We start from the raw sequence: 109,936 nt of genomic DNA on the forward strand, positions 1-109,936 counted from the left end.
CTGCAGCGAGGCGATGCAGTTGTAGCCCTGGCCCGCGAAGCCGCCGCTGGCGAGCGCGTACAGCACCGTCGTCCCGTCCGCCTGGCGCGCGCCGCTGCCTCTGGCGACGACGCTGCCGCCGGCGTCGTAGCGCGACCACTGCGTGTTGAAGGCGATGCCGGTCGCGCCCGCGAAGACGACGCCGGGGAAATTGCACGCGCCGTCGGCGCCGCGGACGCCGAAGGCGCCGGCGAGCACGTCGGCCTGCGTCGGCGCCGCGCGGAAGGTCGTCACCAGCAGCAGCGCGCCGCTGGCGTCGTCGTAGCGCGCCTCGGCGCGGACGATGTCCCGCCCGCCCGGCAGCGCGCCGTCGGCGGGATAGTCGGCTGCGCCGCCGAACTGGGTCGCGCCAGCGGGCGCGGCGGCCAACGACACGAGTCCGACCGCGAGCGCGGACGGCAGGAGACGACGTACGACGGGCAAGGCGCGACCTCCGGGAACGGCAGCTTCGGTGACGGTTTGTCACCGCCCTACCCACGCGCCACGTCGCTCATGCTCGTGTGATGAAGGTGAGATGAAGACAGGTTTGTGGACATTCGGGAGGTCGTGTGGAAGATTCGCCGGCATGCGCCGCCTGCTCTCGTTCCTCGCCGTCGTGCTCGCGTGCGCGAGCCTGCCGGCCGCAGCCGCGTCCGCCGCGAAGCTGCCGACCTACCGCACGCCCGGATACAGAGGCACGACGCGCGTGCCGAGAACGAATGCGCCGGCGGTGCCGGTCGCGAGACCGGTGGCGCTGTCGCCGGCCGGCCGCTTCCCCGACGTCGTCGTCGACGCCGCCGGCACCTCGCACGTCGTCTGGACCGAGGACGACGGCGGCAACGCCGACGTGCTGCGCTACTGCCGCATCAGACGCGGCGCGACCGCCTGCGACAACCCGCCCGCGACGCAGGCGCTGACGACGCCGAAGGAGTACGGCCCCGGCGACGATCCGTCGTTCAACGTCGACCAGAGCGGGCCGAGAGCGGTCGCGATCGGCAACCAGCTCGTCCTCCTCAGCTACCGCTACCCGACCGCGTACGAGAAGCCCGACGGCTCCGACCCGGCGAGAACGCTGCTGGCCTGGGTCAGCGACGACGGCGGCAACAGCTTCACCGGTCCCGCGATCGTCGGCGATGCCGAGATCAACGGCGGCGTCGTCGCCTTCGGCGCCTCCGACGACCCGACGATCCTCGCGATCAGCCAGACCGAGACGGTCTGCCACACCTGCCTGCAGGCGATAAAGCCCGGCACCTTCACGAGCGCCAAGAGCAGCCTCGAGGCCGGCGGTCCCGACCAGGCCTACTACGGCACGCTCGCACTCGAGGGCGGCCGCCCGATCGCCGCCTTCGCCGACCTCAGACGGACCTCGTTCGTGCGCAGCTGGAGCGGCAGCGGCTCGCCGGCCGATCCCGCCACCTGGAGCGCGCCGGTCGCGGTCGCGGGTGACGAGCCGGTGATCGCCGGCGGCCCGTCCGGGACCTTCCTGCTGAACAAGCCGGCGTTCGGCGGGCCGTACGCGATCCGCAGAGTCGCCGGCACCGCCGTCGGCAGAGCGACGACCGTCAGCGACGGCGAGGACGACATCCTGCCCGACCTGTTCGAGGATCCCTCCGGCCGCCTCTTCACCGCCTGGCAGCAGCGCGGCGGCAGAGATCCCGGCGTGCGCCTGCGCAGCTCGCAGGGCGGCGGCGCGTGGACGCCGGCGGCGCTGATGGCGGCCGGCACCGGCAACGGCCAGCTGCAGCTCGGCGCGACCGACGACGGCGGCGGCGTGCTCGCCTACAACACGAGCGGCGGCGTCAACGGCTTCGGCCCGATCGCGGCGGTCCCGTTCGGCTCGCTGCGGCCGACCGGCAGAGCCGGCCTCGGCACGCTGCCCGGCGGCGGCGACCCGAACGCCAGAAGCGGCTGCCAGGAGATCACGTTCGGCGTCGTGCGGATCGCGCCCGGCTCGCCGTTCGCCTGCTTCTTCAAGGGCACGGGCGCGAACGCGAACGTCAGCGTCACCAACGGCGAGATCGACTTCAACGGGATGAAGATCGTCCCCGACGACGGCGTGCGGATCCTGATCGACGCCGCCAGACACACGCTCGACACGACCGGTCCCGTGCAGGCGCTCGTGCGCGGCCCGGGGATAGGCGAGGTCGTGCTGTGGCACGGGCCGCTCCACGTCGAGCTGCCGACGGCCGCCAGCGGCGTCCCCTTCTCGTTCCCGATGAACCAGTTCAGCGCCGAGCTTAAGGGCTTCGGGATCGTCGGCAAGGTCGACGTCTTCCTGACCAGACAGGGTGTGCGGATACCGCTGTCGCTGAAGCTGCCGCCGTACCTCGGCGGCGTCACCGGCGCGGCCGAGCTGGTCGCCGACAGCAAGACCGGCCTGCACCTCAACTCGCTCGTGATCGACGTCAAGGAGGCGCCGATCGGGCCGCTGCTGATCCGCGACCTGCACATCGGCTACGACGGCGCCGCCGAGCGCTGGGACGGCGCCGCGTCGCTGCTGTTCCCGCCGCCCGGCAGAGGGATGAGACTGGACGCGAGAGTCGTCTTCGTCAGAGGCGCGTTCGAGTCCGGCGAGCTGGTGCTGACGCCGCCGTTCCCGCCCGGGATCCTGCTCGGGCCGGGCATCTACCTGACGCAGATCGGCGGCGGCGTGAGACTGAACCCGCTGGAGATCTCGGTGCGCGGCCAGTTCGGCGCGATCCCGCTGACGCCGAGAGGGCCGTTCACGGCGACCGTCGACGGCAGAGGCACGATCAGCTTCGGCGACCCGATCACGATCACCTTCGACGGCACCGGCAGCCTCTTCGACATCAAGATGGCCGACGAGCATTTCGTCGTCAACGCCGACGGCTACGCCTCGATCAGAGCGGGCGTCAGATTCGACGCCGACCTCGTCAAGGTCGAAGGCAACGGCCAGGTGACGCTCGACGGGCCGAGAAAGGAGTTCCTGGCGGAGATCAGCGGCGGCGTCGAGATCGCCGGCCAGAACTTCGGCAACGTCGACGCGCTCGCCTCCACCAGCGGCTTCGGCGGCTGCTACGAGCTGCTGATCGCCTCGCTCGGCTTCGGCTACCACTGGGGCGACACGCTGCCCGAGATCATGTTCCCCAGCTGCGACCTGTCGGCCTACCGGCCGCTGCCGGGCAACGGCGCCGGCGGCGGTCCGAGCGGGCCGCTGGCGGTCGGCTCGAGCTTCGACGTGAAGCCCGGCACGGGGTCGGTCTCGATCCAGGTCGACGGCGACGGCGGGCTGCCGAGCGTCGTGCTGGTCGACCCCAGCGGCGAGCGGATCGAGCCGCTGCTGCTGACGCCGCCGCTGCCGACCGACCCGGCGCTGCTGAAGCTGCTGAGAGTGCTGGCGCTGCAGGTCTCGCCGACGCGCGTGACGATCGGCATCGTCGGCCCGAAGGCGGGCACGTGGAGAATCGAGCCGGCGGCGGGGGCGGCGCGGGCGTCCGCGGCCGTCGCCGCGCGTGCCGGCGACGGCGCGCCGAACGGCTCCGCGGCGCGCATCGGCGCGGCCCGTCCGAGAGCCCGCCCGGCCGCGATCGCCGGCATCCAGCTCGCGACCGGCCTGCCGGCGCCGACCGTCTCCGCGCGCGTCGCGGGCAGGGGCCGCACGCGCACGCTCAGCTACAGAGCGACGAAGCGCGACGGCCTGACGCTGACGCTGGTCGAGCAGGGCCGCGGCTTCAGCCGCACGCTCGCAACCCGCAACGCCGGCAGCGGCAGCGTCCGCTTCACGACCGGCGACCTGCCCGGCGGCAAGCGGACGGTGACCGCGCTGCTGAGCCAGGACGGCTCCCCGCGCGTGCGCAGAGTCGTCGCCAGCTACACGGCGCCCGCGCCGCCGCGCCCCGCGCGCGTGCGCGGCGTCGCGATCCGCCGCAGCGGCAACGCCGCGACCGTCCGCTGGAGCCGCGCCAGCGGTGCCGCCGGCTACCTCGTCCGCGTCAGCGTCGGCGACGGCCGCAGAATCGCCCGCGTCCTGCCGGCCGGCGCCCGCTCGCTGCGGATCTCCCCGGTGGCGGCGAGATACGCCGTCAGCGCCACCGTCGCCGCCCGCACCGCGAGCGCCAAGCTCGGCCCCGCGGGCAGAGCGAGATCGGCCGCCGTCAGACCGCGCCAGCCGAGAAGAGCGACGAAGAAGCGCCGCCGCTGAGCCGCATCCGCGCCGTGCCCGTCCGCCGCCGACCCACTCGGCCGGCGGACGGGCGCAGCGCCGCGTCACTCAGCGGACCGTGATCTGCGCCTCGGCCGCGTCCGGCGTCTCGGCGGTCGCGAGCGTGATCGCGACGTCGATCGGCCCGTTCGTGTCCTGGCCAGGGCGACCGGTCTGTTCGACACGGAGCACGGCGCTCCACGTGTCGCCGGCGCGGCGCACCTCTCCGCGCGGGAAGGCGACCGGCCACCGCTCGCCGTCGTAGCCGAGCACGGTGAAGCTGCTGCCGCGCGGAGCCGGCCGCGACAGCCGCCAGCGGACGACGATCCGGTCGCCGCGGCGGACGGCGCGCAGGCCGACGATCCGCGGCTGCGGTGACAGCGCACGCCCGCGCAACCGCGGGCGCAGGGTCAGTCGCGTCTGCGCGGCGCCGTCGGGCGTGCAGGCCAGCAGCGAGATCTTCGGCCGCACGCGTCTGCCCGGCCGTGCGAACGCGACGCTGTCGGTCGGGGCGAGCCGCAGCTCGCCGCGCTGACCGGCCGCCAGCGGCGTGCTCGCGCTGACGACCGGCGCGACGACGGCGGCGCTGCGGGAGCGCGCCGAGAACGGCACGACGTCAGCGCTGGCGCGCACGTCGCATGGCTCGGTGCCGCAGCTGACGCGCACCCGCAGCGGCGTGCCGGAGCCGACGACGCCGTCGCCGAGCACCTGCGCTCGCAGCCGCGGCGCGGCCGGCGGCGCGGTCGCTGGGGCGGCCTCGCTGGGGATCGCGACGTGCAGCTGACCGTCGCCGTCACCGACGTCGAGGCCGAGCAGGTCGTGCGAGCTGCCGTCGTCGCTCCAGGCGACCGCGAGCCGCCCGTCGGCCAGCTGCAGCGCGACGACGCCGGTGGCGCTGCGGCAGGAGCTGCCGAGCGACCGTGCGCGGCCGGCGATCCGGATCTGGAAGCGGCCGTCTCTCACGATCCGCCCGCTGCCGGCGCCGGCGAGCGTGCCGCGCCAGGCGGCGACCCGCGCCTGCGCCCCGCCCTCGGCGGACGCGAACGAGGTCACGACGATCTCGCCACCGGCCGACAGCGCCGCGCTCAGGCGCGAGCCGAGCAGCTCTCCGCCGGTGCCGCCGCCGACGAACGTCACCCGGTCGCCGTCCATGCGACGCGGCGGCGCGCCCTGCGGCGTCAGCAGCGCCTCAACTGCGCCGAAGGCACCGCCTGCCTGCCGGCGGGCGAGCGAGATCGCCTCCGGCTCGGCCGAGCGCGACGCGACGACCGCGGCGCCGTCAGGCCGCAGCGCGAGCGCGATCTGATCGGCCGGCGCCTGCAGCGCGCCGGCGGGCGCGAAGCGGGCGCCGCCCGCCGCCAGCTCCCACAGCCCGAGCCGCTCGCCGCGCGGCCCGGCGATCAGCGCGCGACCGTCGCCGGCGACGGCGAGCGCGAGGTCCTTGCCGGCACTGAAGTCGCGCACGCTGCCGAGTGCGCGGGCGGGCGCGAAGCGGGCGCCGGGCGCCGCGCTGGCGACCGTGACCGTGCTTCTGCCCGAGCCGCCGTCGAGCCAGGCGACGTGCGCGCGCCCGCTGTCATCGATCCCGGCGCGGACCGCCGTGTATGAGATCTGGCTGCTGCCGAGCTGCTGCGGCACGCCGAACGGCGCGTTCGCGGAGGGCCGCGTCGCCGCCATCAGGGCGGTGGGTCTGCGCGCGGAGCGTGTCTCCAGCCAGGCGACGACGGCCGCGCCGGAGGCCGTCCCGGCGACGGCGGGCGGCGTCATCACCCACACCGGCCGGCGCGTCAGGACGGTGCGTCTGCCGGCGCCGTCGGTGACGGCGAGCCGCTGACGCGCGAATCTGCCGCTGTGCGGGACGCGAATGCCCGTCGCCGTCAGCGGCGGCTGCGGCAGCGTCGCCGCCTCGGTGCAGACGTCGATCCGGCCGCGGCTGCCGGTCGTGCCGGCGACCGAGATCCCAGCCGCGTCGACCGTCAGCAGCTCCGTTCTGCGCATCCCTCCCAGCAGCGACAGCCCGCCCGGCCCGCTCGCCCGCAGGCAGGCGGCGGAGGCGTCGCCGGGGACCTCGTAGGGCGGCAGCTCCCGCCACGCGGCCGCGGCGGTCGCGGCGGCGGGGGCGCTGACGGCGAGCGCGAGCAGGAGCGCGCGCAGAGCGGCAGAGCGGCGTACGGGCATCGCGGAATCCAACCAGGCGCAGCGGCGACGCGCCAGCGGGCGTGCGCACCGCTGCGCACGTCACCGCGCGGGCCGTGCAATCGACGCTCTAGACTGCGCAGCCCATGCCGATGACCTCCGACGAGATCCGCGAAACCTACCTTTCGTTCTTCGAGCAGCGCGGCCACCAGCGCCTGCGCTCGGCCTCGCTCGTGCCCGCGACGCACGACCCCTCGGTGCTGCTGACGACCGCCGGCATGCACCCGCTGAAGCCGTACTTCCAGGGTGTCGAGCAGCCGCCGCGCACGCGCCTGACGAGCTGCCAGAAGTGCTTCCGCTCGACCGACATCGAGAACGTCGGCAACACGCTGCGGCACCTCACCTTCTTCGAGATGCTCGGCAACTTCTCGATCGGCGACTACTTCAAGGAAGAGGTCATCGGCTTCGCCTGGGAGCTGGCCACGAGAGGGTTCGGCTTCAGAGAAGAGGATGTCTGGGTCACCGTCTTCGGTGGCGACGAGGAGCTGGGCCTCGGCGCCGACGAGGAGGCGATCGAGCTGTGGCTGAAGGCCGGCGTCCCGCGCGAGCGGATCGTCGAGTGCCCTCGCTCGGAGAACTTCTGGCAGGCCGGCCCGACCGGTCCGTGCGGCCCCTGTTCGGAGCTGTACCTCGACCGCGGGCTCTCCTTCGGCAAGGAGGACGACCTCCCGGGCGGCGAGAACGAGCGCTTCCTCGAGTTCTGGAACCTCGTCTTCATGCAGTTCGACCAGAACCCGGTCAACGTGCTCACGCCGCTTCCGGCGAAGAACATCGACACCGGCCTCGGCCTCAACCGCTTCGCGGCGATCCTGCAGGGCAAGGAGTCGGTCTTCGAGACCGACCAGTTCTGGCCGCTGATCGAGCTCGGCCAGGAGCTGTCGGGCCGCAGCTACGGCCAGGACGAGGAGACGACGCGGGCGCTGCGGATCCTCGCCGACCACTCGCGCGCGATGACTTTCCTCGTCGCCGACGGCGTCGTCCCCTCCAACGAGGATCGCGGCTACATCCTCCGCCGCGTGATGCGGCGCGCGATCCAGCACGGCCGCCGGATCGGGATCCAGCCGGGCTTCCTGCCGCGCTTCGCGACGCTGGTCGAGCAGCTGATGGGGGCCGCCTACCCGGAGATCGTCGAGCAGAGAGAGGCGATCCTGAAGTGGCTGGTCGCCGAGGAGGAGGGCTTCGGCCGCACGCTCGAGCAGGGCACGAGACTGCTTGACGAGTTGATCGCCGAGGCCAGGCGCGAGGGCAAGGAGGGCCTCGGCGCCGCCGACGTCTTCCAGCTCCACGACACCTACGGCTTCCCGATCGACATCACGCGCGAGATCGCCGCCGAGCACGACCTCGGCGTCGACGAGCCCGGCTTCGAGGAGCTGATGGAGGCGCAGCGCGCCCGCGCGCGCGCCGGTGCCGGCGGCGGCAAGGGCAGCGGCAGAGACCTGCTGCGCGAGCGGGCCCAGTCGCTCTCCTTCGACGCCGCCTTCACGAGCGAGTTCACCGGCTACACGACGACCGACCAGGAGACGACCGTCGGCGCGCTGGAGGCCGAGCGCGACGGCCACGTGCTCGTCAAGCTGGTCGAGTCGCCGTTCTACGCGGCCGGCGGCGGCCAGGTCTCTGACGCCGGCTGGGTCACCTGCGCCGACGGCGACTGCAGAGCGCGCGTCGTCGACGTGCTGCGCGTCGCCGGCGGCGCCGACCAGGTCGTCGTGCTGGAGCCCGAGGTCGGGACGCTCAAGCCCGGCGAGCACGTGACCGCGGTCGTCGACCGCGCCGCGCGCCACGCGACCGAGGCCAACCACACCGCGACGCACCTGCTGCACGCTGCGCTGCGCAGAAAGCTCGGCAACCACGTCCGCCAGGCCGGCTCCGCGGTCCAGCCCGACAAGCTGCGCTTCGACTTCACGCACTCGCAGGCGCTGACGCCGGAGGAGCTGCGCGAGGTCGAGGACGAGGTCAACGAGAGAATTCTCGCCAACCTGCCGGTGCGCTGGCTGACGACGACGCTCGACGAGGCGAAGAAGCTCGGGGCGATGGCGCTGTTCGGCGAGAAGTACGGCGACGTCGTGCGGATGGTCGAGATCGGCGACGGCTCCTTCTCGCGCGAGCTGTGCGGCGGCACGCACGTCCGCTCGACCGCCGAGATCGGCCTCTTCAAGGTGACGGCGGAGACCTCGTCGGCCGCCAACGTGCGTCGCATCGAGGCGATCACCGGCCCGGCGGCGGTGACGCAGCTGCGCGAGCACGACGTCGCGCTGCGCACGGCGGCGACCGCGCTGCGCGCGACGCCGGAGCAGGTCCCGGTCGAGGTCGACAAGCTGCGCGGCCGCGTCAAGGAGCTGGAGAAGGCTGCCAAGCAGGGCGGCGCCGCGGCCGGCGGGCTCGACTTCGACGCGCTGCTGGCCGCCGCCAGCGAGCACGACGGCGGCGCGCGCGTGCTGACGGCCGTGATCGAGTCCAACGACCCGAAGGCGCTGCCGGATGTCGCCGACAGGCTCAAGGGCAAGCTCGGCGACGCCGCGATCGTGCTCGGCTCGGTCGCCGACGGCAGAGTCCACCTCGTCGCGACGGTCGCTCCGGCGCTCGTCGAGCGGGGCGTCAAGGCCGGCGCGATCGTCAAGGTCGCGGCCGAGCTGACCGGCGGCGGCGGGGGCGGCCGCGACACGATGGCGCGCGCGGGAGGCCGCGACCCTGAGAAGCTGCCGGAGGCGATCGACGCCGCCCGCGCAGCGATCGAGGCAGCCCTCGCGGGTTGATGCGCCAGACGCCGTCCCCGACCGGCCCGCGTGCGGACGCGCGGGCCGCGTAAGCTGATGCGCGTGCTCGCGCTCGACTACGGCAGCGCCCGCTGCGGCTGCGCGCTTAGCGACCCCACCGGCACGCTCGCGACCCCGATCGCGCACGTCGAACGGCCCGGCACCCGCAAGGGGATGGCGCGGCTGCTGCACGTCGTGCGCGAGCGCGAGGTCGACCGCATCGTCGTCGGCCTGCCGCTCGGCCTCTCGGGCGCCGACACCGCGCAGACCGAGGAGGCGCGAGCCTTCGCCGCCAGACTCGCCACGATCCTTGGGGAGGAGATCCCGATCGACCTCTACGACGAACGCTTCACGACCGTGATCGCCGCCTCCGTCGGTGGTCGCGAGAGCGAGGACTCGCGCGCCGCCGCCGTGCTGCTGGAGGGCTGGCTGGTGCGCAACCGTGAGCTGTTCGAGGAGGGGTCGGCATGAGCCCGCGCGGAGGCGACCGCACGCCGGAGGAGCGCGAGCGCGCGCGCCGCGAGCGCGAGCGGCGCCGCTACGAGCGCTCCGGCGAGCCGGTCCCGGATCATCTGCTGGAGCCTGAGGAGCGCGCCGAGGCCGCGCCGCCGGAGCCGGAGCACGCGCCGCCCGTCCCCGTGGAGCCGGAGCCCGTCTCCTTCTTCGACGAGCCCACCCCGGAGCCGCCCGCGCGCGACCCCGAGCCCGCGCCGCGCGAGCCGCAGCCGCCGGAGCCGTCGCCGCTGCAGGAGACCCAGCAATGGGACGTGACGGAGGCGTGGGCCGACAGTCAGCCTCCGAGAGCGGATCCCGACGCCACCCAGGCGCACGAGACGATCCCGTCGTTCCCGTCCGAGGCGGTCGCGCCGTCGCCGCCGCCCGTGACACCGCCCGAGCCGCCCGCACCGGCCGACCCGGCGACGGGGGAGCACACCGGCGAGCACGAGGCGCCGCTCGGCACCAGACGCGTCAGCCGCGCGCACCTGCCGCACATCCACCGTCCCGGCAGGGGCGAGGGCAAGCAGCGCCGCGGCGGCGCCGAGCTGCCGAAGGGCCGCGGGGTGCGCGTCAAGCGCCCCGGCGAGGTGATGGGCGCCAGCAGGAGACGCCGCAGCCTCGGCCCGCGGATCGTCGCGGGCGTCGTCGTCGTGCTGGTGCTCGCGCTGCTGTGGTTCGTCAACGGGATCTTCCAGCCGATCGGCGGCGGGGGCGACGGCAGCGGCAGAGTCGTCGTGAGAATCCCGCAGGGCTCCGGCGCCGGCGACGTCGCCAAGCTGCTGGAGGAGAGAGGCGTGATCTCCTCGAGCTTCTTCTTCAACCTGCGCGCGACCGTCGGCGGCAAGCGCGCCGACCTGCGCTCCGGCACCTTCACGCTCAGACAGGACATGAGCAACGGCGCCGCGCTCGACGCGCTGACCGCCGCGCCGGAGCAGGCGAGAGCCGCCCCGGTCGTGACGATCTCGATACCCGAGGGCCGCAGCCGCCGCGAGACGAGAGCGATCGCCGCGAGAGCGGGGCTGAGAGGCGACTACCTGAGCGCCTCGCGCAGCTCCAGATCGCTCGACCCCGCGAGATACGGCGCGCCGAGAGGCGCGACGCTGGAGGGCTTCCTCTTCCCGGCGACCTACGAGGTGCCGAGAGGGGCGAAGGTCCAGCGGCTGGTCGAGGACCAGCTGAGAGCGTTCAAGCAGAACTTCGCCGCGATCGACCTGTCGTACGCGAGAAGCAAGAGACTGACCGCCTTCGACGTGCTGACGATCGCCTCGATGGTCGAGCGCGAGGTGAGCGTGCCGGAGGAGCGGCCGCTGGTCGCCGCGGTGATCTACAACCGCCTGCGCGACAGCATCCCGCTCGGCATCGACGCGACGCTGCGGTTCGAGCAGAACGACTGGGTCAACCCGCTCAAGCAGTCGGTCCTCGACGCGGACACGCCGTACAACACGCGCACGCGCCTCGGCCTCCCGCCGGGTCCGATCGGCAGCCCGGGGGTCGCCTCGATCAGAGCGGCCGCGAAGCCGGCGAACAGCAGAGCGCTCTACTACGTCGTCAAGCCCGGGACGTGCGGCGAGCACGCCTTCTCGGACACGATCGAGCAGTTCAACGCCGACGTCGCGCGCTACAACCAGGCGCGCGAGGCGGCAGGCGGCAGATCCCCGACGAGATGCTGAGCGGGGCGCGCGCCGCTGCCGTCACGCCGTGCCGTGAGCGAGGCGCCGCCGGAGGCCGCGCCTGATGCCCCGCTGCGGCGTGCTCGGCTGGCCGGTGCGGCACAGCCGCTCGCCGGCGATGCACGAGGCCGCGTACGCCGCGCTCGGCCTGGCCGACTGGAGCTACCAGCTGCTGCCGGTCCCGCCCGAGCTGTTCGAGGAGACGGTGCGGGCGTTGCCGGGGGCGGGCTTCCACGGCGCGAACGTGACGATCCCGCACAAGCATGCCGCGCTCGCGCTCGCCGACGACGCGACCGCCGCCGCCCGCGCGATCGGCGCCGCCAACACGCTCACGTTCGCCGACGGGCGGATCCACGCCGACAACACCGACGCGCCGGGGATCGTCGACGCGCTCCCGTTCGACCCGGCCGGCGCGCGCGTGCTCGTGCTCGGCGCCGGCGGCACCGCGCGGGCGGCGATCTGGGCGCTGCGCGACGCCGGCGCCGCCGACGTCGCCGTCTGGAACCGGACCCGCGCCCGCGCCGAGCAGCTGACGGCCGAGCTGGGCGGCCGCGTCGTCGACGACGCGATCGAGGCCGACCTGCTCGTCAACACGACCGCCGCCGGCCTCGCGGCCGGCGAGGACCAGTTCGACCACCTGCCGCTGACGCGCGCGCAGGTCGCCGGCTACCGCTGCGTCGTCGACCTCGTCTACGGCGCAGCCGCCACCGGCCTGATCGCCGCCGCCGAGGCCGCCACCGTCCCGGCCGTCGACGGCCTCGAGATCCTCGTCCGCCAGGGCGCCCGCAGCTTCGAGCGCTGGACCGGCCAAGCGGCCCCGCTCGACGTCATGCGCGCCGCCGCGCGCGGCTGAGGCGCGGCGCGGGCGCGCGTCAGCCCGCCGCGCGGCGGTCGGCGTCGCGGGCGGGGAGGGCGCGTTCGGCTTCGTCGAGGGCGCGCTCGGCTATGCCGATCTCGGCGACGATCCGCTCGCGCTCGGCGCGGTCGGTCGACTGCTCGGCGAGGCGGGCGTGGAGGCGGTCGAGGCGGGAGCGCAGGCGGGCCGGCGCCTCCAGGTCCAGCTCGTAGACGCCGGAGTGGGTCGTGCGGCGGACGACCGGGGAGCGCGAGATCTGCGTCAGGAAGACCGCGAGCGGATCCTTGCCCGCGACCGGGCGGCCGCTTGCCTCCAGCAGCCGGAACCATTCCTTGTAGTGGATCGGCTGGTCGGCGGCGCCGGGGCGGGCGAGCAGCACGTCGATCGCGGCCCTGCGGATCGCGGAGCCCTTCAGCCCGTCGCCGGCCGCGCCGCCGCGCGCCGGCAGCGGGTGGACGTTGGCGGCCTCCGGCACGAGCCGGTCGATCAGCTCCAGCCGCTCCTCGACCTCGCCGAGCTGCTCCTCGATCGCCGCCAGCGCCTCGGCGGCGGCGGCGCGACGGCGGGAGAGCTTGTCGCGCTCGCGCAGCAGCGCCATCCGCTCCGCGCCGGCGGCACGGGTGAGGCGGGACGAGCTGCTGCGAGAGGAGGGCGACGACGGCATGGCTCCATTCCTACCGCGCCGCACCCGCCCCGCGCCGGCAGACCCTGTTCACAACTCCTACACCGGACGGTTCTACGCGCCGGTCTGTGTCGAAAGCTGCACCGAGGGCTGTGCAGAACCTGTCGACAACTTCGAACCTCCCCGCAAAAAGCGGGGAAATCGCTGAAACGACAGCTGTTGACAACTCATACGGGTGTGCACGGCAGGCCGTTCCGTCCGACCCGGGCGAGACGATGATCGGCCTACGTTGCCGCCCGAAGGAGTCCTACAGCCGATGACGTATGACGATGACATAGCCACGCCCGGTCGCCGCAGCGACGATGCGCCGCCTGATCCGAGGCAGCTGCTGCGCGACATCGACGCGCTCGTCGCGGCCGGTCTGGTCGTGCCGGTGCGCGACCCCGCCGGGGTCGTGCGCGTGACGCCGACGGCGCCGCTTGCGCTCGACGACTACGGCGAGGAGGTCGCCTGAGGAGGGCGCTGCGGGCAGCGGACGGAGCCGCGCCTGAGGCGGCGCGTGCCCGGCGGCCGGTCGGGGGCGTTTCGAACCGGTGCCGGACCCGCGCCGGCTGTCAACCGACCGTGAGGGTGCCTTCCATGCCTTCCTCGCGGTGGTCGCCGACCGGGCAGTAGAAGGTGTAGGTGCCCGGTCTCAGGTTCGCGGTGACGGAGGCGGGAGCCGAGCCCGGCTCGATCGTGCCGCTCGCTCTCTCGACGCCGTTGCCCTCGATCTCGATCGCGTGCGGCGCCTGGTTGCCGCTCGGGTTGTCGAGCGTGATCGTGACGTCGCCCGCCGCCGCTCTCAGCGTTCTTCTGCTGAACGAGAGGCCGCCGTCCTCGACGGCTCTCAGCGCCAGGTTGGTGCTGGCGCTGCCCTGCGGCGCGCTCGTCGTCGGCGTCGCGGCGGCGCTGGTGTCGCTCGTCGTGCTGCTGGACGAGTCGTCCCCGCCGCAGGCGGTCAGCGCGAGTGCGCCTGCTGCCATCGCGACGGCGCCGGCACTGCGGATCGATGGGAGCTGCACGGCCATCAGCCTCCTCCGTGGTCGTTGAAGCGTTCACCGAAGAGGGATGCCGCTGCCCGCGGATCCTTCCCACCGCCCCACAGTCCGATAGACTTCTTCTCCCAATGGAACTTCAGCGGATTTCCATCACGCGATGAGCGCGCTCGCCGGCACACCTGCGGAGGGTCAGCTGCGCCACAAGGCGGAGCACGTCCGCGAGCTGATCGGACCGCTGCGCGAGCGGCCCTCGGCCCATCCCGCCGAGGTCGACACCGACACCGCCCGCGCGATCCGCGCCGAGGCGTACAGCCGGCTGGAGGACGCGATCCTCGATCTCTCCAACGCGCTTCCGCAGGGCACCGAGGACTATGACGCGCGCAAGCTGTTCGAGTTCCTCGTCGGCCTGCGCCGCGCGATCGACGCCGACCCGGAGGTCCAGGACGCCGCCGGCGACGTCGAGCTGCACCAGCTGATGATGAGAGACGTGCTCGCGCGGATCGAGCGCAGGCTGCTCCACGACGAGCTGGACGACCCGCGCGCCGCCGTCGACTTCGTGCTCGCGACGCTGAAGCGGATCCCGGCCGGCGACCTCGCGCGCCTGCTCGGCGTCTCGACCAAGACGATCGGCGCCTGGCGCGCCGGCAGACCGGTCACCCGCAACGGCGAGCGCGCGGTCGTGCTGGCGCAGCTGCTCAGCTACCTGCGCCAGTCGCTGACGCCGCTGGGGATCGTGCTCTGGTTCGACGCCGAGCGCGACCAGCTCGACGGCCGCACGCCGCTGCAGCTGATCGAGGAGCGCGGCGTCGCGAGCGCGCACGCCCCGCTGGTGGCGCTCGCGCGCGGGTCCCGCGGTCAGCTGGCGGGATGACGCTGCCGCGCCTGCGATGAGCCCGGTCTGGAGAGCGGCGCCGGAGCGCGTCGCCGGCTCGTGGCACTGCTTCCGCCAGGTCGCGCCGGACTGGCCGCCGCTCTACCACGCCGCCGGCGAGCCGACGCCGTCGCAGCGCTCCGCCCGCTGGCACCGCCTCGGCGAGAGCTACGCCCAGTACCTCGCGCTGGAGCCGCTCGGCGCCTGGGCCGAGCTGGTCCGCTTCGAGCGGATCCGCGGCAACACCCGCGCCGCCCAGTACCGCCGCCGGCTGTGGCTCGTGTTCGTGCGCGAGTCGCAGATCGCCGACCTCTCGAGCTTCGAGCGCTGGGACGACTGCGGCCTCGACCCACGCGCCGCCGTCGGCGACCACGGCGCCTGCCAGGCGATCGCCGACGACCTGCGCGCCGCCGGCTACCGCGGCGTGCTGTCGCCGAGCGCGGCGCTCGTCGGCGCGACCAACCTGACGCTCTTCGGCACCCGCTACGAGAAGGTGCTGCTGGGCGGGCTGGAGCGGTGGGAGAACCCCAATCCCGACGTGCGGCTGCCGTGCAGCCTCGCGGCGGAGGGGACGCCGCCGGAGCAGCTCGTGACCGAGACGACCTTCGCCGACATGCCGCACGACGGCTACCGCGCGTGGCTGCGGGCCGAGGGCCTGCGCGCCCCGCGCGGCGTGCCGTGACGTCGTCGCTCAGCGGAAGCGCCGCAGCCGCAGCGCGTTGGCGACGACCGAGACGCTGCTGAACGCCATCGCGGCGCCGGCCAGCAGCGGGTTCAGCAGACCGGCGGCGGCGAGCGGCAGCGCGGCGACGTTGTAGCCGAAGGCCCAGCCGAGGTTCTGCTTGATCGTCCGCAGCGTCGCGCGCGAGAGCCGGATCGCGTCGGCGGCGGCGCGCAGGTCGCCGCTGACGAGCGTCAGGTCCGAGGCCTCGATCGCGACGTCGGTGCCGGTGCCGATCGCGAGCCCGAGGTCGGCCTGCGCCAGCGCGGGCGCGTCGTTGACGCCGTCGCCGACCATCGCCACCACGCGGCCTTCGCCCTGCAGCCGCTTGACGACGGCGGCCTTGTCGGCCGGCAGCACCTCGGCGATCGCGTCGCCGGGAGCGATCCCGACCTCCTGCGCGACGGCTGCGGCGGTCGCGGCGTTGTCGCCGGTCAGCAGCAGCGGCGTGAGGCCGAGCGCCTTCAGCCGCGCGATCGCCTCCGCCGACGACGGCTTGACCGTGTCGGCGACGCTCAGCAGCGCCCGCACCTCGCCGTCCCAGGCGACCAGCACGGCGGTGCGGCCCTGCGCCTCGGCGGTCGTGCGCGCGGCGTCGAGCCGCGGCGGCACGGTCAGGCTCCACTCGCGCATCAGCGCCGGCCGCCCGACGAGCGCGGCGTGGCCGTCGACGACGCCCTCGACGCCGAGCCCCTCGCGGTTTGCGAAGGACTCGACCGCGGGGAGGGAGGCGCCGCGCGCGTCATCGGTCACGCTGGCGGCGCCTGGCGCGCCGGACGCGGCGCTGCCGGCGCGCTCGCGCGCCGCGGTCGCGATCGCCCGCGCGATCGGGTGCTCCGAGGCGGCCTCCAGCGCGCCCGCGATCCGCAGCGCCTCGTCCTGCTCGACGCCGTCGGCCAGCTCGATCCCGGCGAGGCTCATCCGCCCGCTCGTGACCGTGCCGGTCTTGTCGAGCACGATCGTGTCGACGCGGCGAGTCGACTCCAGCACCTCCGGGCCCTTGATCAGCAGCCCGAGCTGCGCGCCGCGGCCGGTGCCGACGAGCAGCGCGGTCGGCGTCGCGAGCCCGAGCGCGCACGGGCAGGCGATGATCAGGACCGCGACCGCGGCGGTGAAGGCGAAGGTCGCCGACTCGCCCGCGCCGAGCCAGAAGCCGAGCGTCGCGACCGCGATCCCGATCACGATCGGCACGAAGACGCCCGAGACCCGATCGGCGAGCCGCTGGACCGGCGCCTTGCCCGACTGCGCGTCGCTGACGAGGCGGGCGATCTGCGCCAGCGCCGTGTCGGCGCCGACCTTCGTCGCCCGCACGACCAGGCGGCCGCCGGCGTTGACGGTCGCGCCCGCGACCTCGTCGCCGGGCCGCTTCTCGACCGGCACCGACTCGCCCGTCAGCAGCGACTGGTCGACCGCGGAGCTGCCCAGCTCGACGACGCCGTCGGTCGCGACCTTCTCGCCCGGACGGACGACGAAGCGGTCGCCGACCGCCAGCCGCTCGACCGGGATCAGCTCCTCGCCGCCGTCCGCGCGCAGCAGCGTCACCTCCTTCGCGCCCAGCTCCAGCAGCGCTCTGAGGGCGGCGCCGGCGCGGCGCTTGGCACGCGCCTCGAAGTAGCGCCCGGCGAGGATGAAGACCGTCACCGCGGCGGCCGTCTCGAGGTAGATGTGCTCGGCGCCGTCGCCGGAGGAGCCGGGGAGCAGGTCGAAGCTCATTCTCATCCCGGTCATGCCGGCGTCGCCGAGGAAGAGCGCGTAGAGCGACCACAGCCAGGCGGCGAGCACGCCGACCGAGACGAGCGTGTCCATCGTCGCGGTCGCGTGCTTGGCGTTGACCCAGGCGGCGCGGTGGAACGGCCACGCGCCCCAGACGACGACGGGGGAGGCGAGCGTCAGCGCCGCCCACTGCCAGTCGTCGAACTGCAGCGCCGGGATCATCGAGATCAGCAGCACCGGCAGCGCGAGCGCGGCGGAGATCAGCAGGCGGCGGCGCAGCGCGGCGGTCTCGTCGTCGGAGGCGTCGCCGTGGTCGTGCTCGTGCGACGGCGCGCCGTCGGCGGCCAGCGGCGCCGGCAGTCTCGCCGCGTAGCCGGCGGCGGCGACGGTGTCGAGCAGCAGCTGCGGCTCGACGGCGGCCGGGTCGTAGTCGACGGTCGCCTTCTCGGTCGCGTAGTTGACGCTCGCGGCGACGCCGTCGAGCTTGTTCAGCTTGCGCTCGATCCGGTTCGCGCAGGAGGCGCAGGTCATCCCCGTGATCGGCAGCTCGACGTGCTCGCTGGCGGCGCTCATGAGCCGACCTCGACGGTGAAGGCGGCCGTCTCGACACGCCCGTCGACCTTGTACTGGAGGAAGAGCCGGTAGCGGCCGGCGCTCGGGAAGGTCGTCGCGAAGGCCGGGCCGGTGCCGCTGGGGTGGACGTGGAGGAAGGCGAGATCGCCCTCGCGCAGCGCGACCAGATGGCCGTCGGCGCCGAGGTACGGCTCGATCTCGGCGGCCTTGCCGTCGCGCTCGATCGCGAACGCGAGCGTGGTCTCGACGCCGGCGCGGACGCGCGCTCCGTCGGCATGCGCGCCGTCGCCGGGCGCGGCGTCGTGCGCTTCGCCGGTGAGCGTGACGCGGTCGCCCGCGGGAGTGCTCGTCGCGGTGGTCGCGGGGGCAGGCAGGTCGCGCAGCTGCGCCGCGCCGCTGACGCGCAGGTCGCTCGCGAGCGTCTGCGCCTCGCCGTCGTGTGAGAAGTCGGCGAAGAGGCGGTAGGAGCCGGCCGCGGGCAGCGTCAGCGGTGCCGACCAGGTGCCGTCGGCCGCAAGCTCGGGGTGGAGGTGGTGGAAGCCGCTGAGGTCGCGCCGGACCACGATCAGGTGCAGCTTGCGCTCGTGCGTGACGTCGTACGCGTCGCCGCGCAGCGCGCCGCCATCGTCGTCGTTCACGACGCGGAAGCGCACGCGCGTCGCGGCCCCGCGCTCCAGCGCCGGCGTCAGCAGCTCCAGCCGCAGCCCGCCGTCGGCGGTGGCGAGCCCGCGGACGGCGTCAGCCGCAGCCGCCCCGCCGTGCGCCCCAGCTGCGCCGCGCTCTGTCTCAAGCGCGCCAGCATCTGCGCCGGTTGCGCCGTGATCTGCGCCAGCCGCGCTGTCATGTCCCGCCATATCCGCGTTAGATTCCGCCTGTGCGGTGTGGGCCGGCGCGTCGTCGCCGCGCTCCGGGTCGATCGCGGCGCCGGCGAGCGTCGCGACGCCGAACAGCGCGGCGAGACCGGCGGCGAAGGCGGCGAGCTTCAGCAGCGGGCTCATGCCGGCACCGCGCTGTAGCCGGCGGCCTCGACCGCGGCGCGGATCGCGTCCTGCGAGTCGGCCGCCTCGCCGCGCACGACCAGCCGCCCGTCGGCCAGCTCGAGCGCGACGACCTCGACGCCGTCCAGCTCGGAGACCTCCTCGCGCACCGACGCGACGCAGTGGGCGCAGGTCATCCCGGAGACGAGATAGGTGTGGTCGGCGGAGGTCATGACGGATCCTTCCGTAGAAGTCTAGATACGGGCGGGGGGTATTCCGCTGACGCCAACGTATCACATACCCCCAGGGGGTACTGATAGAGTGGCCCGCGACCCGACCGACAGGAGCCGCGATGGCATCCGCCGAGCCCGAGACGACGACGACCGAGACGACGAGCACGACCCCGACGCGCGGCTACAGCGCGACCAAGGAGCAGCTCACGAAGCGCCTGCGGCGGATCGAGGGCCAGGTCCGCGGCGTCCAGTCGATGGTCGAGGACGATCGCTACTGCATCGACGTGCTGACGCAGATCTCGGCGATCCAGGCGGCGCTCGACAAGGTCGCGCTCGGGCTGCTCGACGAGCACGCGAGCCACTGCGTGATGAACGCCGAGGGCGACGCGAAGGCGGAGAAGACCGACGAGCTGATGAGCGCCGTCGCCCGCCTGATGCGGCGCGGCTGATGGACGGCCGTGCCCACGACCGCGGGCACGACGCGCCGGCCCAGCAGCCCGCGGCGCTCAACCGCCTCGCCTTCAGCGCGACCGTCCACTGCCTCAGCGGCTGCGCCACCGGCGAGGTGCTCGGGATGGTGATCGGGACCGCGCTCGGCCTCTCCAACGGCGCGACCGTCGCGATCTCGATCGCGCTCGCCTTCTTCTTCGGCTACTCGTTCACGAGCTGGCCGCTGCTGCGCTCGGGGATGGCGCTCGCCGCCGTCGTGCCGCTCGCGCTCGCCTCCGACACGCTCTCGATCGCGACGATGGAGGTGGTCGACACGCTGATCGTGCTCGTGATCCCCGGAGCGATGGACGCCGGCCTCGGCGAGGCGCTGTTCTGGGGCTCGCTCGCGCTCGCGCTGCTGATCGCCGGCACTGCCGCGTATCCGGTCAACCGCTGGCTGCTGAAGCGGGGCAGAGGGCACGCGCTCGTGCACGCGCATCACGCCGGTCATCACTGACGCGGGCGCGCTGCGGCCGCGGATGCACGCGTCGAAGCCCCGCCCTCCAGCGGGCACGGCGCAGCATCCGCGGCCGTGCTCGGTCACTTCGAGCGCCAGACCACCTGAGCATCTCCCTGCCTGAATTGGGTCGCTCCCAACGACCCGATTGGTTCAAAAGTATCTCACTGTTTTCACACCGTGAAGAACGCGGGTCACCGTGCTGCCAACCGCACGGTAGGTGCGGTTAGCCTGCGCGCATGAGCAACCCGCGCCGCAACGTCGAGCTGAAGGCCCGCGACCGCGATCCGGCGCGCTCGCTGGAGCGCTGTCAGGCGCTGGAGGAGACGGTCGACCATGGCCTGCTGTGGCAGCGCGACACCTACTTCGTCGTCCCGAACGGACGGCTGAAGCTGCGCGAGGAACGGCCTGGAAGCCCGCTCCTGATCCAGTACGCGCGGCCGGACGAGACGAGCGCGAAGACGAGCCGCTACCGCCTGGTCGCGGTCGACGACGCCGGCGCCTGCCGCGCCGCGCTGGCCGACGCGCTCGGCGTGCGCGTCGTGGTCGAGAAGGAGCGGCGCCTGTTCATCTGGCGCGATGTGCGGATCCACCTCGACGCGGTCGCCGGGCTGGGCGCCTTCGTCGAGTTCGAGGCGGTCGCGCCGGCCGGCTCCGACCTCGCACCGGAGCGCGAGCGGGTCGCCGCGCTGACCGCGCGGCTGGGGCTGCGCGGAGAAGATCTCGTGGCGGAGGGATACGCCGACCTGATCGCGGGCAGAAGCGGTGGCACGACGCCGCTCAAAGGACCCCTCCCATGATCGTGACCGACGCCGTTCGCAGCTACATCGACGAGACCCGGCCCGAACCCGATGCGCTGCTCGCCGAGATGCAGGAGCGCGGCCAGCGCGACAGCGTCCCGATCCTCGACGCGCAGGCGGCCCGGCTGCTGAACGTGCTCGCACGTGCGACCGGCGCCCGCCGGATCGTCGAGGTCGGCACCGCGATCGGCGTCTCGACGCTCCATCTGGCGCGCGCGCTGCCGCCCGACGGAGAGCTGGTCTCGTTCGAGATCGACCGCGAGCGCCACACGCAGGCGCTCAGCTACTTCGCACGAGCGCGAGTCGCGGCCCGCGTCGATCTGCGGCTGCAGGACGCGGGGGAGGGGCTGCGCGAGCTGGAGGGCCCGTTCGACCTCGCCTTCCTCGACGGCCTGAAGGCCGAGTACGCCGGGCACCTGGAGCTGATCGTGCCGCTGCTGCGTCCGGGTGCGCTGGTCGCGGTCGACAACGTGCTGATGTCCGGCGCGGTCGCGGAGGGGAGAGCGATCGACGGCTGGAGCGGCGACCGCGTCGCGACCGCCCGCGCCTTCAACGACCGCTTCCTCGGTCATCCTGAGCTGGACGGCCTGATCACCCCGGTCGGCGACGGCATCGCGCTGGCCGTGAAGCGGTAGCGGAGCGCACCGCCGCGACCTCGCGCGGGTTGCCGCCGGGCGTCCGGCTCGCGTCGACCGCGACGCATCGGCGCCCGGAAGCCGCTAGCCTCGCGCGCCGATGGCAGCCGACGAGCCCACACCAGACACCCAGTGCCGCGCCTGCCGCGGGACCGGCAGAGTGATCTCCGGCCTCGGCGGCACGCCGAACGAGATCGTCTGCCCATGGTGCGAGGGCAGCGGCGAGTTCATCCCCGAGCACAACGCGCAGGAAGCCGGCGTCGTGCTCCGCGGCGACAAGCCCGCCTGAGGCCTCACACGCCGCCGCTGCATCCGCGTCGCGCGACGCCTGACGTCCGTCCACCCGCGCGCCTCGCGCTCACGCGGCCGCCCGCTGGCGCCGAGTCGACCGGCGGATGGCGCATCGACGCTCACATCTGCGGTGGATCGCGGCGGCGTCGGCAGCGGGCGGGATCGCGGCTGCCGTTGCGGCGATCGTCGCCACCGCGCACGCTGAGCCCGCGCGGCTCGCGCGCGGGCTGCTGCTCGTCGCGCTGCTGGCGCCGGTCTGCTGGATCGACCTCGACCGGCGGCTGATCCCGAACCGCCTCACCGCCGCCGGCGCGCTGGCGGCGACCGCGCTGCTTCTCGCCACCGCCCCCGCGCAGCTGCCGGCGGCGCTCGCCTGGGCGGCCGGCGCGGGCGGCTTCCTGCTGCTGCCCGCGCTGATCCGCCCCGACGGCATGGGCATGGGCGACGTCAAGCTCGCCGCCGTCCTCGGCCTCCTCCTCGGCAGCGCGGTCGTCGCCGCCCTGCTGATCGCGCTGCTCACGGCAACGCTCGCCGGTGGCGTCGTGCTGCTGCGGAGCGGGACCTCGGCCGCTCGCACCGCGACGCTCCCGCTCGGCCCGTTTCTCGCCCTCGGCGCGCTCGCGGCCTTTCTCGCCGCGTGACACGCTCGAGCGCACGGCGCACGGCGGCCGGCGCACCGGCGAAGCGGCCCACGGGGCGTTGGCCTGCCGGCCTGCTTGTCAGACCAGCAGTCCAGCGCTAGGCTCTGGCCCGCATGAGCTTCCGCGCCGTCACCCGCAACCCCGCCTACGAGCAGGTCGCGCAGCAACTGCGCGAGGCGATCCTCGACGGGCAGCTGCGGCCAGGAGACGAGCTGCCGTCCGAGCGCGAGCTGTGCGCGCAGTTCGGCGTCAGCCGCACCACCGTGCGCGAGGCGCTGCGCGCGCTGCAGACGCAAGGGCTCGCGGTGCAGGCCGGGCCGACGGCGCCGCTGCGGGTTCCGCAGCCGGACGCGCTCTCGACCGGCCCCCTGCGCGACAGCCTCGTCCACCTGATGAAGCTCGGGCGCGTCCCGCTGAGCGACCTCGTCGAGCTGCGCTGCGCGCTGGAGGCGGCCGCCGTCGCGACCGCCGCCAACACGCTCGGCCTCGCGCCGCTGAACGACCCCGCTCGCCAGCGCGCCGCCGCCCACGTCGCCGACGCGCGCGCCGCGCTCGACACGATGCGCCGCCAGCTCGCCGACACGCCCCCCGCCGCCGCCGGCTCCGACGCCGACCCCGCGCTCGCGCCCGCCGCCCCCGCCGTCGCGGACGTCGCCGCCTTCGAGCAGGCCGACGTCGCCTTCCACGTCGCGCTCGTCGCCGCCTCCGGCAACGAGGCGCTCCAGCTCGTGATGCTGGCCGTGCGCGACTCGATCTCCACCCATCTGCGCGACGCGCTCACCGGCGACCACGCCTCGCAGCGCACGCTCAACCGCCTGGCGCGGCAGCACGAGGCGATCCTCGCCGCCGTCGAAGCCGGCGACGCGCGCGACGCGGAGCTGCTGCTGCGCGACCACGTGATCGGCTTCTACCGAGGGACCACCAGAAGATGACGACGACCGCCGCCCTGCTCGACGACCTCGCCGCGGCCGCAGCCGGCGACCTCGTGACCGACCCGGAGGTGCTCGCCTCCTACGAGCGCGACCAGGCGGCGCCGGCCCTCGTCCCCGCCGGCAGACCGGCCGCCGTCATCCGCCCGCGCACCACGCAGGAGGTCCAGCAGGCGGTCAAGGCAGCCGCCCGCCACAAGGTCCCGGTCGTGCCGCGTGGCGCCGGCTCGGGCCTCTCCGGCGGTGCGAACGCGATCGACGGCTGCCTCGTCGTCTCGCTGGAGCGGATGACCGACATCGCCGAGATCGACGGCCCGTCGATGCTCGCGACCGTCCAGCCGGGCCTCGTCAACGCCCAGCTGCGCGAGGCCGCCGGGCGCGAGGGGCTCTTCTACGCGCCCGACCCGGCCAGCTGGGAGTTCTCCACGATCGGCGGCAACATCGCCACCAACGCCGGCGGCCTCTGCTGCGTCAAGTACGGCGTCACGCGCGACGCGCTGCTCGGGCTCGAAGTGGTGACAGCCGACGGCCGTGCCGTCCGCATCGGCCGCCGCGCCCGCAAGGGCGTCGCCGGCTACGACCTCGCCAGCCTCTTCTGCGGCTCGGAGGGCACGCTCGGGATCGTGACCGAGGCGACGATGCGGCTGATCCCGCCGCCGCGCTCCTCGGCGACGCTCGCCGCCTCCTTCCCGTCGCTCGGCAGCGCCGGCCACGCGATCGCGAAGATCGTCCGCAACAGCACCCCGTCGGTGCTGGAGCTGATGGACCGCACGACGATCCAGGCGGTCGAGAGAATGGCGCCGCAGGGGCTCGACGAGGAGGTCGCGGTGCTCGTCTTCGCCCGCAGCGACCTCGGCGGCGCGGCCGCGCTGAGAGAGGTCGACCAGCTCGCGAAATGGTGCGAGGAGGCCGGCGCGACGCTCGCCGTCACGACCGACGAGGAGGCCGAGGGCCGGATGCTGATGGCCGCCCGCCGGCTCGCCTACAGCGCGCTGGAGCACCAGGGCGCGACGCTGCTCGACGACGTTGGCGTCCCGCTCGGCCAGATCCCCGCGCTGCTGGACGGGATCGAGGCCGTGGCCGAGAGGCACGGCGTGCTGATCGGCACCTTCGGCCACGCCGGCGACGGCAACATGCACCCGACGATCGTCTTCGACCAGCACGACCCCGAGGCGGTCGCGCGCGCCAACGCCGCCTTCGCGGAGCTGGTGAGACTGGCGCTCGGCCTCGGCGGCACCGTCAGCGGCGAGCACGGCGTCGGTCTGCTCAAGCGCGACTTCCTGCCGCTGGAGCTGGGCGAGGCCCACAGCCTCAACCACGCGATCAAGCACGCACTCGACCCGCACGGCCTCTTCAACCCCGGCAAGGCGATCTGAACCGCGGGCGGCCAGCCCGCGGCGACGCCGCCCCCGCGCGCCGCGCCAACTAACCTTCAGGTCTCTATGGGTCTTCGTCTGATCACCGCCGGCGAGTCGCACGGTCCCGGCCTCACCTGCATCGTCGAAGGGCTTCCAGCGGGGCTGGAGCTCGACAAGGACGCGATCAACGCCGACATGGCGCGCCGTCAGCTCGGCTTCGGCCGCGGCGGCCGCATGAAGATCGAGAGAGACCGCGCCGACGTCACCGCCGGCGTCCGCCACGGCCGCACGATGGGCGGCCCGGTCGCGCTGCAGATCCCCAACAGGGACTACGCGAACTGGGAAGAGCGGATGAACCCGTGGCCGGTCGAGAGAGAGATCCCCGAGGTCCACCTCCCGCGCCCCGGCCACGCCGACCTCGTCGGCACGTGGAAGTACCGCACCGGCGACGTGCGCAACATCCTCGAGCGCGCCAGCGCGCGTGAGACGGCGGCGCGCGTCGCGGGCGGCGCGCTCGCGAAGGCGTTCCTGCGCGCGGTCGGCGTCGAGATCCGCTCGCACGTCACGCGCATCACCTCCGTCACCGCGCCCGTCGGCACCAAGCCGCTGACCGTCGAGGACTTCGCCGACGTCGACGCCTCGCCGGTCCGCTGCCTCGACGACGAGGCCAGCAGAGCGATGGTCAGAGAGATCACCGTCCTGCGCAAGAACAACGAGTCGCTCGGCGGCGTCTTCGAGGTGATCGCCTTCGGCGTCGTGCCCGGCCTCGGCTCGCACATCTCGTGGGAGGAGCGGCTCGACGGCCGCATCGCGATGGCGATGATGTCGATCCAGGCGATGAAGGGCGTCGGCATCGGCGACGGCTTCGACGTCGCCGCCGTCCCCGGCTCGCAGGCGCACGATGAGATCTTCTTCGACGAGCAGCGCGGCTACTACCGCGAGACCAACCACTCCGGCGGCCTCGAAGGCGGCATGACGACCGGCGAGCCGGTCGTCGTGAAGGTCGCGATGAAGCCGATCCCGACGCTGACCAAGCCGCTGCGCTCGGTCGACATCGACACGAAGGAGCCGGCGCAGGCGCTGCGCGAGCGGACCGACTCCTGCACCGTCCCGGCGGCCGGCGTCGTCGGCGAGGCGATGCTCGCGCACGTGCTCGCCGACGCCTACCGCGGCAAGTTCGGCGGCGACCACATCGACGACGTGCGCGACGCCGTCCGCGCCTACGAGGAGCGGATCGGATGGCGCCGCTGAGCCAGCCGGAGCGTCTGCCCGAGGACCGCGCGCTCGTCTTCGTCGGCTTCATGGGCGCCGGCAAGACGACGGCAGCCCGCCGCCTCGCCAAGCGCTTCGGGACCGAGGTCCACGACGCCGACGCGACGATCGCCGAGCAGGCCGGCATGCCGATCGACCGCTGCTTCGCGGAGCTGGGCGAGTCGGGCTTCCGCGAGCTGGAGGAGCGGCTCGTCGGCGAGGCGCTGGAGCGGGCGTCCTCGGGGGTCTTCAGCCTCGGCGGCGGCGCGCTCCACTCGCCGCGGATCCGCGCGGCGCTGAGACGCCACACGACGATCCTGCTCGACGTCGACGTCAACACCGCCTGGGAGCGCGCCGCCGGCCGCGGCCGCCCGCTCGCGCGCGACCCGCAGGAGTTCCGCGACCTCTACATCCGCCGCCGCCCGATGTACATGGCGGCCGCCGACGCCGTCGTCCCGGCCGACCGCAGGGACCGCATCGACGACGCGCTGCCGTCGATCGTCGCGCTGCGCGACGCGCCTGCGGGCACGCGCCTGCTGTGGGCGACGAGCGACTCCGGCGACTACCCCGTCTTCGTCGGCCGCGGCCTGCTCGGCACGGCGCTGTCGCCGGTCCAGGGCAACGGCTACCTCGTCACCGACGACCAGGTCGGCCCGCGCTACGCCGGCCAGCTCGGCGACGGGCTCGCGACGACGATCACGATCCCCGCCGGCGAGACGCACAAGACGCTGCAGACGGCCGAGACGGTCTGGATCGGCCTCGGCGAGCAGGGCATGACGCAGAGCGACCACCTCGTCGCGCTCGGCGGCGGCGTCGTCGGCGACCTCGCCGGCTTCGTCGCGGCGACCTACCAGCGCGGCGTGCCGATCGTGCAGATCCCGACGACGATCGTCTCGCAGGTCGACTCGGCCTACGGCGGCAAGACCGGCGTCGACCTGCCGAGCGCGAAGAACTACGTCGGCGCCTACCACCAGCCGTCGTCGGTCGTCGTCGACGTCGACACGCTCGCGACGCTGCCGCGCGAGGAGGCCGCGGCCGGCTACGCCGAGGTCGTCAAGACCGCGCTGATCGCCGGCGGCCACCTGTGGGAGCGGGTCCGCAGCGGCGACGCGCCGGACGCCGACATGATCTTCGAGTGCGCGCGCACGAAGCTCGCGGTCGTCGCGATGGACGAGCGCGACGGCGGCGTGCGCCAGGTGCTCAACCTCGGCCACACCGTCGGCCACGCGATCGAGACGGTCACCAGATACGCGATGTTCCGCCACGGCGAGGCGGTCGGCCTCGGCCTGCTGGCGGCGCTGCGGCTGTCAGGCCAGGACGCGCTGCGCGACGAGGTCGCGACGCTGCTGGCCGCGCAGGGGCTGCCGACGCAGCTCGTGCCCGGCGCCGTCGACCTCGACGCCGTCGTCGCCGCGACCGCGCGCGACAAGAAGCGCCGCAGCGGCCAGCCGGTCCCGTTCGTGCTGCTCGACGGCCCCGGCGCCGCCCGCCCCGGCTGCCAGATCGGCGACGCCGACCTGCGCGCCGCCGTCGTCGAGCTGGAGCAGGCGCGGAGCGCGACCGCATGACGCAGAGCGACCGGATCGCCGTCCTGCACGGCGTCAACCTCGACCAGCTCGGGCGCCGCGACGCGGGCCACTACGGCAGCCTCACGCTCGACGGGCTGGAGCGCGCGATCAGCGAGTTCGCCGCCGAGCTGGAGCTGCGCGTGCAGTTCTTCCAGACCAACCACGAGGGCGAGTTCGTCGAGCAGCTGCACAAGCTGGAGGGGATGGCCGACGGGATCGTCCTCAACCCGGGCGCCTGGACGCACTACTCGTGGGCGATCCGCGACGCGCTGGAGATCGCGAGACTGCCCGCGATCGAGGTCCATCTCTCGAACGTCTACGAGCGCGAGCAGTGGCGGCAGGTGTCGGTGATCCGCGAGCTGTGCGTCGCGACCGTCGCCGGCAAGGGACCCGACGGATACCGTGACGCGCTCGCGCGTCTGCGAGAGGAGCTGAGGAGCGCATGAGCGAGAGTCGTGAGACGCCCACCTTCGAGACCGTCGCCCGCGGCGACCGGCTCGAGTCCGTGCTCGCCGCGCGCGGGCTCGACGCGCTGCTCGTCACCAACCTCGTCAACGTCCGCTACCTGACCGGCTACACCGGCTCCAACGGCCTCGCGGTCGTCGGCGGCGCCGGCATCCGCCGCTTCGTCACCGACTTCCGCTACGAGACGCAGGCGCAGGAGCAGGTCCACGGCTACGAGCGCGTGATCGGCGAGACCGACCTGCTCGGCGACGTGCTGCCGGCGCTGCCGCAGGGCGAGGTCCAGCTCGGCTTCGACGACAACCACGTCTCGGTCGCCGGCTTCGCGCGGCTGCGCGAGCTGCTGCCGGAGCGGGTCGAGCTGGTGCCGGCCGGCGGCGCCGTCGAGGAGCTGCGGCTGGTCAAGGACGAGCACGAGATCGAGCGGATCCGCGCCGCCGCGATCCTCGCCGACAGCGCGCTGACGACGATCCTGAAGGATGGGCTGGTCGGCCGCACCGAGCGCCAGGTCGCGCTCGCGCTTGAGCAGGAGATGCGCCTGCTGGGCGCTCAGCGCGCCAGCTTCGACACGATCGTCGCCCACGGCGGCCACGGCGCGCTCCCGCACGCGAGCCCGCGCGAGGTCCCGATCGCGGCCGGCACGCTCGTCGTGATCGACTGGGGCGCGGAGCTGGACGGCTACTGCTCCGACTGCACCCGCACCTACGCCGCCGGCGAGGTCGACGGGCAGGCGAGAGAGGTCTACGCGCTCGTGCTGGAGGCGCAGCAGGCCGCGCTGGCGGCGATCAGAGCCGGCATCAGCGGCAAGGAGGCCGACGCGGTCGCGCGCGACATCATCAGCGCCGGCGGCCACGGCGACACGTTCGGCCACAGCCTCGGTCACGGCGTCGGGATCGAGATCCACGAGGCGCCGCGGCTGTCGAGAGCGTCCACCTCGGTGCTCGCGCCCGGCAACGTCGTCACCGACGAGCCCGGCGTCTACATCCCGGGCGTGCTCGGCGTGCGGATCGAGGACCTGCTGGTCGTCACGGCCGACGGCAACGACGTCCTCTCGACGCTGCCGAAGGACCTGACCGTCATCGACTGAGGTCGCCGCTGCCGCGGGTCAGCTCGCGCGTCTCGCGCGGGAGCAGGCCCGCCAGCACGATCACGGCGGCGACGAGGCCGCCGCCGGCCATCACCTCGGTCGCGCCGATGCCGTCGGCGAGCGCGCCGACGACGACGTAGCCGATCGGCAGCAGCGCCATCGAGCCGAGCCAGTCGTAGGAGGTGACGCGCGAGAGCGCCGCCGGCGGGATCCGCTCGGCCAGCGCCGTCTGCCACCAGACGCCGAACAGCGCCAGCCCGACGCCGCAGACGACGCCGCCGGGGAGCGCGACGGCGAGCGGGATTCCGATCGCGACCAGCGTCAGCAGCAGGCTGAAGGGGATCGTCAGCACGATCCCGAGCGCGAGCGGCCGCTGCGGCCGCCAGCGCAGCGCCAGCAGCGCGCCGATCGCCGTCCCCGCGCCGATCGAGGCGGCCAGCCAGCCGTAGAAGGCCGGGTCGCCCCAGCGCTGCTCCGCGACCATCGGCCCGAGCACGACGTACGGCGCGTAGGCGCCGAGCAGCTGGAAGGAGAGGACGGCGATCGTCACCCACACCCAGCGGCGCGAGCGGACCTGGTCGAAGCCCTCGCGCAGCTCGTGGCGGAGGGAGGTCCTGGGCGTCGGCTCGCCGCGCGGCCGCGGCCGCACCAGCGCCAGCAGCGCGGCGCTGACGAGGAAGGTGGCGGCGTCGACCGCGAAGGCGGTGCCGGTCCCGGCCGCCAGCACGAGCGCCGTCGCCAGCGCCGGGCCGGCGAACTCGGCGATCGTCGAGGTCAGGCTCGTGAGCGCGTTCGCCTCCTGGATCAGCTCCTCGGGGACGGTCTGCGGGACGAGGCCGGAGAAGGCGGGGCGGAAGAACGCCTCGGCGGCGCCGAACAGCGCTTCGATCACGAGCAGCTGCCAGATCGCGATCGCGTCGGTGACGATCAGCAGCGCCACGAGCGCATGCAGCAGCCCGCGCAGCAGGTCGGTGCTGAGCATGATCCGGTGGCGCGGGAGGCGATCGGCCCAGACGCCGCCGAACAGCACGAAGGCGAGGTGCGAGGCCGTGTAGACGCCGAGCACGAGGCCGAGGTCGGCGGTCGAGCCGGTCCGCTCGGTGACGAGCAGGGCAAGCGCGACGAGCACGATCCGGTCACCCGTGGTCGAGATCGCCTGACTGACGAACAGCCAGCGGAAGTCCCGGTGGCCCCAAAGCTGCGAAAAGCGGTGCATGTGGGGCCGGAAACTGTACGTCAGCGGCAGCGCAAGTAGCGCCGCTGCGCCACCGTCTGCCTGCGATCGCCGGAGAGCCTGAGTCTGACGGTGAGCGTGAAACGGCCTCTGCGCGGCAGCCCGCCGACGACGATCGTGCGCTTCAGCGCCGGGCCGCCGACGACGCGGGCGCGCCCGCCGCGCAGCCCGACGACCGCCGACTGCAGCCGTCTGGTCGTCGGCGATCTGAGCCGGAAGGAGAGCTTCGTCGCGCGCACGCAGCGGGCGGCGGAGGGGAGGCCGACGCGATCGGCGAGCGGCAGCGTCGCTCTGCGCACGGGCGGTCTCGGCAGCGGCGCGGGGGTGATGGCGTCGCCGGGCGGAGTCGGTGTCGATCCGCCGGAGGGCGGGGGCGGCACGGGCGTCGTGGGGGTGTCGGGCGTGTCGTCGCCGCCGGGCGGCGGGTCGGATCTCGGCGGGGTGACGACGAGCATCGTCAGCGACCGCGCCGGCAGCGCGACCGTCGCGCCGTGCGAGCCGTTGCCGGCCGCCTGCAGCGCGACGTCGGCGATCGCATGGGGGCGGGCGTCCACGCCGCCGCTCCACTGCCAGGCGGCGGCGCTGCCGACGCCGGCCGGCAGGCCCGCGATGGTCAGGGGGCTGTCCTGCGGCTGCGCGCTCTTGTTGACGAGCGCGATCGTCAGCGCGCCGTCGGCGGCGCGCGTCGCGGCGTAGACGGCGACGCGACCCTGGTCGCCGCTGAGCGAGCGCGCCCACAGGTCGCCGAAGCGCCCGCCCGCGCCGTCGTAGTCGCGGTAGAGGCGGAAGGCGTTCGCCTGCGTCTCGTCCGCGGTCGGCGGGTCCCAGCGGGCCGCGAGGCCGACCTGCTCGCGCGCGAAGATCCCCAGCACGTCGGCCTGGATCAGCGTGTCGGTGACCGCGTCGCCGCCGAGCGAGAGGTCGTACTCGCTGAGGGCCAGCTTCGTGCCCGGGTAGTGGTCGCCGACCCACGCGCGCATCCGCGGCAGCAGCGCGATCTGGCGGCCGATCCAGCTCGGGTCGGTGTAGCTCGGGTCCCACAGCGAGCGTGTCACGTCGGTCGAGCCGCCGCCCTGCGCGTAGTAGTGCAGGTCGAAGTAGTCGAGCAGCCGCTTGCCGGCGCTCTCCGAGGCGGCCCGCATGCGGTCGAGGTACCAGGCGGCGAGCGGTTCGCCGCCGTGGGCGGCGCGGTCGGGCAGGGTCGCGCCGGTCGTCTCGTCGCAGGCCTGCTCGGGCGCGCCGTCGAGCGCGCTGCAGAAGTAGTTCGGCCAGCCCCATTCCGACGGGCCGAGCGTCGCCCCGGCCGGGTCGGCCTGCTTGGCCGCGGTTGCCAGCGCGACCGACTTGTCGCGCAGCTCGTCGTAGCTGGTCGGCGCGGGGTGGACGTCGCGATGGGTCTCCGGCCACAGCATCGGCTCGTTGCCGAGGCCGTAGAAGGAGACCGCGTCGGCGCCGTAGCGGGAGCGGATGTCGCCGATCCAGTCGACCGACAGCTGCGGGCCGGAGGGCGTGCCGACATCCGCGCCGGGCGCGATCGCTCTGCCGCCGACGAGCCCGTTGCCGCAGGGCGCGTATCTGTCGACCTCGTCCTGCGCCGGTGTCACGGAGGTCGGGAAGCTGCACGGGAGCGGCTGGCCGGTGCCGGGTCTGCCGGCGACGTTGCCGACCATCGGCAGCGTCAGCAGCGTTCTGGCGCCGACGGCGCGGTCGCCGTCGATGATCCGCCGATACCCCTGCGCGGGGTTGGCCGGCGGCGTCGAACACCAGCTCCCGGCGTCATTCCAACAGCCAGAGATGTTCTCGAAGAACCAGTCCTCGCCGGTGTTCCAGGTGTCGATCCGCCAGTTGTAGCGATCGGTCGTGTTGCCGCCCCAGCGGCTGAGCGGCAGGTCGATCTCCTCCGCGAGGGCCGGATCGGCGAAGCTCATCCCGTAGATCTCGGGCGCGATCGGATGGCGGTCCGCGCCGGCGTCGACGGTCAGCGCCGGCCCGCTCGCGGCATGCACGGCGGCGGCCGGCGCGAGCAGCAGCGTCGCGGCGGCGACGAGGATCGCGGCCGGCCGGGCGAGGTGCCGCGCGAGCATGGCGAAGATCCCGACAAGGCGGGCATGACCGGGGGCGCGACCCGTTCCGGTCCGTGGCTGCGGGTCCGTCCGCATCGACTCACCGTAGCCGATGCACCGCGCGCGGGCCAGTGCGCAACCGTCAGCCGGTGCATCGGCGAAATCGCCTGGACGCACAGCCATTTCGCGGGGGAGCGTCCAGAGCCGCGCGTGTCGCCTGCGCGCGTCCGCCGTGGCGCCGTCGCGTTCGCCGGCCGAGTCCGCACGCGATGCGGCCTTCCACCGCCGGGAGCCACCCGTCCGCGCTCGGCGGCCGGCGCCGCCCGGCCCGCGGGCTCAGCGCGCGACGCGCTGGCGCTGGGCGCTCGGGGCGCGGCGTCTCGCCGCCGCCCGCCGCGTCGGCAGCGTCGCGCGCAGTGCGGCCAGCAGCGCCGCCATCAGCACCGCCGCCAGCCCGACGACGGTCACGCAGGCGCCGGCGAATGCCCCGTCGACGGCGGTCCAGTCGATCGCACCGGCCCGGCCCGCCGCGACGATCGCGAGCGTCGTCGCATAGCCGGCGACGAGCAGCAGCCCGCCGAGCACGAGGTAGTGGCGCGCGACGTTCGGCTGCGGCCAGGTCGCGGCGCCGGCCCGGCGGCGCTCCAGCAGCGCGTCGAGCAGGCCGGCGACCGCGGCCCACGCGGTCACGACGAAGAGCGCCCCGGCGACGTCGCTGGGCCGGTGCCAGCCGGCGGCGATCACGGCGATCCCGACGGCGCTGCCGTAGAGCACCGCCAGCACCGAGACGAGCCGCCGCGCCCGCGCCGGCGCCACCAGCGTCGCCGCCATCCCGACGCCGAACGCGATCGAGACGTGGCCGCTGGGGAAGCTGTTCTCGTACAGGCGCCCGTCGATCAGCAGGTCGGGACGTGTCAGCACGTGCTTGAGCAGCTGCGTCGTGACCACCGCGCCGCCGATCGTCGTGCCGGCGACCAGCGCCAGCGCGACCCGCCCGCGCAGCAGCGCCTGCGCGACCAGCACCAGCACCGCCAGCGCGAGCGTGCCGACCGAGATCGTCGTCAGCAGCTGCTGGGCGGCGTCGTGCGCCGTCGAAGTGGCGAGCGCGCGGCCGTCGAAGGCGCCCTGGTCGATCCGCTGCCCGCGGTAGGTCCGCACCAGCAGCGCGTACGTCCCCGCGACCGCTCCCGCGCAGCCGACGGCAAGCCCGAGCAGGGGAAGCGGCTTCAGACGACGCACGCTCTCAGCCTAGCCGCGCCGCCCGCCGCTCCGCACAGACGACCAGCGTCGACAGCGAGACGCCGAGCCCGCCCGCGATCCGCCCCATCGTCCGCAGCCCCGGCTCGACGTCGGCCCGCTCGACGGCGCGCAGATAGCCGTCGTGGATCTGCGCCAGCGCGCCGAGCTGCGCGACCGACAGCCCCCTCCGCCCGCGCAGCTCCCGGACCGCCGCCCCGAAGGCCCGCCGTTCGAGTGGAGGATCGGTGTGGACGCGCACCTGCATCGAACAGATGTTCGCATGCCCGGCGGACGCGAGCCGGCACGCGCGCCGTGAGACCCGAGGGCAGAGCGTTCACCGCTTCCGGCAATCTCACGCTGACGATGAGATTCCCGCTTCCGATACCGATCACCTGCGCGATGACGGGAAGCGGTGTGATACCGCCGGCGTCGACGATCAACGACGGCACTGCCGGCTCAGTGTCGACGACGATCTCGTTCACGGCGACCTGCACTCCCACCGGCTCGACGATCCTGAGCGGCGTCTGGTCGATCAGCTGGACCAAGATCGCCAACAGGACGTTCGCGACGGTGACGCTGCCCGACAGCGCGATCACGAAGTACATAGGCGGCTGCGCGTTCATCATGCCCGTGTTCCAGCCGGTGACGCTGACCGGCTCCTGGTTGGCGAGCGCGCTCGACTTCAGAAACCAGCAGCTTGACGTGATGTTCGCCGGTTGCGGCAGCATGACGCCCGGCCCGTTCGAGGTCCTGAACGGCACGTTGACGTTCTCCAGCGGCGGCACGGCGGTCACCGTCCCCTGATCGGGAGACGTGGGGCGCTCGCTTTCCGGCGGGCGCCCTACAATCTCCTGCGTGATCAGCACGAACCAGCTCAAGAACGGCAACCACATCGAGGTCGACGGCACGATCTTCAAGGTCGTCGAGTTCCAGCACGTCAAGCCGGGCAAGGGGCCCGCCTTCGTGCGCACGAAGCTGCGTCGCTCCAGCGACGGCAACGTGATCGACAAGACGTTCCGGGCCGGTGAGAAGTTCCGCGCCGTCCGCACCGAGGTGCGCAAGATGCAGTACCTCTACTCCGACGAGAACGACGCCCACTTCATGGACGTCGAGAGCTTCGAGCAGCAGGCGATTCCCGCGGTGGCGCTGAAGGAGTCGCTGCAGTGGACGAAGGCCAGCGACATGGTCGACCTGCTGTCGATCGACGGCGTCCCGGCCGACATCCAGCTGCCGAGCGCGGTCGACCTCGAGGTCACCGAGACCGAGCCCGGCCTGCGCGGCGACACCGCCTCGGGCGGCGGCACGAAGCCGGCCGTGCTGGAGACCGGCGCGAGAATCAACGTCCCGCTGTTCGTCAACATCGGCGACAAGGTGCGGGTCGACACGCGCTCGGGCGACTACGTGTCGCGCGCGTAGCGGCCGCTCGTGGCTCGTCGTAGCGATCAACGCCGCGAGGCCGTCTTCGCGCTCTACCAGCACGATCTGACCGGTCGCCCGCTGGAGGACACGCTGCCGAAGGATGCCGCCGTCTTCACGCGTGCGCTCGCGCAGGCCGCGCTCGCGCGCCAGCCGGAGTTCGACGGTCTGATCAGCGCCCATGCCGAGGGCTGGACGCTGCAGCGGATCGCGCCGCTGGAGCGCTCGATCATGCGTGTCAGCCTGCTGGAGATGCTGCACCCGGCCGACGTCCCGGCCGAGCGCCCGATCCCGCCCGAGGGCGCGATCGACGAGGCGGTCGAGACGGCGAAGGCCTACTGCGGCGCCGAGGCGCCGAGATTCGTGAACGGCGTGCTCGCCGCCATCCTGCGCACGAGCGGCGAGAAGGAGCCTCCGGCGAGCTCTCGCAAGGGAACCGAGCCTCCGGGCGAGGTTCCCCGATGAGCGGCATCGACCCGCTCGAGCACTTCAGCCGCCAGCTCGAGGAGGCCGCGGCGCAGCTGCGCGGCGGCGAGCTCGAGCCCGAGCAGGCCGCCCGTCTGGTGGAGGAGTGCGCCCGCCTCGCCGGCGACGCCGCCGGCGAGCTCGACCGCCGCGTCCGCCTCGCCGCCGATCCACCGCCCCCGCCGCCCGGCCCGACCGACCAGTGATGACGAACGACGAGTACCCCGACGAGCTGCGCCGCGAGGTGGAGCGCTATCTCGGCGAGCTGGCCTTCGCCGACTCCGCCACGGCCGGCGCCGCCGGTCTCGAAGAGGCGATGCGCTACTCGCTGCTGGCTGGCGGCAAGCGGATACGGCCCGTGCTGGCGCTGGCGACGGCGCGCGCGATCGGCGAGCCCGAGCAGCGGATGCTGCCGATCGCCGCGGCGCTGGAGCTGATCCACACCTACTCGCTGATCCACGACGACCTGCCGGCGATGGACGACGACGACCTCCGCCGCGGCAGACCGACCTGTCACCGCGTCTTCGGCGAGAACGTCGCGATCCTCGCCGGCGACGGGCTCTACGCCGAGGCCTTCCGCCACGTGCTGGAGCAGCAGCAGGGCGACGCGGCCGCGATCCTCGCCGCCGTCCGCGAGCTGGCGTCCGCAACCGGCGTGAACGGGATGGTCGGCGGGCAGTACCTGGACGTGACCGATTCCGCTCCAGACGACGCGACCGGGCTCCGTCACCTGCACGCGCTCAAGACCGGCAGGCTGATCGGCGCATCGATCATGTGCCCGCTTCTGCTCGTTCCGGGTCAGGCACCTGCGACAATCGATGCCTTCCGCAGCTTCGCGAGCGAGCTTGGAGTGCTCTTCCAGATCGTCGACGACATTCTCGACGTCGTCGGAACCGACGACGCGCTTGGCAAGACCCAGGGCAGCGACGAGCGCCTCGGCAAGCGCACCTACGTGAGCGAGTTCGGCCTCGAACGCGCTCGCGAGCTGGCAGCCGAGTCGCACCGCAACGCCCGCGCCGCGCTGACGCAGGCCGCCCCCGGCGGCGCCGACGAGCTGGCGCAGATCACCGACTTCATCTACACGCGGACGTCATGAGCGAACCGATCCTCCCCGGTGTCGAAGGGCCTGAAGACCTCAAGGGCCTGACCGACGAGCAGCTGCAGCAGCTCGCACAGGAAGTGCGCGAGCACATCATCGACACGGTCGGGGAGGTCGGCGGCCATTTCGGCGCCAACCTCGGCACCTGTGAGCTGGCCGTCGCGCTCCACTCGCTGCTGGAGTCGCCGCGCGACAAGATCCTCTGGGACGTCGGCCACCAGGCCTACCCGCACAAGATCCTCACCGGCCGCCGCGACCAGCTGCCGACGATCCGCAAGTACGGCGGGCTGACTCCGTTCTGCTCGATCGACGAGTCCGAGCACGACATCATGGGCGCCGGCCACGCCTCGACCTCGATCGGCTACGGCGTCGGGCTGAAGGAGGCGATGCGCCAGGGCCACGGCGAGGACGGCGCGGTCGTCGCCGTCATCGGCGACGGCTCGATGACCGGCGGCGTCGCCTTCGAGGCGGTCCACCAGGCCGGCGGCCTCGGCACGCCGATGGTCGTCGTGCTGAACGACAACGGCATGTCGATCTCGCCCAACGTCGGCTCGCTGTCGCGCTACTTCAACCGCGTGCGGCTCAACCCGAAGCTGTGGAAGGCGCGCGAGGGCGGCGAGGACTTCCTCACGAAGCTGCCGGCCGGAATCGGCGAGCGCTTCGCCCACCTCGGGCCGCAGCTGAAGGAGTCGATCAAGGCCTTCTGGGCGCCCGGCCTGTTCTGGGAGGAGCTCGACTGGGCCTACATGGGCGTCGTCGACGGCCATGACGTGAGCGCCCTGCGTGAGGCGCTGAGAGAGGCGATCGCGGCCGAGCGGCCGGTCGTCGTGCACGTCTCGACGGTCAAGGGCAAGGGCTTCGAGCCGGCCGAGGAGGGCGGCCTGGAGGGCATGGAGAAGTGGCATGCCGCCAAGCCCAGATCGATCGCGAACGGCGCCCCCGCAGCGGTCGCCGCGCCGGCCAAGACGAACGCGCCGCCGGCGCCGCCGCAGTACACGAAGGTCTTCGGCGACGCGCTCGTGGAGGAGTGCAGACGCGACGACCGCGTGATCGGCATAACCGCCGCGATGAACTCCGGCACCGGCCTCAACATCCTCCAGAAGGCGATGCCGGAGCGCTACTTCGACGTCGGCATCGCCGAGCAGCAGGCGCTGCTGTTCGCCAGCGGCCTGGCGCTGCAGGGCTGCAAGCCGGTCGCGGCGATCTACTCGACCTTCCTGCAGCGCGCCTTCGACCAGGTCGTCCACGACATCTGCCTGCAGAGACTCGACGTCGTGCTGGCGATGGACCGCGCCGGCCTCGTCGGCGACGACGGCCCGACCCACCACGGCGTCTTCGACATCGCCTACCTGCGCCCGCTGCCGCACATCGTGCTGATGGCGCCGCGCGACGAGGCGATGCTCGTCCACATGCTGCACACGGCGCTGACGTACGACGGTCCGGTCGCGCTGCGCTACCCGCGCGGCGCCGCTGCCGGCGTGCCGCTGCCGAGCGAGCCGAAGCTGCTGGAGATCGGCACCGGCGAGATCTTGCGCGAAGGCGACGGCAAGGTCGCGCTGCTCGGCTACGGCTCGGGCGTTGCGAAGGCGCAGGAGGCGGCCGGTCTGCTGGCCGAGCACGGGCTCCGCGCGACGGTCGCCGACGCCCGCTTCGCGAAGCCGGTCGACGCCGGCCTCGTCGCCCAGCTGCAGGCCGAGCACGACCTGCTCGTGACCGTCGAGGAGGGCGTCCTCGCCGGCGGCTTCGGCTCGGCGGTGTGGGAGACGCTCTCCGACAGCGGGATCGCCTCGCGGATCCTGCGCGTCGGCCTGCCCGACCGCTTCGTCACGCACGGCGCGCCCGCGCTGCTGCACGAGGAGGTCGGCTTCACCGGCCGCGCGATCGCCGACCGCGTGCTGGCGGCGATCGGCGACCGTGCTCCGGTGCAGCGCTAGCGGATGCGGTAGTCCGCGTTTCTGATCAGCATCAGCGCGTAGCTGAGGAAGAACTCGCCGGTCGGCGGGGCGCCTCTGGAGGTGCCGCAGTTGCCGGCCGAGCGGCCGGGGTTGCCGATCCAGAAGAGCCCGTCGAGCCGCGGGTACTGCGCCGGGACGGCCGAGGTCGGTCTCGGGCCGAGGCCGCGGCCGGGCGGGTTGCAGCGGATCGAGTTGCCGTATCTGACTCTGTCTCTCGGCCGCAGCGAGCCGCGCCCGTTGACGGCGGTGTTGATCACGTAGTGCTTGCCGCCGGTCTTGCCGGAGAGATAATTGGCGTATCTGATCTCCAGCGACGTTCTGTTGTGGTGCGTCGAGTTGGTGAAGAAGCCCTGCAGTCTGCGGACGCCGACCTTGTTCAGCAGTGACGCGATGAAATCGGGGTGGTGGGCGTCGCTGGCGCCCGCGTCGACGTATATGACCGCGTGGGGGAGCCTGGAGAGCGAGTCGATCGCCGACTGCATCTCGCTGACGCGCACCGCGAGCCCCTTGCCGGACAGGCACGGCGCGGTGATCAGCGCGTCGATCTCGTAGAACAGCACGACTCTCTGGTTGCCGATCCCCTGCGCGAAGTCTCTGTACCACTTCTTGTACGCGGCGGCCTCGCCAGGGCTGTCGGTGACGCGATGGCAGGTGGCGTGCTTGAGGCGGTAGGTCGCCAGCAGCGGGACCTGCCCCGGGTTGTCGTGGTACGCCTGCGAGAGGTACTTCGAGACGACGTAGCCAGGCTTGTCGTTCCAGCTGCCGAAGCGCTTGGACTCCGGCTGCGAGCTGATCGCCGTCAGCTCCTGCGCCGCCCGCGGCTGCTTGCGCTTGATGCGGCTGGCGTAGACGCCGGCGATCGTCTGCGACGGATTGGCGTAGAAGGTCGCGCCTCTGAGCGGGTTGCCGCCGGTCGGCGCGACCGGCAGCGCGAGCGGGTTCACGGCATCGCGCGGCCCGGTCGAGATCGAGTCGTCGTCCTCGATCGTCAGGATCGCCCGATCCGGTCTGCCGACTCTCTCGGGATAGGTGCCGAAGATGCCGACGGAGACCGTCTCCGGGCCCTCGACGAGGCTGTCGTCGACGATCGGCACCTGGAAGGAGCCGTCGAACTGGCCCGGCGCGAGGTCGATCCGGCCCTTGACCGGCTTGTAGTCCTGGTACTGCTGGGCGGTTCTGTGCCAGGCGCCGTAGCGGACCTCCCCGCGCGTGGCGGCGGTCGTGCGGTGAAACGTGATCGTCGCGACGCCGGCGTTCTCCTTCACCGTGTACGACGTCGAGGTGAGACTGACGGTTCCGGCCGCGGCGGCGGAGCCTGATCCGAGCAGCAGCAGCGCGGCGGACGTCAATGTCGACGCGCGCAGGCGTTCTCGGATGCGTGAGCGAGCAGAAGTGGGGAACATGATCGACGGCCTCCCAGGCGTCGGTTTGGATCGCCCTCAAGCTACCCCCGGGTGACGGCCGCCAAAGGCCCTCAACGAACGTACGCCCCAAAGCTTGGGAGCTTTGGGGCGCTTTCGTCAGCGATTGATGCCGGTCAGCGGATGCGGAAGTCAGCTTGGTTGATCAGGCGCAGCGCGTAGTCGAACCAGAAGGTGCCGGTTGGCGGGACGCTTCTGTAGAGCTTCAGCGCGCATCTGCCGGCCGAGCGGCCGGGGTTGCCGATCCAGGCGAGCGCGTCGAGGCCCTTGAACTTCGACGGCACGTCCGAGGTCGGCTTCGGGCCGAGGCCGTTCTCGCGCGCGTTGCAGCGGTACGAGTTGCCCTCCTTGACGCGGTCTCTCGGCACCGCCGGCCCGTTGCCGTTGCCGGAGGTGTTGACGACGTAGTGCGCCTTGCCGCCGGTCAGCTTGACGAGCTGACGCGCGTACTTGATCTCCTTCGAGGTCCAGTTCTGGTGCGTCGCGTTGGTGAAGAAGCCCTGGATCTTGTTGACGCCGACCTGGCGCAGCTTCGCGCCGATGTAGTTGGCGCCGTGGGCGAGGCCGGAGCCGGCGTCGACGTAGACGACGGCGTGCGGCAGCTTCGACAGCACGTCGATCGCGTAGGTGACCTCGTCGATGCGCGCCGCGCGGCCGGAGCCGGAGAGGCACTTCATCGTGATCAGCGCGTCGATCTCGTAGAAGAGCACGACTCTCTCGTTGCCTATGCCGGCAGCGAACTCGTCGTACCACTTCTTGTAGGAGGCGACGTCGGCAGGAGAGTCGGAGACGCCGCCGCACTGGAGGTGCTTGAGGCGGTAGGTCGCCAGCAGCGGGATCGAGCCCGGGTCGGTCGTCTGGACGCGCTGCAGGTAGGTCGCGATCTCGTGGCGCGGCGCCTTCGTCCAGGTGCCGAAGCGCTTCGTCTCGGGCTGGTCGGCGATCACCTTCAGCTTCTGCGCGCCCTTCTTGCCGCGGAACTTCTTCATCGCCACCTGGGCGAGGCCCCACTCGCGGTCGACGAAGAAGCGGGCGCCCTGAAGCGGGTTGCCGTTGGTCGGCGCCGGATCGAGGCCGAGCGGGTTGGCGGGGTCGCGCTCGCTGCCGATCGAGTCGTTGTCGATGATCGTCAGCTTGGCGCGGTTGGGCTCGCCGAGCTTCGCGTTGTAGGGCCCGTAGATGCCGACCTTGATCGTCTCCGGGCCCTCGACGATCGTGTCGTCGACGATCGGGATGCGGAACTCGGCCTGCGCCTGACCGGGGGCGAAGTCGAGTCTGCCCTGGACCGGCTTCCAGTCGGCGCCGGGCTCGGCGCTCTGGTCGTAATAGGCGTCGTAGCGGATCTCGCCGCGGACGCTGGTGTCGTCGCGGACGACCGTGATGACGGCCTCGCCGTCACCCTCGTTGACCGTGTAGCTGTCGGAGGTGAGGCGGATCGTGCCGCCGGCGGAGGCGACGGCGGGGAGCAGCAGGAGCGCCGCGGCGATCAGCGCGGCGAGGCGCAGCAGGGTCTTGAACATGACGACTCGGGTTGAGGCCGGGGACGGGAACGATGGTGCGACCCCCCGGAAATCGGCAGGTCCGCCCGCCGACTGAAGGCGTCGGTCGGCAGACGGACAGATCGTCGAGTGCGATCAGCCGCGAACGCTGTAGCGCGTCGCGGCCGTCAGCGCGAGCTGGGCGGTGCCGAGGCCGCCGATCCACAGCGCGGCGGTTCCGTCGGCCGCTATCGCGAGCGCGAACGCCATCAGGACCGCGCCGAACGCGAGCGCGTAGTCGAAGCCCTGGTGGGCGGTCACGTCGCGCGGCTCGGTCGTGTCGAGCGCGAGCCCTATCGCGAGCACGCCGACGACAAAGGCGAGCACCGTCCCGGCGGGGCTGAAGCCGAACAGGAACGGGACCGCCAGCGCCAGCACGCCGAACAGCAGCTCGAAGGCGCCGTGGAGTGAGAGTGAGAGCGGACGGAGCGTCAACATGATGCAGCCGATGGTGGTGCGAACGGCAGCGTTCGTCTGTGACGGTCCTCACATGCACGGCTGCGTGCAGTCGAGCGTCGTGAGCGCCCCGCGGAACGCTTCTCCTCCGCAACGTGCGTCCAGGCCGGTACCGTTCCGTGCGCGGTGACGACGAAGATGCGACTCGACACGCTGCTCGCGGAGCGAGGCGTCTTCGCCTCACGCTCGCGTGCTGCCGCGTCCGTACTGGCCGGCGAGGTCCGCCTCGGCAGCGATCGGCGCCGCGCCGAGAAGCCCGGTCAGCTCGTCGCCGCCGACGTGCAGATCGACGTCGACGCCGCGCCCGCGTACGTCTCCCGCGGTGGCACGAAGCTCGCCAACGCGCTCGACGAGATCGGCCTCGACGTCGGCGGACGCCGCGCGCTCGACGTCGGCGCCTCGACCGGCGGCTTCACCGACTGCCTGCTGCAGCGCGGCGCCGCGCACGTCGTCGCGCTCGACGTCGCCTACGGCGAGCTGCACTGGCAGGTCCGCACCGACGAGCGCGTGACCGTGCTGGAGCGCGCCAACGCTCGCCGCGTGACGCCCGAGCAACTGCCGTACGCGCCCGACCTCGTCGTCGCGGACGTCTCGTTCATCTCGCTGACGAAGATCCTGCCGGCCGTGCTGGCGACGACGGCCGACCGCTTCGACGCGCTGATGATGGTCAAGCCGCAGTTCGAGGTCGGCCGCGAGCGCGTCGGCAAGGGCGGGGTCGTGCGCGACGCCGCCGACCGGCGCGACGCGCTCGTCACCGTCGGCGCCGAGGCGCAGCAACTGGGCGCGGCCGTGCTCGGCTACGTCTCATCCGGCCTGCCCGGCCCGAAGGGCAACCGCGAGACGTTCGTGCGGCTCGCCGAAGGCGGGCGCGCAGGCGCCCGCGAAGACTTGGAGTCGGCGGCCTCGGAGGTCGAACATGAGTGAGCGCAAGGTCGCGACGGTCTTCACCCATCGCCGGCCGACCGAGACGAGCGCGGCGCTCGGGGAGCTGGTCGCGGCGGCACGCGCGGCCGGCTTCACGCTGCGCTTCTCGCCCGAGGAGACGATCAAGCACGGTCTCCAGGCGGAGCCGGGGATCGAGGTCGACGCGGCCCCGGTCGCCGACGCCGACCTCTGCGTCGTGCTCGGCGGCGACGGCACGATCCTGCACGGCCTGCGGACCTATGCCCGCACCGGCGTGCCGGTCTTCGGCGTCAACTACGGCGAGGTCGGCTTCCTCGCGACGGTCGATCCCGACCACGACGTCGCGCGCGGCCTGCGACAGGCGTTCGCGGGCGACTTCGAGGTGCTGTCGCTGCCGGGGATCGAGGCGCAGAGCCTCGGCGGCGAGTGGCTGGCGATGAACGACGTCTCGTTCCAGCGCCAGCAGGGGCTGCGGGTCGCGGATCTGGCGGTCGAGGTCGGCGACGAGGAGGTCGCGCGCGTCCGCTGCGACGGGCTCGTCGTCGCCACGCCGGCCGGCTCGACCGGCTACAACCTCGCCAACGGCGGCCCCGTGATGGCGTGGGGCGTGGAGGGCCTGGCGGTCTCCTACATCGCGCCGCACTCGCTGACGGCGCGCGCGCTGGTCGTCGCGCCGGCCGACCCGATCACGATCCGCAACCGCTCGCGCGAGGAGCCGGTCGACGTCTCGATCGACGGCCGGCCGGTCTGCGAGCTGCTGCCGGGCGGCGCGCTGTCGGCTCGCTTCCGCCACGACGTCGGCACGCTCGCGCAGGCGCACGACGCAAGCTTTTACCACCGCCTGCGGGAGAAGTTCGGGCGGCTGGCGAGCGGGGCCTGAAGGAGTTCGCCGCCTGGTAGCGTACATTCGTTCGTAGGAACGTCTGTTCGCTTTTCCGTCCGAACCAGGTGAGAGCCTTCAGCCCATGCTTCACGAGCTGCGTGTCGAGAACCTCCTGCTGATCGAGCGGGCCGAGCTGCGCCTCGGGCCGGGGTTGAACGTCCTCACGGGCGAGACCGGTGCCGGCAAGACGATGCTGGCGCACGCGCTCGACCTGCTGTTGGGCGGCAAGGCCAGAAGCGGGATCGTGCGGCCCGGCGCCGCGGAAGCGTACGTCGAGGGCGTCTTCGACTTCCCCGACCGCTTGCGCGCGGAGCTGGGCGACCGGCTGCCCGACGACGCCGACGAGCTGGTGCTGGCGCGGCGCGTGTGGCCGGACGGCCGTACGCGCGCCTACCTCAATGGCCGCTCGGCGACGGTCGCGGACCTGCGCGAGCTGGGCGGCGAGCTGCTCGCCTTCTACGGCCAGCACGAGCACCGCCGGCTGACGCTCGCCTCAGCTCAGCTGGAGATCGTCGACGGCTTCTGCGGGCCGGAGCAGCGCGAGCGGCGGGTGCGCGCGGCGGCCGCGCACGCGGCGCTGCGGGCGCTGACGAGACGGGCCGAGGAGCTGGGGGCGATCGGCGGCGCGCGCGAGCGCGAGCTGGACCTGCTCGAGTACGAGCTGCGCGAGATCGAGGAGGTCGATCCGGACGTCGCCGAGCAGGCGGGGCTGACGACCGAGCGCGAGCGGCTGCGCCACCTGGAGGGGCTGCGCGGCGCGGCCTTTGCGGGCGCGGAGGCGATCGCGCCCGAGAACGGCGAGGAGGGCGCGAGCGCGCGGCTGGCGAGGGCAGGGTCGCTGCTCGACGCGATCGCCGGCGTCGACCCGGAGCTGGAGCCGCTGATCGAGCGCTATCGCGCGCTGGCGCTGGAGGCCGACGACCTCGCGACCGAGCTGCGCGGCTACGAGCAGGCGGTCGAGGGCCAGCCCGGCCGGCTCGACGAGGTGGAGGAGCGGCTGACGGCGCTGGGCAAGCTGGAGCGCAAGCACGGCGGCTCGATCGAGGCGGTGCTCGCGCATGCCGACGACTGCCGCGCGCGGCGCGACGAGCTGCTCGGCGCCGAGGCGGCGCTGGAGGCGACGCGGGCCGAGCTGGACGAGGCGCGGGCGAAGCTGGACAAGGTCGCACGCGAGCTGCGCGGGGCGCGCGAGGCGGCGGCGCCCGGCCTCGCCGCCGCGGTCCGCGAGCGGCTGGCGGAGCTGGCGATGGCCGGCGCGACCTTCGAGGTCGCGCTCAACGATCGCGACGAGCCGAACGCGACCGGCGGCGACACGGTCGAGCTGCTGATCGCGGCCAACCCCGGCGTCCCGGCCGGCCCGCTGCGCGACGTCGCGTCCGGCGGCGAGACCTCGCGCGTGATGCTGGCGCTGCTGGGCGTCGCCAACGCATCGGTCGAGGACGGCGCCGGCCTGCTCGTCTTCGACGAGATCGACGCCGGCATCGGCGGTCGCACGGCCAACGCCGTCGGCTCGCAGCTGCGCGCGCTCGCGGCCGGCCGCCAGGTGCTCTGCATCACCCACCTGCCGCAGGTCGCGGCCTACGCCGAGCGTCACTTCCGGATCGAGAAGGACGGGACGACCGAGACCGCGGTGACGACGGTGACCGACCTCAGGAGAGACGCGGTCCTCGGCGAGCTGGTGCGGATGCTCGGCGCCGAGGAGACCGATAGAGCGGCGCGGCGGCATGCAAGAGAACTGCTGAAGGCGGCCTGACGCGGTCGGAATCGCGCCGCCGCGCCAGCCCCGTACCAGACCGCACCGCTTTGCAGGCGAACGCGTTGTCTTCGGCGACCCGTAGAATGTTGCCGACGTGGCCGTCTTTCCCCCCACCGCGTCGAAGAGCGACGCGGCCACCAGCGACGAGGTCTCCGGCATCGCCCGGATCGGGCGACGGACCAAGCACCTCGTCAAGAGACTGCGTCCGGGGGACATCGCGATCATCGACCATCGCGACCTCGACCGCGTCTCCGGGGAGGACCTCGTCGCCTGCGGCGTCGCCGGCGTCGTCAACTGCTCGGACTCCTCCAGCGGCCGCTACCCGAACATGGGGCCGCTGCTCGTCGTGCAGGCCGGCATCGCGCTGATCGACGCTCCGGGCGCCGACCTGATGGACAGCCTGAGCGACGGCGACCCGATCGTCCTCAGAGGCGGCCAGGTGTGGCGCCGCGACGAGCTGATGGCCGAGGGCGAGCGGCAGGAGCCCGAGCGCGTGCAGGCGCTCACCGCCAAGCGCCGCCGCGAGATCGGCGACGCGCTGGAGGCGTTCGCAGCCAACACGGTCCAGTACATGATCGAGGAGCGGGACCTGCTCTCCGGCAAGCTGGAACTGCCCGTCTTCGACACCGACTTCCGCGACCGCCCGGTCCTGATCGTCGTCCGCGGCGTCGACCACAAGCGCGACCTGAAGGCGCTGCGCGCCTACATCCGCGACGTCCGGCCCGTGCTCGTCGGCGTCGACGGCGGCGCCGACGCGATCATCGACGAGGGCTTCAAGCCCGACATGATCGTCGGCGACATGGACTCCGCCACCGAGCCCACGCTGCGCGCCGGCGCCGAGCTGGTCGTGCACGCCTATCCCGACGGGCGCGCCCCCGGCCGCAACTACCTCGAGTCGCTCGGGCTCGACTACAAGATCGTCCCCGCGCCCGGCACCAGCCAGGACATCGCGATGCTGATCGCCGCCGAGAAGGGCGCGGAGCTGATCGTCTCCGTCGGCTCGCACTTCAACCTGGTCGAGTTCCTCGACAAGAACCGCAAGGGGATGGCCTCGACCTTCCTGACGCGACTGCGCGTCGGCGAGATCCTCGTCGACGCCAAGGGCGTCAGCCGCCTCTACAGACCGCAGCCGGGGATCGCGCCGGTGCTGCTGCTGGCCGCGACCGGCCTCGTCACGCTGATCGTCGTCATCCTGCTCACGCCCGCGCTCCACGACGTCGCCGACCTCCTGTGGCTCAAGCTGCAGGTCCTGCTCGGCATCGACGCGTAGCCCGCCGACCCCGTCTCCCGCCACATGCTCAGCTTCCGCTATCACGCACTCTCGCTCGTCGCCGTCTTCCTCGCGCTCGCGATCGGCCTGCTGCTCGGCGTCGCCGTCGGCGACAGAGGCCTCGTCTCCAGCGGCGAGAGAGCGGTGCGCGAGTCGCTCCGCAAGGACGTCCGCGAGGCGCAGCAGGAGCGCGACGACGCGCGCGAGCAGCTGGAGGAGCGCAACGACTTCGAGCAGGCCGCCTACCCGGCGATGGTCGACGGCCGCCTGCAGGGGATGGACGTCGCGCTGATCGAGCTGGGCGGCTCCTCGGACAAGATGTGGGACCTGACGCGCAGCGCGCTGCAGGGCTCCGGCGCCAGACTCAGCTCGGTCTCGGTCGTGCGCGAGCCGCTCGACCTCGAGCGCCTCGCGAAGGCGTCCAAGGGCACGCGCTACGAGAGACTGGCCGACAACCCGGCGCTCGTGCATCCCTTCGCGACCCGCATCGGGATCCAGTTCACGCAGGGGGGAGACCTGCTGAGAGCGGTCAAGGGCGACCTGCTGGAGCAGGGCAGCGGCACGCTCGACGGCGCCGACGCCGTCGTGATCGTGCGCGACGACCGCAGATTCGACGACCCCGACGACGCGAAGAACGTCGAGGAGTTCGAGAACGGCCTGATCCGCGGCCTGCGCGTCGACAACGTCCCGGTCGTCGGCGTCGAGACGACCGACACCGAGCCGTCCCAGATCGGCTGGTTCAAGGACCAGGACCTCTCCAGCGTCGACGACCTCGACGACCCGCTCGGCCGCGCCGCGCTCGTCTTCGCGCTCGCCGGCGAGCGCGGCCACTTCGGCGTCAAGTCGACGGCGGACGGCGGCAGACTGCCGCCCGTCCTGTGAGCGCCTCGCGCGCCGCTGCGCCGGCCCGTTCACGCGGCGTCCGCAGCGCCCGCTAGTTTTCAAGGACGTGGAGGCCCTTCCCACCTTCGTCGCGCTGGCGGCGGCGATCATCGTGACGCCGTCGATTCTGCGTCACCTCGCGGAGGAGGGGCTGACCCGGCAGAACTACCGTGGCGAGCAGCTGCCGTTCCCCGGCGGCGTCGCGATCGTCGCCTCCGCCGTGATCGCGCTCGCGCCGCTGGCGCTGCTGGCCCAGCTCGCCGACGCCGACGTCTTCCGCCCCGAGGCCGGGATCGTCGCGATCTACGCGCTCGGCGTCACCCTGCTCGGCCTGATCGACGACCTGCTCGCCGGCAGACCGCGCGGCTGGCGCGGCCACGGCTCGGCCGTCCTGCGGGGCGGCTTCAGCACCGGCGCGCTGAAGGCGGTCGGCTCGCTCGGGCTGGCGCTGTACGCGCTCTCCGGCCTCGGCTGGGAGAACGGCAGATACCTGCTCGCGGTCGTGCTGCTGGTGCTGACGACCAACCTCTTCAACCTGCTCGACCTGCGCCCCGGCCGCTCGGCGAAGGGCTTCGCGCTGCTGGGCGCGGGGCTGACGCTGGCGACCTGGGACGCCGGCCCGCTGTGGGCGCTCGGCCTGTTCGCCGCGCCGGTGCTCGTCGCCGGCGTCTACGACCTGCGCGAGCGCGCCATGTTGGGCGACACCGGCGCCAACTTGATCGGCGGGCTGGCCGGTCTGTGGCTGGTTCTGAGCCTGGGCACGACGGGCCAGGCGGTCGCGCTCGTCGTCGTCCTCGCCCTGACCGTCTACGGTGAATTTCGTTCGCTCTCGGCGTTGATCGAGCGAACCCCCCTCTTGCGTGATCTAGACTCGATCGGAAGGAAAGCCCGCAATGCCTGATGCCCAGACAAGCGGTACGACCCGCTTCATCTTCGTGACCGGGGGCGTCGTGTCCTCGCTGGGGAAGGGCATCGCGGCGGCCTCGATCGGCCGGCTGCTGGTCGCTCGCGGCTTCTCGGTCCAGCTGCAGAAGCTCGATCCGTACATCAACGTCGATCCGGGCACGATGTCGCCGTATCAGCACGGCGAGGTGTTCGTGACCGAGGACGGCGCCGAGACCGACCTCGACCTCGGCCACTACGAGCGCTTCACCGGCTTCAACACGCGCCGCGGCTCCAACGTCACCGCCGGCGGCATCTACAACTCGGTGATCCGGCGCGAGCGCCGCGGCGACTACCTCGGCGGCACCGTCCAGGTGATCCCGCACATCACCGACGAGATCAAGCAGCGCGTCAAGCTGATGGCCGACGCGAGCGACGTCGACTTCGTCATCACCGAGATCGGCGGCACCGTCGGCGACATCGAGTCGCTGCCGTTCCTGGAGGCGATCCGCCAGTTCCCCTCCGACGTCGGCCGCCGCAACTGCATGTACATCCACCTCACGCTCGTGCCGTACATCGGCCACGCGGGTGAGCTGAAGACGAAGCCGACGCAGCACTCGGTCAACGAGCTGCGCCGCATCGGCATCGGCGCCGACATGCTGCTGTGCCGCTCCGAGCAGCTGCTGACGAAGGACATCCGCAAGAAGATCGCGCTGTTCGCCGGCCTGCCGGTCGAGGCGGTCGGCTCGGCGGTCGACGTCGACCACATCTATCGCGTGCCGCTCGTCTACCGCGAGCAGGGGATCGACGACTTCGTGCTCGACCACTTCCGCATCGACGACGCGCCGGCGCCCGACCTCGCCGGCTGGGAGGAGATGACCTCCCGCGCGGTCGGCGCCAGACAGCGCGTCAGAATCGCGCTCGTCGGCAAGTACATCAAGCTCGAGGACGCCTACCTGTCGGTGGTCGAGTCGCTCAAGCACGCCGGCATCGAGCACGGCACCCAGGTCGAGGTCGACTGGATCGACTCCGAGCAGCTCGAGACCCCCGAGGCGCGCGACCGGCTCAACCAGGCCGACGGCGTGCTCGTCCCCGGCGGCTTCGGCGGCCGCGGCATCGAGGGCAAGATCTGCGCCGCGCAGGTCGCGCGCGAGGACAGCATCCCGTACCTCGGCATCTGCCTCGGCATGCAGGTCGCCGTCGCCGAGTTCGCCCGCCACGTCGCCGGCATGCCGGGTGCCAACTCGACCGAGTTCGACCCCGAGACGCCCTACCCGGTGATCGACCTGCTGCCCGAGCAGAAGGAGATCTCGGACCTCGGCGGCACGATGCGGCTCGGCGCCGACCCGGTCAAGCTGCACGACGACACGCGCGTGCGCGAGCTGTACGACGAGGCGGTCATCTACGAGCGCCACCGTCACCGCTACGAGGTCAACAACCACCTGCGCCGCCGGCTGGAGGGCGCCGGGCTCGTCTTCGCCGGCACCTCGCCGGACGACCAGCTGGTCGAGGCGATCGAGCTGCCGGCCGACCAGCACCCGTTCTTCGTCGCCGCCCAGTACCACCCGGAGTTCAAGTCGCGCCCGCAGAAGCCGGCGCCGCTGTTCCGCGGCTTCGTCCGCGCCGCGCTCGACCGCGCGCTGGAGCGCGGGACCGCCGACGGCGAGGCGCAGCCCGCCGAGAGCACCGCGACGGCGTGACGCGCGCCGACGAGCAGGAACGCGAGCAGCTCGGCGAGCTGTTCGCGCAGCTGTGCGCGATCGAGAGCCCGTACGGCCGCGAGCGCGCCTGCGCCGACGCGGTCGCGGCGCTGCTGCGCGACCTCGGCCTGAACGTCGAGGAGGACGACGCCGGCGCCGCGATCGGCGCCGACGCCGGCAACCTGCTGGCGCGGATCCCGTCCCGCGACGAGGTCGCCGGGGCGCCCGCCGGCCCGTCGATCCTCCTCTGCGCCCACCTCGACACGGTCCCGCTGACCGCCCCGGTCGAACCGGTGCTGGTCGACGGCGGCTGGGAGAACGCCCGCGAGGCGATCCTCGGGGCCGACAACAAGGCCGCCGTCGCGGTGATCCTGCAGCTCGCGCGGCGCGCCGTCGCGCAGCCGCCGGCGGTCGGGATCGAGCTGCTCTTCACCGTCAGCGAGGAGTATGCGCTCGCCGGCGCCAAGCAGTTCGACGTCAGCAGGCTGCGCAGCGCCTTCGGCTTCGTCTTCGACCATGCGACGCCGATCGGCGAGGTGATCGTCGCCTCGCCGACCTACCACCGCATCAGCGCCGACTTCCACGGCCTCGCCGCCCATGCCGGCCTCGAGCCGGAGAAGGGCCGCAGCGCGATCGCGGCCGCGGCGAAGGCGATCGCGGTGATGCCGCTCGGCCGCATCGACGCCGAGACGACCGCGAACGTCGGCACGATCGAGGGCGGCTCGGGCGTCAACGTCGTGCCCGGCCGCTGCCAGGTCGTCGCCGAGGCGCGCTCGCTCGACGAGCAGAAGGTCGAGGCGCTCACGACCGAGCTGATCGACCACCTCAACGACGGCGCCAACGCCGCCGAGTGCGACGTCGACGTGACCGTCGAGACGCTCTTCCGCGGCTACCGGGTCAGACCGAACGCGCCGCAGCTGCGTGCCGCCGAGGCCGCCCTGCACGCCTGCGGCTACGTCCCGCGCCGGATCGTCTCCGGGGGCGGCTCGGACGGGAACGCCTTCATCGCCGCCGGCTTCCCCTGCCTCAACCTCGCCAACGGCACCGAGCGCGCCCATCAGGTCGACGAGCGCGTCTCGGTCGTCGCGCTGGAGGGGATGCTCGACGTCGCGCTGGCGCTGGTCGGCGCATGCGCGGAAGAGCTGTCGTGCTGACGCTGCGGCGGAGCGTCGTCGTCACAGCCGAGGAGCCGGTCGGCGGCTGGCAGCGGCTGACCGCCGCGCTCGACGGCGAGCAGCGGCCGGCGGTCGCCGACACGGCGCTCGTCGGCGCCTGCGCGGCGGGCGACGAGATCGTCGTCAACGCCGCCGCGATCGACCTCTCGCTCGGCTCCGGCGGCGCCGACGTCGTGCACGTGAACCTGACCCGCGGCCTCGGCGGCGCGGGCGTGCCCGGCGCGCACGTGATGAAGCTCAACTACAGCTCGCTGCAGCACGCGATCCTGCCGGTCGAGGGGGAGGAATCGGCTGGCGCCGATTCCGTCGCGAGGTCGGTTGACGCCGAACTCGCCGAGCTTGGGCTGCCGCTGACCGCGCCGGTCGCCGTCTTCCCGCTCCACGGCCACCTCGCGCCGGTCGCCTGGGCGCTCGCGCAGACGCGGCCGGGCACGCGCGTCGGCTTCGTGCAGACCGCCGGCGGCGCGCTGCCCGGCGCGATGTCGGCGACCGTGCGCGAGCTGCGCGAGCGCGGCCTGCTGCACGGTCACACGACCGCCGGCCCCGCCTACGGCGGCGAGCGCGAGGCGATCACGACTGCGGGCGCGATCCAGGACGGGATCGCCGCGCAGGGCTGGGAGGTCGCGCTCGTCGGCCCCGGCCCGGGGATACTCGGCTCCGGCTCCGCGCTCGGCCACGGCGGCATCGTCGCGATGGACAGCGCCCACGCAGCGCTCGCGCTCGGCTGCCGGACGCTGCTGGTCGCGCGGATGTCCTCCGGCGACCCGCGCCCGCGCCACCAGGGCCTGTCGCACCACACGCGGACGGTGCTGGAGCTGCTGCTCGCGCCGGTCACGCTGCCGGTCCCGCTCGGCGCCGCCGACCCCGCCTTCGCCGCCGCCCGCGCCCGCGGCCATCTCGTCCACGAGGCCCGCGCCGACCTCGCCGGCTACCGCGCCAGCGGCCTGCCGGCGCGCACGATGGGCCGCGAGCTGGAAGACGACCAGCCGTTCTTCGCCGCAGCGCTCGCCGCCGGCACGACCCTCGGGGGGATGTTGTGAGCAGCACGTTCGAGAAGCTCGGCCAGAGAACGATCTGGCAGGGTCACGTCGTCGAGGTGCGCGTCGAGCGCTTCCGTCACGAGGACGGCGCCGAGGTCGAGCGCGACAACATGCACCACCCGGGAGCGGTCGCGATCGTCGCCGTCGACGACGAGCACGTCTGGCTGGTCCGTCAGCCGCGCGAGATCTGCGGCGTCCCCGACCTGCTGGAGCTGCCCGCCGGCAAGCTCGACGTGGCCGGCGAGCCGCCGCTGGAGACCGCCAAGCGCGAGCTGGCCGAGGAGATCGGCAAGGCCGCGACCGACTGGGAGCCGCTGACCGGCTTCTTCACCTCCTGCGGCTTCAGCGACGAGCGCCTCGAGCTGTTCCACGCCAGCGGCCTCTCCGACGTCCCGCAGCCGGAGGTCGACGAGGAGGAGCGGATCGAGATCGTCCCCTGGCCGCTGGCCAGGCTCGACGACGCGATCGCAGCCTGCCAGGACGCGAAGACGCTGATCGGCCTGCTGCTGCTCCAGCGCAGGCTGCGCGGCTGAGCGACTCTCAGGGCGCCCACAGCGCCGCGATCGGCACCGCTTCGATCCGGTCGCCGAAGGGGATCGTGCGGTCTCCGGCGTAGAGCACGACGCCGCGCGAGAAGCGGTCGCCAAGCTCGTCCCGCAGCGCGGCGATGTGTCTGGCGTCCGCGGCCGTCACGGTCTCGCCGGCCTTGACCTCGACGGCGGCTACGCGCCCGTCGGGCAGCTCCAGCAGAAAGTCGATCTCGGCTCCGCCGCGGCTGGCGCGGTAGTGGTGGACGGTCGCTGCAACCGGGTCGACGGCCGCGAGTCGCACCAGCTCGATCCCGACGAACGCCTCGACCACGGGGCCGGCGTCGAGCACGCCGCTCTCGAACGCCGCTGTCGATGCACCGGTGAGCGCGCCGGCCAGTCCCGGGTCCGAGATCAGCAGCTTCGGCGCCTTCACGAGCCGGCGTGTGACGTTGCCGTGCCAGGCGGGGATCCGATGGATGACGAAGAGGGTCTCCAAGAGCGCGATGTAGCGATCGATCGTCGCGTTCGACATCCCGAGCGTCTGCGCGATCCCGCTCTTGTTGAGCGGCTGCGTCGATCGCAGCGCGATCGCCCGCAGGAGCCGCGGGAGCTCGACCGCGTGCCCGATGTTGGAGATCTCGCGCACGTCGCGCTGCGTCATCGTCGTCAGGTAGTTGCGAAACCAGGCGGTACGGCGCTCGGGGTCGTCGCGCGCGACGGCCGGCGGGAACCCGCCGCGCAGCGCCCGCTCGACGATCTCGTCGCGCGACGCGCCGGCGCCTTCGAGCCGACCGCGCTCAAACAGCCGCCCGACGAAGCCGCTGAAGGGAAGCTCGGCGATCTCGCTTTGCGTGAAAGGCCACAGCCGCAGCAGCTCCAGCCGCCCGGCAAGCGACTCGGAGACGCGCGGCAGCGTGAGCACGTCGGCGGAGCCAGTGAGGAGGAAACGGCCGGGTCGGCGGTCGCGATCGACCTCCGCCTTGATCGCCAGCAGCAGTTCCGGCGCGCGCTGGACCTCGTCGATGACGAGCATCCCCGGACGCCGCACGAACGCCTGGGGGTCCGCTGTCGCGGCGGCGAGGTCGATCGCATCGTCGAGCGTGACGTACTCAGCGTTGAAGGCACGGATCCCGTATCCCCGCACGAGTGTGCTCTTGCCCGCCTGACGCGGGCCTTCGATCATCACGACCGGGGTGTCTTCGAGCGCGCGCAGCACGTGCGGCTCGATCATGCGGAATATCTCACTCATCGCCTGATGAAAATTTCATCACGCCCTGAGGAATTTGTCCACCTCCGAGAAACCGGCCACGCCTGGGCGTTCCGTTGCGGCCAGGAGGAGGGTGCCGCGCGAGCCAGAAGCTCTCCCTCGATGACGACGACGCCGCTGATCGAACCGCTGCGCACCGGCTCCTTCGAGGACCTCGTGCTCGACTTCATCGCCTACCTGGAGCTGGAGCGCGGTCTCAGCCGCAACACGCTCGAGGCGTATCGCTCCGACCTGCTGCAGTACGGCGGCTGGCTGGCGCGTGAGGGGAGAGAGGCGCTCGCCGTCGACCACAGCGACCTCGCCGCCTTCGTCGGCGAGCTGGCCAGCGGCGGCGGGGGCAGAGCGCCCGCGGCGGCGACGACGATCCAGCGCAAGGTCGCCTGTCTGCGCTCGTTCTACCGTCATCTGCGGCGCGAGGAGATCCTCGACCGCGACCCGACCAGCGAGCTGAAGGGCCCGCCGCGCGGCAAGCGCCTGCCGAAGGTGCTGACGCGCGACGAGGTCGCGCTGCTGCTGGCTCAGCCGAGAGGCACGACGCCCGCCGCGCTGCGCGACCGCGCGCTGCTGGAGCTGATGTACGCCTGCGGCCTGCGCGCCTCCGAGGCGGTCGACATGCGGCTGGACGAGATCGACGTCGAGGACGGTGTCCTGCGCGCCAACGGCAAGGGCTCGAAGGAGCGCCTCGTCCCGATCGGCTCGAAGGCGCTGGACGCGCTGCGCTTCTACCTGCTGCGCGGCCGTCCCCAGCTCGTCGGGATCGGCGAGGAGAAGCGCGTCTTCGTCAACCAGCGCGGCCAGGGGCTGACCCGTCAGGGCCTCTACAAGATCGTCCAGCGCCATGCCAGAACGGCCGGCCTGAGCGAGAAGATGAGCCCGCACACGCTGCGCCACACCTTCGCGACCCATCTGCTCGCCGGCGGCTGCGACCTGCGCTCGCTGCAGGAGATGCTCGGCCATGCCGACATCGCCACGACGCAGATCTACACCCACCTGTCGGCCGACCGTCTGCGCGACGTGTACTTCGACGCGCACCCGCGCGCGCAGCTTCAGTAGCGTTCGCGCGCGAAATGCCGGGGCCCCGTCACCTCAGCGCTCGTCGCGCGGTCGTCGTCGTGCTGGATGCGGTCGGGGCCGGAGCGCTCCCGGACGCGGCCGACTACGGCGACGCCGGCACCAACACGCTCGGCCATCTCGCCGAGCTGGCCGGCGGCCTGGAGCTGCCGAACCTGCAGCGGCTCGGACTCGGCTCGATCCTGCCGCTGGAGGGCGTCGCGCCCGCGGCCGAACCGGTCCTGCACGGCCGTCTGCACGCGCTCGGCGCCGGCAAGGACTCGACCACCGGCCACTGGGAGCTGATGGGCGTCGTGACGAGAACGCCGCGCCCGACCTACCCGGACGGCTTCCCGCCCGAGCTGATCGCGACGATCGAGCGAGCAAGCGGCCGCTCGGTCGTCTGCAACCGCCCGACCGACGGCCTCAGCGTGATCGACGAGTACGGCGCCGCCTCGCTGCAGGACGGCGCCCTGATCGTCTACACCTCGCAGGACTCGGTCCTCCAGATCGCCGCCCACACCGACTCGCTTCCCGCCGCGGAGCTGCACAGGCTGTGCGCCCAGGTGCGGCGGATCATGGTCGGCGAGCACGCCGTCGGGCGCGTGATCGCGCGTCCGTTCGACGGCGCGCCGGGGGCGTTCGAGCGGACCGACGAGCGGCGCGACTTCGCGCTCCCGCCGACCGCGCGCAGCCATCTGGACGAGCTGCGCGAGGCCGGGATCGAGACCCACGCCGTCGGCAAGGTCGGCCAGCTGTTCGCCGGCCGCGGCTTCTCCGTCCAGCACCCGGGCGCGACCAACGCCGCCGCGATCGAGCAGACGACGCGCCTGCTGCGCGAGCTGGAGCAGGGCTTCGTCTTCACCAACCTGATCGAGACCGACCAGGTCTTCGGCCACCGCAAGGACATCGAGGGCTTCCACCGCGCGCTGAGAGAGATCGACGCGGCGGCCGCGGTCTGGGAGTCGCTGCTGCGACCGGGCGACCTGCTCGTGCTGACCGCCGACCACGGCGTCGACCCGGCCCACCCGGGCACCGACCACACGCGCGAGCACGCGCCGCTGCTGGCGCTGTTCGACGGCCACGGCGGCCGCCGCCACGACGGCCCGCTGGCGGACGTGGGTGCGAGCGTGCTGCGCTGGCTCGCCGGCCGCGACGCGCCCGCGCTGCCCGGCGCGCCGTTCCTCTAGGCGGAGCCGAGCAGCTCCGCCTCGTGCGCGGCCCGCAGCCGCGCCGGCGCCCGCGCCAGCCACGCCTCGACCAGCAGCTCCCGCAGCTCGTCCGTCCCGACCGTCGCCAGCCGCACGAGCACCATCGGGTAGCCGTCGTAGTGGGGCGTGGCGTAGAAGGAGCGCGGCTGCGAGGCGATCAGCAGCTCGCGCTCGGCGACGGACGCCGTCCGCACCGCGACGGCGGGCCATTCGAGCGCGCCGTCGAGCGAGCCGTCGCCAGGGTCGGTGTGGCCGCGGCCGTCGAGCATCCGCGCGAACAGCGCTCTGCTGACGAAGAAGGCCGGCGAGCCATAGGAGGGACGCTCGCGCGCCTCGGGCAGCGCCAGCGCGAGCGCGCGCAGATCGTCTGAGGTCGCCATCACGCCAGTTTCCCACCGTCGCACGTGCAATGCTGCCGACCGCGATGGTCTGGCGCTGGTTGCGGCATCACGTCACGGAGGGGCACGCGGGCACGGTCGTCTACGGCTCGATCGTCGTGCTCGCGCTCGTGCTGGTGCTCGATCACGAGCACGCCTCTCCCGGTACCGCGATCGTCTCGATCGTCGGCGCCGCATTCGTCGTCGCGGTCGCGGAGGCCTACGCCGAGTTCCTGCAGGAGATGATCCACCTCCACCGGCCGCTGAGAGGCAAGGAGCGACGCGAGATCCTCGCCGGCATCTGCGTCCACGGCGTCGCCGCGCTGGCGCCGATCGTCTTCTTCGTGCTGGCCGCGTTCAGAGCGATGGAGACCGAGACCGCGTTCACGGTCGCGAAGTGGTTCGGCGTCGCAGTCCTCGGCCTCTACGCCTTCGGCGCCTACCGCGCCGCCGGGATGCCGATCGGCCGCAGCCTGCTCGCCGGCGCCGCGCTGACCGCCGTCGGCCTGCTGCTGGTCGCGCTCAAGTCGATAGTCGGCCACTGAGCCGGCTACCCTCGACGCCGTGCCAGAGCTGCCCGAAGTCGAGACCGTCCGCCGCCAGCTGGAGCCGCGCCTGGTCGGCCGCGTGCTCGTCGCCTACGCCGTCCGCGACGAGCGCTGGACCGCGCCGCGCGCTCCCAACGAGGTCGTCGCGCCGCTGCTCGGCCGCGAGATCGTCGCCTTCCGCCGCCGCGGCAAGTACCTGATCTGGGAGGCGGAGGAGGAGATGTACCTGCTGATCCACCTCCGCATGACGGGCAACCTGCTCTACGACGCGCCCGAGAGAACGCCGTACACGCGCGCCCACTTCGGCTTCGACGACGGCCACGACCTGCGCTTCGTCGATCCGCGCCGCTTCGGCACCGGCTGGCTCGTCGCCGGCGAGCCGGAGCTGAACGCCTACTTCGACGCCCGCCTCGGCGTCGAGCCGTTCTCCGACGCCTTCACGCCGCAGTACCTGAGAGCGCTGGCGAGAGGCTCGCGCGCGCCGGTCAAGGCCTTCCTGCTCGATCAGAGACGGATAGCGGGCGTCGGCAACATCTACGCCGACGAGGCGCTCTTCCGCGCGAAGGTCCACCCGCTGCGCCCGGCCGGCAGAGTCACGACCGCCCAATGGGAGCTGCTGCACGCCGGGATCATCGACGCGCTGACGCTCGGGATCGACGCCAGAGGCGCCTCGATCGACGACTTCCGCGACCTCGACGGCGCCCGCGGCTCGTTCCAGGACCGCTTCCTGATCCACCGCCGCGCCGACGAGGGCTGCCTCGACTGCGGCGGCCCGGTCCGCAAGATCCTCGCCGCCGGCCGCGGCACCTATGTCTGCGAGAACTGCCAGCCCCGTCCGCGCGGCGCGAGAATCGTCCCGATGAACCGCTGAGCAGCGCAGCCGCCCGCCGTCTCGCTACGATTCAGAAATCTCGCGATGTCCGATCGGCATTCGCGCCAAGCCCCGCCAATCCCCCACCACGAGGAAGCGAAGCTCCTTTCATGCGCCCGACACGTCGTCACGCCGTCGCCCTGCTCACGGCCGCCGCTCTGCCGTTGACCCTGGCCGCGTGCGGCTCCGACGACGATTCGGAGACCAGCGCGAGCACCTCCGCGGCCGGCGCGGCCGCGACCTCGACGACGGTCGCGGGCAGCTGCGACAAGGCCAGCCTGAAGCTCGTCAACGGCGGCCAGCTGACCGTTGCGACCGACAGACCGGCCTACCCGCCGTACTTCGAGGACGACGACCCGAGCAACGGCAGAGGCTTCGAGAGCGCCGTCGCCTACGCGATCGCCGACCAGCTCGGCTTCGCCAGAGGCGACGTCAAGTGGGTCGTGGAGCCGTTCAACTCCTCCTACGCGCCGGGGCCGAAGCGGTTCGACTTCGACGTCAACCAGATCTCGATCACGCCGCAGCGCGAGAGAGCGGTCGACTTCTCCTCGCCGTACTACACGGCGCCGCAGGCGGTCGTCGCGCTGAGAAAGAGCGACGGCGCGAGAGCGACCTCGCTGGCCGACTTCAAGGACGTCCAGCTCGGCGTCCAGATCGGCACGACCAGCCTCGACGCGGTCAGCGACAGAATCGCCCCGTCGAAGCAGCCGAAGGTCTTCAACGACTCCAACGACGTCGTGCGCGCGCTCAAGCAGGGCCAGGTCGACGCGGTCGTGGTCGACCTGCCGACCGCCTTCTACCTGACCGCCGCGCAGGTGCCGGAGGCGACGATCGTCGGCCAGTTCGCCGCGCCCGGCGGCGACTCGTGGGGCGCGCTGCTGGCGAGAGGCTCGGAGCTGACCGACTGCGTCTCCAGAGCCGTCGACACGCTCAGAAGCGACGGCACGCTCGACAGAATCGAGCAGCAGTGGATGGGCGAGGCCGCCGGCGCGCCCGAGCTGCAGTAGGCGCCGGAACGCACCGCCCGCCAGTCCGTTGTCCGCCGTCGAGCAGACCGACCGCAGAGCCGTCCGCGCCGCCGCCAAGCGGCGGCGCGAGCGCCGCGGCTTCCTGATCGCACTGATCTCGTCGGTCGTCGTGATCGGCGGGCTGGCGCTGCTCGTCGTCACCAGCCCCGGCTGGGGCGACGTGAAGGCGACGTTCTTCTCCTGGAGCGCCTTCAAGACCAGCTTCCCGGACGTCCTGAGAGGCTTCTGGCTCGACGTCAAGCTGTTCCTGATCGTCGAGGTCGTCGTGCTGCTGCTCGGCCTCGCGATCGCGCTGGCGCGCACGACCCGCTCGCCGGCGCTGTTCCCGATCCGCCTGCTGCTGGCGGTCTACACGGACGTGATGCGCGGGATCCCGACGATCCTGCTCGTCTACCTCGTCGGCTTCGGCATCCCCGCGCTGGCGCTCGACGGCTGGCCGAGCGACCCGGTCGTGCTCGGCGGCGCCGCGCTCGCGCTGACCTACAGCGCCTACGTCTCCGAGGTCTACCGCGCCGGTCTCGACTCGGTCCACCCGAGCCAGGTCTCGGCGGCGCTGGCGGTCGGGCTCGACCGTGTTCAGGCGATGCGCTTCGTCGTCCTGCCACAGGCGGTCAGACGTGTGATCCCGCCGCTGCTGAACGACTTCATCTCGCTCCAGAAGGACGTCGCCCTGATCTCCGTGCTCGGGCCGCTGGAGGCCTTCCGCGTCGCCCAGATCCAGGCGTCGAGCGACTTCAACTACACGCCGCTGCTGGCCGCCGCGCTGCTCTACATCTGCGTGACGGTGCCCCTGGCGCGGTTCGTCGACCACCTGCAGAACCGCGGCCGCCGCGCGCGGCAGGCCGAGGCGGTGACGGCATGAGCGCCAGCACGCCGGTCGTGGAGGTCCGCGGCGTCACCAAGTCCTACGGCGAGCTGCAGGTGCTGCGCGGGATCGATCTCGCCGTCCACGAGCACAAGGCGATCGCGCTGATCGGCGCCTCGGGCTCCGGCAAGTCGACGCTGCTGCGCTGCATCGACCTGCTGGACGAGATCGACGACGGCGACGTGCTGATCGACGGCGAGATCGTCACCGACCCGGGCGTCAAGCCGCCGGCGGTCCGCCGCAGACTCGGGATGGTCTTCCAGGCGTTCAACCTCTTCCCGCACCTGACCGTGCTGGAGAACGTCACGCTCGCGCCGCGCCGCGCGCACCGGCAGGAGCGCAAGGCGGCGGAGGATCGCGCGCGCGAGCTGCTGGCGCGGTTCGGCCTCGGCGACCGCGAGGGCTCCTACCCGGACCGGCTCTCCGGCGGCCAGCAGCAGCGGGTCGCGCTGGCCCGCGCGCTGGCGCCGAACCCGCGCGCGCTGCTGCTGGACGAGGTCACCAGCGCGCTCGACCCTGAGCTGGTGGGGGAGGTGCTGGAGGCCGTCCGCGAGCTGAAGGCGGAGGGGATCACGATGCTGATCACCACCCACGAGATGGGCTTCGCACGCGAAGTCGCCGACGAGGTCTGCTTCCTGCACGAGGGGCTGATCGTCGAGCGCGGCGACCCGGAGACGATCTTCACCGCGCCCGAGCAGCCGGAGACGCAGCGCTTCCTCAGACGGCTGCTCGACGCGCACCGCGTGTAGCGGCGCGCGAGCGGCTCAGACTGCGAGCAGCTCCTTCAGCTTGCCGCTGCGATCGGCGGCGGCGAGCTGGTCGAAGCCGCCGAGCGTCTCGCCGTCGATCAGGATCTGCGGGAAGGTCATCATGCCGGTCTTCTCGACCAGCTGAGCGCGTCCGTCGGGATCACGTGCCAGATTGATCTCTGAGAACTCCAGCCCGCGCTTCTCGAGCAGCATCTTGGCCCGCACGCAGTACGGGCAGGCATCTGTGGTGTAGAGCGTGATCTCGGCCATTACTTCACGGAATATAGCGACCTCCTCCCATGGCATCCCGCTCCCTGCGCACTGAGGCGATCGTGCTGCGCTCGATCCGCTTCGGCGAGGCCGATCGGATCCTCCACCTGTACACGCCCGAGCACGGCCGTCTCGGCGCGATCGCCAAGGGCGCGCGCAGAACCCGCAGCCGCTTCGGCGCGCGGCTGGAGCCGTTCTTCCACCTCAGCGTCAACCTGCACCTGAGCCGCGGCGACCTCCACACCGTCACGACCGCCGACACGATCGACCCGCACGGCCCGCTGCGCGAGAGATCGGACTCGCTCGACGCCGCCGCGCGCGCCTGCGACGCCGTCTCGCGCCTGTTCGAGACCGACGACCCGAGCCCGGCCGTCTTCCACCTGCTGGCGAACAACCTCACGCTGCTCGACGGCGACAGACGGCACGCGGCGGCCGCCGCGCAGCTCTCCTTCCGCCTCAAGCTGCTCGTCGCCGGCGGCTTCACACCGCAGCTCGCCTCCTGCGCCTCGTGCGGGGAGAGCGACCACCTGAGCGGCTTCTCGGGCGCCGCCGGCGGGGTCGTCTGCATGGCCTGCGAGGCGTCGGCCTTCCCGCTGACCGAGGAGGCGCACGGTTTTCTCGTCGCCGCGCTGGGGAGACCTCTGGCAGAGGCGCCCGACGCGAGCGAGCGGGCGCTGCGACAGGCCGAGCGGGCGATCGCCGAGACGGCCGAGCACCACGCGCACGTGCATCTGCGGGCCGTGGCGCACCGCCGCTAGCGGCGCCGCGCGGCGCTCGGCCGCGTGTTTGACAACAATGGTCGGACCAATATAGTCCCCGGATGACCGAGAGAGCTGTGCTTGACACGACCTACGTCTACGACTTCTCGCAGGGGTCGCGCGATATGCGCGAGCTGCTCGGGGGGAAGGGGGCGAACGTCGCTGAGATGACGCGGATCCTGGGCCCGGAGCGAGTGCCGGCCGGCTTCACGATCACCACCTCCGCCTGCGTCGCTTACATGGACGCCGGCAGAAGCGAGCCCGACGGGCTCGCCGAGGAGGTCGCCGAGGCGCTCTCACGGCTCGAGCAGCAGGCCGGCAAGACGCTCGGCGACGACGCGGACCCGCTGCTCGTCTCGGTCCGCTCCGGCGCGCGCGAGTCGATGCCCGGGATGATGGACACGGTCCTCAACCTCGGCCTCAACGACCGCTCGGTCGAGGGCCTCGCCGCGAAGACCGGCAACCCGCGCTTCGCGTGGGACTCCTACCGCCGCTTCGTGCAGATGTTCGGCAACGTCGTGCGCGGCGTGCCGGGCGAGCGGATCGAAGCGACGATCAGACAGCTGAAGGCCGATCGCGGCGCGACGCTCGACACCGACCTCGACGTCGACGCGCTGCGCGAGCTGACCGGCCGCTTCAAGGCGATCTTCGAGGAGCACACCGGCGAGGCCTTCCCGCAGGAGCCGGGCGAGCAGCTGCGGCAGGCGATCCGCGCCGTCTTCGACTCGTGGATGGGCGAGCGCGCGATCCACTACCGCCGCATCAACCGCATCCCCGACAGCTGGGGCACCGCCGTCAACGTCCAGCAGATGGTCTTCGGCAACAAGGGGGAGAGCTCCGGCTCCGGCGTCGCCTTCAGCCGCGACGAGGTGACCGGGGCGCCCGAGCCCTCCGGCGACTTCCTCCAGAACGCGCAGGGCGAGGACGTCGTCTCCGGCGTCCGCAACACGCGCGACATCGCCGAGCTGGCCGAGATCATGCCGGCCGCCCACGCCGAGCTGATGGAGATCCTGCAGACGCTGGAGCGCCACTACGGCGACATGCAGGACACCGAGTTCACGGTCGAGGAGGGGCACCTCTACATGCTCCAGACGCGCAACGCGAAGCGCCCGGCGCAGGCGGCCGTGCGGTTCGCCGTCGACGCCGTCGGCGAGGGCTTGCTCGACCGCGACCAGGCGCTCCTGACGATCGACGCCTCCGCGCTCGACGCGCTGCTGCACCCGACCTTCGACCCGGCGTTCGAGCCGAGAGCGCTCGCGCGCGGCGTGGCCGCCTCGCCGGGCGCGGCCAAGGGCGAGGTCGTCTTCACCGCCGACGAGGCCGTCGCGGCAGCCGCCGAGGGCCGTGCCGTGGTGCTCGTACGCCCGTTCACCGAGGCCGACGACGTCGCCGGCTTCCACGCCGCCAGGGGGATCCTCACGAGCGAGGGCGGCAAGGCCTCGCACGCGGCGCTCGTCGCGCGCGGGATGGGACGGCCGTGCGTCTGCGGCGCCTCGACGCTGGAGATCGACGTCGCCGCCGGCGAGATACGCGCCCCGGGCGGCGTCGTCATCCGCGGCGGCGAGCTGATCGCGATCAACGGCTCGACCGGCCTGATCACGGTCGACGACGTGCCGCTCGTCGAGGCCGACTGGAGCGAGCAGTTCGAGACCGTCCTGACGTGGGCCGACGAGCTGCGCACGCTCGGCATCCGCGCCAACGCCGACACCCCGCGCGACGCCAGACGGGCGCGCGAGTTCGGCGCCGAGGGGATCGGCCTCTGCCGCACCGAGCACATGTTCATGGCCGCCGACCGCCAGCCGAAGATGCGGGCGATGATCATGGCCGAGACCGAGCAGGAGCGGCGCGAGGCGCTCTCCCACCTGCAGCCGCTGCAGCAGGAGGACTTCGAGGGCCTGTTCGAGGCGATGACGGGCCTCGCGGTCTGCATCCGCCTGCTCGACCCGCCGTTGCACGAGTTCCTGCCCCAGCGCCACGAGATCGAGCACGAGCTGGAGGAGCTGCGCTCGGCCGGCGCGACCGACGGCGGCGCGGGCGGCGGCAAGCTCGCCGAGCTGCAGAAGACGCTGCTGCGCGTGAAGACGCTGGAGGAGGTCAACCCGATGCTCGGCACGCGCGGCTGCCGCCTCGGGATCCTCTACCCGGAGATCTACGAGATGCAGGTCGAGGCGATCTTCGACGCCGCCGTCGCGGTGCGGGAGCGGTCGGGCGAGGCACCGCACCTGGAGGTGATGATTCCGCTGGTCGACTACGAGACCGAGCTGGAGATCATGCGCAAGCTCGTGCTCGACGCGGCTGCCAAGCGCGGCCTGGAGGTCGGCCGCGACTTCACCGTCGGCACGATGATCGAGCTGCCGCGGGCCTGCTTCCAGGCCGACCTGATCGCGAAGGAGGCCGACTTCTTCTCGTTCGGCACCAACGACCTGACGCAGACCGCGCTCGGCTTCTCGCGCGACGATGTCGAGTCGAAGTTCATGGGCGTCTACCTCGAGCGCAAGATCCTCGACCGCTCGCCGTTCGAGACGCTCGACACGCCCGGCGTCGGCCAGATGGTGCGGATGGCCGCCTGGCTCGGCCGCAAGACCAAGCATGACCTCAAGCTCGGCGTCTGCGGCGAGCACGGCGGCGACCCCGACTCGATCGACTTCTTCCACCACTCGGGGATCGACTACGTCTCCTGCTCCCCGTACCGCGTCCCGATCGCGCGCGTCGCAGCCGCCCGCGCGGCGGTGACGGGACGGCTCGCGCAGGAGGCCTGACGCACACGCGGGCGGCAGGCGGCTGTTGCTTCGCCGCCGCCCGCTGCCAGAATCAAGGGTGCGATGTCCGCCACCGCCCGCACTCATCCCACCGGCCCCGTCGCAACGGCCTTCGCGCGGCGGATCCAGGAGCAGGAGGAGCGGACGCTGCAGCCGCGCGCGACCCGCTCCTATCCGGCCGTGCGCGAGCGCCCGGAGGAGGACTGCGGGCTGCGCACGCCGTTCCAGCGCGACCGCGACCGGATCGTCCACAGCAAGGCCTTCCGGCGGCTCAAGCACAAGACCCAGGTCTTCGTCGCGCCCGAGGGCGACCACTACCGCACCCGCCTCACGCATACGCTGGAGGTGACGCAGGTGTCGCGCACCGTCGCCCGCGCGCTCGGCCTCAACGAGGACCTGACGGAGGCGATCGGGCTCGGCCACGACCTCGGCCACCCGCCGTTCGGCCACATCGGCGAGGACGTGATCGACAGATGCCTGCAGCGCCGCTTCGGGCGGTGCTTCCGCCATCACGAGCACTCGCTGCGGGTCGTCGAGCGGCTGGAGCGCGACGGCGCCGGCCTCAACCTGACGCAGCCGGTCCGCGACGGGATCCTCGGCCATTCCGGCCGCGCGCCGCTGCCGCGGACGCTGGAGGGCCGGATCGTGCGCCTGCTCGACCGCGTCGCCTACATCAACCACGACATCGACGACGCCGTCCGCGCCGGCGTGCTCGCCGAGCGCGACCTGCCGGCCGCGCCGATCGCGGCGCTGGGAGCGAGCGGCGCGCAGCGGATCGACCTGCTGGTCCACGACGTCGTCGAGCAGTCGGCCCGCGCCGGCGACGACATCGTCCAGAGCGCGGAGGCCGGCGCCGCGATGGCCGAGCTGCGCGGCTACATGTTCGAGCACGTCTACCTCGGGCCGGCCGCGCGCGCCGAGCACGACAAGATCAAGCGCGTGGTGAGCACGCTCTTCGACCACTACGTCGAGCATCCCGAGCAGATCCCGCCGCTGCTGCCGGTGGGCGACGCCGACCTCGCCGACCGCGTCACCGACTACCTCGCGGGCATGACGGACCGCTACTGCATCCGCCGCTTCGAGGACCTGACCGTCCCCGACTCCTTCGCGTTGTGAGCCGCTACACGCCCGACTCCAAGGAGCGCGTCCGCGACGCGGTCGACATGATCGCGCTCGTCTCCGGCAAGACCGAGCTGCGGCGGGCCGGCGTCAACTCCTACTTCGGCCGCTGCCCGTTCCACGACGAGCGCACCGGCTCGTTCCACGTGCGCCCGGAGGAGAAGCACTACCACTGCTTCGGCTGTGGCGAGTCGGGCGACCCGTTCGACTTCGTCATGCAGCTCGACGGGCTCGACTTCAGAGGCGCGCTGGAGTCGCTCGCGTCGCGCTTCGGCGTGACGCTGGAGGTGGAGGACGAGGATCCGCTGGCGAGAGCGCGGCGCGAGCGGCGCGACCGCCTGCACGCGCTGCTGGACCGCGCCGCGGACTACTACGCCCGCTACCTGTGGGCCTCGGCCGAGGCCGCGCAGGCGCGCGCCTACCTCGCCAGACGCGGCCTGGAGGAGAGAACGCTGAGAACGTTCCGCGTCGGCTACGCGCCGAGCGCCTGGGACAAGATGCTGCTCGGCTCGCGCCAGGCCGGCTTCAGCGAGGAGGAGCTGCTGGCGACCGGGCTCGCGCAGAGAAGCCGGCAGCGCCCCGGCTCGTATTACGACCGCTTCCGCGAGCGGATCATGTTCCCGCTCGCGAACGCGCGCGGCCGCGTCGTCGGCTTCGGCGCCCGCGCGATGCGCGACAACCAGCCGCCGAAGTACCTCAACAGCAGCGACGGCGAGGTCTTCCACAAGAGCCAGCAGCTGTTCGGGATCGACCTCGCGCGCAGACCGGCCGCGCGCGCCGGCACGATCGTGCTGGCCGAGGGCTACACCGACGTGCTCGCGCTGCACCAGGCGGGGATCGAGAACGCCGTCGGCGTGATGGGCACGTCGCTGACGGAGGAGCAGGCGCGCGAGCTGGAGCGGACTGCGAGAACGCTCGTGCTGGCGCTCGACGCCGACGGGGCGGGCCAGGAGGCGATGGTGCGCGCCTCGCGGATCGCCGCCGGCCGCAGACTGGAGCTGCGCGTCGCCCGCCTGGCCGACGGGATGGATCCCGCCGACCTCGTCCAGCAGCAGGGTCCGGGCGCGGTCCGCGAGCTGGTCGCCAAGTCGGTCCCGTTCGTCTCCTTCCACGTCGACAAGATCCTCGCCGGCGCCGACCTCGGCGACGCGGAGAGCAAGGACCGCACGCTGGCCGAGCTGGGGCCCGTGCTGGCCGCGCAGCCGCCGAGCGTGCTGCGCGAGGAGCTGGTCGGCCGGATCGCGACGAGACTGGGCCTCGAGCGGACGCTGACGGCGCAGCTGCTGGAACGCGCGGCGGCAGCGGCGCCGCCGGAGCAGCCGGCGGGCGCGGCGGAGCCTGAGCCGCCTGCCGCGAGCCCAGCGAGCGGCGGCTCAGCCCGTCCTACCGCCTCCCCTGCCGGCGCGGCGAACGCCGACGGCGGCGCCGAGTGGCACGACCCCGGCCCGGAGGAGCCGTGGGGCGGCCCCAGCGCCGACGACGAGGACGCCTACTGGGCCAGCCGCTCCGGCGACGACGACGCCTACGCCGCAGCGGCCGACGCCGGCCAGGTCGCCTCGACGAGCGCGCCGGCCGCAGTCCGAGTCGATCCGCGTCAGGCGAAGCTGGAGCGCGAGTTCCTCGTGCTGTGCGTCGCCTTCCCGCGCGAGGGCGGCGACGCGCTCGCGCGCGTCGATCACGAGACCCATCTGATCGACCCGGTCGTCCGCCGCGCCGCCGCCCACATGGCCGTCGCGGGCCGCCTCGACGCGCTCGCCGACCCCTCGCCGGAGGACGACGCCGCGCTGCCGCCCGCCGACGACGCCGAGCTGCGCGCACTCGTCTCCCAACTGCGCGAGCTGGCCGCGAGAACGAGCGCGGTCGGCGCCAGCCTCGACCACGCCGAGGCGCTGCTGGAGCTGGCCCGCATCGACCGCGCGATCGCGACCGCGAAGGCCGCCGGCACCGGCGGCGTCACCGACCTCAAGCGCACCCAGGGCGCCATCCGCGCTCATCTCGGCAAGCTCCAGGAGCAGATCCAGTCGGCGGGGTAGGGGTGACGCTGCGCGCGGCGCAGCTTCCCGCTACCATCATCGAGCCGCACGATCCCTGGTAGCTCAATTGGCAGAGCATTCGGCTGTTAACCGAAGGGTTGTTGGTTCGAGTCCAACCCAGGGAGCTCTCAAAAGCCCTGCATGTGCAGGGCTTTTGTCGTTCTGGACCACGTGACCGGAGCCTCCCTGCCGTGACCCTCTTCAAGAAGCGCGAGCCCGACCTCGGCGACCTCGCCGCGTACGTCGTCGAGAGCGCGCGCGGGCGCAGCGTCACCGTCAACCACGGCAGACTCGTGCTGCTGCTCTACCTCGTCGACGTCGAGCGCGTCCGCAGCCGCCGCGAGCCGGTCACCGGCGTCGCCTGGGAGCTGGGCAGAAGAGGCCCGACCGCGCAGGGACTGGACAGAACGCTGAGAGCGCACATCGCGCGCGAGAAGGAGTCGACGCAATGGGGACGCGGCACGGCGCGCGAGTCGTTCCGCGACGGCTCGCGCGGCGACGACTGGATCGTCGGCACGAAGCTGCTGGTCGACGGCGTCGTGCGCACCTACGCCGGCCTCGACCTGGACGAGCTGCGCGCGTACGTCGAGACGCAGACCGGCCCGATGGCCGAGGCCGTCGAGGGCGAGCTGCTGCGCCTCGCGCTCGCCCGCGACGACCGCAGACGCCCACCGGGGCGGAGCTAGACGGAGCGCCGCGGGTCCGCGGCGCGGACCCGCGTAGCGCGTCAGCGCGCGTCGCGCCGCGGCGGGGCGCCGGAGGCGGCGCGGGCGACGTCGAGGTGGTCGAGCAGGGCGCGCTCGGCGGCGCTGTGGTCGCCGGCGCGCAGGGCGATCACGATCCGCAGGTGCTCGCCGACGATCGCGGAGGCGCGGGTGGCGTCGGCGGCGACGGTGCCGGCGACGAGGCGGTGTTGGCGGTCGCGCAGGCCGTCGTAGAGGTCGAGCAGGATCGCGTTGCCGGCGGCGGCGACCCAGGCGCGGTGGAAGTCGCGGTCGGCGGCGACGAAGCCGGCGCGATCGTCGGCGGCGAGCAGCTCGCGCTGGCGCGTCAGAACTGCCTCCAGCTGCGGCACGGCGACCTCCGGCTCCGCCAGCCGCAGCGTGTGGCGCTCGACCAGCTCGCGCACCTCGAACAGGTCGGCGACCGCTCTCGGCGACATCGGCGTCACGAGCGCGCCGCGCTTGGGGTAGAGCGTGAGCAGGTGCTCGGCCTGCAGTTGCAGCAGCGCCTCGCGCACGGGGGTGCGGCTGACGCCCAGCTCGTCGGCGATCGCGCCCTCGCTCAGCAGCTCGCCGTCGGCGTAGTCGCCTGAGAGCAGGCGCTGCTTGACGTGGTCGTAGGCGCGGGAAGCGGCGGTCACAGCAGGAATCATGCGATAGATTCAGCATAGATGCAAGCTGTCGACGACTTGCGCGCCACCCGCCGTGCCTGGCTGATCTGGGCCGTCGGCGCGAGCCTCTACTTTGCCGCCGTCTTCCACCGCATGGCGCTCGGCGTCGCCGGCCTGCGCGCCGAGCAGCGGCTGCACTTCGACCACGAGGTGCTGGCCAGCTTCACCGCGCTGCAGTTCCTCATCTACCTCGCGATGCAGATCCCCGCCGGCCTCGCCGCCGACCGCATCGGCCCGCGCCGCACGCTCGCGTTCGGCCTCGTCGCGATCGCCGCCGGCGAGCTGGTCTTCGGCCTCGCCCACAGCGTCCCGCCCGCGATCGCCGGCCGCGCGCTGATCGGCATGGGCGACGCACTGATCCTGATCAACGTCCTGCGGCTGACGCAGAGCTGGTTCCCCGCCCGCATGGGCTCGCTGCTGGCCGCCCTCACCGGCGTCGTCGGCGCGCTCGGCCAGCTGCTCGGCACGATCCCGCTGCAGGCCGCGCTCGACGGCCCCGGCTGGACCGCGACCTTCGTCGGCAGCAGCATCGCGACGATCGCGCTGGCCGCAGTCGCCTTCACGCTGATCCGCGACCGTCCGCCCGGCGTGCCCGCGCCGCAGGCGCACGAGCACGCGCCGATCGGCCAGACGCTCAAGCAGGCGTGGAGCCGCCCCGGCACCCGCCACGGCTTCTGGGCCCACCTCGCGCTGATGGCGCCGTTCCAGGTGATCAGCGCCCTCTGGGGCGCGCCGTTCCTGATCGAGGGCCAGCACTTCAGCGAGCACAGAGCGGCGACCTACCTGCTCGTCACCTCCGCCGGCTTCGCCGTCGCCGGCCCGCTGCTGGGCGCCGTCGCCGACCGCGGCGTGCGCGCGCAGAACCGCACGCTGCTGGTGATGAACGCGCTCGTCGTCGCGCTGTGGGCGGCGATCCTGCTGTGGCCCGACGGCGACGCGGTCCCGCATCCGCTGCTGTTCGCCGGCTTCGCGATCGCCGGTGCTGCCGCGGCCGGCGGGATGGTCGCCTTCGCGCTCGGCCGGCGCGAGAACCCGCCCGAGGCCGGCGGCGCCGCGACCGCGATCGTCAACTGCGGCGGCTTCTCCGCCGCGATCGTCGCGCTCGAGGTGGCGGGCCTGGTGCTCGGCGGCGACGGCACGCCGGACGCCGGCCAGTTCAAGCTCGCGCTCGCGCCGATGGTGCTGCTGTCCGCGATCGCGTTCGTCCGCTGCGCCCAGCTGTCACGGCAACGCGAGCGAAACCTGGCCGCGCACGCGACCGCGTAGGATCCGAGGCGGGGAAGTCAACCGCCAGGGGGAGGCATGTCATACCGTCACCGTTCCCGGCGCTCAAGGCAGCGCAGCTGATGGCGCTGCTGAAACGAGAGCCGCTCGGCTACGAGATCGTGCGTCAGCGCGGCTCGCACCGCAAGCTGCGCTCACGCAACGGCTTTCCTGACATCGGCTTCTCGTTCCACAGCTCGGCGACGGTTCCGCCGGGGCTGGTGCGGAAGGTCCTTGTCGGCGAGATCGGACTCAGCGAAGATGAGGCGAGGAGCCTGCTGTGACGAGAACCGCGCAACTGATCTACCACGACGATCCCGAGGGCTGGTGGGCCTCGTCGCCCGACCTGCCCGGCTACGCCGCGTTCGGTACGAGCTTCGAGGAGGTCCGCGACCTCGCGCGCGCCGGTGCGCCCTGGTACGCAGAGGAGGCGCTCGACCTTCATCATCTCGTGCCGGGCCCGCGTTCGTGGTGGACTGCACCGAGCGTCGGCCAACGGGCGCGGCTGGAGCTGGCCGCGCCGGGACCGAATCCTGGACTCACGATCCGCGCAAGCGGGCTCACGAAGGCGGCATAGGACTATGGAAGCTGATCTGCTGCTCTGCGACCACGCGGAGGCGATCAACGGCAAGCTGTACATCATGGGCGCGGCCTGGAACCTGCTCCAGGCGCCGGGCCAGGCGATCACGGTCGCGCTCGCGATCGTCGTCAAGGTCGCCTGGGACGAGGCCGACCAGCCGCATGAGCTGATCGCCCAGCTGCTCGACGGCGACGGCAACCAGATCGTCATCAACGGCGAGCCGGTCGCGCCCAGCGGCCAGTTCGAGCTGGGCCGTCCACAGGGCCTCAAGCCCGGCTCGACGCTGAACATGCCGCTGGCGTTCAACCTGACCGGCCTCGTGCTCGGCGTCGGCCAGTTCGAGTGGCGCCTGACGATCGACGGCGAGACGGTCGCGCGCGCGCCGTTCGCGGTGGTCGAGCCGCTCGGAGTCGCGTAGGGTCCTCCCAATCCACTGGGGAGGAGTCCGATGAAGCTCTACGTGTGCTGGGGGACCTTTCAGGTCCCGGTCGTCCGCAGCCATCCCTGCCGTGACGCGCTCGACGCGCTGAGAGCGGCCGGCTACGAGCCGGAGGTCGTCAGAACGTACGGCTTCGGCGGCCTCCCCGACGTCGTCAACCCGACCCGCCGCGAGGTCAAGCGGCTGAGCGGGCAGTCGTGGGTCCCGCTGCTCGTCACCGACGACGGGCAGTCGATCAACGAGTCGAAGAAGATCATCGCCTGGGCGGCGGCCCATCCGGCCGCCGCGACCGGCCGCGTCGGCGCCGCCGACTGACGCGTCGCACAGCCGCGCGCCCACTGCGGGCGCGTCTAGCCTTCCCGCGCGAGCCGCTCGACGAGGTCGGCGGCGCGGGCGGCCGCGTCGTTGGCGGCGCTCCACGCCGCCAGCTCGGCCGCGCGCCGCCGCAGCGCAGGCTCGTCCAGCGCCCGCTGCACTGCCAGCCGCACCGTCGCGGGGCGCAGCAGCCGCCACGGCAGCCGCACGCCCGCGCCGGCCCAGTCCAGCCGCGCCGCGTTCTCGCCCATGTCGCCCGCGACCGGGCAGGCGACGACCGCCGCGCCCGAGTGCAGCGCCCGCACCATCGTGCCGTGGCCGACGTGGCAGAGGACGAGCGCGCACTGGGGCATCGTGCGCGCGTAGGAGACCCACTCGACGAGCCGCGTGTTGTCCGGCACGGTCACGGGCGCTCCCTCCAGCGGCCGCCGGTTCCAGGTCGCCAGCACGCGGATCGGCAGCTCGCCGAGGCCCTCCAGCGCCGCCCGCAGCAGTCTGTGCTCTCTGTCCTGCGCTGTCGACGGGGCGACCAGCACGAGCGGAGCGTCGCCCGGCGGCAGCTCGACCGGGTCCGACGGCGGCTCCCACAGCAGCGGCCCGACGACGTGCGTCTGCGCCGGCCAGTCGCGCGGGTACTCGAGCTGCGGATAGGTGCCGACCAGCACCAGCCGCTCGCTGAGGCCGCCGTGGACGCGCTGCACCGGCGGCAGGTCGAGCTGTGCGCGCGTCTCGTTCAGCTCCCGCTGCCCGTAGCGCAGCCCGCGCTCGACGAGCGGGTCGAGACGCTGCCACAGGCGCCGCCCGAGCGCCGTCCGCGGCCAGCGGGCGCCGAACGAGTACGGCGGCGCGCCGGGCGGCGGGGCGGGGTGGACGTGGGGGACGAGCGTCGCGGCTGGGATGCCCTCCAGCTCCGCCGCGAGCGCCGGCGCGAGCGTGAGGATGTCGGCGACGACCGCGTGCGGCCGCGCCCTCGCGACCGCCGGGCGCGTCTCCGAGACGGCCCGCACGACCGCCTCGTACATCGTCATCGGCCGCTCCATCGTCGGGAAGACCGGGTACTCCGGCGCGGCAACGAAGGTCATCCCCGCGGCCTCCACGTCGGCCTGCCAGCGCGACCAGGTCTCCATCGTGACGGCATGCCCGCGGCGGGCCAGCTCGCCGCCGAGCGCGAGCATCGGGAAGGCGTGACCGGGGTCTCCGAAGGCGCCGAGGAACAGACGCAGAGACGACGCGGACGAATTACCGTTTACCGGTGCAGAATGTCGGGAGGTTTGATGAGCTTTAATGACCTGTGGCACGGATGACCAGCGATGACGTTGGGGGCCCATGACGCGAGTGGCCACTGAGCGGCCGCGAGAATACGACGGTTCGGCGACGGACGGCGCGGATGCGGGCGTGAGCATGCCCGCAACAGCGCCGAACGAGCCTGAACGCCTCCGCGCGCACGGCGTGCGGGCGGCGCTGATCGCCGGTGCGCTCGCACTGGCGGTGCTGGTCGCCGCCGTCGTCGTCGAGCTGCCTTCGACGCCGCGGATCGTCGTCGCGGTCGTCGCGGGCCTCGTCGCCCTCTCGGCGCTGTGGGTGCTCGTGCGCGCGCTCGGCAGCCTGCGGGTCGCGCAGGCGCAGCTTGCGCGGCGAGAAGCTGACGCTTTGCGCATGGCTGACCTCGACGAGCTGACCGGTCTCGGCAACTATCGGATGTTCACGCGCCAACTTGCCGCTGAGGTCGCCCGCTCGCGGCGCCACGACGATCCCTTCTCGCTCGTGCTGCTCGACCTCGACGGCTTCAAGGCGATCAACGACGAGCTGGGCCACCTCGCCGGCGACGACGCCCTCAGGCACGTCGCCGCCGCGCTGCGCGAGACGCTGCGCGAGGAGGACGTCTGCTGCCGCCAGGGCGGCGACGAGTTCGCGGTCGTCGCGGTTCGCGCCGGCGCCGTCGAGGCGGCCGACCTCAGCCGCCGCCTGACGGAGGCGATCGAGCACATCCCGTTCGGCGTCAACGGCGAGCGGCGGCTCGGCGCCTGCGCCGGCTGGGCGACCTTCGGCGAGCCGGCCCGCAGCGCTGACGAGCTGATCCTGCGCGCGGACGCCGCGCTGCGCGAAGCCAAGCGCGCTCGCGGCAGCGACAGACCGCCGCGCCAGCGGCCGGCGACCTCCGAGTCGCGCCGCCAGGCCGGCCGCCTCGGCCGTGGCGAGACGGCGCGGCTGGCGCTGCTGTCGGGCCTCGCCCGCGCGCTCGCCGGCGCCCGCGACGAGCACACGCTGGCGGAGACGACCGTCGCCTTCCTGACCGGTGCCTTCGACTCGATCGGCTCGGCCGCGCTCGCGACCTGGCCGCATGCCGCCGGCGACGAGATCAGCGCCGCGACCGTCGAGCCGCGACTGATCGTGCTCGGCTCCGGCGGCGAGGCCGACGCAAATGGCCGCGCGCTCGCCGGCCGCTCCAGCGTCCGCCGCGCACTCGCGGCCGCCGGGCCGGCGGTCGTCGAGGAGGAGCGTGGCAGCCGCTGGATCGACGGCGCGCTCGTGCGCAGTGAGCTGGCGGTCGCGGTGCCGGACGGCACCGGCGTCTGGGGCTGCCTGCTGATCGCGTGCGACCGGCCGCGCGCCTACGGAATCGTCGAGCGCGCGCTGGCGGAGGCGATCGCCCAGCAGCTCGGCCGTGCGCTCGCCTGCCGGCGGCTGCTCGACAAGCTCAGCGTCTCCGGCTTCGGCGAGCTGTACCGGATCGCCGCCGACGCCGACGCGGAGGTCGGCGGCAGCGCCGTCGCCGGCGAGGAGAGCGACGACGCCGAGCAGTGGCGCCTCGCCGACCTCGCCTGGCAGCTCGGCCGCGCGCTCGACCTCGCCGACGACGAGCGCCGCCAGCTCTACCTCGCCGCGCTGTTCCACAACGTCGGCACCGTCGGCGTCCCGGCCGCGCTGCTGGCGCACCCGGGCGAGCTGCACGACGAGGAGCGCGCGATCCTGCGCGAGCACCCGCTGATCGGCGAGCGGATGCTGAGGGCGCTGCCGCTGCTGCGCGACGCGGCGCCGATCGTCCGCCACGAGCACGAGCGCTGGGATGGCGGCGGCTACCCGGACGGGCTCGCCGGCGTCGAGATACCGCTGGAGTCGCGGATCCTGCTCGCCTGCGACGTCTACGTCGCGATGACCTCGCCGCGGCCGTGGCGCTCGCCGCGGACGCCGGCCGCCGCACGCGGCGAGCTGCGCCGCGTCGCCGGCGCGCAGCTCGACCCGCGCGTCGTCGACGCGCTGCTGGAGCTGCTGGAGGAGCCGCTGACCGATCGCGACGACGACGACGAGCGCTCCCCGGCCCCGGCCGGCGTGTGAGCGCCCCGGCAGCAGCGTCTCCTAGACCGCGGCCAGCTCGGCGACGAGCCGCAGCTGTCTGAGCCGCTCCTCGGCCGTCCACGCCATCGGCGAGACCATCAGCGTGCCGACGCCGGCGTCGCGGAAGACCGCCAGCCGCTCGCGCACGACGTCGGCCGGGCCGGCGAGCGTGACGAGGTCGATCAGCGCGTCCGGGAGCGCCGCCATCGCTTCGTCGCGGTTGCCGTCGAGGTACAGCTCCTGGACCCGCAGGGCTTCCTGCTCGAAGCCGTAGCGCTGCACGAGCCGGTTGTAGAAGTTCTGTCTGCGCGAGCCCATGCCGCCGATGTAGAGCGCCAGGTACGGCCGCATCGCGTCGCGCGCCGCGGCGCGGTCGTCGGTGACGAAGACGTTGACGGTCGGGGCGATGTCGAAGCCGTCGAGCGAGCGACCGGCGCGCGCCGCGCCCTCCTCCAGGTGGCCGCGGAACTCGGCGACGTGCTCGGGGCTGAACAGCGTCGGGATCCAGCCGTCGGCGATCTCGCCCGCCAGCGCCGTGTTCTTCGGGCCGATCGCGGCGAGGTAGACCGGGATCCGCTCCTGCAGCGGGGCGATCGTCAGCTTCAGCGCCTTGCCGGGCCCGTCGGGCAGCGGCAGCTCCAGCGTCTCGCCGTGGAACTCGACGCGCTTGCGCTCCAGCGCCATCCGCACGACGGCGACGTACTCGCGCGTGCGCTGGAGCATTCTGCCGTAGCGCTGGCCGTGCCAGCCCTCGGCGACCTGCGGCCCGGAGGCGCCGAGACCGAGCAGCATCCGCCCGCCGGACAGCTGGTCGATCGTCGCCGCGGTCATCGCCGTCATCGCGGCGCTGCGGGCGGGGATCTGGAAGATCGCCGAGCCGAGCTTGATCGTGGAGGTGCCGGCGGCGAGCCAGGCGAGCACGGTCGCGGTGTCGGAGCCGTACGCCTCCGCCGCCCAGACCGAGTCGTAGCCGAGCCGCTCGGCCTCCTGCACGATCTCCAGCTGCTCCTGGGAGGTGAGACCGAGCCCCCAGTAGCCGATGTGGACGCCGAGCCGCATCAGAGCACGTCTCCGGGCCGTTCGAAGACGATCTCGGGGACGATGCAGGCGGGCGAGAGCTTCAGCAGCAGCCGCACCGCCTCGGAGATGTCCTCGGGGCGGATCATCGCCTCGGCGGCGACGCCGCCGGCCTTCGCGAAGTCGGTCATCGGCGTGTCGACGAAGGCGGGGCAGAGCGCGGTCGACTTGATCCCGTCGCCGTTCAGCTCCTTGTTCATCGCTTCGGTGAAGCCGATCACGGCCGCCTTCGTCGCCGAGTAGACCGACAGCCACGCCTGGCCGCGCTTGCCGGAGATCGAGGAGGTGTTGACGACGAGCGCGCTGCGGTGCTCGGCGCCGGCCGCCCGCAGCAGCGGCGCGCACGCGCGGTAGAACAGCACCATCGCGCGGACGTTGACGTCGAGCTGCATGTCGAGCTTCCTCGTCTCGATCTCGGCGACGGGAGCGCCGATCCCGACGCCGGCGTTGTTGACGAGCACGTCGAGCCGGCCGAAGCGCTGCTCGTGCGCGGCGACGACCGCCTCGACCGCCGTCTCCTCCGACAGCGGGCCGGCAACGTCCTGCACGTCGTAGCCGGCGTCACGCAGCTCCTGCGCGGCAGCCGCCAGCTTCTCCGGCCGGCGCGCCGCCAGCGTCAGGCCGTAGCCCTCCTCGCCGAGCATCCGCGCGATCGCCAAGCCGATCCCGCTCGATGCACCGGTCACGATCGCCGCTCGCTGCGCCATCTCTGCTCCTCCCGCTCTCGGTCTCCTCGCCGCATCCAATCACTACGCTGTTCCGGATGCGCCAGCGCACGCCCGAGATCGTCGCCGTGACCGTGCTGGCGCTGCTGGTCGTCCTCTTCGCCGTCTTCGGGTCGGGCGGCTCCGGCGGCGACTCGGGCGGGGGCGAGACGGTCTCGCCGGAGCGGCTGGCGCGGGTCGAGAGACGCGTCGAGCAGCTGCGCGGGCTGCGCTTCAAGCGGCCGGTGAGCGTGACCGTGATGACGCCGGCGGAGGTCGAGGCGTACGGCGTCAGAGACGAGCAGGCGAGCGAATCGCGCGAGCGCGTGGAGGCCGGTGAGGAGCTGATGAAGCTGCTCGGCCTGCTCGCGCCCGACGTCGACATGGACGCGGTCACGGCCTCGATCTACGGCGAGCAGGTCGCCGGCTTCTACGACCCCAGAACGGAGCGGCTGGCGCTCGTGGAGGGCGTCGGGATCGACGACGTGACGCTCGCCCACGAGCTGACGCACGCGCTCGAGGACCAGCACTTCGACCTGCAGCGGCTCGGCGGCACCGGCGAGTCCTCCGACAGCGGCACGAGCAGCGACGACGACCGCTCCAGCGGCGAGTCGGGCCTGGTCGAGGGATCGGCGACCGCGGTGATGCTGCGCTACCTGCAGCGCTACCCGGGCGCGCTCACGTTCGGCGACGCGCTCGACCAGCTCGGCGCCGCCAGCGGCTCGACCCCGCTGCCGCCGTACATCATGTCGTCGCTGCTGTTCCCCTACGAGCAGGGCGAGCAGTTCGTCGAGGCGCTGCTGGCGAGAGGCGGCTGGAGCACGGTGAACACCGCGCTCAGATCGCGCCCGCCGCTGACGACCGCCGACCTCTACGAGCCGTCGCGCTGGTTCGCGCGCACGCGCCCGGCGTCGCTGTCGCTGCCGGCCGGCGACGCCGCCGGGCCGGGCTGGAGACTGCTCGAGCGCTCGACGCTCGGCGAGTTCGACCTGCGCGCGGTGCTGGCGGAGGCGATCGGCGCCCGCGCGGCCGCGACGCTCTCCGGCGGCTGGCAGGGCGGCAGATACGCGCTCTGGCGCCAAGGCCCGCTGCCCGCCCCCGACTGCGCGGCCCCGTGCATGCAGCGCGACGCCTTCACGCTGCGCCTGCGCTTCGACAGCCCCGCCGCGGCCGGAGCCGTCGCGGCGGCATTCGGCAGCTGGCTGGCAGCCGAGCACGACGCCAGACGCGCCGCCGCTGCCGAGCTTGCGCCGAGACGCGCCGTCGACTCCGCGGCCAGAGGCGCGCCGGCCTCAGGCGCCGTCGCGACGGCCACCCGCTGGACGCTCGCCGGCGGCACCGCCGCCGTGACGAGTGCCGACGGCGCCGACGTCACCCTCACGCTCGCGCCGACCCCGGCGCTCGCCGCCCGCCTCTCGCGGTAGCCGGCGCAGCACCTCGGGCCGACGCAGGCGCGGGCCGCGGGTGGCGGCGCCGCCTATGGGCAGCGCGGCTGGTCGCGGTCGGCGGCGGCGCGAAAGCGGCCGAGCGCGGCGGCGTGGGCGAGGATGAACTGGTCCGGCTGGTCGCCGGCGATGCGACGGCCGGCGGCGAAGGCGAGGAACGGCGGTCCGCTGGTGGCGGCGCCGGCCGGGCAGGCGCGGATCACGGCGACGGCCGCGTCGACCTGCGCCGGCGACAGCTCGCGCTCGCCGCCTGAGGCCGCCAGCGGCCGCGTGAACAGCACCGGATCGCCCGGCCGCACCAGCAGCGACCCGACCTGCAGCACGCCGAGCGCCGCGGCGACGCCGATCGCGACGCGCATCGCGGGCAGTCGCGCAGCGCTCTGCACCGACGGCGGTTCCCCGACGCACCCGCCGGCCTCGGCTCGCGTGGGTTGCCGCAGCACGGCGGTGGCTGCGGCCGCGGCGAGGCACAGCAGCGGCGGCTCGGCGACGACGACGATCGTCAGGTAGCTGCCGGTCTTGAAGAGCGTCAGGAACAGCAGCAGCGCCCCGAGCGCGGCGGCAGCGAGCGCCCGCAGCAGGGCCGGGTCGCCGATCCGCGCCCGCAGCGGCCAGGCGAGTGCTGCACAGGCGAGCAGCGGCAGCAGGTTCCAGCCGCCCTGCGCCCACAGCCCGCCGACGTAGGAGAGCCCGGCGATGCCGCTCTCACGCTGCGCCGTCAGCGCCCCGTCGACGACGTCGCCGCCGTAGAGCGCCAGTGACGCCAGCGCCAGCACCGCGCCGGTCCCCGCGAACCCCGCCAGCGCCCGCACCCGCCCGCCGCGCGCGACCCCGAGCAGCAACAGCACGAGTGCCGGCAACGCGAACGCGAGCTTGAACGCCGCCGCCCCCGCCGCCAACCCACCCGCCAGCAGCGCATTCCACACATCCGCGCCGCCACCCGCGCCGGCCGCGCCGCGCTTTGCCGCATCCGCGCCGCCATCTGCGGCATCCGCGCCGCGTCCGGCGCTGCCCGCCGCGAGCGCGGCCGCCAGCAGCAGCGGTGCGGCGAAGGTCTCCGGCAGGAGCTGCGCGTGCTCGCGCAGCGCCCACGGCGTCACGAGCGCCAGCAGGGCGGCGGCGACGGCAGCCGGGCGGGAGGCGGTCAGGCGCCAGACGGCGACGAGCACGAGCGCCGAGGTCGCCAGCTCGACGACGGCGAGCGCGGCTCGCAGCGCCGTCAGCGTGTCGCTGACGCTCAGCACGCCGGCGGCGACGAGGTAGATCGGCGGCGGCTGCGCAGCAGCCACGTCGCTGTAGAGGCCGTGGCCGTCGGCGACGAGCCGACCGGTGAGCGCGTAGACGCCGTCGGAGAACTCCCAGTAGCCGTTGCGCTGCCACAGCGCCAGCAGCACCAGCAGGGCGACGGCGCCGAGCGCCCAGACGACGACGGCCGAGCGGCCGAGCGCGCTGCGCGATGCGGCGGGAGCGGGCACCGCGGGGGAGGTTACGTCAGCATCAGGCGACCGCGCGCTGGGCGCAGACGGCCGTGCCGCGGGCGGCCAGCAGCGTGCCCAGCTCGGCCGCCTGGCAGCGGATCTCCGGCACCGCGGTCGACTCCCACAGCTGCCCCCGCCGCAGCGCGCCGAGCGTGTAGAGGCCAGGGGAGGGGTGACCGTCGCAGTCGCGCAGCTCGCCGTCGAGGTCGGTGTCGAGCCCGAGCCCGAGCGTGCCCGCGCGCGCTCTGCCGGCGGCGATCAGCTCGCTCAGCAGCGGATCGGCGGTCGGTGAGGGATCGGGCCCGGTGCAGTTGACGACCGCGTCGACGACCACTCGCGTGACGCCCTCGTCGCCGCGATAGACCAGCTCGATCGGCCCCGCGCCTGCTCCAGAGCTCGTCTCCGAACGCGACGTCGCGGCACGCGCCATCGCATCGGACCCGACCGGCGCGACCCGCTGCAGCGCGCCCGCGCGCAGCTCCAGCCGGTCGCTCTCGCGCAGCTGCGCGACCCGCGCCGCAACGTCAGGCGCCATCCGGTGGCGGTGGATCTCCCAGCGGCGCGCGTGACGGGCGAGGAAGCGCGCCTGCTCGCTCACCGGCAGCGCCCGCCACAGCTTCTGCGTGTACGGCCGCACACCGTCGACGGCGGAGCGCCAGTCGCCGCCGGCCGCGACCTCGGCCAGCGCCGCGCTCTCGACGTGCGCCGCCAGCCGGTCGGCCGTCAGCGGCCCCAGCGGCGGGCGGAAGGTCGTCAGTCTCTGCGGCGCGCGTGAGCGGTGCGCGCGTGGCAGCACCCCGCGCCGCGACAGCGCCAGCAGCCGCGGCCCGCCGCGCCCTGCGCCGCCCGCGTCCGCCGCGGCGAGCGCGCCTCCGCCGAGGCCGCCACCGTCCGCCAGCGAGATCGCGACGTCGATCATCGTCAGCCCGCTGCCGATCACCGCGATCGTCTCGGCGCCGGTGGCCGCTGCGAGCAGCCGCGCATGGTCCCACGGGTCGCCGATCCAGCCGGGATGGCCGAGCAGCTCCGGCACCACGCCGGAGGGGACCCGCGGCCGGTTGACGCCGACCGCCAGCACGACCGCGTCGGCCGCCATACGCGCCCCGCCCTCGGTCACGACCGTCCAGGCGGCGCCGTCGGCCGCGTCACCACCCGGCTCGACCGCAACGGCCTCGTCGCCGACCCGCTCGACCACGGCGCCCTCGGGCGCATCCGCACACGTGTCGGCGAGCAGCTCGCGCAGGTAGGCGCCGTAGGCGAGCCGTGGCGCGAACGTCCCCGCGGTCGCGTCCGGATCGCGCGAGCGCAGCCAGTCGAGGAAGTGATCGGGCAGCGCGGGCAGCGCGCTCATCCCGCCCGCGACGACGTTCAGCAGATGGCGCGGGTCAGGCGTGGAGAAGGCGACGCCGGGGCCGGGCTCGGCCTCGCGCTCCAGCAGCGTCACGTGCAGCGGTCCGCCGCGCCAGGCGCGCAGCAGCTGGACCGCCGTCGCCGTCCCCGCGAAGCCCGCGCCGACGATGACGACGCGGAACGGGGCGGTGGGAGACAGCAGCACGACCCAAAGTAGATCAAATGGATCGACTTCGGGCAGTCTGACCGCGCGAAGGCGCCGTCAGGGCCTGGAACGAAGAGAGCCCCGCCGCAGGGGCGAGGCTCTCGAAACGATGGCCCAGCCAGGACTCGAACCTGGGACCAATGGATTATGAGTCCACTGCTCTAACCAACTGAGCTACTGGGCCGTGTCGTCGAACGCGACGCTACCAGAGGTGGCGCGCGACCAACAGGATCAACCGTCGGAGCCGGGGGCGGGGGCGACCGTTGCGCGCCGCTCCTCGTTCTCGCGCACCGCTCTCTCCGCCGCTCTGTGGCCGACGAACGGCACCAGCGCGCAGTAGACGAGCTGCGGCAGCATCTCGACCAGTTCGTCGGCGGCGTCGCGCAGCAGCCGCGTGTAGATGATCTCGTAGATCCCGCCGACGACTATGTCGGCCGCCAGCTCGGGCACCTCGACGCCCCTCGGGGCCTCGACTCTGCCGGGTGCGAGGAAGTCGACGAAGACGCGCATCGCGGCGTCGCGACGGCCGCGCGCCTCCGGCCCGGCGGCGACGACCTCGACGATGCACATGCGCGCGAAGGCGGGCTCGTCGACGAGGTAGTTGACGAACGCCTCCAGCCCGTCGTGGACGCGGCTCGTCCACTCCCCGCCAGCGCTCTCGTAGGCGTGCCCGACGCCGGCGAGCATCTGCTCGACGACGGTGTCGTAGGCGGCGAGGAAGCACTCCTCCTTATCGGTGAAGTGCTCGTAGAAGGTGCGTCGTGAGAGCCTCGCGCGGGCGATGATGTCCGCGACGGTCGTGTTCGCGTAGCCCTGCTCGGCAACGGCTTCGGCGACGGCGAGCAGCATCCGCTCGCGCTGGTTGTGCACGACGAAGCGCCGCGGAAGGCCGTGACGGCCGCGGGGCAGGCGCTGGGGTGCTCGATCTGAGGCTGCAGGCACCTGGCGACCATAGACACGCTCAGAAAACATCTATGTTCCGCCCGTTCTTCTTGATTCCGGATTCAAAGCGATCACGCTGCCGCCGGAGGCGTCGGCGAGGGAGAGCCGGCCGGCTGCGGCGCTGCGGACGGCGGTCGCGCGCGCGGCGCCGACGAACGGCGCCAGCCACACGTACAGCACGTCGGGCAGCAGCTCCGGCAGCGTCGCGGTCTCGCGGTTGAGGATGCGCGCGTAGATGACCTCGTAGACGCCGCCGACGATCACCTCGGTCAGCACGGGGGGGACGTCGGAGGGATCGTCGCCGCGGCCCTCTTCGAGGAAGGCGGCGAAGCGGCGCATCGCCTCGTCGCGGCGGGCGAGCGCGCGCGGACCGGCGGCGAGCACCTCGACGATGCACAGCCACGCCAGCTCGGGCTCGTCGGCGGCGTAGCCGAGGAAGGCGCCGAAGCCGGCCTCGAGCGCATCCCTGCGGGAGCGTGCGGTGGAGGTCGCGGAGCGCACGCGCGCCATCACCTGCTCGACCGCCTCGTCGTAGGCGGCGAGGAAGCACTCCTCCTTGTTGGCGAAGTGCTCATAGAAGCTGTTGCGGGAGACCCCGGCGACGGCGACGATCTTGCTGACCGAGGCGGCGCGATAGCCGTCCTGTGCGACCACGTGGGCGATCGCGGCGATCAGTCGATCACGCCGGGGACGCAACGGGAAGCGAAGCGCGACGACCTCTCCCGGGTCCGACTGGATGGGCTCGATCTGTGATCCCACGAGCCGACAGTAGCCGCTGCGCAGCCCGTTGACAACAGAAGACGGGGACGTTTATAGTTTTTCTGTGCAAGGGCTGCATCGAGCCCTCGCAAACGCGAAGGTGCAGGACTTCAGACGGCGTTCCCGCACGGCGGAGTCGTGCGGGCGGACATGCCGCTCGGCGCCTCTCGTCCGAGCCAGTGTGCGCCCGCAGGGTTCCCTCCCCCGGGAACACCCGGTATGGGGCTACGTGCCAGCCTCATGCTCGACGCGGCCGGGGCGTGCGGATGGGATCCGCCCCGGCCGCGTCATGTAATCCATCGCCGTCGTCGCGTCGGACGAGCCGTCAGACGCGCGCGATCGCGCGCACCTCGCCGACGGGCCCCTCGGAGCCGTCGAGCAGGTCGGCGCGCCGCAGCATCCCGATCAGGCGTCCCTCGTCGGTCACCGGCGCGCTGGCGATGCCGCGCTCGGCCATGCGACTGCGGACGTCGGCGATCGGCGCGTCCGCGTCGACGACCGAGACCGCATGGGCCAGCAGCCCGATCCGGACCGAGTCCGGATCGCGTCGCTCAGCGACGACGCGCACGACGTCGGCCTCCGACAGGATGCCGATGACGGTGCGATCTTCCCCGCAGATCGGGAGTGCGTCGACCCCGAATGCCGCGAGTTTGCGCGCGCCGTCGAGCACCGTTTCGTACTCGCTGACGCACTCACCGATTCCGGTGACGAACTCCCGTGCCGTCTTGCACATACTGCTCCTCCTGTATTGCGCCCCCCCATTGCACTTGCACGAACGTCGGCGGTGCTCTCTCGGCACGACCAGGTACGAAGTTCCCCAACTTCGAACGCCGGCACACCGCCAAATGGCGGAATGGTTGGTAGACGCGACCTCCTCAGGAGCGCTGCGGATGGGATTGCCCCTTCAGCTTCCCAGCCAAGACGCTCGCGTTCAAGTGACAACCGTCGCGAACTGTTCACCACTGGGCGCGGGGACGCGCCAGCTTCCGGAGCAGCGGCGGTGCGCCGGCGCTACTCGGGCTGCTTGGAGATGATCTGCAGCTCGCCGATCTCGGCCTGTCTGGCGCCGGCCGGCAGGCCGGTGACCCAGATCAGCACGTAGCGGGCGGTCGTCCCGCTCGGCAGCGTGATCGTCGTCTTGCCCGGCGTCTGCTCCTTCGTCGCCAGATGCGACCAGCCGGGCGCGGTGATCGACTTCGGCGGGCCGTTGCGGGCGCCGTAGACCTCGAAGGTCATCCCCGGCGTCGGCGTCGACAGCACCAGTCTGGTGATTCTCTCGGGGGTCACGAGGTCGACGTAGACCCCGAGCTGCGGATTGGTCGCCGGGTCGTCGAACTCGGGCGTCTTCCAGGCGGTCGTCGGCGAGCCGTCGGTGATCAGCGTCGCGTCGCCGAGATCCGCGTCGCCCTCGACGTACGGCGCGTAGGGGATGGCGGCGGCGGAGAGCGCGACGTTGGCGTCGATCAGTCTCGGTCTCGCCGCTCTTCTCTGCGCTCTCCCGCTGTCGGGATCGTCCTGGACGCTGCCGTCGTCGCTGCCCGTGTCGACCTCGCCCGCGTCGTCCGGCGGCGGATCGGGGTTGGGCGTCGAGGTGTCGACGTCGTTGGACAGGTCGGGCACGTCGCTGGGAGCGGCGGAGGAGCCGCTGCCGGAGCTTGGCGAGCCGCTGCTGCCGGCGCCGCTGCCGGAGCTGCTCCCGCCGCCCGTGCCGCCGCTGCCTCTCGTGCTCGTGTCCGGCAGTCTCAGCTCGCTGCCGCTGTCGGGCAGCGTCGCGTCGGCCGGCGGCGTGGTCACGGTCGGCTGCGTGACCGGCGGCGGCGCCTGCGCGATCGTCGCGGCCGGGGGAGGCGGCTGCTTGCCGTCCTGCAGCAGCGTGAAGCCGGCGGCCGAGGCGGCGCCGACGAGCACCGTCAGCGTCGTCGCGATGCCGACGACGGGGCGCAGCGCGTGGCGCTGCCTGCGCGGCAGCTCAGAGCCGCACTCGAGGCACCAGTGCTGGTCGGCGTCGGTGACCGGCGCGCCGCATCTCGGGCAGCTGCGGACCGCCGTCGCCTCCGCCTGCGGGGCGGACTCGGCGGCGCCGTCCTGCGGCTGCGCGGTATCGTCGGCGACGGTCGCCGACGGCGTCTCGGGCGACTGGGTCTCGGGGGCCGGCGTCTCCGGATCCATGCCCCACACGCTACCCGATCGTCTCCGCGGCCTCGCCACGCGCGAGCGCGGCGCATACGCGCGGACCGTGGGATAAGCTCCTGCTCATGCTGACGTTTGCGATGTCCACTGCCGCCAACTTCACGGTCGCCCTGCTGATCACGTTTCTCGGGATCGGCGTCGTCGCGAACGTCCTGATCGCCTACGCCGTCGCCCAGGTCGCCGGCGAGCGCGCGCAGAACGCCGAGCTGCGCAACAGCCCGATCGAGGATTGAGCAGCGGCCCGCGGCAGCGCCGCGGGCCACCACCGCTCAGAAGGGAAGCGAGCCGGCGATCTCTGACAGCCGCGGCGCCTCGGCGTCGCGCTCGGAGACGACCGGCTCGACGTCGTCGGGCCAGACGATCCCGACCTCGGGGTCGTCATAGGCGATCCCCGACTCGGTCGCCGCGTCGTAGTAGTTCGAGCACTTGTAGGCGACGTCGGCGACCTCGCTCGTGACGCAGAAGCCGTGCGCGAAGCCGACCGGCACGAACAGCTGGCGCATCGTCTCGTCGTCGAGCGTGAACGCCTCCCACTGCCCGAACGTCGGCGACGCTCTGCGCAGGTCGACGACGACGTCGACGATCGCCCCGCGAGAGCAGCGGATCAGCTTCGCCTGCCCCGGCGAGGTCTGGAAGTGCATCCCGCGCAGCGTGCCGCGCCGCGAGCGCGAGTGGTTGTCCTGCACGAACGCGACGTCGACGCCGGCCGCGGCCCAGGCGTCGGCGCGGAAGGTCTCGGCGAAGAAGCCGCGGTGGTCACCGAAGACCTGCGGCTGCAGCAGCACGAGGCCCGGGAGTCTGGTCGGAATCGTCTCCATCGGAGCGCCAGCTTAGTGACTGGGGAGCGCAACTCGTGTCGCCGGACGAGGGTTCTGGGGAGGAGTCACCCTGCCTCCCGTCGAAACCTTCGCTGCCTATGAAGCGAGCCACCGCCACGACTCCCACCGCGCCGCCGCCGCCGCACGGACACCAGGCGCTGTCCGACTACATCACCGCCCGGTTCGACGAGTTCTCGCGCTCCCAGAAGGATGTCGCGCAGTACATCGTCGACCACCTGGACGAAGCGGCCTTCCAGACGGCCGAGGAGCTGGCGCGCCGCGCCTCGACCTCGTCGAGCACGGTCGTGCGCTTCTCGCAGGCGCTCGGCTTCGAGGGCTTCCCAGAGCTCCAGCAGGCGGCCCGCGACGAATACCGCCGCCGCCCCGCGGGCGCCGGCGCCGTCGCCCCCGAGACGAGCGTCGCCCCGCTCTTCTCGCTCGACCAGACCGAGTACGAGACCGCTCTCGCGACCGACCACGTCAACGTCGAGGAGACGGCCCGCAAGCTCTCGCGCAGCGAGTTCGAAGCGGCGATCGAGGCGATCGCGAGCGCGCAGAAGGTGCTGATCGCCGGCACCGACCAGATGGCGTTCTTCGCCAGCTACCTGCGCCACCTGCTGTCGCTGCTCGACATCCGTGCCGAGGTCGTCGCAAGCCCGTCGCAGGAAGCGCTCGGGCGCCTCTCGCGGATCGACGAGACGACGCTCGTGATCGGCCTCTCGGCCGGGCGCCCGCATCCGCTGATCGCGCGCACGATGAAGCTCGCGCGCCATCGCAGAGCGCCGACGATCGCGATCACCGACGCGACCCTGTCGGAGGTCGCGCGGCTGGCCCGCGTGCGCCTCTACTACTCGTCCAACAGCCCCGCCTACGTGCGCTCGCACACCGCGCTGCTGTCGCTGATCCAGGCGCTCGCGTACGGCGTCTACTCGCGTGACGCGCAGCAGTACGACATGCGCATCAAGGCCTACCGCCTGAAGTAGTCCTCGCTGGCGTCGCGGAGCGGTGCGGGCTCGTTCACCGCTCCGCGACGTACAGCCCCTGCAGCGACCGCCCGAGCCGGCCGCGTCCGTCGAACAGGACGCTCTCCGCCAGGCCAGCGCCGCTGCGGCCGACGCGCGTGCGCGCGTCCAGCCCGACCCACTCGCCTTCCGGCAGCCGCTCGACGTAGATCGTCAGGTCGGGGTTGATGAAGAGGTGGGTCGCCCACGGCACCGCCGAGCTGATGCCGTTGCCGAAGTCGGCCGCGGCCGCCAGCCGCTGCAGCGGCGTCGGCCGCTCGCCCGCGACGAGCGGGACGCGCAGCCGGAACCAGGCGACCGCTGGGCCGACCTCGTCGAAGGCGCCGCGCGCCATCCGCACCTCCATGCCGTCGCGCGCGAACATCGTCGGGCCCGTGTCGAACAGCTCCATCCTGACCGCGGCGCTGTCGTCCGGGCCGGGCACGTCGGGGGCCGGGTCGACCTCGTCGGGCGCCGGCACGTCGGCCCGCCGCACGCGCAGCGCGAGCGCCCGGCAGACGACCGTCTCGCCGGCGTGCAGCTGCGCTTCGACCAGCTGCACGCGGCCGCCGGGGCGGACGATCCGCGTCTCGACCCGCAGCGGCGTCAGCGGCACCGGCCGTATGAACTCGCAGGTGAGGCGCAGGACGGCCATCGGCACGTCGCTGTGAAACGCCTCCAGCGCGCCCGCCAGCAACCCCGCCGGGGCGCCGCCGTGCTGCGCGGTCGGATCCCACGGGCCGCGCGCAAGCTCGGTCGGGCGGAATCGATCGGGACCGTCGGGCTGGAAGATCGCGTCGCCGTCGCTCATGCCGCAGCAGGCTAGCGGTGCTCCATCGCGGTGGGTCGCGGGCACCCGCGTTGGACGCCGCCGGAGTGCGTTCACGGCTGGGTCACAGCTATATTCCGACCAATGCGCGACGAAGCAACGTTTACCGTCAAGGCCGGCCTCGCCGAGATGCTCAAGGGCGGCGTGATCATGGACGTGGTCACCCCGGAGCAGGCGAAGATCGCCGAGGCCGCGGGTGCCTGCGCCGTGATGGCGCTCGAGCGGGTCCCGGCCGACATCCGGCGCGACGGCGGCGTCGCGCGCATGTCCGACCCGGAGATGATCAAGGGCATCCAGGAGGCCGTCACGATCCCCGTGATGGCGAAGGCGCGGATCGGCCACTTCGCCGAGGCGCAGGTGCTGGAGTCGCTCGAGATCGACTACATCGACGAGTCCGAGGTGCTGACGCCGGCCGACGAGGCGCACCACATCGACAAGTGGGGCTTCAAGGTCCCGTTCGTCTGCGGCGCCACCAACCTCGGCGAGGCGCTGCGGCGCATCGGCGAGGGCGCGGCGATGATCCGCTCCAAGGGCGAGGCCGGCACCGGCGACATCGTCGAGGCGGTCCGTCACATGCGCAAGATCAAGGGCGAGATCAAGCACCTGCAGGGGCTTGACGACGCCGAGCTGGCGACCGCCGCGAAGGACCTCCAGTCGCCGCTGGACCTCGTCCGCAAGGTCGCTGCAGACGGCAAGCTGCCCGTCGTGCTCTTCTGCGCCGGCGGCATCGCGACCCCGGCCGACGCTTCGCTGATGATGCAGCTCGGCGCCGAGGGCACGTTCGTCGGCTCCGGCATCTTCAAGTCGGAGAACCCGGAGCACCGCGCGAAGGCGATCGTCGAGGCGACGACCCACTTCGCCGACGCCGAGCGCGTCGCCGCCGCCTCGACCGGCCTCGGTCAGGCGATGTTCAGCCTCGAGACCTCCAAGCTCGAGCACGAGCAGCTGCTGTCGCAGCGCGGCTGGTAGTCGCTTGACCGCCCTGGTCGGCGTCCTGGCGCTCCAGGGCGACTTCGCCGCGCACGCTCGCATGCTGCGCGGCCTCGGCGCCGACGTCCGTGAGGTCCGCGTTCCCGCGGACCTCGACGGTCTCGACGGCCTCGTGATCCCCGGCGGCGAGTCGACGACGATGACGCTCGGGATCGAGCGCGAAGGACTCGGCGACCCGCTGCGCGCCTTCGCGGCCGGCGGCAGGCCGGTCTTCGGCACCTGCGCCGGGCTGATCATGCTTGACCGCGACCATCTCGGGATCCTCGACGCGCTCGCGACCCGCAACGCCTTCGGCCGTCAGGTCCACTCGTTCGAGGAGGACCTCGCGATCGCCGGGATCGACGGGCCGCCGGTGCGCGCGGTCTTCATCCGCGCGCCGTGGGTCGCCGAGCACGGCGACGAGGTCGAGGTGCTGGCCGCCGTCGACGGCCATCCGATCGCCGTCCAGCAGGGCAACCTGCTCGCGATCAGCTTCCACCCGGAGCTGACCGCCGAGACACGCCTGCACGAGCGCTTCCTCGCGCTGGTCGCGAGAACGAGCCGCTAGGCGAGCTCTCGCCATGCCGACGAGCGCTCAGCGCGAGCTCGGCACACGGTCGCGCGCATAGCGGCGGAAGGCCTGCTCGAAGGAATCCCAGTCCCAGTCCCAGTCGCGCGGGGGCGGCTTCGGACCGCGACCGCCGCCGCCACCGCCGCCACCGCCTTCGTCCTCGTCGGTGCCGGGGGATTCGCCGCGGCCGAGCCAGCCGGCGGTGCAGACCAGCTCACTGGCGACCAGCAGCGCGATCGCGCCGGCCAGCACGGAGCCGGCCGTCAGCGCCAGCGCGGCGATCGCGTAGCAGAGCAGGCCGATCGCGACGATGAAGCCGCGGACGCGCAGATCGATCCTTCTCGCGGGCGGCGGCGCGAGGTACGCGAGCAGCAGCGAGCCGATCAACAGCAGCGCGAGCGACAGCTTCAAGGCCGTGGCCATAAAGAAGGTTTACCCGATTGTCCTTGCACGTGCACGGACCTCACTGGCTTCAGACCGCTTCGAGACCGTCTGGTCAGAGAAAGTCGAGCGTGATCGGCGGCAGCGGCTCGCCCGTCTCCACGGCGACGCGGCACTGCTCGACGAGATCGCGCTCCAGCTCCAGGTCGCAGCTGCGGCGGTGGAAGCGCGGCAGCTCCTCCTCGGCGCGGTCGAGCAGCTGCTCGGCGCGGGCGCCGTCGCTGTTGAGCGCGCCCAGCAGGAAGGCGCGCAGCCGCAGCCACGGGTGCTCGACGAGCGCCAGGCGGCGGCGCACGTCGTCGATGCGGGCGGCGATCTCGACCGTCGCGTCGCCGCGCTCGCGGGCCAGCTCGGCAAGGCACAGCTGCGCGTGGATCCAGCCGACGACGTTGCCGTGGCGCAACGCCTCGGCGGAGGCGTCGGCGAGCGGCCGCTGGGCAGCGTCGAGCCGGCCGAGCCGCCGCAGCGACTCGCCGATCCCGAGGTTGCAGGCGATCATCCCGTCGGTGTTGCGGTGCACCGGCCGGCGCGCCATCGCGCGGAAGCGGGCGAGCGCCTGGTCGGAGCGGCCGAGCGCCAGCAGTGCGCGCGCGACGGCGCGGTCGGCGGTGACGGAGACCCACGGATGGCCGCCGGCCCTGCGCGCCGCGGCCGCGGCGGCGGAGGCGACCTCGTAGGCGCCGTCGACGTCGCCGGCGAGCCGCAGCGACTCCGACAGGATCACGCGCCCCCACAGCGGCAGCGCCGCGTCGGGGCGCTGGTCGGCGCTGCGGTTGGCCTCGTCAAGCTCCTCCAGCGCGCCGGCGTAGTCGCCGGCGCGGCGCAGCTGCTCGGCGCGCAGCCGGTGCAGGCCGCTGACCGAGAACCAGGCGCCGGCCCAGCCGTTGATGACGGCCGGCGAGAGCGGGGGAGGGACCAGCCGCTCGGGCTCGCGCTCCAGCTCGCCCAGCTCCTCCAGCAGCTGCTCGCAGAGCACGCCCGCGACCGACAGCGCGCCCATCCACGTCAGCGTCAGCGAGCGCTCGGCGCCCGCCTGCACGGCGAGGTGGAGCGCGCCGGCATCACGCGCCTCCTGCTCCAACCGCGCCCACGAGCTGCAGGCGTCGACCGCGCGACCCTGCGCGCGATCGCGCAACGCGCGCGAGAACGCGACCGCGGCCACGCTGCGGCCGCTCGCCCCTTCCGCCGTCACCGGTGCCATCGACATCAGCACTGCCCCCTGTGTCCTTCGCGCCCCGAACTGCCCCGTCTGCGCATCCTGACCGCAGACGCGACAGATGTCCAGTCGCGGCGAGGGCGGAGCCCTGCGGCGCCGGTGGCTCAGGCGCTCCTGCGGCGCCCGGAGGAGGCCGCTGAGGCGACGTTCGCCCCGGCCAGCTCGCGCGCCTGCTGCGGACCGAGGAACGGCGCCAGCGCGACGTACATCAGCTGCGGCAGCAGCTCGGGCAGGTCGGCGGTGCGCGCCTGCAGCACGCGCGCGTAGACGATCTCGTAGACGGCGCCGACGATCGCCTCCGGCATCAGCTCCGGGACGTCGCCGCCGGCCGCCTCGTAGCCGGGCGAGAGGAACTGCATGAACTCGCGCAGCGCGGCGTCGCGGCGCTGCAGCGCGCGCGGGCCGGCGGCGAGCACCTCGACGAAGCCGAGTCTCGCCTCGTGCGGGCTCGCGGCGAGCGCGCCGAGGCCGGCCTCCAGCAGCGCGCGCAGCCGCTCGGGCCAGCTCTCGCCGCCGTTCTCGTAGGCGTCACGCGCGCCGTCGACGGCGCGATCGAGCAGCTGGTCGAAGGTCGCGAGGAAGATGTCCTCGCGGTCCTGGAAGAACTCGTAGAAGGTCTTGCGCGAGACGCCGGCTCTGGCGATCACGGCGCTCACGGTCATGCCCGCGTAGCCCTCGGCGCCGGCTATGACGACGGCGGCACCGAGCAGACGCGAGCGCTGCGAGTTGACGACGAACTCGCGCGAGAGGCCGTGTCGTCCGCTCGGGAGCTGGGCCGGTGTCCAATCCATGTGCTGTTCCTTCACTGACCCAGTAACCCCGTTGGGGCTGGAACTTAACACAAGCGTGACGCATTTCAGCGCCCCGCCGCCTCATCGTTGGCGCGACTCAATCAGACCGAACGTTGGGGCATTCCAAGCAGCATGAAGGTGTAATGGAGCAGCTCGGCGGACAGCTCGGGGAGTCGCTCCGCCTCGCCCCGCACGATGCGCGAGTAGAGCAGCTCGTAGATGCCGCCGACGATCGCCTGGGCGACGACGTCAGGGTGGGGGGAGAGCTGGTCGTCGAAGCGCGCACGACCCTCCTGTATGAAGGCCGCGAAGCGCTGCATCGTGTCGTCGCGGCGCGCGAGCCCGCGCGGCCCGGCACCGAGCACCTCCACGACCGCGAGCCGCGCGAAGGCCGGTTCGGCGGCGAGCGCGGTCAGCAGCGCGTCGAGCCCGTCGGCGATCCCGTCGCTCCAGTCGGGAGCGGCGTTGAAGGCGCCGCGGACGCGCGCGTGGCAGGCCTCCGCGATCGCGTCGTACGCCGCGATGAAGCAGTCCTCCTTGTCGGCGAATCTCTCGTAGAAGGTGCGCCGGGAGATCCTCGCCACCTGCAGCACGTCGGCGACCGACGTGGCGGCGTAGCCCTGTTCGGCGACCGTGCGCGCCATCCCGTCGAGCAGCCGCTCGCGCTGGGTTGCGGGCGCGAACAGTCGCGAGCGCGCGTTGGCGCCGTCTTCCCCGGTGTCGACCGCCCCATCCATGATCCCGTGGCGCCTGCTACGAGTACAGGCGCGTTTACAATAGCCAATTCTTGCGTGCCGGCGGCTCCAGCCCGCGCTTTGATTGAAGAGGATTTGTTGAGCGATCGCGCGGCGTTGGCGCCTCGACGCCCGCCGCAGCGGGCTCAACGACCGTCCAGCGCGCCGTCCAGGAGGGTGGACACCGCAATAAGAGTCATGTAAGTTTCCAGGCGACGCTGGAGTCGTCGTTTGGCCGCGTGCTTGGGGGTGCAAGCACTGCGCAGGCCGTCGAGACGGCGCGCTCGATCCGATCGACGGCGCCGGTGTCGCTGAGAGCTGACGAGAGGGGATCAGTCGTGCAGCCATGCGATCTGTCGGGCATCAGACGGCGACGCCAGTGGTCACCGGACGCGCGAGCGCTGGGGGTGATCGGCGATCGCTGGATGTTGTTGATCGTGCGCGAGCTCGCGTTCGGGCCGAAACGACTGTCGGAGTTGCAGCGGGCCTTCCCGGGCCTGTCGACCGGCGCGTTGGAGCAGCGCCTCAACCGGATGGCCGGCGAGGGCCTGATCACGCGCGAGCGCTTCGCCGAGGTGCCGCCGCGGGTCGAGTTCGACCTGACCGACGCCGGCCGCGACCTGCTCGCGATTCTCGGCCCGGTCGTGCGCTGGGCGATGCGCTGGGCATGGTCGGCGCCCAACGCCGACGAGTGGGTCGACGTGACCGCGCTGTTCCGGCTCGCCGGCTGCGTCGTCGAGCCGCCCAGCGGCGTCGACGCCGAGGTCGAGCTGATCGTCGAGGACGACCTAGAGGTCGCGCTCGACCTCTACACCGTCGCGCTCAGCGACGGCGAGGCGGCCGTCACGCACAGACCCGCGCTCCACGCCGACGCCGTCATCAAGGCGACGCCGCTCGCGTGGGCAGCCGCATTCGGACCTGAGCAGGCGCATGCCGGCCTGCGCATAAGCGGTGACTCCGAGCTGGCGAGCCTGTTTCTCGCCAGCTTCGGAACGCCGAGCCCGGAGCTGCGCTAGCGCTCCGAGCTATCGGGGGACAGGGGGGACAAGGGGGAGAGTGACGGCGCGGAGGTCCTTGGGGGGTCCTCCGCGCCGCGCTCCGCCGCCCGCGCCCCGGCCCTCGCCCGGAACGGGCGCGGCGTGTGATTCACTGAGCCCGTGGCCGCCGAACCCAGCACTCCGCTCCTGCCCTGCCCGTACGACGTCTGCGACGGCAGCGGGATGGTGCTCGACTGGGACAGAAACGAGAGCTATCGCTGCCGCTGCTGGCCCGAGCAGGTCCAGCGCCGCCGTTCGAAGCGGCTCTCGCGCGAGATCCCCAAGCGCTTCCGCAACATCGGCTTCGAGCGCGAGCCGGTGCCGTCGATAGCGCGCAGCGCGCCCGACGTCGTGCGCAACGTCCGCAGCTACTGCGACCGCATCGACGAGATGCTCGACAGAGGCGAGGGGATGTGGTTCCTCGGCAGCCCCGGCACCGGCAAGAGCCACCTCGCGTACCTGATCTCGCAGGCGGCGCTGGCGAGAAGCCGCTCGGTCGCGATCTACACCGGCCCGCGCCTGCTCGACGAGATCCGCCGCACCTACGGCGAGGACGAGTCGGGCGCGACGCTGGACCTGATCGACCGGCTGACGACCGTCGAGCTGCTGCACGTCGAGGACCTCGCGGTCGCCCGCCCGACCGACTGGGTGCTGGAGCAGCTCTACAACATCATCAACGGCCGCTACGAGAACGAGAAGTCGATCGTCTTCACCTGCGACCTGACCGGCGACGCCGAGGAGGGCAGCGACCAGCTGCCGAGCCCGAGCTGGCTGGCGAGACACATCACCGAGCGGAACTTCTCGCGCCTGACCGAGATGTGCGGCGACCCGCAGCTGCTGATGGGTGCCGACAACCGGCACTTCTACCGGCGCCACGAGTGGGAGTCGTGAAGAGCCGCCGCAGGCAGCGCGCGCACGACTGGACGCCCGACCAGGACCTGCTCGACCAGCAGCTGGAGATCGCGACCGACCCGTCGCGGGTCGAGCGGATGCGACGAGAGCTGGAGATGGGCTTCGCCGCGCTCTCCAGCGTCCGCGACGGCGTCGCCGTCTTCGGCTCGGCGCGCACGCCCGAGGACGATCCCGAGTACGAGCTGGCGCGCGCGCTCGGCCGCGGGCTCGGCGCCGCCGGCTTCAGCGTCATCACCGGCGGCGGGCCGGGCGCGATGGAGGCCGCCAACCGCGGTGCGCAGGAGGCGGGCGCGCTGTCGGTCGGGCTGGCGATCGACCTGCCGTTCGAGACCGATCGCAACGACCACCTCGACCTGCCGCTCAACTTCCACTACTTCTTTACGCGCAAGGTGATGTTCGTGCGCTACTCGCGTGCGTTCGTCGTGATGCCGGGCGGCTTCGGCACGCTCGACGAGCTGTTCGAGGCGCTGACGCTGATCCAGACGCGCAAGATCAGCAGCTTCCCGGTCGTGCTCGTCGGCCGCTGGTTCTGGAGCCCGCTGGTCGACTGGCTGCGCGACCGCGTCCTCGGCGGCGGCAAGATCTCAGCGACGGACCTCGACCGCTTCGCCGTCGTCGACGGCGCGGAGGAAGCGGTCGCGCTGGTCGCGCGCGAATGCGCCGCCGAGGACGCGCGCCGCGCCGCCGGCTGACTCAGCGCCGCGCTTCGACCGAGACGACGCCGTCGAGCAGTGCCGCGCGCAAGCCGCCGATGCCGAGGCCGGAGGCGCCGTCGGCGTGCAGCACCTCGAGCCCGAGCGCGCGCAGCCGCTCGACCAGCGTCCGCTGCGGGATCCGCACCCGCTGCGGCGGTGCGCCCGTGCCGCCGCGCAGCCGCTCGGTCAGCGCCGGCAGGCCGGCGGCCGGCTGCGCGATCGTCAGCAGGCCGGCGGGCTTCAGCAGCGCCGCGGCGTGCTCCAGCGCCGTCCCCGGCTCGGCCGTGCGCCCCAGCGACTGCCAGAAGACGATCGCCGCGTAGCGGCCGCCGAGCGCGGTCACGTCGAGGTCGCCGCGGACGTCGAGCACCGGGCCGGGCGGCGCCATCCGCTCGATCCGCTGCGCGATCCGGCGGTGGGCGCGGCGGCGCAGCGTCTCCGCGACGGCGCAGCGGCTGCGCGCCACCGCGATCTCCTCGGGCGGCAGCGTCAGCGTCGGCGCCGCGCCGGTGCGCGTGCCGCACGACGGGCAGCGGAAGCTCGCGCCGTAGGGCAGCCCGACACCCGCCAGGGGCCGCTCGCACCAGGCGCAGGTCAGCGTCTCTCGCATCGCGTCGGGGGAGTCCGCGATCACGTTCGTGACGCTACCGCTGCCGCTCGATCGGTGCGCCGGTTTGGGAGCTTCAGGCCGGCGACGCGGGCGCGACGAGCGCCTCGAAGCGCACGACGCCGTCCTGCTCCAGCTCGCGCACGCTGCCGTCGGCGCGCAGCAGGTCGGCGTGGCCGAGCACCTCCGACAGCGTCAGGAACGCCTGCGTGACGGCGACGTTGCCCCACATCCGCTGCGCGACCTCGTAGGCGGTCAGCGGCCGCTCCTGCAGCAGGCCGAGGATCTTGCGCGCCCGCCGCGCGGTCATCCCGGCACGCTCGTCGATCAGCGCGACGTGGTCGGTGACCGGCTCGCCGTGGCCCGACAGCACGATCCGCGCCGGCAGCTCGCGCGTCGCCGCCAGCGACGCCAGATAGGTCCGCAGCGCCTCCGGGCGCTCGCCCGGCGCCGGCTCCGGCTCGCCCGGCAGCGGCAGCGGCCGCGCGACCAGCGGGTTGGAGGAGATGTGCTTGATCAGATGGTCGCCGCCGATCAGCAGCTCGCGCTCGGCGTCCCAGAAGGTCGTGTCGGAGGGGCTGTGGCCGGGGCGGTGGAGGACCTGCAGCGAGCGGTCGCGCAGGCGCAGCGTCGAGCCGTCGGCGAGCGGCCGCGTCACGTCGGCGCCGCTGCCCCAGGCGCGGAAGGCGGTCGAGACCGCGCGCAGCGCCTGCGTCACGTCGGCGGGGATCCCGTGGCGCTGCATCAGCGCGACCGCGAACTCGTCGTCGCGCTCGGTGGCGCCGTGGTAGTCGCCGAGGTAGGGGGCGAGCCGGTCGAGCGCCGCGACCTCGGCGCCGGAGCGGCGCACGAGCACGTCGACGAGGCCGATGTGGTCGATGTGCTGGTGCGTCAGGACGATCAGTCTGAGGTCCTCGACGCGATGGCCGAGCCGTGCCAGCGCCTGCTCCAGCTCGTCGAGCGCCTTGCCCGAGTTGGGGCCGACGTCGACGAGCGTCAACGGCTCGTCCTCGATCAGGTAGAGGTTGACCCTGCCGACCAGGAACGGCGTCGGGATCGAGAGCGCGTGGATGCCGGCGCGCGCCGCCTCGGCGCGCGCCTGCTCCGTGCTCAGCGGCTCGGCCACGATGCGATCAACCGCGGATCAGGCCGAGCAGCTCGTCGCGGCGCCGCTCCATGTCGGCCTCCGAGACGAGCGATTCGAGGTTGAGCCGCAGCAGCGGCTCGGTGTTGGAGGCGCGGACGTTGAAGTGCCAGTCGTCGTAGTCGACCGACAGCCCGTCGAGACGCTGGATGCGGGCGTCGGAGTAGCGCCGCTCGATCGCTCTCATGATCGCGTCGGCGTCGTCGACGGTCGAGTTGATCTCGCCCGAGATGAAGTATCTGCTCTGCAGCGGCTCCAGCAGCTCCGACAGTCTTCTGCCGCTCTTGGACAGCAGCTCCAGCACCAGCAGCGCCGGGATCGTGCCCGAGTCGGCGCAGTAGAAGTCCTGGAAGTAGTAGTGGCCCGAGACCTCGCCGCCGAAGATCGCGGCCGTCTCCCGCATGCGCGTCTTGAAGAAGGCGTGGCCGACGCGGTTCATCAGCGCGGTGCCGTAGCCGTCGCGCACGACGTCGCGGACGGCGCGGCTGGCGCGCACGTCGTAGAGGACGGTCGCGCCCGGCGATCTCTTCAGCAGCGACTCGGCCAGCAGCGCGGTGAGGAAGTCGCCGTCGACGAAGCGGCCGGTGTCGTCGATGAAGAAGCAGCGGTCCGCGTCGCCGTCCCAGGCGATGCCGACGTCGGCTCTCTCGTCGATCACGCGTCTGATGATGAACTCGCGGTTCTCCGGCAGCAGCGGGTTCGGCTCGTGGTCGGGGAAGTTGCCGTCCGGTCTCCAGTAGGAGGTGACGAGGTCGAGCCCGAGCCGCTCCAACAAGGGGCCGACCATCGGGCCGGCCATGCCGTTGCCGCCGTCGACCACGACGCGCAGCGGCTTGATCGCCGCCGGGTCGATGAATCTGAGCGCCGCCTCCTGGAACTCCTCGTAGATGTGGACCGACTCGCAGTCACCGCCGCCGACGCGGTCGGGGATGCCGCCCTGCACGAGGCGGCGGATGTCCTGGATGCCCTCGTCGCCCGACAGCGCCAGCGCGCCCTTGCGCACGAGCTTCGCGCCCGTGTACGCCTTCGGGTTGTGCGAGGCGGTGCACATCAGGCCGCCGTCGAGATCACGCGAGCCGACGAGCCAGTAGAGCATCTCGGTGCCGACCTGACCCGCGTTGTAGACCATCACGCCCTCGTGCACGAGGCCGTCGCGGTAGCGAGCCGCCAGGTCCGGCGCGCTCAGGCGCATGTCGCGGCCGAGCGCGACCGACAGGTCGGTCACCTTCTTGCCGCTGAGGTCAGAGAGGACGTGGGCGAACGCCCGGCCGATCAGCTCCGCGACGTCGCCGTCGATGTCCTGCTCGAAGAGGCCGCGGATGTCGTACGCCTTGAAGATGTTCGAAGAGACTTCGCGCATGGTTAACGCTGGATCCTAAGGGGCGCGGACGCGGAGCGGCTTTGACATGATCCGCGCCGATGGAGCCGGCCGAGCTGAGCGTGGTGATCCTCTGCGGCGGGCGGGGCACGCGGCTGCAGGAGCACACGCAGTCGATTCCCAAGCCGCTGGTGGAGATCGGCGGGCGGCCGATCGTCTGGCACGTGATCGAGCAGTACCTCGCCTACGGCTTCCGCCGCTTCCTCCTCTGCACCGGCTACAAGGGCGAGCTGATCGAGCGCTTCGCCGCCGCCCAGCCATGGCCGCGCGGCGTCGAGGTGCGCTGTCTCGACACCGGCCTCGACACGCCGACCGGCGGCCGCGTCCGACAGGCGCTGCTGCATCCCGACGGCGTTCCCGCGGGGCAGCCGTTCTGCGCCACCTACGCCGACGGCGTCGCCGACGTCGACCTGCGCGAGCTGGTCGCCGAGCACGCCGCCAACGCGGCGGAGGGCGCGATCGCGACGATGACGGTCGTGCGGCCGCAGCTGCAGTTCGGCGTCACCGAGATCGACGCCGCCGGCCGCGTCACCGGCTTCCGCGAGAAGCCGCGCGCGCAGCAGTGGGTCAACGGCGGCTTCTTCTGCTTCGAGCCGCGCCTGCTGGAGCTGCTGGAGGAGGACAGCGTGCTGGAGCGCGAGCCGCTGGAGCGGCTGGCCGCCGCCGGCACGCTGCGGGCGCGCAGACACGAGGGCTTCTGGGACTGCATGGACACGTACAAGGACGCGATCCTGTTGAACGACCTGTGGGCGTCGGGCGAGGCGCCGTGGCACGCCGCTCGCGCGGGAGCGCGCGCATGAGCGGCTCGACCGTCTTCGTCACCGGCGCCTACGGCCTGCTCGGCGCCTGGCTGGTGAGAGCGCTGGTCGCGCGCGGCGACCGCGTCGTCGTGCTGCAGCGCGACCGCACGCCGCGCAGCGCGCTGCTGCTCGACGGCCCCGCCGCCGGCGCGCTCGACGTCGTCCACGGCGACCTGACCGATCCGGGCCTCGTCGCCCGCGCGCTCGGCGAGTACGAGGTCGACAGCGTCTTCCACCTCGCCGCGCAGACGATCGTCGGGACCGCCAACCGCTCGCCGCTGGCGACCTTCGAGACGAACGTGCGCGGCACCTGGCTGCTGCTGGAGGCCTGCCGCCTGCACGGCGCGCGGCGGGTCGTCGTAGCCGCCTCCGACAAGGCCTACGGCGCCAGCGCGACACTGCCCTACCGCGAGGACCATCCGCTCGAGCCGCGCTTCCCGTACGACGTCAGCAAGGCCGCGACCGACCTGATCTCGCGCTCCTACTGGCACACCTACGGCCTGCCGGTCGCGGTCACGCGCTTCGCCAACCTCTACGGCGGCGGCGACCTCAACCGCTCGCGGCTGGTGCCGGAGGCGATCGGCGCCGCGCTCGCCGGCCGTGCGCCGGTGATCCGCTCCGACGGCACGCCCGAGCGCGACTTCCTCTACGTCGAGGACGCGGTCGCCGCCTACCTGCAGCTGGCCGACGCGCTCGACGCCGACGGCGCGCTGCCGGCCGGCGCCGCGCCGCGCGCCCGCGGCGAGGCGTTCAACGCCGGCGGCGGGGCGCCGCACGCGGTCCGCGACGTCGTCGCGCGGATCTGCCGGATCGCCGGCACCGACGTCGAGCCGGAGATCCGCGGCGCCGGCACGCCGGCCGGCGAGATCGACCGTCAGTACGTCGACCCGGCGAAGCTGCGCGCGCTGACCGGCTGGGCGCCGGCGGTCGGGCTCGACGAGGGGCTCGAACGCACGGTCGCCTGGTACCGGGCGCATCCGCAGGCGCTCGCCTGAGGACGAGCGCCGCGTGGCGCGGCTACTCGACGGTGATGTTGCCTTCCATCCCCGGGTGGATCGTGCAGACGTAGTGGATCAGGCCGCTTCTCGTCGGCGTGAAGGAGAAGCTGTCGCCCTTCGGGAACAGTCTCGACTCGATTCTCTCGCCCTCGGTCGAGACGACGTCGTGCAGCACGTCGTCCTCGTTGACCCAGGTGATTCTCGTCCCCGGTCTGACGGTGATCGTCTGCGGGCTGTAGGCGATCGCCTGCATCTTGACCTCGACGTCGCCGCCGGCGGCGGCGGCCGCGTCGGTGGAGGTCGTCGCGGGCGCGGTCGCGGCGCCCGTGCTGGCGCTGGAGCCGGAGCCTGAGTCGTCGCCGCCGCAGCCGGCCAGCGCGAGCGCACCGGCGGCGAGGACGAGCAGAAGGGGGAGAGAACGCTGCATGGGAACCACTTTCGTCGGACGGCCACATAGAATGACGGTCATGGCCGGACATTCGAAGTGGGCTGGAATCAAGCACAAGAAGGCGATCGTCGACGCGAGACGCGGCGCGGCCTTCACGAAGCTCGCGCGCGCGATCACCGTCGCGGCGCGTGAGGGCGGCGGCGATCCGGAGCTGAACGCCACGCTCGCCAACGCCGTCCAGAAGGCGAAGGACGCCTCGATGCCGAAGGACAACATCGAGCGCGCGATCGCGAAGGGCACCGGCGAGGGCGCCGACGCCGACGCGATCGAGTCGATCCTCTACGAGGGCTACGGCCCCGGCGGCGTCGCGCTGCTGATCGAGGCGCTGAGCGACAACCGCAACCGCACCGGCGCGGACGTCCGCCACATGCTCTCCAAGCACGGCGGCTCGCTCGGCGAGCCCGGCTCGGTCGCCTACCTGTTCGACAGACAGGGCGTGATCGTCGTCGACGCCGACAGATACTCCGAGGACGACCTGATGGTCGCGATCGACGCCGGCGCGCTCGACATCGTGCAGGACGAGGACGAGGTCTTCGAGATCCTGACCGAGCCGTCCGACCTCGCCGGCGTGCGCAGAGCGCTGGAGGCGGCCGAGGTCGAGATCCAGAACGCCGAGGTGACGCAGCGCCCGAAGACGCGCGTCGAGCTCGACGAGGCCGGCGCGACGAAGCTGATGAGACTGCTGGACGCGCTCGACGACAACGACGACGTCAACGAGGTCCACGCGAACTTCGACGTCGACGCAGAAGTGCTCGAGCGCATCGCGGGGTGACCGACGCCGTCATCGTCGTGCCTGGCAAGGACGCAGGGAGCGTGGTGGGCGCCAGCCCACGAGCGACCGAGGACACCGCCAGGCGCGGCGAGGACAGGTCGGCAGGCGTCCGGCCGGTCGCGCAGAATACGAACAGATGATCGTCTTGGGCATCGATCCCGGCACCGCCAACACCGGCTTCGGCGTCGTCGCGAGCCGGCGCGGGCGCACCGTCGCGCTCGACGGCGGCGTGATCGAGACCGCCGCCGGCCTGCCGCTGGAGCGGCGGCTGACCGCCATCCACGCCCGCGTCGGCGAGCTGATCGCCGAGCACGCGCCGGTCGCGGTCGCGATCGAGGACCTCTACTTCGGCGCCAACGCGAGGTCGGCGATGCAGGTCGGCCAGGCGCGCGGGGTCGTGCTGCTGGCCGCCGGCCAGGCCGGGCTGCCGTGCAGCTCCTACACGCCGCAACAGATCAAGAACGCCGTCTGCGGCTCCGGCCGGGCCGACAAGCTGCAGGTCCAGCAGATGGTCCAGCGGCTGCTGTCGCTGACCGAGCTGCCGCGGCCCGACCACGCCGCCGACGCGCTCGCGGTCGCGATCTGCCACGCCAACCGCGCGCCGCTGGCCGCCGCGATGGTGACGGCGTGATCGCGCTCGTGCGCGGCGAGGTCGCCGGGCGCAGGCCTGCCCCGCCGGCGGGGGGCGAGGTCGTGATCGACGCCGGCGGCGTCGGCTATCGGCTGGCGGTCTCCGGCGAGACGCTCAAGCAGGTGCCGGCCGTCGGCAAGCAGGTGATGCTGCACAGCCACATGGTCGTCCGCGAGGACGCGATGCAGCTGTACGGCTTCGCGACCGAGGAGGAGCGCGACCTCTTCCTGATGCTGCTCGGCGTGCAGTCGGTCGGCCCCAGAATCGCGCTCGCGGTGCTGTCGGGCGGCTCCCCGCGCGAGCTGCTGTCGGCGCTCGCGGCCGGCGACGTCAGACGCTTCCAGGCGGTTCCCGGGATCGGCAGACGCACGGCCGAGCGGATCATCGTCGAGCTGCGCTCGAAGGCCGGCGCCTCGGTCCCCGACGACGCGCTCTCGGCGAACCCCTCCGACGACCCGCGCACGTTCGCGCGCGACGGCCTGCTCGGGCTCGGCTTCTCGCTCGAGGAGGCCGACAGGCTGCTCGCCAGAGCGCCCGGCACGACCGCTGAAGAGCTGATCGCGCACGCGCTGCGGACGGCCCGCAGATGACGAGCGGGCGGATCCAGACGCCGGGCGCGCTGCCGGAGGAGGACGACGCCGCCGAGCGCTCGCTGCGGCCGAAGCGGCTCGGCGACTTCGTCGGCCAGGAGACGGTGCGCGAGCAGCTGCACGTCTCGATCGAGGCGGCCGCCGCGCGCGGCGACGCGCTCGACCACGTGCTGCTCGCCGGCCCGCCCGGGCTCGGCAAGACGTCGCTGGCGCAGATCGTCGCCGAGGAGCTGAACGTCCCGTTCATCCAGACGGCCGGCCCGGCGCTGGAGCGCAAGGGCGACGTGGCGGCGTTCCTGACGGCGCTGGAGCCGCGCGCGGTCTTCTTCGTCGACGAGATCCACCGCCTGCCGCGAGCGCTGGAGGAGACCTTCTACCCGGCGATGGAGGACGGCCAGCTGCCGATCACCGTCGGCCAGGGGGCGGGGGCGCGCGTCGTGACGCTCGACCTGCCGCCGTTCACGCTGATCGGCGCGACGACGCGCGCCGGCCTGCTGACGACGCCGCTGCGCGACCGCTTCGGCATCCAGCACCGGCTGGAGCACTACGGGCCCGACGACCTCGGCCGGATCGTGACGCGCTCGGCGTCGCTGCTGGGAATCGAGATCGAGCAGCCCGGCGCACGCGCGATCGCCGCCCGCAGCCGCGGCACGCCGCGCGTCGCCAACCGCCTGCTCAAGCGCGTGCGCGACTACGCCGAGGTGCGCGGCGACGGCGTCGTGACCGAGGCGATCGCCGCCCACGCGCTCGACCTGCTGCAGGTCGACCACGAGGGCCTCGACCGGCTCGACCGCGAGCTGCTGCGCGCGATCTGCGAGATGTTCGGCGGCGGACCGGTCGGCCTCTCGACGCTCGCCGTCGCGGTCGGCGAGGAGCAGGACACGGTCGAGGACGTCTACGAGCCGTACCTGCTCCAACGGGGTCTGATCGAGCGCACGCCGCGCGGCCGCGTCGCGACCCGGCGAGCATGGGCGCATCTCGGCATCGAGCCGCCCGCGGAAGGCGTCAAGCTGTTCTGACACGCACGTTCGCGGAGCGCTCGCACGGCGCGATCGGCGCCAGCACGCCGAACTTCGGAAACGTGCCGGGAGCGCTTTAGGTTGGCTTGAACAGTTCCCAACCCGCGCTTCAGTGCGACACACGTATCCTAGGCACGCGATGGCCCATCTCTTCATCTGCCCGAACTGCGGCAACCGCACGTCCGAGACCGACCGCACGGCCGGTTTCTCGCGCGTGCCGAAGGGCTGCTCGAAGTGCGGTTTCGGTTTCCTCTTCGAGCTGCTCGACGACTACTACCCGGCGCCGAACGCCGCCTTCTTCGTCTGCGACCGCGAAGGTCGCGTGATCGGATGCGGGCGCGGCTCGTTCGAGCTGACCGGGCTCGACGACGAGAGGGTCATCGGCCGCTCTGTCAGAGAGGTCCTCGGCCTCGACTTCGCCAACGGCGACGACCCGGTTGGAACGGTGCTCGAATGGGGCGTGCGCGCTCTAGGGAGACCGGTGACCGTGAACGCCGAGGGCGACATCCCGGCCCAGGCCGTGGCCGACCTCTTTCCTGCATACGACGACGACGGCGGTTTGCTGCTCGTGCTCACTCCCTCCAAGTAGCATCCCGACCAAATGAACCCACGTCGCCGCACCGGCCTCATCCTTCTTCTTGTCCTCGGGCTCCTCTGCGCGTCCGGAATCGTCATCGCGACAAAGGACACCAAGCTCGGCCTCGACCTCGAGGGCGGCGTCGAGCTCGTCTACCAGGGCGAGCCGACCCCGCAGGTTCCGAGAGTCACCGCTTCCGACGTCGACCGCGCGGTCGAGATCATCCGCAAGCGCGTCGACCAGCTCGGCGTCGCGGAGCCCGAGATCCAGCGTGCCGGCTCGAACCAGATCTCCGTCGGCCTGCCGGCGGTCAACGACATCGAGCGGGCGAAGAACCAGGTCGGCACGCCGGCCCAGCTGTTCTTCTACGACTGGGAAGCGAACGTCCTCACGCCCGACGGCAGATTCGTCGCGCCGCTGCTGACGTCGCAGGATCAGACGGCGACGGCCATCAGCCAGAACGGCGGCAGCTCGTCGCGCGGCCAGCCGCTCTACGAGGCGGTCAAGCTCGCGTCGAGACAGGATCCGTCGACCGACGTGAGAGCGGGCTCGCGCAGCGGCAGCGCCTACTACCTCTTCGACAGAGACCATAGATATCTGGCTGGTCCGGAGAAGTCGGAAGCCGACCTGATCGCGGCGCTCCCGAACAGAGCGACGTCGCTGCCCGCGGGCAGCGAGGTGCTGACGGTGCCGCAGGGCTGGGTCGTGCTGCAGTCGACGACGACCCGTTCGGGCGCGGCGCCGACCGAGGCCGACGACCCGCTGGCGCGCTTCTACGTCCTGCGCGACAGCGTGGCGCTCTCCGGCAGCGACATCAAGGATCCGCAGCAGGGGTTCAACCAGTCGCAGCAGCCCGACGTCGAGTTCAGATTCACGAACAGAGGCAAGAACGCCTTCCAGAGAGTCACGCGCGAGATCTCGCAGCGCGGCCAGAGCCTCGCGCTGCCCGGCACCTCGCCGGCGCTCGTCGCCCAGCACTTCGCCGTCGCGCTCGACGGAAAGCTGATCTCGGTCGCCTCGATCGACCCGAACCGCCTGCCTGACGGCATCGACGGCGAGAACGGCGCGATCATCGAGGGCGGCTTCACGATCCAGAGCGCGCAGGACCTCGCCGACCTGCTGAAGCTCGGCGCGCTCCCGATCGGGCTCGAGCTGATCTCGCAGTCGCAGGTCTCCGCGACGCTCGGCAAGCAGGCGCTCCACGAGGGCCTGGTCGCCGGCATCGTCGGCCTGATCCTCGTCGCCGGCTTCCTGATCACCTTCTACCGCATCCTCGGCGTGATCGCGACCGTGGCCCTGCTGATCTACGGCGTGTACTTCTACGCGCTGATCAAGCTCGTCCCGATCACGATGACGCTGCCAGGCATCGCCGGCGTGATCCTCACGATCGGCGTAGCGGCAGACGCGAACATCGTCATCTTCGAACGCGTGAAAGAAGAGGTACGCGCCGGACGCTCCGTCCCGGCCGCGATCTCGACCGGCTACCGCAAGGGCCTGACCGCGATCATCGACGCCAACGTCGTGACCGTGATGGTCGCGTTCATCATCTTCATCCTCGCCACGGCAGGGGTGAAGGGCTTCGCCTTCACGCTCGGCGTCGGCACGCTCGTGTCGCTCTTCACGGCCGTGCTCGCGACGCAGGCGATACTCACGACGATGGGCAGAACGAGACTCCTCGGCCGCCCGTCGGCGCTCGGCGCCAGTGGCGAGGGCCACAGATGGAAGACCGACTTCATGGGTCTTTCGAGATGGTTCTTCTCGCTCTCCGGCGTGATCCTCCTGATCTGCGCGCTGGCGATCGGCGCGAAGGGCCTCAACTTCGGCATCGACTTCACCTCCGGCACCCGCATCACGACCGCGCTGTCGCAGCCCGCCTCCGAAGGCGACCTGCGCGCCTCGCTGGCCGCGGTCGGCGCGTCGGACGCGAAGATCCAGAGAGTCACGAACAGAGAGCTGGGCGACAACGTCGTGCAGATCTCGACCGAGGAGCTCAAGCCGCAGGACGTCGAGAGAGTCAGAGCCGAGCTGACGAGAGACTTCGGCGGAGTCCAGAACTTCACCGCCTCGTCGGTCGGGCCGACCTTCGGCAAGACCGTCGCGAACAACGCGATCGTCGCGATCATCGCCTCGCTGCTGGTGATCTCGGCCTACATCGCGCTCCGCTTCCAGTGGAGATTCGCGGTCCCGGTCCTGATCGCCGTCGCACACGACGTGCTGATCGTGTCCGGCATCTACGCGTTGACGGGCCGGGAGGTGACGGCGTCGACGGTCGCGGCGCTCTTGACCGTCTTGGGCTACTCCCTCTACGACACGATCATCGTGTTCGACCGAATCCGCGAGAACATGCCGCGCATGCCGCGAGCCGCCTTCTCGCAGATCGTCAACCGCTCGATGTCCGAGGTGCTGACGCGATCGCTGGTGACGTCCCTGTCGACGGCGATCCCGATCCTGGCGCTGATGATCTTCGGCGGCGACACGCTGCGGGACTTCGCCTTCGCACTGCTCGTCGGCGTGCTCTCCGGCGCGTACTCGTCGGTCTTCATCGCCGGTCCGGTGCTGTGGCACTGGAAGGAGCGCGAGCAGGTCTACACGACCCGTCGTCGCCGCATCAAGGCGGAGAACGGCGGGGTCGTGCCGCCGTACGCGCTCGCGACGGCGGGCGCCCCGATCGACGTCGAGCCGGAGCGGAAGACCCGCCGCCGCGGCCGCCTGACCTCGCCCGACGATCCCGAGCGTGCCGTCAGCGCCGACGAGTTCGAGCAGATGAAGCGCGACCTCGACGTCGACAACAGCGCCGCTGCGGTCACGCGCCCGCCGCGTCGCACGCGCAGCGCGACGGCGACCCCCGAGCCCCCGGCGGCGACGCCGGAGCCCGCGGAGCCGGAGGAGCCGGCGAACTATCCAGACGGGCGTGCGCCCGACGAACCTGAGAACGACGGGATGGTGAAGCAGCCCAGAAGATCGGCTGCCAGACGCCGTCATGGGAGGCCGCGCTGATGGGCATGCTCGTGTGGGTGATGATCGGACTTGCCATCTGGCACTTCACGATCTTCCTGCCCGACCACTATTGGGGCGGCATCGTCGGCGCCTTCCTGGCCGCGATGTTCGGGGCGATCATCTTCGGACTGATCGTCAACGGCTTCACGGTCCCGGGCAACGACGACACGTCGATCCTGACCTCGGCCGAGGGCGTGCCGGGCGCGCTGATCGGCCTCGGGCTCTGCTACGCGGAGGGCCTGCGGCGCGAGAGAAAGTCGGGCTTCAGCCCGGTCGACGCCGCCTGAGTCCTCTGAGACAGATCCAGCTGTGAGCGACGCGCCCCGGAGACGGGGCGCGTCGTCGTTTCGGCGGAGCCGCGGCGCGGCCTCGGGGCGCTAGAAGAACTCCGGCGTCCAGGGTGCCCGCGGGACGTGCAGCGCGAGGTCGAGCCGCGCGAGCGCGCCCGGGGTCAGCTCGGCGACGCGGCCGGCGTCGGCGAGCGTCGTCAGCGTCGTGCCGCCGAGATAGGCGGCGCCGAGCGTCGCGACGTCGAGCGCGAGGTCGGCGTCGCCGTCGGCGGGCGCGCAGCGGGCCGCGCCGTCGGCCGTCACCTGCAGGCGCCAGCGGCCGGCGTTGCGCGCCAGCCGCCGGTCGGCGACCTCCAGCGTCACGTCGAGCGGGCCGTTCCAGCTGCGCGCCTGCAGCGCCGCCGGCAGGTCGAGCAGCCGCAGCCACATCGCGTCCGGCCACTCCGCGATCGCCGGCCACGGCTGGCGCCAGTCGTCGAAGCGGAACGGCAGCGGGTCGTCGACCGGGCGGTCGGAGGCGTCGATCGAGGCGATCAGGTCGATCGAGCCGAGGTAGCGCCACAGCGCCGCCTCCGCATCGCGGTCGGGCGCGATCAGCTCCAGCAGCTCCAGTTCGTCGCCGCCGCTTCTCTTCGCGCGGTAGAGCGCGTAGCCGCGCGCGTCGCCGTCACCGTCGAAGGCGACCGCGAGCCGCTTCGGGAGCGCGCCGTGACGGTCCTCCCGCGGGTCGGCGAGGATCCGCCAGGCCCACCAGTCGGGCGTGCGCGCCGGCACACCCGGCCGCTGCCCGCGCATCCGCGCCCAGACCGGCGCGAGCAGCGGACCTGCGCCGTCGAGCGGCAACAGCTCGATCCGCAGGCCGTCGGGGCCGCTGCCGGCGCCCGCGAAGGGCGCACGCGGGGCGGCGCCGCGGCCGGGCAGTCTGAAGCGGACCCGGCGTGAGGCGACGCCGAAGCCGAAGCGCTCGTAGATGCCGCCCTCGGCGGCCCACAGCGACGCGATCGGCTCGTCGTGCGCCTGCGCCTGCTCCAGCAGCCCGCTCATCATCGCGGTCAGGATCCCGCGGCGGCGGTGGGTGGGGGCGACGGTGATGACGGTCACCCCGGCGCACGGCAGCTCGCCGCCGGGGATCGAGATCCGCTGCTCGTAGACGCCGGAGGTGCCGACGAGCCGGTCGCCGTCGAACGCGGCGAGCGTCCGCTCCAGCGGCAGCAGCACGCGCGTGCGGTCGCGGATCGCGGCCCACGCCTCCTCGTGGAAGGCGAGGTCGAGGTTCTCGCCGAAGGCGTCGAAGGTCGTCTCGTCGAGCGGTCTGTACGTGATCGTGGGGGAGGGCACGTCATCGAGGCTAACGCGCCGCCGCCGCGACCTCGGCAGCACGCGCCCGCCGCGCCCCGCCGCCCGCACCGGGATCCGTCGCATCCGGCTCGGCGCGTAACGTGGTCTCGCTGTGTCCGCGACCCTCCCGCCACCCGCCGCCGCTCTCCCGCTCACGCCGGAAGCGCAGCTGCCGGCCCGGCGGCTGGAGCTGGCGCCGTGCGATCCGGCCGCCGTCGAGGCGCTGCGGACCGCGCTGCGCTGCAGCCGCACACTCGCGCAGGTGCTGGTGCGGCGCGGCTACGGCGATCCGGAGGCCGCACGCGCCTTCCTCGCGGCCGACGAGCGCCACCACTTCTCGCAGTTCGCCGGGATCGAGACGGCGGTCGAGACGATCCTCGGCCATGTCCGCGCGGGCAGCCGCATCACGATCCACGGCGACTACGACGTCGACGGCGTCACCGCGACCGCGATCCTGCTGCGGGCGCTGCGCCAGCTCGGCGCCGACGTCGACTGGTTCCTGCCCAGCCGCGTCGACGACGGCTACGGCCTCGCGCTCGCGACCGTCGAGAAGCTCGCCGCGCGCGGCACGCGCCTGCTGATCACCGTCGACTGCGCGATCACCGCCGTCGAGGAGGTCGCCGCCGCCCGCGCAGCCGGCCTGGACGTCGTCGTCACCGACCACCACCAGCCGCGTGCCGACGGCAGGCTGCCGGATGCGCCGATCGTCCACCCGGCGCTGTGCGGCTACCCGTGCCCCGACCTCTGCGCCGGCGCCGTCGCCTACAAGCTCGCACAGGCGCTGCACAATGCCTCCGGGGGCGATCCGGCCGCAGCGGACGAGGACCTCGACCTCGTCGCGCTCGCGACTGTCGCCGACCTGGTGCCGCTGCGGGGGGAGAACCGCACGCTCGTGCGCGCCGGCCTGCGCACGCTCGCCTCGACCGGCAAGCCCGGCCTGCGGGCGCTGATGAAGATCTCCAGAGTCGACCCGAGCGGGCTCGACGCGAGCGCCGTCGGCTTCCGCCTGGCGCCGCGGATCAACGCCGCCGGCCGCCTCTACCGTGCCGACGCCGGCGTCGAGCTGCTGCTGACCGAGGACGCCGACCGCGCCGCCAGAATCGCCGACGAGCTCGACCACGCCAACGCCGAGCGGCGGCTGACCGAGCAGCGGATCCTGTGGGAGGCCGAGCAG

110 protein-coding genes and 2 tRNA genes (2 of these 112 cut by a window edge) are annotated in these 109,936 nt (G+C 72.8%); 73 read left to right on the top strand and 39 right to left on the bottom strand.

Going from position 1 to position 109,936, the window contains the following annotated elements:
* Positions 1-408 carry the beginning of a hypothetical protein gene (locus tag Q7L73_RS01270; RefSeq protein ID WP_304688465.1) on the bottom strand. Its footprint begins 1,257 nt before the window's first position, so only the first 408 of its 1,665 coding nucleotides appear in the window; its start codon is at positions 406-408; its stop codon lies off the left edge, out of view.
* Between the two features lie 196 nt (positions 409-604).
* Here Q7L73_RS01270 and Q7L73_RS01275 point away from each other — a divergent pair, with 196 nt between their 5' ends.
* A complete protein-coding gene (locus Q7L73_RS01275; RefSeq protein WP_304688466.1) occupies positions 605-4,180 on the top strand; it encodes a hypothetical protein in 3,576 nt (1,191 codons plus the stop codon).
* 69 nt (positions 4,181-4,249) lie between these two features.
* Here the strand turns inward: Q7L73_RS01275 and Q7L73_RS01280 are convergent, their stop codons facing one another.
* Positions 4,250-6,358 carry a hypothetical protein gene (locus tag Q7L73_RS01280; RefSeq protein ID WP_304688467.1) on the bottom strand — a complete coding sequence of 703 codons (2,109 nt, stop codon included), beginning with the start codon at positions 6,356-6,358 and terminating at the stop codon, positions 4,250-4,252.
* A 104-nt stretch (positions 6,359-6,462) separates the two neighbouring features.
* Here Q7L73_RS01280 and alaS point away from each other — a divergent pair, with 104 nt between their 5' ends.
* From alaS to Q7L73_RS01300, 4 genes are all read left to right on the top strand, one after another.
* Positions 6,463-9,129, top strand: a complete 2,667-nt coding sequence (gene alaS / locus Q7L73_RS01285; protein WP_304688468.1) for an alanine--tRNA ligase — start codon at positions 6,463-6,465, stop codon at positions 9,127-9,129.
* Between the two features lie 57 nt (positions 9,130-9,186).
* The gene (ruvX, locus tag Q7L73_RS01290; protein ID WP_304688469.1) at positions 9,187-9,600 is read left to right on the top strand and encodes a Holliday junction resolvase RuvX; all 414 of its coding nucleotides are present in this window, start codon (positions 9,187-9,189) and stop codon (positions 9,598-9,600) included.
* Positions 9,597-11,297, top strand: coding sequence for an endolytic transglycosylase MltG (mltG, locus tag Q7L73_RS01295; RefSeq protein WP_304688470.1), 1,701 nt, complete (start codon positions 9,597-9,599; stop codon positions 11,295-11,297). Before ruvX ends, mltG begins: the two co-directional genes overlap by 4 nt.
* Before the next feature lie 64 nt (positions 11,298-11,361).
* On the top strand, positions 11,362-12,150 hold the full coding sequence (locus tag Q7L73_RS01300; RefSeq protein ID WP_304688471.1) for a shikimate dehydrogenase: 789 nt from the start codon (positions 11,362-11,364) through the stop codon (positions 12,148-12,150).
* Positions 12,151-12,169: 19 nt separating this feature from the next.
* Here the strand turns inward: Q7L73_RS01300 and Q7L73_RS01305 are convergent, their stop codons facing one another.
* The gene (locus Q7L73_RS01305) at positions 12,170-12,817 is read right to left on the bottom strand and encodes a hypothetical protein (protein ID WP_304688472.1); all 648 of its coding nucleotides are present in this window, start codon (positions 12,815-12,817) and stop codon (positions 12,170-12,172) included.
* 274 nt (positions 12,818-13,091) lie between these two features.
* On the opposite strand from Q7L73_RS01305, the gene Q7L73_RS01310 reads away from it, so the two are divergent.
* Positions 13,092-13,289, top strand: a complete 198-nt coding sequence (locus tag Q7L73_RS01310) for a hypothetical protein (protein ID WP_304688473.1) — start codon at positions 13,092-13,094, stop codon at positions 13,287-13,289.
* Between the two features lie 100 nt (positions 13,290-13,389).
* Here Q7L73_RS01310 and Q7L73_RS01315 read toward each other — a convergent pair whose 3' ends face one another.
* Positions 13,390-13,845, bottom strand: a complete 456-nt coding sequence (locus tag Q7L73_RS01315; protein ID WP_304688474.1) for a plastocyanin/azurin family copper-binding protein — start codon at positions 13,843-13,845, stop codon at positions 13,390-13,392.
* 127 nt (positions 13,846-13,972) lie between these two features.
* Between Q7L73_RS01315 and Q7L73_RS01320 the strand changes: the two genes are divergently transcribed.
* Entirely contained in the window at positions 13,973-14,686 is a 714-nt protein-coding gene (locus Q7L73_RS01320) for a hypothetical protein (RefSeq protein WP_304688475.1), read from the top strand.
* A 16-nt stretch (positions 14,687-14,702) separates the two neighbouring features.
* Positions 14,703-15,368, top strand: a complete 666-nt coding sequence (locus tag Q7L73_RS01325) for an RES family NAD+ phosphorylase (protein WP_304688476.1) — start codon at positions 14,703-14,705, stop codon at positions 15,366-15,368.
* A 9-nt stretch (positions 15,369-15,377) separates the two neighbouring features.
* Here Q7L73_RS01325 and Q7L73_RS01330 read toward each other — a convergent pair whose 3' ends face one another.
* The 3 genes from Q7L73_RS01330 to Q7L73_RS01340 are packed head-to-tail and all read right to left on the bottom strand — an operon-like array spanning position 15,378 to position 18,903.
* Positions 15,378-17,693, bottom strand: a complete 2,316-nt coding sequence (locus Q7L73_RS01330; protein ID WP_304688477.1) for a cation-translocating P-type ATPase — start codon at positions 17,691-17,693, stop codon at positions 15,378-15,380.
* Positions 17,690-18,691: a hypothetical protein gene (locus Q7L73_RS01335; protein WP_304688478.1), complete on the bottom strand. Its 1,002-nt coding sequence runs from the start codon at positions 18,689-18,691 to the stop codon at positions 17,690-17,692. The genes Q7L73_RS01330 and Q7L73_RS01335 overlap by 4 nt, the downstream gene beginning before the upstream one ends.
* Positions 18,688-18,903 (bottom strand): heavy-metal-associated domain-containing protein, encoded by a 216-nt coding sequence (locus Q7L73_RS01340; RefSeq protein ID WP_304688479.1) that lies wholly within the window; start codon positions 18,901-18,903, stop codon positions 18,688-18,690. The genes Q7L73_RS01335 and Q7L73_RS01340 overlap by 4 nt, the downstream gene beginning before the upstream one ends.
* Before the next feature lie 119 nt (positions 18,904-19,022).
* On the opposite strand from Q7L73_RS01340, the gene Q7L73_RS01345 reads away from it, so the two are divergent.
* The 12 genes from Q7L73_RS01345 (at position 19,023) to Q7L73_RS01400 (ending at position 28,871) form a co-directional block, all read left to right on the top strand.
* Positions 19,023-19,352 carry a metal-sensitive transcriptional regulator gene (locus tag Q7L73_RS01345; RefSeq protein WP_304688480.1) on the top strand — a complete coding sequence of 110 codons (330 nt, stop codon included), beginning with the start codon at positions 19,023-19,025 and terminating at the stop codon, positions 19,350-19,352.
* Entirely contained in the window at positions 19,352-19,849 is a 498-nt protein-coding gene (locus tag Q7L73_RS01350; RefSeq protein ID WP_304688481.1) for a DUF4396 domain-containing protein, read from the top strand. The genes Q7L73_RS01345 and Q7L73_RS01350 overlap by 1 nt, the downstream gene beginning before the upstream one ends.
* Before the next feature lie 239 nt (positions 19,850-20,088).
* Positions 20,089-20,649 (top strand): class IV adenylate cyclase, encoded by a 561-nt coding sequence (locus Q7L73_RS01355; protein ID WP_304688487.1) that lies wholly within the window; start codon positions 20,089-20,091, stop codon positions 20,647-20,649.
* Entirely contained in the window at positions 20,646-21,284 is a 639-nt protein-coding gene (locus Q7L73_RS01360) for an O-methyltransferase (RefSeq protein ID WP_304688490.1), read from the top strand. The genes Q7L73_RS01355 and Q7L73_RS01360 overlap by 4 nt, the downstream gene beginning before the upstream one ends.
* 100 nt (positions 21,285-21,384) lie before the next feature.
* Positions 21,385-21,573 (top strand): hypothetical protein, encoded by a 189-nt coding sequence (locus Q7L73_RS01365; RefSeq protein ID WP_304688492.1) that lies wholly within the window; start codon positions 21,385-21,387, stop codon positions 21,571-21,573.
* Between the two features lie 106 nt (positions 21,574-21,679).
* Entirely contained in the window at positions 21,680-22,216 is a 537-nt protein-coding gene (locus Q7L73_RS01370; protein WP_304688494.1) for a prepilin peptidase, read from the top strand.
* A 113-nt stretch (positions 22,217-22,329) separates the two neighbouring features.
* Positions 22,330-23,148, top strand: a complete 819-nt coding sequence (locus tag Q7L73_RS01375; protein WP_304688501.1) for a FadR/GntR family transcriptional regulator — start codon at positions 22,330-22,332, stop codon at positions 23,146-23,148.
* Positions 23,145-24,521: an FAD-binding oxidoreductase gene (locus tag Q7L73_RS01380; RefSeq protein ID WP_304688504.1), complete on the top strand. Its 1,377-nt coding sequence runs from the start codon at positions 23,145-23,147 to the stop codon at positions 24,519-24,521. Before Q7L73_RS01375 ends, Q7L73_RS01380 begins: the two co-directional genes overlap by 4 nt.
* A gap of 66 nt (positions 24,522-24,587) precedes the next feature.
* Positions 24,588-25,754, top strand: a complete 1,167-nt coding sequence (gene aroC / locus Q7L73_RS01385; protein ID WP_304688510.1) for a chorismate synthase — start codon at positions 24,588-24,590, stop codon at positions 25,752-25,754.
* Positions 25,742-27,322, top strand: coding sequence for a bifunctional shikimate kinase/3-dehydroquinate synthase (locus Q7L73_RS01390; protein WP_304688514.1), 1,581 nt, complete (start codon positions 25,742-25,744; stop codon positions 27,320-27,322). Before aroC ends, Q7L73_RS01390 begins: the two co-directional genes overlap by 13 nt.
* A complete protein-coding gene (locus Q7L73_RS01395) occupies positions 27,319-27,768 on the top strand; it encodes a type II 3-dehydroquinate dehydratase (RefSeq protein ID WP_304688520.1) in 450 nt (149 codons plus the stop codon). Before Q7L73_RS01390 ends, Q7L73_RS01395 begins: the two co-directional genes overlap by 4 nt.
* Entirely contained in the window at positions 27,765-28,871 is a 1,107-nt protein-coding gene (locus tag Q7L73_RS01400) for a Xaa-Pro peptidase family protein (RefSeq protein ID WP_304688527.1), read from the top strand. The genes Q7L73_RS01395 and Q7L73_RS01400 overlap by 4 nt, the downstream gene beginning before the upstream one ends.
* Here Q7L73_RS01400 and Q7L73_RS01405 read toward each other — a convergent pair.
* The 4 genes from Q7L73_RS01405 to Q7L73_RS01420 all read right to left on the bottom strand — a co-directional run bounded on the left by Q7L73_RS01405 (position 28,861) and on the right by Q7L73_RS01420 (position 33,672).
* On the bottom strand, positions 28,861-30,087 hold the full coding sequence (locus Q7L73_RS01405; RefSeq protein ID WP_304688542.1) for an MFS transporter: 1,227 nt from the start codon (positions 30,085-30,087) through the stop codon (positions 28,861-28,863). The genes Q7L73_RS01400 and Q7L73_RS01405 overlap by 11 nt on opposite strands.
* A 20-nt stretch (positions 30,088-30,107) precedes the next feature.
* Complete coding sequence (locus Q7L73_RS01410; protein ID WP_304688544.1) at positions 30,108-32,189, bottom strand: glycoside hydrolase family 44 protein; 2,082 nt, start codon at positions 32,187-32,189, stop codon at positions 30,108-30,110.
* Positions 32,190-32,504: 315 nt separating this feature from the next.
* On the bottom strand, positions 32,505-33,407 hold the full coding sequence (locus Q7L73_RS01415; RefSeq protein ID WP_304688545.1) for a phosphatase PAP2 family protein: 903 nt from the start codon (positions 33,405-33,407) through the stop codon (positions 32,505-32,507).
* Between the two features lie 4 nt (positions 33,408-33,411).
* On the bottom strand, positions 33,412-33,672 hold the full coding sequence (locus Q7L73_RS01420) for a helix-turn-helix domain-containing protein (protein WP_304688547.1): 261 nt from the start codon (positions 33,670-33,672) through the stop codon (positions 33,412-33,414).
* 98 nt (positions 33,673-33,770) lie between these two features.
* Here Q7L73_RS01420 and Q7L73_RS01425 point away from each other — a divergent pair, with 98 nt between their 5' ends.
* Genes Q7L73_RS01425 through dxs form a run of 6 tightly spaced genes read left to right on the top strand, consistent with a single transcriptional unit; the run spans position 33,771 to position 38,321 of the window.
* A complete protein-coding gene (locus Q7L73_RS01425) occupies positions 33,771-34,211 on the top strand; it encodes a hypothetical protein (RefSeq protein WP_304688549.1) in 441 nt (146 codons plus the stop codon).
* A gap of 51 nt (positions 34,212-34,262) precedes the next feature.
* Positions 34,263-34,823, top strand: coding sequence for an elongation factor P (gene efp, locus Q7L73_RS01430; protein WP_304688551.1), 561 nt, complete (start codon positions 34,263-34,265; stop codon positions 34,821-34,823).
* Positions 34,824-34,832: 9 nt separating this feature from the next.
* Entirely contained in the window at positions 34,833-35,288 is a 456-nt protein-coding gene (locus Q7L73_RS01435) for a transcription antitermination protein NusB (protein ID WP_304688553.1), read from the top strand.
* Positions 35,285-35,494, top strand: coding sequence for a hypothetical protein (locus Q7L73_RS01440; RefSeq protein WP_304688555.1), 210 nt, complete (start codon positions 35,285-35,287; stop codon positions 35,492-35,494). The genes Q7L73_RS01435 and Q7L73_RS01440 overlap by 4 nt, the downstream gene beginning before the upstream one ends.
* The gene (locus tag Q7L73_RS01445; RefSeq protein ID WP_304688557.1) at positions 35,494-36,384 is read left to right on the top strand and encodes a polyprenyl synthetase family protein; all 891 of its coding nucleotides are present in this window, start codon (positions 35,494-35,496) and stop codon (positions 36,382-36,384) included. The genes Q7L73_RS01440 and Q7L73_RS01445 overlap by 1 nt, the downstream gene beginning before the upstream one ends.
* Positions 36,381-38,321, top strand: coding sequence for a 1-deoxy-D-xylulose-5-phosphate synthase (gene dxs / locus Q7L73_RS01450; RefSeq protein ID WP_304688559.1), 1,941 nt, complete (start codon positions 36,381-36,383; stop codon positions 38,319-38,321). Before Q7L73_RS01445 ends, dxs begins: the two co-directional genes overlap by 4 nt.
* On the opposite strand, the gene Q7L73_RS01455 is transcribed toward dxs, so the two are convergent.
* The 3 genes from Q7L73_RS01455 to Q7L73_RS01465 form a co-directional block, all read right to left on the bottom strand.
* Positions 38,318-39,691 carry a glycoside hydrolase family 6 protein gene (locus Q7L73_RS01455; protein WP_304688561.1) on the bottom strand — a complete coding sequence of 458 codons (1,374 nt, stop codon included), beginning with the start codon at positions 39,689-39,691 and terminating at the stop codon, positions 38,318-38,320. The genes dxs and Q7L73_RS01455 overlap by 4 nt on opposite strands.
* A 188-nt stretch (positions 39,692-39,879) precedes the next feature.
* Positions 39,880-41,283: a glycoside hydrolase family 6 protein gene (locus tag Q7L73_RS01460; protein ID WP_304688563.1), complete on the bottom strand. Its 1,404-nt coding sequence runs from the start codon at positions 41,281-41,283 to the stop codon at positions 39,880-39,882.
* Positions 41,284-41,397: 114 nt separating this feature from the next.
* Positions 41,398-41,739 (bottom strand): hypothetical protein, encoded by a 342-nt coding sequence (locus Q7L73_RS01465; protein WP_304688565.1) that lies wholly within the window; start codon positions 41,737-41,739, stop codon positions 41,398-41,400.
* 144 nt (positions 41,740-41,883) lie between these two features.
* Between Q7L73_RS01465 and Q7L73_RS01470 the strand changes: the two genes are divergently transcribed.
* The 10 genes from Q7L73_RS01470 to Q7L73_RS01515 all read left to right on the top strand — a co-directional run bounded on the left by Q7L73_RS01470 (position 41,884) and on the right by Q7L73_RS01515 (position 52,781).
* Positions 41,884-42,681 carry a TlyA family RNA methyltransferase gene (locus Q7L73_RS01470; RefSeq protein WP_304688567.1) on the top strand — a complete coding sequence of 266 codons (798 nt, stop codon included), beginning with the start codon at positions 41,884-41,886 and terminating at the stop codon, positions 42,679-42,681.
* On the top strand, positions 42,674-43,540 hold the full coding sequence (locus Q7L73_RS01475) for an NAD(+)/NADH kinase (RefSeq protein ID WP_304688569.1): 867 nt from the start codon (positions 42,674-42,676) through the stop codon (positions 43,538-43,540). The genes Q7L73_RS01470 and Q7L73_RS01475 overlap by 8 nt, the downstream gene beginning before the upstream one ends.
* 85 nt (positions 43,541-43,625) lie before the next feature.
* Positions 43,626-45,296 carry a DNA repair protein RecN gene (gene recN / locus Q7L73_RS01480; RefSeq protein ID WP_304688571.1) on the top strand — a complete coding sequence of 557 codons (1,671 nt, stop codon included), beginning with the start codon at positions 43,626-43,628 and terminating at the stop codon, positions 45,294-45,296.
* A gap of 97 nt (positions 45,297-45,393) precedes the next feature.
* Complete coding sequence (gene steA / locus Q7L73_RS01485; RefSeq protein WP_304688573.1) at positions 45,394-46,569, top strand: putative cytokinetic ring protein SteA; 1,176 nt, start codon at positions 45,394-45,396, stop codon at positions 46,567-46,569.
* A 24-nt stretch (positions 46,570-46,593) separates the two neighbouring features.
* Positions 46,594-47,451, top strand: coding sequence for a copper transporter (locus tag Q7L73_RS01490; protein WP_304688575.1), 858 nt, complete (start codon positions 46,594-46,596; stop codon positions 47,449-47,451).
* Between the two features lie 67 nt (positions 47,452-47,518).
* Positions 47,519-48,352, top strand: a complete 834-nt coding sequence (locus tag Q7L73_RS01495; RefSeq protein WP_304688577.1) for a hypothetical protein — start codon at positions 47,519-47,521, stop codon at positions 48,350-48,352.
* A complete protein-coding gene (locus Q7L73_RS01500) occupies positions 48,345-50,033 on the top strand; it encodes a CTP synthase (RefSeq protein WP_304688578.1) in 1,689 nt (562 codons plus the stop codon). The genes Q7L73_RS01495 and Q7L73_RS01500 overlap by 8 nt, the downstream gene beginning before the upstream one ends.
* Positions 50,030-51,187 (top strand): M20/M25/M40 family metallo-hydrolase, encoded by a 1,158-nt coding sequence (locus tag Q7L73_RS01505; RefSeq protein ID WP_304688580.1) that lies wholly within the window; start codon positions 50,030-50,032, stop codon positions 51,185-51,187. Before Q7L73_RS01500 ends, Q7L73_RS01505 begins: the two co-directional genes overlap by 4 nt.
* Complete coding sequence (locus Q7L73_RS01510) at positions 51,163-52,248, top strand: DUF3866 family protein (RefSeq protein WP_304688582.1); 1,086 nt, start codon at positions 51,163-51,165, stop codon at positions 52,246-52,248. The genes Q7L73_RS01505 and Q7L73_RS01510 overlap by 25 nt, the downstream gene beginning before the upstream one ends.
* On the top strand, positions 52,245-52,781 hold the full coding sequence (locus tag Q7L73_RS01515) for an NUDIX domain-containing protein (protein WP_304688584.1): 537 nt from the start codon (positions 52,245-52,247) through the stop codon (positions 52,779-52,781). Before Q7L73_RS01510 ends, Q7L73_RS01515 begins: the two co-directional genes overlap by 4 nt.
* Before the next feature lie 7 nt (positions 52,782-52,788).
* On the opposite strand, the gene Q7L73_RS01520 is transcribed toward Q7L73_RS01515, so the two are convergent.
* Positions 52,789-54,027, bottom strand: a complete 1,239-nt coding sequence (locus tag Q7L73_RS01520; protein ID WP_304688585.1) for an ATP-binding protein — start codon at positions 54,025-54,027, stop codon at positions 52,789-52,791.
* A 120-nt stretch (positions 54,028-54,147) separates the two neighbouring features.
* On the opposite strand from Q7L73_RS01520, the gene xerD reads away from it, so the two are divergent.
* Both xerD and Q7L73_RS01530 read left to right on the top strand, forming a co-directional pair.
* Positions 54,148-55,098, top strand: coding sequence for a site-specific tyrosine recombinase XerD (gene xerD, locus Q7L73_RS01525; RefSeq protein ID WP_304688587.1), 951 nt, complete (start codon positions 54,148-54,150; stop codon positions 55,096-55,098).
* A 14-nt stretch (positions 55,099-55,112) separates the two neighbouring features.
* Positions 55,113-56,285 carry a phosphopentomutase gene (locus tag Q7L73_RS01530; RefSeq protein ID WP_304688589.1) on the top strand — a complete coding sequence of 391 codons (1,173 nt, stop codon included), beginning with the start codon at positions 55,113-55,115 and terminating at the stop codon, positions 56,283-56,285.
* Here Q7L73_RS01530 and Q7L73_RS01535 read toward each other — a convergent pair.
* Positions 56,282-56,686, bottom strand: a complete 405-nt coding sequence (locus Q7L73_RS01535; RefSeq protein WP_304688591.1) for an MmcQ/YjbR family DNA-binding protein — start codon at positions 56,684-56,686, stop codon at positions 56,282-56,284. The two genes, Q7L73_RS01530 and Q7L73_RS01535, sit on opposite strands and share 4 nt — an antisense overlap.
* A gap of 29 nt (positions 56,687-56,715) precedes the next feature.
* Between Q7L73_RS01535 and Q7L73_RS01540 the strand changes: the two genes are divergently transcribed.
* The 5 genes from Q7L73_RS01540 (at position 56,716) to Q7L73_RS01560 (ending at position 60,744) form a co-directional block, all read left to right on the top strand.
* Positions 56,716-57,228 carry a hypothetical protein gene (locus tag Q7L73_RS01540; RefSeq protein ID WP_304688592.1) on the top strand — a complete coding sequence of 171 codons (513 nt, stop codon included), beginning with the start codon at positions 56,716-56,718 and terminating at the stop codon, positions 57,226-57,228.
* 19 nt (positions 57,229-57,247) lie between these two features.
* Complete coding sequence (gene mutM / locus Q7L73_RS01545; RefSeq protein ID WP_304688594.1) at positions 57,248-58,102, top strand: bifunctional DNA-formamidopyrimidine glycosylase/DNA-(apurinic or apyrimidinic site) lyase; 855 nt, start codon at positions 57,248-57,250, stop codon at positions 58,100-58,102.
* A gap of 110 nt (positions 58,103-58,212) precedes the next feature.
* Positions 58,213-59,109 (top strand): ABC transporter substrate-binding protein, encoded by an 897-nt coding sequence (locus tag Q7L73_RS01550; protein WP_304688596.1) that lies wholly within the window; start codon positions 58,213-58,215, stop codon positions 59,107-59,109.
* Positions 59,110-59,137: 28 nt separating this feature from the next.
* Entirely contained in the window at positions 59,138-59,992 is an 855-nt protein-coding gene (locus tag Q7L73_RS01555; protein ID WP_304688598.1) for an amino acid ABC transporter permease, read from the top strand.
* Positions 59,989-60,744, top strand: coding sequence for an amino acid ABC transporter ATP-binding protein (locus Q7L73_RS01560; RefSeq protein ID WP_304688600.1), 756 nt, complete (start codon positions 59,989-59,991; stop codon positions 60,742-60,744). The genes Q7L73_RS01555 and Q7L73_RS01560 overlap by 4 nt, the downstream gene beginning before the upstream one ends.
* A gap of 15 nt (positions 60,745-60,759) precedes the next feature.
* Here Q7L73_RS01560 and grxC read toward each other — a convergent pair whose 3' ends face one another.
* The gene (gene grxC / locus Q7L73_RS01565; RefSeq protein WP_304688602.1) at positions 60,760-61,014 is read right to left on the bottom strand and encodes a glutaredoxin 3; all 255 of its coding nucleotides are present in this window, start codon (positions 61,012-61,014) and stop codon (positions 60,760-60,762) included.
* Between the two features lie 29 nt (positions 61,015-61,043).
* Between grxC and recO the strand changes: the two genes are divergently transcribed.
* From recO to Q7L73_RS01595, 6 genes are all read left to right on the top strand, one after another.
* Positions 61,044-61,772 (top strand): DNA repair protein RecO, encoded by a 729-nt coding sequence (gene recO / locus Q7L73_RS01570; protein WP_304688604.1) that lies wholly within the window; start codon positions 61,044-61,046, stop codon positions 61,770-61,772.
* Between the two features lie 62 nt (positions 61,773-61,834).
* Positions 61,835-64,531 carry a pyruvate, phosphate dikinase gene (gene ppdK / locus Q7L73_RS01575; protein WP_304688605.1) on the top strand — a complete coding sequence of 899 codons (2,697 nt, stop codon included), beginning with the start codon at positions 61,835-61,837 and terminating at the stop codon, positions 64,529-64,531.
* Positions 64,532-64,594: 63 nt separating this feature from the next.
* Positions 64,595-65,647, top strand: coding sequence for a deoxyguanosinetriphosphate triphosphohydrolase (locus Q7L73_RS01580; RefSeq protein WP_304688606.1), 1,053 nt, complete (start codon positions 64,595-64,597; stop codon positions 65,645-65,647).
* The gene (gene dnaG, locus Q7L73_RS01585; RefSeq protein WP_304688608.1) at positions 65,644-67,683 is read left to right on the top strand and encodes a DNA primase; all 2,040 of its coding nucleotides are present in this window, start codon (positions 65,644-65,646) and stop codon (positions 67,681-67,683) included. Before Q7L73_RS01580 ends, dnaG begins: the two co-directional genes overlap by 4 nt.
* Positions 67,684-67,735: 52 nt before the next feature.
* Positions 67,736-67,808 (top strand) — tRNA-Asn (locus Q7L73_RS01590).
* A gap of 66 nt (positions 67,809-67,874) precedes the next feature.
* Positions 67,875-68,369, top strand: coding sequence for a hypothetical protein (locus Q7L73_RS01595; protein ID WP_304688610.1), 495 nt, complete (start codon positions 67,875-67,877; stop codon positions 68,367-68,369).
* Between the two features lie 41 nt (positions 68,370-68,410).
* On the opposite strand, the gene Q7L73_RS01600 is transcribed toward Q7L73_RS01595, so the two are convergent.
* A complete protein-coding gene (locus Q7L73_RS01600; RefSeq protein WP_304688611.1) occupies positions 68,411-69,046 on the bottom strand; it encodes a GntR family transcriptional regulator in 636 nt (211 codons plus the stop codon).
* A 30-nt stretch (positions 69,047-69,076) separates the two neighbouring features.
* Here Q7L73_RS01600 and Q7L73_RS01605 point away from each other — a divergent pair, with 30 nt between their 5' ends.
* The 5 genes from Q7L73_RS01605 to Q7L73_RS01625 all read left to right on the top strand — a co-directional run bounded on the left by Q7L73_RS01605 (position 69,077) and on the right by Q7L73_RS01625 (position 71,673).
* The gene (locus Q7L73_RS01605; RefSeq protein ID WP_304688612.1) at positions 69,077-70,342 is read left to right on the top strand and encodes an MFS transporter; all 1,266 of its coding nucleotides are present in this window, start codon (positions 69,077-69,079) and stop codon (positions 70,340-70,342) included.
* Between the two features lie 80 nt (positions 70,343-70,422).
* Positions 70,423-70,623 carry a type II toxin-antitoxin system HicA family toxin gene (locus Q7L73_RS01610; RefSeq protein WP_304688613.1) on the top strand — a complete coding sequence of 67 codons (201 nt, stop codon included), beginning with the start codon at positions 70,423-70,425 and terminating at the stop codon, positions 70,621-70,623.
* Positions 70,620-70,916, top strand: coding sequence for a type II toxin-antitoxin system HicB family antitoxin (locus Q7L73_RS01615; RefSeq protein WP_304688614.1), 297 nt, complete (start codon positions 70,620-70,622; stop codon positions 70,914-70,916). Before Q7L73_RS01610 ends, Q7L73_RS01615 begins: the two co-directional genes overlap by 4 nt.
* Before the next feature lie 4 nt (positions 70,917-70,920).
* A complete protein-coding gene (locus tag Q7L73_RS01620; protein ID WP_304688616.1) occupies positions 70,921-71,337 on the top strand; it encodes a hypothetical protein in 417 nt (138 codons plus the stop codon).
* 30 nt (positions 71,338-71,367) lie between these two features.
* Positions 71,368-71,673 (top strand): glutathione S-transferase N-terminal domain-containing protein, encoded by a 306-nt coding sequence (locus Q7L73_RS01625; protein ID WP_304688618.1) that lies wholly within the window; start codon positions 71,368-71,370, stop codon positions 71,671-71,673.
* A 35-nt stretch (positions 71,674-71,708) separates the two neighbouring features.
* On the opposite strand, the gene Q7L73_RS01630 is transcribed toward Q7L73_RS01625, so the two are convergent.
* Positions 71,709-72,848, bottom strand: a complete 1,140-nt coding sequence (locus Q7L73_RS01630; protein WP_304688620.1) for a glycosyltransferase — start codon at positions 72,846-72,848, stop codon at positions 71,709-71,711.
* 226 nt (positions 72,849-73,074) lie between these two features.
* Between Q7L73_RS01630 and Q7L73_RS01635 the strand changes: the two genes are divergently transcribed.
* Positions 73,075-75,009, top strand: a complete 1,935-nt coding sequence (locus tag Q7L73_RS01635) for a diguanylate cyclase (protein WP_304688757.1) — start codon at positions 73,075-73,077, stop codon at positions 75,007-75,009.
* Between the two features lie 21 nt (positions 75,010-75,030).
* On the opposite strand, the gene Q7L73_RS01640 is transcribed toward Q7L73_RS01635, so the two are convergent.
* Positions 75,031-76,068: an LLM class F420-dependent oxidoreductase gene (locus Q7L73_RS01640; RefSeq protein ID WP_304688622.1), complete on the bottom strand. Its 1,038-nt coding sequence runs from the start codon at positions 76,066-76,068 to the stop codon at positions 75,031-75,033.
* Positions 76,068-76,793: an SDR family oxidoreductase gene (locus tag Q7L73_RS01645; RefSeq protein WP_304688624.1), complete on the bottom strand. Its 726-nt coding sequence runs from the start codon at positions 76,791-76,793 to the stop codon at positions 76,068-76,070. The genes Q7L73_RS01640 and Q7L73_RS01645 overlap by 1 nt, the downstream gene beginning before the upstream one ends.
* 56 nt (positions 76,794-76,849) lie before the next feature.
* Here Q7L73_RS01645 and Q7L73_RS01650 point away from each other — a divergent pair, with 56 nt between their 5' ends.
* On the top strand, positions 76,850-78,214 hold the full coding sequence (locus Q7L73_RS01650; RefSeq protein WP_304688626.1) for a hypothetical protein: 1,365 nt from the start codon (positions 76,850-76,852) through the stop codon (positions 78,212-78,214).
* A gap of 53 nt (positions 78,215-78,267) precedes the next feature.
* Here the strand turns inward: Q7L73_RS01650 and Q7L73_RS01655 are convergent, their stop codons facing one another.
* From Q7L73_RS01655 to Q7L73_RS01685, 7 genes are all read right to left on the bottom strand, one after another.
* Positions 78,268-79,710 carry a hypothetical protein gene (locus Q7L73_RS01655; protein WP_304688628.1) on the bottom strand — a complete coding sequence of 481 codons (1,443 nt, stop codon included), beginning with the start codon at positions 79,708-79,710 and terminating at the stop codon, positions 78,268-78,270.
* Positions 79,711-79,732: 22 nt separating this feature from the next.
* A complete protein-coding gene (locus Q7L73_RS01660) occupies positions 79,733-81,268 on the bottom strand; it encodes an FAD/NAD(P)-binding protein (protein WP_304688629.1) in 1,536 nt (511 codons plus the stop codon).
* Positions 81,269-81,378: 110 nt separating this feature from the next.
* A tRNA-Ile gene (locus Q7L73_RS01665) sits at positions 81,379-81,452 on the bottom strand.
* Positions 81,453-81,499: 47 nt separating this feature from the next.
* The gene (locus Q7L73_RS01670; RefSeq protein WP_304688630.1) at positions 81,500-82,210 is read right to left on the bottom strand and encodes a TetR/AcrR family transcriptional regulator; all 711 of its coding nucleotides are present in this window, start codon (positions 82,208-82,210) and stop codon (positions 81,500-81,502) included.
* Positions 82,211-82,240: 30 nt separating this feature from the next.
* A complete protein-coding gene (locus Q7L73_RS01675) occupies positions 82,241-82,969 on the bottom strand; it encodes a TetR/AcrR family transcriptional regulator (protein ID WP_304688632.1) in 729 nt (242 codons plus the stop codon).
* Positions 82,970-83,294: 325 nt separating this feature from the next.
* Positions 83,295-83,702: a cyclic nucleotide-binding/CBS domain-containing protein gene (locus Q7L73_RS01680; protein ID WP_304715477.1), complete on the bottom strand. Its 408-nt coding sequence runs from the start codon at positions 83,700-83,702 to the stop codon at positions 83,295-83,297.
* 278 nt (positions 83,703-83,980) lie between these two features.
* Entirely contained in the window at positions 83,981-85,138 is a 1,158-nt protein-coding gene (locus Q7L73_RS01685; protein WP_304688636.1) for a discoidin domain-containing protein, read from the bottom strand.
* 101 nt (positions 85,139-85,239) lie between these two features.
* Here Q7L73_RS01685 and Q7L73_RS01690 point away from each other — a divergent pair, with 101 nt between their 5' ends.
* Entirely contained in the window at positions 85,240-85,392 is a 153-nt protein-coding gene (locus Q7L73_RS01690) for a hypothetical protein (RefSeq protein ID WP_304688638.1), read from the top strand.
* Between the two features lie 36 nt (positions 85,393-85,428).
* Here Q7L73_RS01690 and rfbC read toward each other — a convergent pair whose 3' ends face one another.
* Positions 85,429-85,977: a dTDP-4-dehydrorhamnose 3,5-epimerase gene (rfbC, locus tag Q7L73_RS01695; protein WP_304688641.1), complete on the bottom strand. Its 549-nt coding sequence runs from the start codon at positions 85,975-85,977 to the stop codon at positions 85,429-85,431.
* A 98-nt stretch (positions 85,978-86,075) separates the two neighbouring features.
* Between rfbC and Q7L73_RS01700 the strand changes: the two genes are divergently transcribed.
* Complete coding sequence (locus Q7L73_RS01700; RefSeq protein WP_304688643.1) at positions 86,076-86,960, top strand: MurR/RpiR family transcriptional regulator; 885 nt, start codon at positions 86,076-86,078, stop codon at positions 86,958-86,960.
* Between the two features lie 34 nt (positions 86,961-86,994).
* Here Q7L73_RS01700 and Q7L73_RS01705 read toward each other — a convergent pair whose 3' ends face one another.
* Positions 86,995-87,789: a thioesterase family protein gene (locus Q7L73_RS01705; protein ID WP_304688645.1), complete on the bottom strand. Its 795-nt coding sequence runs from the start codon at positions 87,787-87,789 to the stop codon at positions 86,995-86,997.
* Positions 87,790-87,891: 102 nt separating this feature from the next.
* Between Q7L73_RS01705 and pdxS the strand changes: the two genes are divergently transcribed.
* Complete coding sequence (gene pdxS, locus Q7L73_RS01710) at positions 87,892-88,776, top strand: pyridoxal 5'-phosphate synthase lyase subunit PdxS (protein WP_304688647.1); 885 nt, start codon at positions 87,892-87,894, stop codon at positions 88,774-88,776.
* 4 nt (positions 88,777-88,780) lie between these two features.
* Positions 88,781-89,344, top strand: coding sequence for a pyridoxal 5'-phosphate synthase glutaminase subunit PdxT (gene pdxT, locus Q7L73_RS01715; protein WP_304688649.1), 564 nt, complete (start codon positions 88,781-88,783; stop codon positions 89,342-89,344).
* Between the two features lie 27 nt (positions 89,345-89,371).
* Here pdxT and Q7L73_RS01720 read toward each other — a convergent pair whose 3' ends face one another.
* The 4 genes from Q7L73_RS01720 to Q7L73_RS01735 all read right to left on the bottom strand — a co-directional run bounded on the left by Q7L73_RS01720 (position 89,372) and on the right by Q7L73_RS01735 (position 92,532).
* The gene (locus tag Q7L73_RS01720) at positions 89,372-89,770 is read right to left on the bottom strand and encodes a hypothetical protein (protein ID WP_304688651.1); all 399 of its coding nucleotides are present in this window, start codon (positions 89,768-89,770) and stop codon (positions 89,372-89,374) included.
* A gap of 73 nt (positions 89,771-89,843) precedes the next feature.
* The gene (locus tag Q7L73_RS01725) at positions 89,844-90,995 is read right to left on the bottom strand and encodes a hypothetical protein (RefSeq protein WP_304688652.1); all 1,152 of its coding nucleotides are present in this window, start codon (positions 90,993-90,995) and stop codon (positions 89,844-89,846) included.
* Positions 90,996-91,108: 113 nt separating this feature from the next.
* Positions 91,109-91,795, bottom strand: coding sequence for a TetR/AcrR family transcriptional regulator (locus Q7L73_RS01730; RefSeq protein ID WP_304688653.1), 687 nt, complete (start codon positions 91,793-91,795; stop codon positions 91,109-91,111).
* Between the two features lie 101 nt (positions 91,796-91,896).
* Entirely contained in the window at positions 91,897-92,532 is a 636-nt protein-coding gene (locus Q7L73_RS01735) for a TetR/AcrR family transcriptional regulator (protein ID WP_304688657.1), read from the bottom strand.
* Between the two features lie 404 nt (positions 92,533-92,936).
* On the opposite strand from Q7L73_RS01735, the gene Q7L73_RS01740 reads away from it, so the two are divergent.
* From Q7L73_RS01740 to Q7L73_RS01750, 3 genes are all read left to right on the top strand, one after another.
* Positions 92,937-93,545 (top strand): helix-turn-helix domain-containing protein, encoded by a 609-nt coding sequence (locus tag Q7L73_RS01740; RefSeq protein WP_304688759.1) that lies wholly within the window; start codon positions 92,937-92,939, stop codon positions 93,543-93,545.
* Between the two features lie 141 nt (positions 93,546-93,686).
* Positions 93,687-94,457, top strand: a complete 771-nt coding sequence (locus Q7L73_RS01745; protein ID WP_304688659.1) for an ATP-binding protein — start codon at positions 93,687-93,689, stop codon at positions 94,455-94,457.
* Positions 94,385-95,170 (top strand): TIGR00730 family Rossman fold protein, encoded by a 786-nt coding sequence (locus Q7L73_RS01750; RefSeq protein ID WP_370552372.1) that lies wholly within the window; start codon positions 94,385-94,387, stop codon positions 95,168-95,170. Before Q7L73_RS01745 ends, Q7L73_RS01750 begins: the two co-directional genes overlap by 73 nt.
* A gap of 1 nt (position 95,171) precedes the next feature.
* On the opposite strand, the gene Q7L73_RS01755 is transcribed toward Q7L73_RS01750, so the two are convergent.
* The 3 genes from Q7L73_RS01755 to Q7L73_RS01765 are packed head-to-tail and all read right to left on the bottom strand — an operon-like array spanning position 95,172 to position 98,284.
* A complete protein-coding gene (locus Q7L73_RS01755) occupies positions 95,172-95,807 on the bottom strand; it encodes a methyltransferase domain-containing protein (RefSeq protein ID WP_304688662.1) in 636 nt (211 codons plus the stop codon).
* Between the two features lie 49 nt (positions 95,808-95,856).
* Positions 95,857-96,906, bottom strand: coding sequence for an MBL fold metallo-hydrolase (locus tag Q7L73_RS01760; RefSeq protein WP_304688664.1), 1,050 nt, complete (start codon positions 96,904-96,906; stop codon positions 95,857-95,859).
* A gap of 7 nt (positions 96,907-96,913) precedes the next feature.
* Positions 96,914-98,284, bottom strand: coding sequence for a phosphomannomutase/phosphoglucomutase (locus Q7L73_RS01765; protein ID WP_304688666.1), 1,371 nt, complete (start codon positions 98,282-98,284; stop codon positions 96,914-96,916).
* Between the two features lie 59 nt (positions 98,285-98,343).
* Between Q7L73_RS01765 and Q7L73_RS01770 the strand changes: the two genes are divergently transcribed.
* Together Q7L73_RS01770 and Q7L73_RS01775 are read left to right on the top strand one after the other, a co-directional pair.
* The gene (locus Q7L73_RS01770) at positions 98,344-99,102 is read left to right on the top strand and encodes a sugar phosphate nucleotidyltransferase (RefSeq protein WP_304688668.1); all 759 of its coding nucleotides are present in this window, start codon (positions 98,344-98,346) and stop codon (positions 99,100-99,102) included.
* The gene (locus tag Q7L73_RS01775) at positions 99,099-100,097 is read left to right on the top strand and encodes an NAD(P)-dependent oxidoreductase (protein WP_304688670.1); all 999 of its coding nucleotides are present in this window, start codon (positions 99,099-99,101) and stop codon (positions 100,095-100,097) included. The genes Q7L73_RS01770 and Q7L73_RS01775 overlap by 4 nt, the downstream gene beginning before the upstream one ends.
* A gap of 22 nt (positions 100,098-100,119) precedes the next feature.
* Here Q7L73_RS01775 and Q7L73_RS01780 read toward each other — a convergent pair whose 3' ends face one another.
* Positions 100,120-100,527 carry a plastocyanin/azurin family copper-binding protein gene (locus Q7L73_RS01780; protein WP_304688672.1) on the bottom strand — a complete coding sequence of 136 codons (408 nt, stop codon included), beginning with the start codon at positions 100,525-100,527 and terminating at the stop codon, positions 100,120-100,122.
* Positions 100,528-100,567: 40 nt separating this feature from the next.
* Here Q7L73_RS01780 and Q7L73_RS01785 point away from each other — a divergent pair, with 40 nt between their 5' ends.
* The 7 genes from Q7L73_RS01785 (at position 100,568) to Q7L73_RS01815 (ending at position 107,421) form a co-directional block, all read left to right on the top strand.
* Positions 100,568-101,320, top strand: coding sequence for a YebC/PmpR family DNA-binding transcriptional regulator (locus Q7L73_RS01785; RefSeq protein WP_304688674.1), 753 nt, complete (start codon positions 100,568-100,570; stop codon positions 101,318-101,320).
* Between the two features lie 136 nt (positions 101,321-101,456).
* On the top strand, positions 101,457-101,951 hold the full coding sequence (gene ruvC / locus Q7L73_RS01790) for a crossover junction endodeoxyribonuclease RuvC (protein ID WP_304688676.1): 495 nt from the start codon (positions 101,457-101,459) through the stop codon (positions 101,949-101,951).
* Positions 101,948-102,541: a Holliday junction branch migration protein RuvA gene (gene ruvA / locus Q7L73_RS01795; protein ID WP_304688678.1), complete on the top strand. Its 594-nt coding sequence runs from the start codon at positions 101,948-101,950 to the stop codon at positions 102,539-102,541. Before ruvC ends, ruvA begins: the two co-directional genes overlap by 4 nt.
* Positions 102,538-103,560, top strand: a complete 1,023-nt coding sequence (ruvB, locus tag Q7L73_RS01800; protein ID WP_304688680.1) for a Holliday junction branch migration DNA helicase RuvB — start codon at positions 102,538-102,540, stop codon at positions 103,558-103,560. The genes ruvA and ruvB overlap by 4 nt, the downstream gene beginning before the upstream one ends.
* A 139-nt stretch (positions 103,561-103,699) precedes the next feature.
* Complete coding sequence (locus Q7L73_RS01805; RefSeq protein WP_304688683.1) at positions 103,700-104,149, top strand: PAS domain-containing protein; 450 nt, start codon at positions 103,700-103,702, stop codon at positions 104,147-104,149.
* 12 nt (positions 104,150-104,161) lie between these two features.
* Positions 104,162-107,134, top strand: a complete 2,973-nt coding sequence (gene secD, locus Q7L73_RS01810) for a protein translocase subunit SecD (RefSeq protein WP_304688685.1) — start codon at positions 104,162-104,164, stop codon at positions 107,132-107,134.
* The gene (locus Q7L73_RS01815; protein ID WP_304688687.1) at positions 107,134-107,421 is read left to right on the top strand and encodes a hypothetical protein; all 288 of its coding nucleotides are present in this window, start codon (positions 107,134-107,136) and stop codon (positions 107,419-107,421) included. The genes secD and Q7L73_RS01815 overlap by 1 nt, the downstream gene beginning before the upstream one ends.
* A 90-nt stretch (positions 107,422-107,511) precedes the next feature.
* Here Q7L73_RS01815 and Q7L73_RS01820 read toward each other — a convergent pair whose 3' ends face one another.
* A complete protein-coding gene (locus Q7L73_RS01820; RefSeq protein ID WP_304688690.1) occupies positions 107,512-108,762 on the bottom strand; it encodes a GNAT family N-acetyltransferase in 1,251 nt (416 codons plus the stop codon).
* 112 nt (positions 108,763-108,874) lie between these two features.
* On the opposite strand from Q7L73_RS01820, the gene recJ reads away from it, so the two are divergent.
* On the top strand, positions 108,875-109,936 hold the 5' end (the start) of the coding sequence (recJ, locus tag Q7L73_RS01825) for a single-stranded-DNA-specific exonuclease RecJ (protein WP_304688692.1). 1,482 nt of this gene lie beyond the right edge of the window; the window shows 1,062 of its 2,544 coding nt (coding positions 1-1,062); the start codon lies at positions 108,875-108,877; its stop codon lies off the right edge, out of view.

The organism is Conexibacter sp. CPCC 205762, assembly GCF_030646155.1.
In the GTDB taxonomy this organism is placed as follows: Bacteria; Actinomycetota; Thermoleophilia; order Solirubrobacterales; family Solirubrobacteraceae; genus Conexibacter.

What these genes read in the sequence shown, in the direction of transcription:
- Q7L73_RS01275 (WP_304688466.1), top strand. Translation starts at nt 605, where the DNA reads ATGCGCCGCCTGCTCTCGTTCCTCGCCGTCGTGCTCGCGTGCGCGAGC.
- Q7L73_RS01280 (WP_304688467.1), bottom strand. Translation starts at nt 6,358, where the DNA reads ATGCCCGTACGCCGCTCTGCCGCTCTGCGCGCGCTCCTGCTCGCGCTC.
- alaS (WP_304688468.1), top strand. Translation starts at nt 6,463, where the DNA reads ATGCCGATGACCTCCGACGAGATCCGCGAAACCTACCTTTCGTTCTTC.
- ruvX (WP_304688469.1), top strand. Translation starts at nt 9,187, where the DNA reads ATGCGCGTGCTCGCGCTCGACTACGGCAGCGCCCGCTGCGGCTGCGCG.
- mltG (WP_304688470.1), top strand. Translation starts at nt 9,597, where the DNA reads ATGAGCCCGCGCGGAGGCGACCGCACGCCGGAGGAGCGCGAGCGCGCG.
- Q7L73_RS01300 (WP_304688471.1), top strand. Translation starts at nt 11,362, where the DNA reads ATGCCCCGCTGCGGCGTGCTCGGCTGGCCGGTGCGGCACAGCCGCTCG.
- Q7L73_RS01305 (WP_304688472.1), bottom strand. Translation starts at nt 12,817, where the DNA reads ATGCCGTCGTCGCCCTCCTCTCGCAGCAGCTCGTCCCGCCTCACCCGT.
- Q7L73_RS01310 (WP_304688473.1), top strand. Translation starts at nt 13,092, where the DNA reads ATGACGTATGACGATGACATAGCCACGCCCGGTCGCCGCAGCGACGAT.
- Q7L73_RS01315 (WP_304688474.1), bottom strand. Translation starts at nt 13,845, where the DNA reads ATGGCCGTGCAGCTCCCATCGATCCGCAGTGCCGGCGCCGTCGCGATG.
- Q7L73_RS01320 (WP_304688475.1), top strand. Translation starts at nt 13,973, where the DNA reads ATGAGCGCGCTCGCCGGCACACCTGCGGAGGGTCAGCTGCGCCACAAG.
- Q7L73_RS01325 (WP_304688476.1), top strand. Translation starts at nt 14,703, where the DNA reads ATGAGCCCGGTCTGGAGAGCGGCGCCGGAGCGCGTCGCCGGCTCGTGG.
- Q7L73_RS01330 (WP_304688477.1), bottom strand. Translation starts at nt 17,693, where the DNA reads ATGAGCGCCGCCAGCGAGCACGTCGAGCTGCCGATCACGGGGATGACC.
- Q7L73_RS01335 (WP_304688478.1), bottom strand. Translation starts at nt 18,691, where the DNA reads ATGAGCCCGCTGCTGAAGCTCGCCGCCTTCGCCGCCGGTCTCGCCGCG.
- Q7L73_RS01340 (WP_304688479.1), bottom strand. Translation starts at nt 18,903, where the DNA reads ATGACCTCCGCCGACCACACCTATCTCGTCTCCGGGATGACCTGCGCC.
- Q7L73_RS01345 (WP_304688480.1), top strand. Translation starts at nt 19,023, where the DNA reads ATGGCATCCGCCGAGCCCGAGACGACGACGACCGAGACGACGAGCACG.
- Q7L73_RS01350 (WP_304688481.1), top strand. Translation starts at nt 19,352, where the DNA reads ATGGACGGCCGTGCCCACGACCGCGGGCACGACGCGCCGGCCCAGCAG.
- Q7L73_RS01355 (WP_304688487.1), top strand. Translation starts at nt 20,089, where the DNA reads ATGAGCAACCCGCGCCGCAACGTCGAGCTGAAGGCCCGCGACCGCGAT.
- Q7L73_RS01360 (WP_304688490.1), top strand. Translation starts at nt 20,646, where the DNA reads ATGATCGTGACCGACGCCGTTCGCAGCTACATCGACGAGACCCGGCCC.
- Q7L73_RS01365 (WP_304688492.1), top strand. Translation starts at nt 21,385, where the DNA reads ATGGCAGCCGACGAGCCCACACCAGACACCCAGTGCCGCGCCTGCCGC.
- Q7L73_RS01370 (WP_304688494.1), top strand. Translation starts at nt 21,680, where the DNA reads ATGGCGCATCGACGCTCACATCTGCGGTGGATCGCGGCGGCGTCGGCA.
- Q7L73_RS01375 (WP_304688501.1), top strand. Translation starts at nt 22,330, where the DNA reads ATGAGCTTCCGCGCCGTCACCCGCAACCCCGCCTACGAGCAGGTCGCG.
- Q7L73_RS01380 (WP_304688504.1), top strand. Translation starts at nt 23,145, where the DNA reads ATGACGACGACCGCCGCCCTGCTCGACGACCTCGCCGCGGCCGCAGCC.
- aroC (WP_304688510.1), top strand. Translation starts at nt 24,588, where the DNA reads ATGGGTCTTCGTCTGATCACCGCCGGCGAGTCGCACGGTCCCGGCCTC.
- Q7L73_RS01390 (WP_304688514.1), top strand. Translation starts at nt 25,742, where the DNA reads ATGGCGCCGCTGAGCCAGCCGGAGCGTCTGCCCGAGGACCGCGCGCTC.
- Q7L73_RS01395 (WP_304688520.1), top strand. Translation starts at nt 27,319, where the DNA reads ATGACGCAGAGCGACCGGATCGCCGTCCTGCACGGCGTCAACCTCGAC.
- Q7L73_RS01400 (WP_304688527.1), top strand. Translation starts at nt 27,765, where the DNA reads ATGAGCGAGAGTCGTGAGACGCCCACCTTCGAGACCGTCGCCCGCGGC.
- Q7L73_RS01405 (WP_304688542.1), bottom strand. Translation starts at nt 30,087, where the DNA reads ATGCACCGCTTTTCGCAGCTTTGGGGCCACCGGGACTTCCGCTGGCTG.
- Q7L73_RS01410 (WP_304688544.1), bottom strand. Translation starts at nt 32,189, where the DNA reads ATGCTCGCGCGGCACCTCGCCCGGCCGGCCGCGATCCTCGTCGCCGCC.
- Q7L73_RS01420 (WP_304688547.1), bottom strand. Translation starts at nt 33,672, where the DNA reads ATGCAGGTGCGCGTCCACACCGATCCTCCACTCGAACGGCGGGCCTTC.
- Q7L73_RS01425 (WP_304688549.1), top strand. Translation starts at nt 33,771, where the DNA reads ATGAGATTCCCGCTTCCGATACCGATCACCTGCGCGATGACGGGAAGC.
- Q7L73_RS01440 (WP_304688555.1), top strand. Translation starts at nt 35,285, where the DNA reads ATGAGCGGCATCGACCCGCTCGAGCACTTCAGCCGCCAGCTCGAGGAG.
- Q7L73_RS01445 (WP_304688557.1), top strand. Translation starts at nt 35,494, where the DNA reads ATGACGAACGACGAGTACCCCGACGAGCTGCGCCGCGAGGTGGAGCGC.
- dxs (WP_304688559.1), top strand. Translation starts at nt 36,381, where the DNA reads ATGAGCGAACCGATCCTCCCCGGTGTCGAAGGGCCTGAAGACCTCAAG.
- Q7L73_RS01460 (WP_304688563.1), bottom strand. Translation starts at nt 41,283, where the DNA reads ATGTTCAAGACCCTGCTGCGCCTCGCCGCGCTGATCGCCGCGGCGCTC.
- Q7L73_RS01465 (WP_304688565.1), bottom strand. Translation starts at nt 41,739, where the DNA reads ATGTTGACGCTCCGTCCGCTCTCACTCTCACTCCACGGCGCCTTCGAG.
- Q7L73_RS01475 (WP_304688569.1), top strand. Translation starts at nt 42,674, where the DNA reads ATGAGTGAGCGCAAGGTCGCGACGGTCTTCACCCATCGCCGGCCGACC.
- recN (WP_304688571.1), top strand. Translation starts at nt 43,626, where the DNA reads ATGCTTCACGAGCTGCGTGTCGAGAACCTCCTGCTGATCGAGCGGGCC.
- Q7L73_RS01490 (WP_304688575.1), top strand. Translation starts at nt 46,594, where the DNA reads ATGCTCAGCTTCCGCTATCACGCACTCTCGCTCGTCGCCGTCTTCCTC.
- Q7L73_RS01500 (WP_304688578.1), top strand. Translation starts at nt 48,345, where the DNA reads ATGCCTGATGCCCAGACAAGCGGTACGACCCGCTTCATCTTCGTGACC.
- Q7L73_RS01510 (WP_304688582.1), top strand. Translation starts at nt 51,163, where the DNA reads ATGCGCGGAAGAGCTGTCGTGCTGACGCTGCGGCGGAGCGTCGTCGTC.
- Q7L73_RS01520 (WP_304688585.1), bottom strand. Translation starts at nt 54,027, where the DNA reads ATGAGTGAGATATTCCGCATGATCGAGCCGCACGTGCTGCGCGCGCTC.
- xerD (WP_304688587.1), top strand. Translation starts at nt 54,148, where the DNA reads ATGACGACGACGCCGCTGATCGAACCGCTGCGCACCGGCTCCTTCGAG.
- Q7L73_RS01530 (WP_304688589.1), top strand. Translation starts at nt 55,113, where the DNA reads ATGCCGGGGCCCCGTCACCTCAGCGCTCGTCGCGCGGTCGTCGTCGTG.
- Q7L73_RS01535 (WP_304688591.1), bottom strand. Translation starts at nt 56,686, where the DNA reads ATGGCGACCTCAGACGATCTGCGCGCGCTCGCGCTGGCGCTGCCCGAG.
- Q7L73_RS01540 (WP_304688592.1), top strand. Translation starts at nt 56,716, where the DNA reads ATGCTGCCGACCGCGATGGTCTGGCGCTGGTTGCGGCATCACGTCACG.
- Q7L73_RS01550 (WP_304688596.1), top strand. Translation starts at nt 58,213, where the DNA reads ATGCGCCCGACACGTCGTCACGCCGTCGCCCTGCTCACGGCCGCCGCT.
- Q7L73_RS01560 (WP_304688600.1), top strand. Translation starts at nt 59,989, where the DNA reads ATGAGCGCCAGCACGCCGGTCGTGGAGGTCCGCGGCGTCACCAAGTCC.
- grxC (WP_304688602.1), bottom strand. Translation starts at nt 61,014, where the DNA reads ATGGCCGAGATCACGCTCTACACCACAGATGCCTGCCCGTACTGCGTG.
- recO (WP_304688604.1), top strand. Translation starts at nt 61,044, where the DNA reads ATGGCATCCCGCTCCCTGCGCACTGAGGCGATCGTGCTGCGCTCGATC.
- ppdK (WP_304688605.1), top strand. Translation starts at nt 61,835, where the DNA reads ATGACCGAGAGAGCTGTGCTTGACACGACCTACGTCTACGACTTCTCG.
- Q7L73_RS01580 (WP_304688606.1), top strand. Translation starts at nt 64,595, where the DNA reads ATGTCCGCCACCGCCCGCACTCATCCCACCGGCCCCGTCGCAACGGCC.
- Q7L73_RS01605 (WP_304688612.1), top strand. Translation starts at nt 69,077, where the DNA reads ATGCAAGCTGTCGACGACTTGCGCGCCACCCGCCGTGCCTGGCTGATC.
- Q7L73_RS01610 (WP_304688613.1), top strand. Translation starts at nt 70,423, where the DNA reads ATGGCGCTGCTGAAACGAGAGCCGCTCGGCTACGAGATCGTGCGTCAG.
- Q7L73_RS01620 (WP_304688616.1), top strand. Translation starts at nt 70,921, where the DNA reads ATGGAAGCTGATCTGCTGCTCTGCGACCACGCGGAGGCGATCAACGGC.
- Q7L73_RS01625 (WP_304688618.1), top strand. Translation starts at nt 71,368, where the DNA reads ATGAAGCTCTACGTGTGCTGGGGGACCTTTCAGGTCCCGGTCGTCCGC.
- Q7L73_RS01630 (WP_304688620.1), bottom strand. Translation starts at nt 72,848, where the DNA reads ATGCTCGCGCTCGGCGGCGAGCTGGCCCGCCGCGGGCATGCCGTCACG.
- Q7L73_RS01635 (WP_304688757.1), top strand. Translation starts at nt 73,075, where the DNA reads ATGCCCGCAACAGCGCCGAACGAGCCTGAACGCCTCCGCGCGCACGGC.
- Q7L73_RS01640 (WP_304688622.1), bottom strand. Translation starts at nt 76,068, where the DNA reads ATGCGGCTCGGCGTCCACATCGGCTACTGGGGGCTCGGTCTCACCTCC.
- Q7L73_RS01645 (WP_304688624.1), bottom strand. Translation starts at nt 76,793, where the DNA reads ATGGCGCAGCGAGCGGCGATCGTGACCGGTGCATCGAGCGGGATCGGC.
- Q7L73_RS01650 (WP_304688626.1), top strand. Translation starts at nt 76,850, where the DNA reads ATGCGCCAGCGCACGCCCGAGATCGTCGCCGTGACCGTGCTGGCGCTG.
- Q7L73_RS01680 (WP_304715477.1), bottom strand. Translation starts at nt 83,702, where the DNA reads ATGTGCAAGACGGCACGGGAGTTCGTCACCGGAATCGGTGAGTGCGTC.
- Q7L73_RS01685 (WP_304688636.1), bottom strand. Translation starts at nt 85,138, where the DNA reads ATGGATCCGGAGACGCCGGCCCCCGAGACCCAGTCGCCCGAGACGCCG.
- Q7L73_RS01690 (WP_304688638.1), top strand. Translation starts at nt 85,240, where the DNA reads ATGTCCACTGCCGCCAACTTCACGGTCGCCCTGCTGATCACGTTTCTC.
- rfbC (WP_304688641.1), bottom strand. Translation starts at nt 85,977, where the DNA reads ATGGAGACGATTCCGACCAGACTCCCGGGCCTCGTGCTGCTGCAGCCG.
- Q7L73_RS01700 (WP_304688643.1), top strand. Translation starts at nt 86,076, where the DNA reads ATGAAGCGAGCCACCGCCACGACTCCCACCGCGCCGCCGCCGCCGCAC.
- Q7L73_RS01705 (WP_304688645.1), bottom strand. Translation starts at nt 87,789, where the DNA reads ATGAGCGACGGCGACGCGATCTTCCAGCCCGACGGTCCCGATCGATTC.
- pdxS (WP_304688647.1), top strand. Translation starts at nt 87,892, where the DNA reads ATGCGCGACGAAGCAACGTTTACCGTCAAGGCCGGCCTCGCCGAGATG.
- Q7L73_RS01720 (WP_304688651.1), bottom strand. Translation starts at nt 89,770, where the DNA reads ATGGCCACGGCCTTGAAGCTGTCGCTCGCGCTGCTGTTGATCGGCTCG.
- Q7L73_RS01725 (WP_304688652.1), bottom strand. Translation starts at nt 90,995, where the DNA reads ATGTCGATGGCACCGGTGACGGCGGAAGGGGCGAGCGGCCGCAGCGTG.
- Q7L73_RS01730 (WP_304688653.1), bottom strand. Translation starts at nt 91,795, where the DNA reads ATGGATTGGACACCGGCCCAGCTCCCGAGCGGACGACACGGCCTCTCG.
- Q7L73_RS01735 (WP_304688657.1), bottom strand. Translation starts at nt 92,532, where the DNA reads ATGGATGGGGCGGTCGACACCGGGGAAGACGGCGCCAACGCGCGCTCG.
- Q7L73_RS01765 (WP_304688666.1), bottom strand. Translation starts at nt 98,284, where the DNA reads ATGCGCGAAGTCTCTTCGAACATCTTCAAGGCGTACGACATCCGCGGC.
- Q7L73_RS01770 (WP_304688668.1), top strand. Translation starts at nt 98,344, where the DNA reads ATGGAGCCGGCCGAGCTGAGCGTGGTGATCCTCTGCGGCGGGCGGGGC.
- Q7L73_RS01775 (WP_304688670.1), top strand. Translation starts at nt 99,099, where the DNA reads ATGAGCGGCTCGACCGTCTTCGTCACCGGCGCCTACGGCCTGCTCGGC.
- Q7L73_RS01780 (WP_304688672.1), bottom strand. Translation starts at nt 100,527, where the DNA reads ATGCAGCGTTCTCTCCCCCTTCTGCTCGTCCTCGCCGCCGGTGCGCTC.
- Q7L73_RS01785 (WP_304688674.1), top strand. Translation starts at nt 100,568, where the DNA reads ATGGCCGGACATTCGAAGTGGGCTGGAATCAAGCACAAGAAGGCGATC.
- ruvC (WP_304688676.1), top strand. Translation starts at nt 101,457, where the DNA reads ATGATCGTCTTGGGCATCGATCCCGGCACCGCCAACACCGGCTTCGGC.
- ruvB (WP_304688680.1), top strand. Translation starts at nt 102,538, where the DNA reads ATGACGAGCGGGCGGATCCAGACGCCGGGCGCGCTGCCGGAGGAGGAC.
- Q7L73_RS01805 (WP_304688683.1), top strand. Translation starts at nt 103,700, where the DNA reads ATGGCCCATCTCTTCATCTGCCCGAACTGCGGCAACCGCACGTCCGAG.
- secD (WP_304688685.1), top strand. Translation starts at nt 104,162, where the DNA reads ATGAACCCACGTCGCCGCACCGGCCTCATCCTTCTTCTTGTCCTCGGG.
- Q7L73_RS01815 (WP_304688687.1), top strand. Translation starts at nt 107,134, where the DNA reads ATGGGCATGCTCGTGTGGGTGATGATCGGACTTGCCATCTGGCACTTC.